The organism is Mycobacterium sp. RTGN6, from assembly GCF_033804605.1.
GTDB lineage: Bacteria > Actinomycetota > Actinomycetes > Mycobacteriales > Mycobacteriaceae > Mycobacterium.
On sequence record NZ_JAPZKZ010000007.1, the window covers coordinates 280011 to 394807 of the forward strand.

Annotated in this window: 106 protein-coding genes, 2 tRNA genes and 1 pseudogene (2 of these 109 cut by a window edge); 36 read left to right on the forward strand and 73 right to left on the reverse strand. The window is 68.7% G+C overall.

Translation table 11 applies throughout. The features are described from left to right. The 3 genes in view from SLQ33_RS19200 to SLQ33_RS19210 are tightly spaced (at most 29 nt apart) and all read right to left on the reverse strand, a layout consistent with a single transcriptional unit that may run on beyond the window. On the reverse strand, positions 1–533 hold the start of the coding sequence (locus tag SLQ33_RS19200) for an osmoprotectant NAGGN system M42 family peptidase (RefSeq protein WP_319455448.1). It extends 703 nt beyond the left edge of the window; only the first 533 of its 1236 coding nucleotides appear in the window; its start codon is at positions 531–533; its stop codon lies beyond the left edge, outside the window. A gap of 29 nt (positions 534–562) precedes the next feature. Beyond that, positions 563–2275, reverse strand: coding sequence for an N-acetylglutaminylglutamine synthetase (gene ngg, locus SLQ33_RS19205; protein ID WP_319455449.1), 1713 nt, complete (start codon positions 2273–2275; stop codon positions 563–565). Beyond that, positions 2275–4089 (reverse strand): N-acetylglutaminylglutamine amidotransferase, encoded by a 1815-nt coding sequence (locus SLQ33_RS19210; protein ID WP_319455450.1) that lies wholly within the window; start codon positions 4087–4089, stop codon positions 2275–2277. Before SLQ33_RS19210 ends, ngg begins: the two co-directional genes overlap by 1 nt. A gap of 135 nt (positions 4090–4224) precedes the next feature. Between SLQ33_RS19210 and SLQ33_RS19215 the strand changes: the two genes are divergently transcribed. Both SLQ33_RS19215 and SLQ33_RS19220 read left to right on the forward strand, forming a co-directional pair. Further along, complete coding sequence (locus SLQ33_RS19215; protein WP_319455451.1) at positions 4225–5115, forward strand: D-alanyl-D-alanine carboxypeptidase family protein; 891 nt, start codon at positions 4225–4227, stop codon at positions 5113–5115. A gap of 159 nt (positions 5116–5274) precedes the next feature. Then, positions 5275–6117, forward strand: coding sequence for a D-alanyl-D-alanine carboxypeptidase family protein (locus SLQ33_RS19220; protein ID WP_319455452.1), 843 nt, complete (start codon positions 5275–5277; stop codon positions 6115–6117). Here SLQ33_RS19220 and SLQ33_RS19225 read toward each other — a convergent pair. Further along, complete coding sequence (locus tag SLQ33_RS19225; RefSeq protein WP_319455453.1) at positions 6101–7027, reverse strand: cyclase family protein; 927 nt, start codon at positions 7025–7027, stop codon at positions 6101–6103. The genes SLQ33_RS19220 and SLQ33_RS19225 overlap by 17 nt on opposite strands. Before the next feature lie 110 nt (positions 7028–7137). Here SLQ33_RS19225 and SLQ33_RS19230 point away from each other — a divergent pair, with 110 nt between their 5' ends. Together SLQ33_RS19230 and SLQ33_RS19235 are read left to right on the forward strand one after the other, a co-directional pair. Continuing rightward, complete coding sequence (locus tag SLQ33_RS19230) at positions 7138–8745, forward strand: sulfite reductase flavoprotein subunit alpha (RefSeq protein WP_319455454.1); 1608 nt, start codon at positions 7138–7140, stop codon at positions 8743–8745. 24 nt (positions 8746–8769) lie between these two features. Beyond that, on the forward strand, positions 8770–9540 hold the full coding sequence (locus tag SLQ33_RS19235; protein ID WP_319455455.1) for a maleylpyruvate isomerase family mycothiol-dependent enzyme: 771 nt from the start codon (positions 8770–8772) through the stop codon (positions 9538–9540). A gap of 19 nt (positions 9541–9559) precedes the next feature. On the opposite strand, the gene SLQ33_RS19240 is transcribed toward SLQ33_RS19235, so the two are convergent. The 8 genes from SLQ33_RS19240 to ftsY all read right to left on the reverse strand — a co-directional run bounded on the left by SLQ33_RS19240 (position 9560) and on the right by ftsY (position 19365). Then, positions 9560–10630, reverse strand: coding sequence for an amidohydrolase family protein (locus SLQ33_RS19240; RefSeq protein ID WP_319455456.1), 1071 nt, complete (start codon positions 10628–10630; stop codon positions 9560–9562). 2 nt (positions 10631–10632) lie between these two features. Next, on the reverse strand, positions 10633–12207 hold the full coding sequence (gene ffh, locus SLQ33_RS19245; protein WP_319455457.1) for a signal recognition particle protein: 1575 nt from the start codon (positions 12205–12207) through the stop codon (positions 10633–10635). Then, entirely contained in the window at positions 12200–12580 is a 381-nt protein-coding gene (locus SLQ33_RS19250) for a DUF4190 domain-containing protein (protein WP_319455458.1), read from the reverse strand. Before SLQ33_RS19250 ends, ffh begins: the two co-directional genes overlap by 8 nt. 25 nt (positions 12581–12605) lie before the next feature. After that, positions 12606–13520: a DUF4190 domain-containing protein gene (locus SLQ33_RS19255; RefSeq protein WP_319455459.1), complete on the reverse strand. Its 915-nt coding sequence runs from the start codon at positions 13518–13520 to the stop codon at positions 12606–12608. Positions 13521–13544: 24 nt separating this feature from the next. Continuing rightward, complete coding sequence (locus tag SLQ33_RS19260; protein WP_319455460.1) at positions 13545–16043, reverse strand: [protein-PII] uridylyltransferase; 2499 nt, start codon at positions 16041–16043, stop codon at positions 13545–13547. Between the two features lie 74 nt (positions 16044–16117). Beyond that, positions 16118–16456: a P-II family nitrogen regulator gene (locus tag SLQ33_RS19265; RefSeq protein ID WP_029114932.1), complete on the reverse strand. Its 339-nt coding sequence runs from the start codon at positions 16454–16456 to the stop codon at positions 16118–16120. A gap of 39 nt (positions 16457–16495) precedes the next feature. After that, on the reverse strand, positions 16496–17857 hold the full coding sequence (locus SLQ33_RS19270) for an ammonium transporter (protein WP_413467661.1): 1362 nt from the start codon (positions 17855–17857) through the stop codon (positions 16496–16498). Positions 17858–18039: 182 nt separating this feature from the next. Then, positions 18040–19365 (reverse strand): signal recognition particle-docking protein FtsY, encoded by a 1326-nt coding sequence (ftsY, locus tag SLQ33_RS19275; protein WP_319455461.1) that lies wholly within the window; start codon positions 19363–19365, stop codon positions 18040–18042. A gap of 57 nt (positions 19366–19422) precedes the next feature. Between ftsY and fni the strand changes: the two genes are divergently transcribed. Beyond that, positions 19423–20436 (forward strand): type 2 isopentenyl-diphosphate Delta-isomerase, encoded by a 1014-nt coding sequence (fni, locus tag SLQ33_RS19280; protein WP_319455559.1) that lies wholly within the window; start codon positions 19423–19425, stop codon positions 20434–20436. Here fni and smc read toward each other — a convergent pair whose 3' ends face one another. The 13 genes from smc to SLQ33_RS19345 all read right to left on the reverse strand — a co-directional run bounded on the left by smc (position 20437) and on the right by SLQ33_RS19345 (position 35024). Further along, positions 20437–24024, reverse strand: coding sequence for a chromosome segregation protein SMC (gene smc / locus SLQ33_RS19285; RefSeq protein ID WP_319455462.1), 3588 nt, complete (start codon positions 24022–24024; stop codon positions 20437–20439). A gap of 26 nt (positions 24025–24050) precedes the next feature. Then, positions 24051–24332 carry an acylphosphatase gene (locus tag SLQ33_RS19290; protein ID WP_319455463.1) on the reverse strand — a complete coding sequence of 94 codons (282 nt, stop codon included), beginning with the start codon at positions 24330–24332 and terminating at the stop codon, positions 24051–24053. Further along, positions 24319–24735, reverse strand: a complete 417-nt coding sequence (locus SLQ33_RS19295) for an OsmC family protein (RefSeq protein WP_319455464.1) — start codon at positions 24733–24735, stop codon at positions 24319–24321. Before SLQ33_RS19295 ends, SLQ33_RS19290 begins: the two co-directional genes overlap by 14 nt. Positions 24736–24822: 87 nt before the next feature. Further along, positions 24823–25686 (reverse strand): bifunctional DNA-formamidopyrimidine glycosylase/DNA-(apurinic or apyrimidinic site) lyase, encoded by an 864-nt coding sequence (gene mutM / locus SLQ33_RS19300; RefSeq protein ID WP_319455465.1) that lies wholly within the window; start codon positions 25684–25686, stop codon positions 24823–24825. A gap of 6 nt (positions 25687–25692) precedes the next feature. Beyond that, positions 25693–26400 (reverse strand): ribonuclease III, encoded by a 708-nt coding sequence (gene rnc, locus SLQ33_RS19305; RefSeq protein ID WP_319455466.1) that lies wholly within the window; start codon positions 26398–26400, stop codon positions 25693–25695. Then, a complete protein-coding gene (locus tag SLQ33_RS19310; RefSeq protein WP_319455467.1) occupies positions 26397–26996 on the reverse strand; it encodes a DUF177 domain-containing protein in 600 nt (199 codons plus the stop codon). Before SLQ33_RS19310 ends, rnc begins: the two co-directional genes overlap by 4 nt. Positions 26997–27038: 42 nt before the next feature. Next, on the reverse strand, positions 27039–27776 hold the full coding sequence (gene sepIVA, locus SLQ33_RS19315; protein WP_319455468.1) for a cell division protein SepIVA: 738 nt from the start codon (positions 27774–27776) through the stop codon (positions 27039–27041). A 175-nt stretch (positions 27777–27951) separates the two neighbouring features. Next, on the reverse strand, positions 27952–28434 hold the full coding sequence (gene coaD / locus SLQ33_RS19320; RefSeq protein ID WP_319455469.1) for a pantetheine-phosphate adenylyltransferase: 483 nt from the start codon (positions 28432–28434) through the stop codon (positions 27952–27954). 30 nt (positions 28435–28464) lie between these two features. Then, a complete protein-coding gene (gene rsmD, locus SLQ33_RS19325; RefSeq protein WP_319455560.1) occupies positions 28465–29055 on the reverse strand; it encodes a 16S rRNA (guanine(966)-N(2))-methyltransferase RsmD in 591 nt (196 codons plus the stop codon). Then, the gene (locus tag SLQ33_RS19330) at positions 29052–32432 is read right to left on the reverse strand and encodes a pyruvate carboxylase (protein WP_319455470.1); all 3381 of its coding nucleotides are present in this window, start codon (positions 32430–32432) and stop codon (positions 29052–29054) included. The genes rsmD and SLQ33_RS19330 overlap by 4 nt, the downstream gene beginning before the upstream one ends. Positions 32433–32456: 24 nt before the next feature. Beyond that, positions 32457–33086, reverse strand: a complete 630-nt coding sequence (locus tag SLQ33_RS19335; protein WP_319455471.1) for a vitamin K epoxide reductase family protein — start codon at positions 33084–33086, stop codon at positions 32457–32459. Further along, the gene (locus SLQ33_RS19340; RefSeq protein ID WP_319455472.1) at positions 33083–33901 is read right to left on the reverse strand and encodes a DsbA family protein; all 819 of its coding nucleotides are present in this window, start codon (positions 33899–33901) and stop codon (positions 33083–33085) included. Before SLQ33_RS19340 ends, SLQ33_RS19335 begins: the two co-directional genes overlap by 4 nt. A gap of 43 nt (positions 33902–33944) precedes the next feature. Next, entirely contained in the window at positions 33945–35024 is a 1080-nt protein-coding gene (locus SLQ33_RS19345; protein ID WP_319455561.1) for an alpha/beta hydrolase, read from the reverse strand. Between the two features lie 268 nt (positions 35025–35292). Here SLQ33_RS19345 and SLQ33_RS19350 point away from each other — a divergent pair, with 268 nt between their 5' ends. After that, positions 35293–36132, forward strand: a complete 840-nt coding sequence (locus SLQ33_RS19350; RefSeq protein ID WP_319455473.1) for an aldo/keto reductase — start codon at positions 35293–35295, stop codon at positions 36130–36132. Here the strand turns inward: SLQ33_RS19350 and SLQ33_RS19355 are convergent. Genes SLQ33_RS19355 through SLQ33_RS19365 form a run of 3 tightly spaced genes read right to left on the reverse strand, consistent with a single transcriptional unit; the run spans position 36129 to position 40689 of the window. Continuing rightward, entirely contained in the window at positions 36129–36830 is a 702-nt protein-coding gene (locus tag SLQ33_RS19355; RefSeq protein WP_319455474.1) for an HNH endonuclease family protein, read from the reverse strand. The two genes, SLQ33_RS19350 and SLQ33_RS19355, sit on opposite strands and share 4 nt — an antisense overlap. Further along, positions 36827–39055, reverse strand: a complete 2229-nt coding sequence (gene recG, locus SLQ33_RS19360) for an ATP-dependent DNA helicase RecG (protein WP_319455475.1) — start codon at positions 39053–39055, stop codon at positions 36827–36829. Before recG ends, SLQ33_RS19355 begins: the two co-directional genes overlap by 4 nt. Before the next feature lie 2 nt (positions 39056–39057). Beyond that, on the reverse strand, positions 39058–40689 hold the full coding sequence (locus SLQ33_RS19365; RefSeq protein ID WP_319455476.1) for a DAK2 domain-containing protein: 1632 nt from the start codon (positions 40687–40689) through the stop codon (positions 39058–39060). Positions 40690–40896: 207 nt separating this feature from the next. On the opposite strand from SLQ33_RS19365, the gene rpmB reads away from it, so the two are divergent. Continuing rightward, entirely contained in the window at positions 40897–41091 is a 195-nt protein-coding gene (gene rpmB / locus SLQ33_RS19370) for a 50S ribosomal protein L28 (protein WP_319455477.1), read from the forward strand. Positions 41092–41180: 89 nt separating this feature from the next. Here rpmB and SLQ33_RS19375 read toward each other — a convergent pair whose 3' ends face one another. Continuing rightward, positions 41181–41864 carry a uracil-DNA glycosylase gene (locus tag SLQ33_RS19375; RefSeq protein ID WP_319455478.1) on the reverse strand — a complete coding sequence of 228 codons (684 nt, stop codon included), beginning with the start codon at positions 41862–41864 and terminating at the stop codon, positions 41181–41183. Between the two features lie 39 nt (positions 41865–41903). Beyond that, complete coding sequence (locus tag SLQ33_RS19380; RefSeq protein WP_319455479.1) at positions 41904–42860, reverse strand: thiamine-phosphate kinase; 957 nt, start codon at positions 42858–42860, stop codon at positions 41904–41906. A gap of 106 nt (positions 42861–42966) precedes the next feature. Between SLQ33_RS19380 and SLQ33_RS19385 the strand changes: the two genes are divergently transcribed. Further along, a complete protein-coding gene (locus SLQ33_RS19385) occupies positions 42967–43203 on the forward strand; it encodes an Lrp/AsnC ligand binding domain-containing protein (protein WP_319455480.1) in 237 nt (78 codons plus the stop codon). Between the two features lie 61 nt (positions 43204–43264). Beyond that, entirely contained in the window at positions 43265–43771 is a 507-nt protein-coding gene (locus tag SLQ33_RS19390) for a DUF3515 domain-containing protein (RefSeq protein ID WP_319455562.1), read from the forward strand. Here the strand turns inward: SLQ33_RS19390 and SLQ33_RS19395 are convergent. Next, a complete protein-coding gene (locus tag SLQ33_RS19395; protein ID WP_319455481.1) occupies positions 43768–44871 on the reverse strand; it encodes a D-alanine--D-alanine ligase family protein in 1104 nt (367 codons plus the stop codon). The two genes, SLQ33_RS19390 and SLQ33_RS19395, sit on opposite strands and share 4 nt — an antisense overlap. 95 nt (positions 44872–44966) lie before the next feature. Here SLQ33_RS19395 and SLQ33_RS19400 point away from each other — a divergent pair, with 95 nt between their 5' ends. Further along, positions 44967–45542, forward strand: a complete 576-nt coding sequence (locus SLQ33_RS19400) for a hypothetical protein (protein ID WP_319455482.1) — start codon at positions 44967–44969, stop codon at positions 45540–45542. Here SLQ33_RS19400 and SLQ33_RS19405 read toward each other — a convergent pair. Both SLQ33_RS19405 and SLQ33_RS19410 read right to left on the reverse strand, forming a co-directional pair. Further along, a pseudogene (locus tag SLQ33_RS19405) lies at positions 45530–46638 on the reverse strand (cystathionine gamma-lyase). The gene SLQ33_RS19400 and the pseudogene SLQ33_RS19405 overlap by 13 nt on opposite strands. A 4-nt stretch (positions 46639–46642) precedes the next feature. Beyond that, on the reverse strand, positions 46643–47623 hold the full coding sequence (locus SLQ33_RS19410; RefSeq protein ID WP_319455563.1) for an NAD(P)H-dependent glycerol-3-phosphate dehydrogenase: 981 nt from the start codon (positions 47621–47623) through the stop codon (positions 46643–46645). 97 nt (positions 47624–47720) lie between these two features. On the opposite strand from SLQ33_RS19410, the gene cofC reads away from it, so the two are divergent. The 3 genes from cofC to SLQ33_RS19425 are packed head-to-tail and all read left to right on the forward strand — an operon-like array spanning position 47721 to position 51577. Continuing rightward, complete coding sequence (gene cofC / locus SLQ33_RS19415; protein ID WP_319455483.1) at positions 47721–48401, forward strand: 2-phospho-L-lactate guanylyltransferase; 681 nt, start codon at positions 47721–47723, stop codon at positions 48399–48401. A gap of 48 nt (positions 48402–48449) precedes the next feature. Beyond that, entirely contained in the window at positions 48450–50603 is a 2154-nt protein-coding gene (locus SLQ33_RS19420) for an RNA degradosome polyphosphate kinase (RefSeq protein ID WP_413467662.1), read from the forward strand. Positions 50604–50653: 50 nt separating this feature from the next. Next, on the forward strand, positions 50654–51577 hold the full coding sequence (locus SLQ33_RS19425; protein WP_319455485.1) for an NUDIX hydrolase: 924 nt from the start codon (positions 50654–50656) through the stop codon (positions 51575–51577). A gap of 96 nt (positions 51578–51673) precedes the next feature. Here SLQ33_RS19425 and SLQ33_RS19430 read toward each other — a convergent pair whose 3' ends face one another. The 3 genes from SLQ33_RS19430 to leuC all read right to left on the reverse strand — a co-directional run bounded on the left by SLQ33_RS19430 (position 51674) and on the right by leuC (position 54588). After that, positions 51674–52333, reverse strand: coding sequence for an HU family DNA-binding protein (locus tag SLQ33_RS19430; RefSeq protein ID WP_319455486.1), 660 nt, complete (start codon positions 52331–52333; stop codon positions 51674–51676). A 215-nt stretch (positions 52334–52548) separates the two neighbouring features. Further along, positions 52549–53142, reverse strand: coding sequence for a 3-isopropylmalate dehydratase small subunit (leuD, locus tag SLQ33_RS19435; RefSeq protein WP_319455487.1), 594 nt, complete (start codon positions 53140–53142; stop codon positions 52549–52551). Between the two features lie 9 nt (positions 53143–53151). Next, positions 53152–54588 carry a 3-isopropylmalate dehydratase large subunit gene (gene leuC / locus SLQ33_RS19440; protein WP_319455488.1) on the reverse strand — a complete coding sequence of 479 codons (1437 nt, stop codon included), beginning with the start codon at positions 54586–54588 and terminating at the stop codon, positions 53152–53154. A 71-nt stretch (positions 54589–54659) separates the two neighbouring features. Between leuC and SLQ33_RS19445 the strand changes: the two genes are divergently transcribed. After that, positions 54660–55361 (forward strand): IclR family transcriptional regulator, encoded by a 702-nt coding sequence (locus SLQ33_RS19445; RefSeq protein ID WP_319455489.1) that lies wholly within the window; start codon positions 54660–54662, stop codon positions 55359–55361. A gap of 88 nt (positions 55362–55449) precedes the next feature. Here the strand turns inward: SLQ33_RS19445 and SLQ33_RS19450 are convergent. The 4 genes from SLQ33_RS19450 to SLQ33_RS19465 all read right to left on the reverse strand — a co-directional run bounded on the left by SLQ33_RS19450 (position 55450) and on the right by SLQ33_RS19465 (position 58031). Then, positions 55450–55522 (reverse strand) — tRNA-Glu (locus tag SLQ33_RS19450). 61 nt (positions 55523–55583) lie between these two features. Continuing rightward, positions 55584–55658, reverse strand: a tRNA-Gln gene (locus tag SLQ33_RS19455). Positions 55659–55776: 118 nt separating this feature from the next. Next, complete coding sequence (gene gltX / locus SLQ33_RS19460) at positions 55777–57246, reverse strand: glutamate--tRNA ligase (RefSeq protein ID WP_319455490.1); 1470 nt, start codon at positions 57244–57246, stop codon at positions 55777–55779. Then, positions 57246–58031, reverse strand: coding sequence for a fumarylacetoacetate hydrolase family protein (locus tag SLQ33_RS19465; protein WP_319455491.1), 786 nt, complete (start codon positions 58029–58031; stop codon positions 57246–57248). Before SLQ33_RS19465 ends, gltX begins: the two co-directional genes overlap by 1 nt. Before the next feature lie 115 nt (positions 58032–58146). On the opposite strand from SLQ33_RS19465, the gene SLQ33_RS19470 reads away from it, so the two are divergent. Together SLQ33_RS19470 and SLQ33_RS19475 are read left to right on the forward strand one after the other, a co-directional pair. After that, positions 58147–59346 (forward strand): MFS transporter, encoded by a 1200-nt coding sequence (locus SLQ33_RS19470; RefSeq protein WP_319455564.1) that lies wholly within the window; start codon positions 58147–58149, stop codon positions 59344–59346. A gap of 87 nt (positions 59347–59433) precedes the next feature. Then, positions 59434–59745: a DUF4333 domain-containing protein gene (locus SLQ33_RS19475; RefSeq protein WP_319455492.1), complete on the forward strand. Its 312-nt coding sequence runs from the start codon at positions 59434–59436 to the stop codon at positions 59743–59745. Positions 59746–59757: 12 nt separating this feature from the next. Here SLQ33_RS19475 and SLQ33_RS19480 read toward each other — a convergent pair whose 3' ends face one another. Beyond that, positions 59758–60186 (reverse strand): MarR family winged helix-turn-helix transcriptional regulator, encoded by a 429-nt coding sequence (locus SLQ33_RS19480; RefSeq protein ID WP_319455493.1) that lies wholly within the window; start codon positions 60184–60186, stop codon positions 59758–59760. Between the two features lie 60 nt (positions 60187–60246). Here SLQ33_RS19480 and SLQ33_RS19485 point away from each other — a divergent pair, with 60 nt between their 5' ends. Continuing rightward, the gene (locus SLQ33_RS19485) at positions 60247–60573 is read left to right on the forward strand and encodes an antibiotic biosynthesis monooxygenase family protein (RefSeq protein WP_319455494.1); all 327 of its coding nucleotides are present in this window, start codon (positions 60247–60249) and stop codon (positions 60571–60573) included. 142 nt (positions 60574–60715) lie between these two features. Here the strand turns inward: SLQ33_RS19485 and SLQ33_RS19490 are convergent, their stop codons facing one another. Both SLQ33_RS19490 and serA read right to left on the reverse strand, forming a co-directional pair. Then, positions 60716–61726, reverse strand: a complete 1011-nt coding sequence (locus SLQ33_RS19490) for a 3-isopropylmalate dehydrogenase (protein WP_319455495.1) — start codon at positions 61724–61726, stop codon at positions 60716–60718. Next, positions 61723–63309, reverse strand: coding sequence for a phosphoglycerate dehydrogenase (gene serA / locus SLQ33_RS19495; protein ID WP_319455496.1), 1587 nt, complete (start codon positions 63307–63309; stop codon positions 61723–61725). The genes SLQ33_RS19490 and serA overlap by 4 nt, the downstream gene beginning before the upstream one ends. 30 nt (positions 63310–63339) lie before the next feature. On the opposite strand from serA, the gene SLQ33_RS19500 reads away from it, so the two are divergent. Further along, positions 63340–64770, forward strand: a complete 1431-nt coding sequence (locus SLQ33_RS19500) for an NAD(P)/FAD-dependent oxidoreductase (RefSeq protein ID WP_319455497.1) — start codon at positions 63340–63342, stop codon at positions 64768–64770. A gap of 767 nt (positions 64771–65537) precedes the next feature. Here the strand turns inward: SLQ33_RS19500 and ilvC are convergent. Genes ilvC through SLQ33_RS19515 form a run of 3 tightly spaced genes read right to left on the reverse strand, consistent with a single transcriptional unit; the run spans position 65538 to position 68955 of the window. Then, entirely contained in the window at positions 65538–66539 is a 1002-nt protein-coding gene (gene ilvC, locus SLQ33_RS19505) for a ketol-acid reductoisomerase (protein ID WP_319455565.1), read from the reverse strand. Between the two features lie 53 nt (positions 66540–66592). Next, on the reverse strand, positions 66593–67099 hold the full coding sequence (gene ilvN / locus SLQ33_RS19510) for an acetolactate synthase small subunit (RefSeq protein WP_319455498.1): 507 nt from the start codon (positions 67097–67099) through the stop codon (positions 66593–66595). Continuing rightward, positions 67099–68955, reverse strand: coding sequence for an acetolactate synthase large subunit (locus tag SLQ33_RS19515; protein WP_319455499.1), 1857 nt, complete (start codon positions 68953–68955; stop codon positions 67099–67101). Before SLQ33_RS19515 ends, ilvN begins: the two co-directional genes overlap by 1 nt. 325 nt (positions 68956–69280) lie before the next feature. On the opposite strand from SLQ33_RS19515, the gene SLQ33_RS19520 reads away from it, so the two are divergent. After that, on the forward strand, positions 69281–69622 hold the full coding sequence (locus SLQ33_RS19520) for a PH domain-containing protein (protein WP_319455566.1): 342 nt from the start codon (positions 69281–69283) through the stop codon (positions 69620–69622). A gap of 7 nt (positions 69623–69629) precedes the next feature. Here the strand turns inward: SLQ33_RS19520 and SLQ33_RS19525 are convergent, their stop codons facing one another. Beyond that, positions 69630–70472, reverse strand: coding sequence for a DoxX family protein (locus tag SLQ33_RS19525; RefSeq protein ID WP_319455500.1), 843 nt, complete (start codon positions 70470–70472; stop codon positions 69630–69632). 137 nt (positions 70473–70609) lie between these two features. On the opposite strand from SLQ33_RS19525, the gene SLQ33_RS19530 reads away from it, so the two are divergent. After that, positions 70610–71728: a PQQ-dependent sugar dehydrogenase gene (locus SLQ33_RS19530; protein ID WP_319455501.1), complete on the forward strand. Its 1119-nt coding sequence runs from the start codon at positions 70610–70612 to the stop codon at positions 71726–71728. A 6-nt stretch (positions 71729–71734) separates the two neighbouring features. Here the strand turns inward: SLQ33_RS19530 and SLQ33_RS19535 are convergent, their stop codons facing one another. Next, positions 71735–72652 (reverse strand): oxygenase MpaB family protein, encoded by a 918-nt coding sequence (locus tag SLQ33_RS19535; RefSeq protein WP_319455502.1) that lies wholly within the window; start codon positions 72650–72652, stop codon positions 71735–71737. Between the two features lie 59 nt (positions 72653–72711). Between SLQ33_RS19535 and SLQ33_RS19540 the strand changes: the two genes are divergently transcribed. Beyond that, positions 72712–73392, forward strand: a complete 681-nt coding sequence (locus SLQ33_RS19540; RefSeq protein WP_413467663.1) for a TetR/AcrR family transcriptional regulator — start codon at positions 72712–72714, stop codon at positions 73390–73392. Here the strand turns inward: SLQ33_RS19540 and SLQ33_RS19545 are convergent. From SLQ33_RS19545 to gatC, 5 genes are read right to left on the reverse strand one after another with little or no spacing between them, the layout of a single operon-like run. Continuing rightward, entirely contained in the window at positions 73369–74733 is a 1365-nt protein-coding gene (locus SLQ33_RS19545) for a HAMP domain-containing sensor histidine kinase (RefSeq protein ID WP_319455504.1), read from the reverse strand. The genes SLQ33_RS19540 and SLQ33_RS19545 overlap by 24 nt on opposite strands. Further along, a complete protein-coding gene (gatB, locus tag SLQ33_RS19550) occupies positions 74733–76235 on the reverse strand; it encodes an Asp-tRNA(Asn)/Glu-tRNA(Gln) amidotransferase subunit GatB (protein WP_319455505.1) in 1503 nt (500 codons plus the stop codon). Before gatB ends, SLQ33_RS19545 begins: the two co-directional genes overlap by 1 nt. A 48-nt stretch (positions 76236–76283) precedes the next feature. Continuing rightward, positions 76284–77315, reverse strand: a complete 1032-nt coding sequence (locus tag SLQ33_RS19555; protein ID WP_319455506.1) for an ATP-dependent 6-phosphofructokinase — start codon at positions 77313–77315, stop codon at positions 76284–76286. A 17-nt stretch (positions 77316–77332) separates the two neighbouring features. Continuing rightward, positions 77333–78814 carry an Asp-tRNA(Asn)/Glu-tRNA(Gln) amidotransferase subunit GatA gene (gatA, locus tag SLQ33_RS19560; protein ID WP_319455507.1) on the reverse strand — a complete coding sequence of 494 codons (1482 nt, stop codon included), beginning with the start codon at positions 78812–78814 and terminating at the stop codon, positions 77333–77335. Continuing rightward, positions 78811–79110 (reverse strand): Asp-tRNA(Asn)/Glu-tRNA(Gln) amidotransferase subunit GatC, encoded by a 300-nt coding sequence (gene gatC, locus SLQ33_RS19565; RefSeq protein WP_319455508.1) that lies wholly within the window; start codon positions 79108–79110, stop codon positions 78811–78813. Before gatC ends, gatA begins: the two co-directional genes overlap by 4 nt. 79 nt (positions 79111–79189) lie before the next feature. Between gatC and SLQ33_RS19570 the strand changes: the two genes are divergently transcribed. The 3 genes from SLQ33_RS19570 (at position 79190) to SLQ33_RS19580 (ending at position 81688) form a co-directional block, all read left to right on the forward strand. After that, on the forward strand, positions 79190–79849 hold the full coding sequence (locus SLQ33_RS19570) for an amino acid-binding protein (RefSeq protein ID WP_319455509.1): 660 nt from the start codon (positions 79190–79192) through the stop codon (positions 79847–79849). 241 nt (positions 79850–80090) lie between these two features. Next, positions 80091–80738: a class I SAM-dependent methyltransferase gene (locus SLQ33_RS19575; RefSeq protein ID WP_319455510.1), complete on the forward strand. Its 648-nt coding sequence runs from the start codon at positions 80091–80093 to the stop codon at positions 80736–80738. Continuing rightward, positions 80738–81688 (forward strand): hypothetical protein, encoded by a 951-nt coding sequence (locus SLQ33_RS19580; RefSeq protein ID WP_319455511.1) that lies wholly within the window; start codon positions 80738–80740, stop codon positions 81686–81688. Before SLQ33_RS19575 ends, SLQ33_RS19580 begins: the two co-directional genes overlap by 1 nt. Positions 81689–81704: 16 nt before the next feature. Here SLQ33_RS19580 and ligA read toward each other — a convergent pair whose 3' ends face one another. Both ligA and SLQ33_RS19590 read right to left on the reverse strand, forming a co-directional pair. Then, entirely contained in the window at positions 81705–83768 is a 2064-nt protein-coding gene (gene ligA, locus SLQ33_RS19585) for an NAD-dependent DNA ligase LigA (protein WP_319455567.1), read from the reverse strand. Between the two features lie 64 nt (positions 83769–83832). Next, entirely contained in the window at positions 83833–84543 is a 711-nt protein-coding gene (locus tag SLQ33_RS19590; protein ID WP_319455512.1) for a cutinase family protein, read from the reverse strand. Positions 84544–84677: 134 nt separating this feature from the next. On the opposite strand from SLQ33_RS19590, the gene SLQ33_RS19595 reads away from it, so the two are divergent. Both SLQ33_RS19595 and SLQ33_RS19600 read left to right on the forward strand, forming a co-directional pair. Further along, positions 84678–85079, forward strand: a complete 402-nt coding sequence (locus tag SLQ33_RS19595) for an MmcQ/YjbR family DNA-binding protein (RefSeq protein ID WP_319455513.1) — start codon at positions 84678–84680, stop codon at positions 85077–85079. Positions 85080–85104: 25 nt separating this feature from the next. Further along, positions 85105–86715 (forward strand): 4-coumarate--CoA ligase family protein, encoded by a 1611-nt coding sequence (locus SLQ33_RS19600; RefSeq protein WP_319455514.1) that lies wholly within the window; start codon positions 85105–85107, stop codon positions 86713–86715. Here SLQ33_RS19600 and SLQ33_RS19605 read toward each other — a convergent pair. The 3 genes from SLQ33_RS19605 to SLQ33_RS19615 all read right to left on the reverse strand — a co-directional run bounded on the left by SLQ33_RS19605 (position 86712) and on the right by SLQ33_RS19615 (position 90223). Next, complete coding sequence (locus SLQ33_RS19605; protein WP_319455515.1) at positions 86712–88259, reverse strand: adenylate/guanylate cyclase domain-containing protein; 1548 nt, start codon at positions 88257–88259, stop codon at positions 86712–86714. The genes SLQ33_RS19600 and SLQ33_RS19605 overlap by 4 nt on opposite strands. Before the next feature lie 51 nt (positions 88260–88310). Then, on the reverse strand, positions 88311–89108 hold the full coding sequence (locus SLQ33_RS19610; RefSeq protein WP_319455516.1) for a hypothetical protein: 798 nt from the start codon (positions 89106–89108) through the stop codon (positions 88311–88313). A 104-nt stretch (positions 89109–89212) separates the two neighbouring features. After that, entirely contained in the window at positions 89213–90223 is a 1011-nt protein-coding gene (locus SLQ33_RS19615) for a methionine synthase (RefSeq protein WP_319455517.1), read from the reverse strand. Between the two features lie 39 nt (positions 90224–90262). On the opposite strand from SLQ33_RS19615, the gene SLQ33_RS19620 reads away from it, so the two are divergent. Continuing rightward, positions 90263–90925: a sensor domain-containing protein gene (locus tag SLQ33_RS19620; RefSeq protein ID WP_319455518.1), complete on the forward strand. Its 663-nt coding sequence runs from the start codon at positions 90263–90265 to the stop codon at positions 90923–90925. A gap of 119 nt (positions 90926–91044) precedes the next feature. After that, positions 91045–92685 carry a PGRS repeat-containing protein gene (locus tag SLQ33_RS19625; RefSeq protein ID WP_319455519.1) on the forward strand — a complete coding sequence of 547 codons (1641 nt, stop codon included), beginning with the start codon at positions 91045–91047 and terminating at the stop codon, positions 92683–92685. Here SLQ33_RS19625 and mnmA read toward each other — a convergent pair. Together mnmA and SLQ33_RS19635 are read right to left on the reverse strand one after the other, a co-directional pair. Then, positions 92682–93761 (reverse strand): tRNA 2-thiouridine(34) synthase MnmA, encoded by a 1080-nt coding sequence (gene mnmA / locus SLQ33_RS19630; RefSeq protein ID WP_319455520.1) that lies wholly within the window; start codon positions 93759–93761, stop codon positions 92682–92684. The two genes, SLQ33_RS19625 and mnmA, sit on opposite strands and share 4 nt — an antisense overlap. A 2-nt stretch (positions 93762–93763) precedes the next feature. Beyond that, positions 93764–94951, reverse strand: a complete 1188-nt coding sequence (locus SLQ33_RS19635; protein ID WP_319455521.1) for a cysteine desulfurase family protein — start codon at positions 94949–94951, stop codon at positions 93764–93766. A 215-nt stretch (positions 94952–95166) separates the two neighbouring features. Between SLQ33_RS19635 and SLQ33_RS19640 the strand changes: the two genes are divergently transcribed. Continuing rightward, entirely contained in the window at positions 95167–96027 is an 861-nt protein-coding gene (locus SLQ33_RS19640) for a hypothetical protein (RefSeq protein WP_319455568.1), read from the forward strand. A 49-nt stretch (positions 96028–96076) separates the two neighbouring features. On the opposite strand, the gene SLQ33_RS19645 is transcribed toward SLQ33_RS19640, so the two are convergent. The 4 genes from SLQ33_RS19645 to SLQ33_RS19660 form a co-directional block, all read right to left on the reverse strand. Further along, the gene (locus tag SLQ33_RS19645; protein WP_319455522.1) at positions 96077–96916 is read right to left on the reverse strand and encodes a lysophospholipid acyltransferase family protein; all 840 of its coding nucleotides are present in this window, start codon (positions 96914–96916) and stop codon (positions 96077–96079) included. Continuing rightward, positions 96916–97740 carry a GNAT family N-acetyltransferase gene (locus tag SLQ33_RS19650; RefSeq protein WP_319455523.1) on the reverse strand — a complete coding sequence of 275 codons (825 nt, stop codon included), beginning with the start codon at positions 97738–97740 and terminating at the stop codon, positions 96916–96918. The genes SLQ33_RS19645 and SLQ33_RS19650 overlap by 1 nt, the downstream gene beginning before the upstream one ends. Before the next feature lie 135 nt (positions 97741–97875). Next, positions 97876–98832: an electron transfer flavoprotein subunit alpha/FixB family protein gene (locus SLQ33_RS19655; protein WP_319455524.1), complete on the reverse strand. Its 957-nt coding sequence runs from the start codon at positions 98830–98832 to the stop codon at positions 97876–97878. A gap of 48 nt (positions 98833–98880) precedes the next feature. Beyond that, positions 98881–99666, reverse strand: a complete 786-nt coding sequence (locus tag SLQ33_RS19660) for an electron transfer flavoprotein subunit beta/FixA family protein (protein ID WP_319455525.1) — start codon at positions 99664–99666, stop codon at positions 98881–98883. A gap of 208 nt (positions 99667–99874) precedes the next feature. Here SLQ33_RS19660 and SLQ33_RS19665 point away from each other — a divergent pair, with 208 nt between their 5' ends. The 5 genes from SLQ33_RS19665 to SLQ33_RS19685 all read left to right on the forward strand — a co-directional run bounded on the left by SLQ33_RS19665 (position 99875) and on the right by SLQ33_RS19685 (position 105840). Next, positions 99875–100669: a class I SAM-dependent methyltransferase gene (locus SLQ33_RS19665; RefSeq protein ID WP_319455526.1), complete on the forward strand. Its 795-nt coding sequence runs from the start codon at positions 99875–99877 to the stop codon at positions 100667–100669. A gap of 8 nt (positions 100670–100677) precedes the next feature. Continuing rightward, on the forward strand, positions 100678–102243 hold the full coding sequence (locus SLQ33_RS19670; protein WP_319455569.1) for a glycoside hydrolase family 57 protein: 1566 nt from the start codon (positions 100678–100680) through the stop codon (positions 102241–102243). 106 nt (positions 102244–102349) lie between these two features. Beyond that, positions 102350–103600, forward strand: coding sequence for a glycosyltransferase family 4 protein (locus tag SLQ33_RS19675; RefSeq protein ID WP_319455527.1), 1251 nt, complete (start codon positions 102350–102352; stop codon positions 103598–103600). Between the two features lie 40 nt (positions 103601–103640). Next, entirely contained in the window at positions 103641–105083 is a 1443-nt protein-coding gene (locus tag SLQ33_RS19680; RefSeq protein ID WP_319455528.1) for an MFS transporter, read from the forward strand. Next, on the forward strand, positions 105076–105840 hold the full coding sequence (locus tag SLQ33_RS19685) for a metalloregulator ArsR/SmtB family transcription factor (protein ID WP_319455529.1): 765 nt from the start codon (positions 105076–105078) through the stop codon (positions 105838–105840). Before SLQ33_RS19680 ends, SLQ33_RS19685 begins: the two co-directional genes overlap by 8 nt. Here the strand turns inward: SLQ33_RS19685 and SLQ33_RS19690 are convergent. Continuing rightward, the gene (locus SLQ33_RS19690) at positions 105837–106574 is read right to left on the reverse strand and encodes an acyltransferase (protein WP_319455530.1); all 738 of its coding nucleotides are present in this window, start codon (positions 106572–106574) and stop codon (positions 105837–105839) included. The genes SLQ33_RS19685 and SLQ33_RS19690 overlap by 4 nt on opposite strands. A 74-nt stretch (positions 106575–106648) precedes the next feature. On the opposite strand from SLQ33_RS19690, the gene SLQ33_RS19695 reads away from it, so the two are divergent. After that, positions 106649–107941: a PQQ-binding-like beta-propeller repeat protein gene (locus SLQ33_RS19695; protein WP_413467669.1), complete on the forward strand. Its 1293-nt coding sequence runs from the start codon at positions 106649–106651 to the stop codon at positions 107939–107941. Positions 107942–107945: 4 nt separating this feature from the next. Here the strand turns inward: SLQ33_RS19695 and SLQ33_RS19700 are convergent, their stop codons facing one another. From SLQ33_RS19700 to SLQ33_RS19735, 8 genes are read right to left on the reverse strand one after another with little or no spacing between them, the layout of a single operon-like run. Continuing rightward, on the reverse strand, positions 107946–108650 hold the full coding sequence (locus SLQ33_RS19700) for an esterase (protein WP_319455532.1): 705 nt from the start codon (positions 108648–108650) through the stop codon (positions 107946–107948). A gap of 58 nt (positions 108651–108708) precedes the next feature. Beyond that, positions 108709–109920, reverse strand: coding sequence for a THUMP-like domain-containing protein (locus SLQ33_RS19705; protein ID WP_413467670.1), 1212 nt, complete (start codon positions 109918–109920; stop codon positions 108709–108711). Beyond that, complete coding sequence (locus SLQ33_RS19710) at positions 109878–110876, reverse strand: class I SAM-dependent methyltransferase (RefSeq protein ID WP_319455534.1); 999 nt, start codon at positions 110874–110876, stop codon at positions 109878–109880. Before SLQ33_RS19710 ends, SLQ33_RS19705 begins: the two co-directional genes overlap by 43 nt. A 10-nt stretch (positions 110877–110886) precedes the next feature. Next, the gene (locus tag SLQ33_RS19715) at positions 110887–111537 is read right to left on the reverse strand and encodes an enoyl-CoA hydratase (RefSeq protein WP_319455535.1); all 651 of its coding nucleotides are present in this window, start codon (positions 111535–111537) and stop codon (positions 110887–110889) included. Next, entirely contained in the window at positions 111534–112307 is a 774-nt protein-coding gene (locus SLQ33_RS19720; protein ID WP_319455570.1) for an NUDIX hydrolase, read from the reverse strand. The genes SLQ33_RS19715 and SLQ33_RS19720 overlap by 4 nt, the downstream gene beginning before the upstream one ends. A 41-nt stretch (positions 112308–112348) precedes the next feature. Continuing rightward, the gene (locus SLQ33_RS19725) at positions 112349–113224 is read right to left on the reverse strand and encodes an ABC transporter ATP-binding protein (protein WP_413467671.1); all 876 of its coding nucleotides are present in this window, start codon (positions 113222–113224) and stop codon (positions 112349–112351) included. After that, a complete protein-coding gene (locus SLQ33_RS19730; protein WP_413467664.1) occupies positions 113149–113826 on the reverse strand; it encodes a YczE/YyaS/YitT family protein in 678 nt (225 codons plus the stop codon). The genes SLQ33_RS19725 and SLQ33_RS19730 overlap by 76 nt, the downstream gene beginning before the upstream one ends. Next, the gene (locus SLQ33_RS19735) at positions 113823–113984 is read right to left on the reverse strand and encodes a hypothetical protein (RefSeq protein ID WP_319455537.1); all 162 of its coding nucleotides are present in this window, start codon (positions 113982–113984) and stop codon (positions 113823–113825) included. Before SLQ33_RS19735 ends, SLQ33_RS19730 begins: the two co-directional genes overlap by 4 nt. Before the next feature lie 61 nt (positions 113985–114045). On the opposite strand from SLQ33_RS19735, the gene SLQ33_RS19740 reads away from it, so the two are divergent. After that, positions 114046–114797, forward strand: the 5' portion of a protein-coding gene (locus SLQ33_RS19740) for a PLP-dependent aminotransferase family protein (protein WP_319455538.1). 691 nt of this gene lie beyond the right edge of the window; 752 of the gene's 1443 nt are visible here — the first part of the coding sequence; it begins with the start codon at positions 114046–114048; its stop codon lies off the right edge, out of view.

Genomic DNA, 114797 nt, shown 5'->3' on the forward strand with positions numbered 1-114797 from the left:
ATGAACGCGACGAAGTCGCCGACCTGCAGGCCGAGGTCCTCGAGCTCGGCGCGCGAGGACACCCTTCGGTCGACGCGGACCTCGACGTGTTCCCAGTCCGTCGGCTGGGTGTCGATCTCGTCGCCGAAGGCGTGCCCGCTGGCCTTGAGCGGCATGACCGTTCCGGTGATGAAAGCCTCGGGATCGTCGGCGAAGATCCGCACCCGCGCCCCCGTGGCGAACCGTGCGGAGAACGTGCCGACGGGAATCAGCTCAAGCCTGCCGTTGTCCTTCAGCTGGCGCACCATGCAGCCGATGGTGTCGGCGTGGACCACCAGCGCCCTGTCGATGGTGGCCGAATCGCCCGGCAGCTCGGCGGTCAGCGCCCCGCGGCGGGTCAGTTTGAACGGCACGCCGACGTCGTCGAGGATGTCGCCGATCAGTTGCATCACCGCATCGGTACGGCCCGACGGGCTCGGGGTCTGCAGCAGCGCGAGCAGGGTGTCGATCATCCAGGCCCGGTCGGCCTCGGGCATTGCCGCACGTTCGGACAAGGCGCCTCCCTTCTGAAGCGTTGAGCCGGTCAGGCCTGATCCAGCGGAACAGGCTGCCAGGCCCATGGTGTCGCGGCGGTACGGGGGAACAGCAGGTCGACGAAGGCCTTTGCGGTGGGGCGTGGTTCGTGGTTCGCCAACCCGGGCCGCTCGTTGGCCTCGATGAAGACGTAGGCGTCTCCCTCGACCGAGGGGACCATGAGGTCGATGCCGGTGACTGGGATGCCGATGGCGTCCGCCGCGTCGACGGCCACCTGCACGAGCTTGGGATTGACGTCGTCGGTGACGTCGCGGATGGTTCCGCCGGTGTGCAGGTTCGCCGTGCGCCGGACCACCAGCCGCTCGTTGCTCGGCAGCACGTCGTCGAGGCGCCAGCCTCCGTCGCGCACGGTGGCCTCGGTGAGGTCGTCGACGGGGATCGTCGACTCACCGTGCGTGGCCGCCGCACGCCTTCGGCTCTGCGCCTCGACGAGCTGCCTGATCGTGTGCGTGCCACTCCCGATCACTTCCGGCGGTCGGCGGACCGCGGCGGCGATCACCTTTCCGTTGATGACGACGAGGCGCAGATCCTCACCCTCGCAACGCTCTTCGATGATGACGTCGGGACAGTGCTTGGCGGCCAACGCGAGCGCCCGATCGAGGTCGTCCGGCTCCGACACGCCGACGGTGATGCCCGCGCCCTGCTCACCACGCGCCGGCTTCACCACCACCGAGCCCACCTCCCGCATGAACTCGTAGTCCTCGTCGGTGAACGTGGCGTTCTGGCCGCGCGGCACGTTGATGCCCGCGTCGGACACCACCTTGCGGGCCACGCGCTTGTCGTCGCAGCGGCTCATCGCGACCGCATTGGTCAACTCGGACAACGACTCCCGGGTGACCACGCTGGTCCCGCCATGGGTCAGCCGGAGGTAACCGCCCCTGCCGTCGAGCACCTCGACGGTGATCCCGCGCATGATCGCCTCGTCGGCGATGATCCGTGCGTACGGATTGAGCTCGGCGAGCCCCTCGGCTTCCTGTATCGGTGCGAAGAGCTTCTCGTTGATGGCGTTCTTGCGCTTGATGCCAAGCGGGGCGACGCGCTCGAAGCCCATTCGCTCGTAGAGCGCGATGGCACCTTCGTTGTCGTGCAGCACCGACAAGTCCATCTGTGCACGCCCGCGCCGCACGAACTCCTCGATCAGTGACCTGACCAACAGCCCGCCCACGCCAGGGCGGGACAACGTCGGGTCGACCGCCAAGCACCAGAGGCTCGATCCGTTGTCGGGATCGCCGAAGAGTTGCGCGTGATCGATGCCGGTGACGGTGCCCACGACCGCACCCGTGTCATCGTCCGTCGCGACGAGATAGACCATGTGGGGTTCGTTCTGACAGTTGCTCCACATCAGCTCGACGTCGGCGGGAACCATGCGGCACTGCACGTAGATCTGGTTGGTCGCCGCACAATCGTCGATCGACTGAACCGGCCGGACCGAAAGCCCTGGCACGTCGGCCGGCTGGTAGTCACCTGGCCGCGCGAAATCCAGTCGATAGGTGAAGCTCGGGTCGATGAAGAATTCGTGCGGATGCAGCGCGACGAAGACGTGCGGGGCATCGAGGTACATCCCGATGTCGCGACGTCCGCTGGCCTCGGCGCGAAGCGCGTTGCCGAACTGATCGGAGTCGTCGAAGGTCTGGCCGAAGACCAGCCGCCCCCAGCCGAGGTCCTGAATGACACCCGTTGCGGGCTCCGCCTTCGACGTCATCACGGAACGAGCCCGTCGACGTGGCGGGCGAGCCACAGTTCGAGTAGCCCCAACTGCCACAACGGGTTTCCGCGCAGCGGCGTGAGGTTCCCGTTGGGGTCGGCGAGCAGTCCGTCGACGGCCTCCGCCGTGAACAGACCACGGTTGCGCGCCGCCCCGCCGTGCAGGGCGTCGCGGACCAGGTCGAGGTACGGGCCCGCGAGGTGTTTGAGTGCGGGCACCGGGAAGTACCCCTTTGGCCGGTCGATGACCTCGTGCGGAATGACCTTGCGGGCAGCTTCCTTCAACACGCCCTTGCCGCCGTAGGCCGTCTTCAGTTCGGGCGGACAGGTCGCCGCCAGCTCGACGAGCTCGTGGTCGAGGAACGGCACCCGGCCCTCGAGCCCCCAGGCCATCGTCATGTTGTCGACCCGCTTGACCGGGTCGTCGACCAACATCACCGTGGTGTCCAGCCGCAGCGCCCGATCGGTGGCCGTCGCGGCACCCGGATGCGCGAAGTGCTCCAGCGCGAAGTCACCCGCTACGTCGTCGTCGAGCCTCCAGCGCGGCTGCAGGAGCCCGTTGAGCGCGGCGTGGTCGCGATCGAAGAACGCGGTGCGATACCTGGACAAGGCGTCCGCGGCGCTGTCGTCTCTGGCGTGCGCCATCGGCGGATACCAGTGGTAGCCGGCGAAGATCTCGTCGGCGCCCTGGCCGGACTGCACCACCTTGACGTGCTTGCTGACCTCCTCGGACAGCAGATAGAACGCCACGCAGTCGTGGCTGATCATCGGCTCGCTCATCGCCCCGATCGCGTCGGACAGGGCGGGCAGCATGCGTGCGGAGTCGATGCGGATCTGATGGTGGTCGGTGCCGTAGTGGCGGGCAATGACGTCGGAGTACTTGAACTCGTCGCCCTCCTCGCCGCCCGCCGCCTCGAAGCCGATCGAGAAGGTCGCCAGCCCGTGCTGCCCGGCCTCCGCGAGCAGCCCGACGATCAGGCTGGAGTCGAGCCCACCCGACAGCAGACAACCGACGGGTACGTCGGCGACGAGCCTGCGTTCCACCGCGGTGCGCAGCGAGGCGAGCACCGCGTCCTCCCAGTCCCGCTCCGACCAGCCTGCGCGATCGGCCGATCGTTCGAGAACCGGCTCCCAGTAGGTCTTCTCGGTGCGCCTGCCATCCGGTTCGATGCGCATGATCGTGCCGGGCGAGAGCTTGCGCACGCCGCGAAGGATCGTGCGAGGGGCGGGCACGACGGAGTGAAAGGAGAGATAGTGGTGCAGCGCCACCGGGTCGAGCTCGGTGTCCACCCCGCCAGCCGCCAGCAGGGCGGGCAGCGACGAGGCGAACCTGAAGGCGCCTCCCCCGTGCGCGTCCTCGACGTCTGACCAGTACAACGGCTTGACGCCGAGCCGGTCGCGGGCAAGCACCACTGCGCCGGAATCCATCTCGGCGATGGCGAAGGCGAACATGCCCTTGAGGTGGTCGACCACCTGCTCGCCCCACTCGCGGTAGCCCTTGAGCACGACCTCGGTGTCGCTGTGCGAGAAGAAGCGATAGCCCTTCCCGAGCAGCTGCTGACGCAGCTCCGGGTAGTTGTAGATGCATCCGTTGAACGCGACGGTGAGCCCGAGGTCGGGATCGTGCATCGGTTGGTGACCGTGACTGGACAAGTCGATGATGGCGAGCCTGCGATGGCCGAAGGCGACGCCCTCGCGAGCCCAGACCCCGCTGCTGTCGGGACCCCGCGCGACCATGGTGTCGGTCATGGCCGCCACCGCCGTCAGGTCGGCCGGGCGTCCACGCGCAATCTCCCCCGCGATGCCGCACATGTCTTGGAGCTCCTCACGTCGACCGGCTGCCTCCCGCGAGTAGCCGCAGCACGAGCTCCTCAAACCACAAGATCAAGCCAAGTGGCGCAGCGCACAGGAAGAGCTCACGAGCTAGGCCCAGTAGGCTCGGCGGCCATGGTCAGACGATTCCTGGGGATCGCCGCCGTATCCGCGGCCGCCCTTCTCATCGCCACGCTGCCTACCGCCACGCCGATCGCGTCGGCGGACACCGACGTCGCGTCCGTCGGGACGGTTCCGATGCCGGACGGCCCGGCGCCGTCGTGGATCGTCGCGGACCTGGACACCGGCCAGATCCTCGCGGGCCGCGACCAGTACGTGACCCATGCGCCCGCGAGCACCATCAAGACGCTGCTGGCCCTGGTCGCCATCGATGAGCTGCCGTTGGACGCGACGGTGGTCGCCAACGAAGCCGACGCCAAGGTGGAGTGCAACTGCGCGGGGGTGAAGGCCGGCCGGACCTACACCACGCAGCAGTTGCTCGACGGGCTGCTGCTCGTGTCGGGCAATGACGCCGCCAACACGCTGGCGCACATGCTCGGCGGTAGCGACGTCGCGGTGACGAAGATGAACGCGAAGGCGGCGGCGCTCGGTGCGACGGCCACCCGGGCCGGATCGCCGTCGGGACTCAACGGTCCCGGCATCGACGGCTACACCACCCCGCACGATCTGGCCGTCATCTTCCGTGCGGCCTTGGCCACCCCGGTATTCGCGGCCATCACGTCGGCACCCGCCGCGCCGTTCCCCGGCGAAACCGGACCGGTCAACCTCGTCAATCAGGACGAGATGCTGTTCCGCTATCCGGGCATGCTCGGCGGCAAGACCGGATTCACCGACGTCGCGCGCAAGACCTTCGTCGGTGCCGCGCAGCGCGACGGCAGGCGGCTGGTGATCGCCATGATGTACGGGTTGATCAAGGAGGGCGGGCCGACGTACTGGGATCAGGCCACCGCACTGCTGGATTGGGGCTTCGCTCAGGACCGGTCGGCCAGCATCGGCGCGCTGTAGCCGTCAGGCAGCGGAGCTCCGCGTCGAGTTCTGCACACGGGTTGCGTCACGCGGCGTGCAGCGACCCTGGTGCAGAAATGGGCGACCCCCGACGGCTGTAGCCCGATGGAGACCTGATCGCGCACTGACTGAGTCCTGTGCGCCATACGCTCGCTCATCGTGCGAAGACTGTGCGCGGCGATGGTGCTCGCGCTGAGCGCCGTCATGGCCGCGCCGGTCGCCGCGGCGCAGCCCGACGTCCAGCCGGCGGGCTCGGTCGTCGCCGCCCCACCCGACGGCCCCGCGCAGGCCTGGCTGGTCGCGGACCTCGACAGCGGCGCAGTGCTCGCATCGAAGGACCCGTCCGGGTCGTACGCCCCGGCCAGCACCATCAAGGTGTTGTTGGCCATGGTGGTGCTGGACAATCTCAATCCGAACTCCTACGCGCGGGCCAACCAGAGCCACACCCAGGTCGAGTGTTCGTGCGTGGGGCTAGTGCCTGGGCAGGCCTACACGACCACACAGCTGCTCGCCGCGCTGTTGATGGTGTCCGGCAACGACGCCGCCAACATGCTCGCCGACATGCTGGGCGGGCAACGGGTCGCAGTGGCCGCGATGAACGCCAAGGCCGCCCAACTCGGCGCGCGCAATACTCGCGCCTCGTCCCCGTCCGGGCTTGACGGGCCGGGCTGGGAAACCACCACCACCCCACACGATCTCGCGGTGCTGTACCGACAGGCGCTGAAGTATCCGCTGATCGCCCAGATCTTTCAGACCCAGTCGACGACCTTCCCCGACAAGGACGGCAGCCCCCGGAAACTGGCCGCACAGAACGAGCTGCTCACCCGCTATCCGGGTGACTTCGCAGGCAAGACCGGCTTCACGAACCTCGCCCGCAATACGCTCGTCACTGCCGCACAACGCAATGGGCGCCGCCTGGTGGTCGTGCTGATGTACGGCACTGGCGATCTGTACGGCCAGGCGATCGGACTGTTCGACTGGGGCTTTAGCCAACAGCGTTGAGCGGCCACTCCGCGAACGCGCGAACCGGGAACGTGCCGAAGCCCTCGACCGCGGGCGGCGCCGCGGTGAACCGTGTGCCGGCCGGCGGCAGCGCGCCGAGGTTGGTCAGGTGCTCGACGACGTGGACACCCGCGCCGAGCAGCAGTGTGTGCGCAGGCCTTTCGCCGCCGGATTCGGTGTCGTCGATGTTGACCGAGTCGATTCCCACCAGCGCCGCTCCGGCATCGATGAGATGTTGGGCGCCCGCCGCGGTCAGGAACGGCGCGCCGACACCGTAGCCGGGAGTGCCGAAGTGCTCGTCCCAGCCGGTGTGTAGCAGCACCGCCGCGCCGCGCACGTCGCGATCGGCCAGGGTCTCCGCTTGGATGCCCCGCCGCCCGGCGTCCCACGAATCCGCGAGGTGGAATACCTCGGCACGCAGCCCCACCAGCGTCGACAGGTCGAGCCCGGCGAGGTCGGGCCCGTCGGCGTAGCGATGAAACGGCGAGTCCAGATAGGTGCCGGTGTTGCCGATCATCGTGATGACGTCCATGGCGAACTCCGTGCCGGGGGCGTACTTCGCGCGGGAGTCCGCGCGGGTCAGATGCGGCGTGATCACCGGGGCGGGCAGCCCCGGATAGGTCACCAGGCCCGCTCGGATCGGGTGACTGAGGTCGACGACCCGAACCGCCGGACCGGTCTCGGCGACCGCCACCCCGCGGCTCCCGCGGTGCGGTTCCTCGACGATCCGCAGCCCGCGGAGCTCGACGGTGTCGACGAGCGCGAGCCCGAGGTGCGCGACGAGCAGCCGCCCGATGGTCGCCTCGTCGACGTCGGCCGAGGGTAGGTCGAGCCGAAACGCGGTGCCGGTCAGGTCTCCCCCGTTGGCGAATCGAATCTCGAAGTCGAAGTGCGCGCGATGATCCTTCATGGCGTGAAGCGTAAGTCCGAAAAGGGAGCGCCCCAAAGCCATCCACATCGAAGTAAGGTCACCCTAATTTGCGACGGACGTGGTCCGCGCGCGACCTGAGGGGAGCGACCTTGACCGACCACCGCGACGTCTCGCTGATCGTCGCCTTCGGCACCGACATGGGCAACTCCGAAGATGCCGCCATGACGTTCGCCGAGGGCGCCGCAGAAATCGGCATCGAGGTCGAGGCCATCGAGCTCAACCAGGTCGAACTCGCCGACCTGCAGAACGCGACCCACTTCGTCGTGGTCTGCTCGACGTTCGGGGAGGGTGAGTTCCCCGACAACGCGCTGCTGTTCTGGGAGGGGCTCAGCGCCGACGCCGCCGACCGGCTCGAACACCTGAGCTTCGCGGTACTCGCGCTCGGCGACACTTCGTACGAACTCTTCTGCAACGCAGGCAAACTCCTCGACGAGCGGCTCGAGGCCCTCGGCGCCACCCGGCTCGTCGAGCGCATCGACGTCGACGGGTTCTACGAACAGCCGGCCAAGGCGTGGACCACCGACGTCGTCAAGCTGTTGGCCGCAACGCACGCCAATCCCGCTCCGGCGGTCGCGGTGTCCGCTCCCGAAACACCTGCACCGCGCGACCGAAACCAACCCGTCGATGCCCGGCTGACCGTCAACCGACCGCTCAACTCCTCGGAGTCCGACAAGGAGGTCCGCCACTACGAAGTGGACCTGGGTGGCACCGGAATCACCTATCACGCAGGCGATTCCATCGCCGTGCACGCCACCAACGACCCCATGCTCGTCGATGCGCTGCTGGCCGAACTCGGCGTCGGATCCGATCACGTGATGGCCGACCACGACGAGCCCCTCGGAGTGCTGCTCACCACGCACCTGGAGATCCGCAGTCCGTCGCGAGCGCTGCAGGCGCTGGTGGCGTCCCGAACCCATGACGCGGAGGCCAAGGTTGCGCTGACCGGTGAAGTCGCGGCACCGGGTTCGTGGGCGTACGGCAAGGACGTGCTCGACCTCATCAGACTGGCCGACGTGACCGTCGACGAGGTGGTGGACACGCTGCGGCCCTTGCAGTTCCGCGACTACTCGATCGCGTCGAGCCCGCTGGCGCATCCCGATCACGTGCACCTGACGGTGGCGACCGTGCGATACGCATCCGGGGACCGCCGACATAGTGGAGTCGCGTCGACGTTCCTCGCCGAGCGCGGCGACACGCTACGGGTACACCTGCGGCCGAACCACACGTTCCGGCTGCCCGCCGCCGACGTACCGATCATCATGATCGGACCGGGCACCGGCATCGCACCGTTCCGCGCCTTCCTGCAGGAACGCCGAGCCACCGCGGCGACGGGACGGTCGTGGCTGTTCTTCGGCGACCGGCGCCGCGCGACCGACTTCCTCTACGGCGACGAACTCGAAGAGTTCGCGAAGTCGGGCACCCTGACCAAGCTGGACCTCGCGTTCTCGCGCGATCGCACGGACGGTTCCAAAGAGTATGTGCAGCAACGCATGCGCGAACACGGGGCCGAGCTCTTCGGCTGGCTCTCCGACGGTGCGTACCTGTACGTATGCGGTGACGAGAAGCGCATGGCCAAGGACGTCGACGCGACGTTGCGCGACATCGTGGCGGGCTGCGGCGGAATGGACGCGGCCGCCTCGCACGCATACGTCAACGACCTCATCAAGACGCACCGCTACGTCCGCGACGTGTACTGACCGCAGCGCTGGCATCCTGGACTGGTGGACCGCCTCGCAGTCATCGCATCCGAGTCCGAGCGGCTGGCCGACGTGCTGGCCGGCACCGATCCGAGTCGTCGCTGCCCAACCTGTCCGGACTGGGATGCATCAGACCTGCTGTGGCACCTGACCGAGGTCCACTACTTCTGGGCCGAGATCCTGTCCCGACCAGTGCACAGTGAGTCCGAACTCCCCGACGTCGAACGTGCCAAACCGGCGCGCCCCACAGGGACGACCGACCTGCTTGCACTGCGCGCGCAGGCGACGACGGCACTCGTCGGCCAGCTGGCCGAGCTCGACGACTCGGTGCCGTGTTGGTCGTGGTGGCCACCCGATCAGACCGTCGGCTTCACCCGCCGCATGCAGACCTACGAAGCAACGGTGCACCGGGTGGACGCCGAGTTGACGGCGGGCCTGCCCGTCAGTCCGATCGCCAAGGACGTAGCGGCAGGCGCGATCGATCACGCCGTGGACGTGATGTGGGGCTGGAAACCCGATGACGCGACCTACCGCGCCCAGTGCGTCGTGCAGTTCGTCGCGACCGACACCGACCAGCGCTGGCTCGTCGAAGTCGGCAGTTGGACCGGAACTGGCGGCGACGCCGAGGCTCCGATGGCGGTGCGGGCGACCCACGGCGACCCGACCGCGACCGTCAGCGCGCCGGTCGAGGAGCTGGCCCTTTGGGCGTGGACGCGCGGCGGCACCGCCGACGTAACAGGTCAGCCGGAGTCGGCGGCAGCCGTGCAAGCGTTGATCGCACAGGGCATGCAGTAGCCCCGGTCCTTCGGCGAGCTCAGCGGAAGACCTTGCCCCGCAACAGAACAAGCTCCGGGTTGGCGACGACGTCGGCTCCGGCCCTTGGATCGTCGGCGTAGCAGACCAGGTCGGCCGAGGCGCCATGCTCGAGCGCGGGGCGGCCCAGCCACGCCCTGGCGTCCCAGCACGCCGCGCCAAGGGCCGCCGTCGGGCTCATCCCGATTCGCTTGAGTGCATCGACCTCGTCGGCGATGCGCCCGTGGGCGACCATGCTGCCCGCGTCGGTGCCCGCGTAGATCGGCACCCCGGCGTCGTGCGCGGCGGCCACGCGCTGATCACCCGACGCGTAGAGGTCCCGCATGTGCTTGGCGTACGTCGGGTACTTGCCTGCGGCGTCGGCGATGCCGGGAAAGTTCTCGATGTTGATGAGCGTCGGAACCAGGGCCGTCCCGTGCTCGATCATCATGGCGATGACGTCGTCGGTGATGCCGGTGCCGTGCTCGATGCAGTCGATGCCCGCCGCAATCAAGCCGGGCAACGCGTCCTCGCCGAAGACGTGAGCGGTCACCCGGGCCCCCTCGGCGTGGGCCGCGGCGATGGCGTCGACGAGCACGTCGTCGGACCACAGCGGCGCGAGATCGCCTACGCCGCGGTCGATCCAGTCGCCGACGAGCTTGACCCAACCGTCACCCCAGCGGGCCTGCTCGGCGACCGCCGCGGGCAGCTGCGACTCGTCCTCTATCTCGATCGGCAACCCGGGGCTGTACCGCTTCGGCCGGGCCAGGTGCCGACCGGCCCGGATGATGCGGGGCAGGTCGTCGCGGTCGTCGAAGCTGCGGGTGTCGGTGGGCGACCCGGCGTCCCGGAGCAGCAGCGCCCCCACGTCGCGCTCCGTCTCGGCCTGGGCGATGGCCTCGTCGAGCTCCGTTGGGCCGTGGTCGCCGAGCCCGACGTGGCAGTGCGCGTCCACCAGCCCAGGCACGATCCAGCCACCTTCGAACACGGTGTCGGCGTTCGCAATTGGCTCCGCACTCAAGACACCGTTGACTATCCACCACTCGACGGGCTCCCCATCGGGGAGTCCGCGGCCGCGGACGTGCAGGCGCAAAGTTACTTCTGTCCGGGGAACTTCAGCTTGGACAGGTCGATGTCGGCGAGCCCCGGCGGCAACTCGTCGAGCCCCTTGGGCATGTTCGACAGGTCGGGGAAGCCAGCGGGAAGGCCTCCGCCCACGCCGAGCGGATTCGCCACCTTCGGCGGCGTCGGCCCGCGACCGCCCTTCTTCTTGCCTGCCTGCTTGTTCTTGCCCTTGGCGGCCTTGCTCTTGGAACTCTTGCGGCCGAACGGCATTCCCATCTGTCCGGCCATCTGCGACATCATCTTGCGGGCGTCGAAGAACCGGTCGACGAGCGAGTTGACCTCGGACACCGCCACCCCGGAGCCGTTGGCGATGCGGAGCCGGCGCGACGCATTGATGATCTTTGGGTCGGCCCGCTCCGCAGGCGTCATGCCGCGGATGATGGCCTGCACCCGGTCGAGTTGGCTGTCGTCGACGGCCGCGAGCGCATCCTTCATCTGACCGGCACCGGGCAGCATGCCGAGCAGGTTGCCGATGGGGCCCATCTTGCGGATCGCCAGCATCTGCTCGAGGAAGTCCTCGAGCGTGAGCTCACCGGACCCGATCTTCGCGGCGGCGGCTTCGGCCTGCTCGGCGTCGAAGTGCTGCTCGGCCTGTTCGATGAGGCTCAGCACGTCACCCATGCCGAGGATGCGGCTGGCCATCCGGTCGGGATGGAAGACGTCGAAGTCCTCGAGCTTCTCGCCGGTGGACGCGAACAGGATCGGCACGCCGGTGACTTCGCGCACGGACAGCGCCGCGCCGCCGCGGGCGTCGCCGTCGAGCTTGGTCAGCACCACGCCGGTGAAGCCGACGCCCTCGCGGAACGCCTCGGCGGTGGTCACGGCGTCCTGGCCGATCATCGCGTCGAGGACGAAGATGACCTCGTCGGGATCGACGGCGGCTCGGATGGCGCCGGCCTGGCTCATCAACTCCTCGTCGATGCCGAGCCGGCCCGCGGTGTCGACGATCACGACGTCGAAGTGCTTGGCCTTGGCTTCGGCGAGACCTGCGGCGGCGACCGCGACGGGGTCACCCGCCGTCATCTCGTCGATGGTGCCGCCGCTTGGCGAAACACCGGGGTGGGGCGCGAACACCTGCACGCCCGCGCGCTGACCGACGATCTGCAGCTGGTTGACCGCGCCGGGACGCTGGAGGTCGCAGGCCACCAGCAGCGGGGTGTGGTCCTGGTCCTTCAGCCACTTCGCGAGCTTGCCGGCCAGCGTCGTCTTACCGGAGCCCTGCAGACCGGCAAGCATGATGACGGTCGGTGGCGTCTTGGCGAACGCCAGTTGCCTGGTCTGCCCGCCGAGGATGCCGACGAGTTCCTCGTTGACGATCTTGACGACCTGCTGCGCCGGGTTCAGCGCACCGGAGACCTCGGCCCCCTTGGCGCGGTCCTTGATGCGCGCGACGAACGCCCGCACCACCGGAAGCGAAACGTCCGCCTCGAGCAGGGCGAGCCGGATCTCCCGGCTGGTCGCGTCGATGTCGGCGTCGGTCAGCCGACCCTTGCCCCGAAGCCCCGAGAGGGCTCCGGTCAACCGGTCGGAGAGGGATTCAAACACCGGTCAAGCGTAGCGGTCCCTGCTCGCCAGGGACGGCCTGGATGCTGGTCACCGCCATCGAGTAGCTGCTGTAGTGGTCGCGGTCATAGGTGCGAAGCGACTGGTCCATGATGATCATGAACCAAATCATCAAGGCGACGAAGACGATGATGAGCGCGGTGAACACGTAGCCGACCACCAGCCCCGCGATGGCCAGCCCGCGCCCCTCGTCGCCGGTGCGCTTGATCTGCGACAGCGAGACGTGGCCGCACACGATGGCCATCGGGGGGAAGGTGAACGCCGCCACCAGCGCCACGATCGCCCACGCGTTGGTCTGGCGTGGCGGAGGCGGCGGGTAACCGGGATAGCCGGGAGGGCCGGGGTAATACGTCATCTGCAGATTATGAAGCAGGCCTGCGTCACGGGAGTCCCGAGCTCAGCGCCGACAGTAGGACCACGTAGAAGACCACCGCGAGCAAGAAGAGCGCGGTGCCGACGTAGCCGAGCACGACTCCGGCGATCGCCAGCCCCTTGCCGTCCTCGCCGGAGTGCTTGAGCTGCGACAGCGCGATGTGCCCGAAGACGATCCCCAGCGGCGCGAACACCAGCGCCGACACCAGCGCCGCGATCGCCATCGAGTTCGTCGGCGCGGCCTGCCGGTACCTGGGGGCACCGAAGGCCTGAACCGGGGGGAACGGCACGCTGGGCTGCGGTGCCACTTGCGGTGCCGGGCTGAACCTCTGGCCGACGACGTCGAAACCCCAGCACACCATGCAGCCGAGGCCAATGACGATGTACCACGCCGCGGCGCTGACGAACCAGATCGCACCTTCGCCGAGCGCGTCCCAGAACGTTCCCGAGTTGTAGGCAAATGCGAGCAGGATCGACACGATCAACGCCGGGACGAGACCGACCAGCCACAGCGGATGGCGGCGGCGTGAGATGCCCCAGGCGACCACGAAGAGGAACGTCGTCGAATTGACCAGCCACGACAGCGGCGTGGTGAGCGACGACGACGGCACGAAGATGTACAACGCGTAGGAGCCGATGTCGATGACCGTCGCGAGAATCCCCATGCCGAGTGCGGCCGGCTTCCTCATCGGCGTGATCGCACGCAAGTAGACGACCACGACGAAGCCGACGTCGATGAGCAGCGAAATCCCCAGCGACGTCGCGTTGTTCAACGCACTCGACTCGGCCAGGAACGGGACGAACTGCACCGCACCGTTACGTGCGACCGCGACGACGATCGCAACGCCGAGCAGGCACGCGCTGATCAACGTCTCGCGGCCGGCATTGGACGGCGGGCCGAGCCGTTCAGCGGGTGCGTTCACGGGCAGGATCATCGCACGCGGCCGTCAGCTGGCCTCCGAAACCGACTTGGGCGGCGCCGGGGCGGGCAGCATCGCGTAGAGGTCGCGCTCCAATTCGGCACGCGCCGAAGCATGGTCGGCGTTCGCGTCACCGGCGACAAGCGCAGGTACGACGAGGCCGAACGCGTCGACCACCGATGACCCCAGCGTCGTGACCTTCGCCCATACGATGTCGAGTCCGTCCCGCTCGATGACGGCGGTGAGTCGGGCCAACAGCCCGGGACGGTCGATGCTGCGGATCTGCAGCACGAACTCGCCTGGCGCGCTGCCGTCGAACCAAAGCACGCGAGGAGGAGCGGGAACGCGGCTGATCGGCACTGCGGCCGGAATCTCGCCTGCGCGCGTCGTATTGATCGCCGCCGCGTCGCGGTCACGACGCTCGAGCGACTCGATCACGTCGAGGTCTCCACCGAGGGCCAGCATGAACTGCTGACGGAGCAGTTCCGGTGGCGGCGGCGCACCGAAGTGCGGCGACACCACGAAGGTGTTGATCGCCACGCCCTCGTGGCTGCTCACCGACGCGGAGTGCACCCGCAACGAGTTCAACGCGAGCACTCCGGCCGCCTTCGAGAGCAGGCCCCTGCGGTCGGGCGCGATCATCGTGACGGCGAACACGTGCGCGCTGTCGGACGGCACCAGCTCGACGTGCACCCCTCCGTCGGCGGCCATCGAAAGATACTGCGGCTCAATGGGGTCGGGGTGCGGCAGCGGTTCGCCCGCCATCACCAAACGGCACCGCCGGACCAGGTCGCCGATGAGCGAGGCCTTCCAGTCGCCCCACACCCCCGGCCCGGTGGCCAGCGCATCCGCCTCTGCCAGCACGTGCAGCAGTTCCAGCAGCGTCGAATCGCCGCCCAGTGCATCGACGACCGATGCGATGATCTTGGGGTCCTGCAGGTCTCGGCGCGTCGCGGTGTCGGGCAGCAGCAGGTGGAAGCGGACGATCTTCGACAGCACCTCCACGTCGGACGGCCACAGCCCGAGTCGCGTGCCGATCTGGGTGGCCAGGTCCGCCCCGATGTCGCTATGGTCGCCGCCCCGGCCCTTGCCGATGTCGTGGCACAACGCGCCGAGCAACAACAGGTCGGGCCGCGACACCCTCGTCGTGAATGCGCTTGCCCGCGAGACCGTTTCAACCAAGTGCCGGTCGACGGTCCAGATGTGGATCACGTCTCGCGGCGGAAGGTCGCGCACCGCACCCCATTCCGGGAAGAGCCTGCCCCACAGCCCCGTTCGATCCAGCGCCTCCACGGTAGCGACGGTGGCGGGGCCTGCGGCCAACATCACCAGCAGGTCCTTCAGCGCTTGCCGGGGCCACGGCGCGCGCAGCTCCGGTGCCGCCTCGGCCAGCCTGCTCAGGGTCGAGGCGGCCATCGGCAGCCCGGTGTTGGCCGACGCCGCGGCGACGCGCAGGATCAGGCCCGGATCGCGCTCGGGCCGCGCGTCGCGGGCGAGGATGACCTCGCCGCCGAATTCGATCACCCCTTCGTCGAGCGGCCGCCGCACGGGCCTGCGCAGCGCTGCGAAGCCACGGCGCGGCAACGCATTTGCGGACGTGCGCAGCCCGGCGTCGACGTAGTAGCTGATGGTGCGCGCGGCGTCACTGAGCACGCGCGCCAAGTCGAACCGGTCGCCGATGTGCAAGGAGGCGCCGATCTCGTCGGCGAACTGGGCGAGCAGCATCTCACGGCCCTTGCGCGAGACACGGTGTAGTTCGGTGCGGACGTTCAGCAGCGCCAGGTGCGAATCGCCAAGCGTCCCCATGGGCGAGGCCAGCGACCGGCTGGGATATCCGTCGGCCAGTTGGGCGATGGCCAGGGCGTTGAGGAGTTGAACGTCACGCAGGCCGCCGCGGCCGTTCTTGAGATCGGGTTCGGCACGGTGGGCGATCTGACCGCTGCGCTCCCACCGAGCGTTGGTGTGCGCGACGAGTTCCTCGAAGCGCGAGGCGATGCCGGTGCGCCACTGACGGCGCGCGCCGCCAACCAGCAGCGTCGACAGGTCGGAGTCGCCCGCGATGTGCCTGGCGTCGAGCATCGCGAGCCCCGCCGAGATGTCTTCGCCCGCGACCTTCAACGCCTCGGGCACCGTCCGGACACTGTGGTCGATCGGAATGTTGGCGTCCCACAACGGATACCAGAGCAGTTCGGCGACCTGAGTGACCACGTCCCGCGGCATGTTGTCGTGCACTAGCGTCAGATCGAGGTCGGAGTACGGCAGCAGTTCGCCGCGCCCCAGCCCACCGGTGGCCACGATGGCGAACCCGCTGGTTGCGGTGACGCCGATCTCGGTCGCCTTGGTGGTCAACCAGAACTCGTGTAGATCGAGCAGCGCGTCCCGCAGTGCCGCGGAGTCCAACTGTCGCGAGCCACTGAGCAGTTGTCCTGCGGCCGTGGCCAAGTCGTTGGCGGGCCGGGACGAGCCCGCCGCCGGCGCCTCCCAACGAGAGGCCCCGGCGGCGGGATCTGGTGTCTGCTTTGTCATCTCGGTCCTCTCCCGGCTTGGGTGTCGATGCGTACTCGTTGTGCGCCGGGAGACGACGTCAGATCACGTGAGCATCAAATGGCGTCGGTCCCCCGCTCACCGGTGCGTACACGCACGACGGTGTCGACGGGGCTGACCCACACCTTGCCGTCACCGATCTTGCCGGTGCGTGCCGCTTGGACGATGACGTCCACCACCTTGTCGACGGCGGAGTCATCGACCAGGACCTCGACCCGCACCTTCGGCACGAAGTCGACGGAGTACTCCGCACCGCGGTACACCTCGGTGTGGCCCTTCTGACGGCCGTAGCCCTGCACCTCGCTGACGGTCATTCCGAGGATGCCCGTCTGCTCGAGCCCGGTCTTGACGTCTTCGAGTGTGAACGGCTTGACGATCGCAGTGATCAGCTTCATTTAGTCGATCCCTTCCAAGGCACTGTGAGTTTTTCCCGATCAGGCGAGTTCGTAAGCGGTCTCGGCGTGTTCGGCCTCATCGATGCCGGAGGCCTCGTCCTCGTCGCTAACCCGTAGCCCGACCGTGTACTTCACGATCAGGGCAACGATAGTCGTACCAATTGCCGAGTACAGCAGAACTGCACCTGCACCGACGGCCTGGCGCCACAGCTGATCGAACCCACCGCCGTAGAACAGACCAGCTACGGCGTTGTACGTCTCTGGCGCCGCCACCAAACCGATCATCAGGGTGCCGATCAGACCGCCGACCAAGTGAACGCCGACCACGTCGAGCGAGTCGTCGAAGCCGAGCTTGTACTTCAGCCCGACGGCGAGCGCACACACCGAGCCGGCAACAACACCGATCACGAGGGCGCCGACGACGTTCACCGAACCGCAGGACGGGGTGATCGCGACCAGGCCGGCGACGATGCCCGACGCCGCACCAAGGGTGGTGGCGTGACCGTCACGGATGCGCTCCGTGGCCAACCAGGCCAGCATGGCCGCCGCAGTCGCGATGGTCGTCGTGATGAAGGTCGCACCCGCGGTGCCGTTGGAGCTGGTGGCAGAACCTGCGTTGAAGCCGTACCAACCGAACCACAGCAGACCCGCGCCAAGCATGACGAACGGCAGGTTGTGCGGTCGAATCGCCGCACCCGGCCAGCCCTTGCGCTTGCCGAGGATGATCGCGAGCACCAGGCCCGCGGTACCGGCGTTGATGTGGACCGCGGTACCACCCGCGAAGTCGATCGCGGCCAAACCGAAGGCGCCGTCTCGTGTCGAGGACAAGTTGGCGATCCAGCCACCCTTGGCAGCGGTGATGCCGTCGAACGCGAACACCCAGTGCGCCACCGGGAAGTAGACGACCGTCGCCCAGAGACCGGCGAACAGCAGCCAGCCGCCGAACTTCATGCGGTCGGCGACCGCGCCGGAGATCAGCGCCACCGTGATGATGGCGAACATCAACTGGAACGCGACGAACACCGTGGCGGGCATGCCGCCGACGAGCGGAATGTTCACCGCATCGGCTGCCGCGACTCCGGCTGAGGGATCGGCCTCGATGGCGGCCTTGAAGTTGCCACCGATCAGACCCTTCAGCCCGAAGAACTGAGTGGGGTCGCCGACGAGGTTGAACTTGTCGTCGCCGAACGCCATCGAGTAGCCGTACAGCACCCACAGCACCGTTATGACACCCATGGCGCTGATGCTCATCATGAGCATGTTGAGCACGCCTCTGGCGCGCACCATGCCGCCGTAGAAGAAGGCGAGCCCTGGCGTCATCAACAGAACGAGTGCAGAGCTCGCCAGCATCCATGCGGTGTCACCGGTATTCGGTTCACCCAACAACGGGAATGCATCCACTCGCAGTTTCCTCCTTTGCCCATGCCACGGTTAGGCACCGTTGACCTAGGGCAGAACAATGCTGAGTGGTTGTTTCACCGACGACGCGCTGATGTTTCGCTCGTGTGAACGGATGGAGCGATTTCGTTTCGTCGACGTTAACTGCCTAGTCGTCGCTCGGGCGGGCGCGCCAGATGCAGCCGTCAGCCGAGCAGCGCGTCGACGAACGCCGCGGGCTCGAACGGAGCCAAGTCGTCCGGCCCCTCGCCGAGCCCGACGAGCTTCACGGGTAGTCCGAGTTCCTGCTGGACGCGGAAGACGATCCCGCCCTTGGCGGTTCCGTCGAGCTTGGTCAGCACGACACCCGTGAGCTCGACGACGTCGGCGAACACCCTGGCCTGCGCGAGGCCGTTCTGCCCGATCGTCGCGTCGAGCACCAGCAACACCTCGTCGACCGCGGCGCGTTTGCTCACCACCCGCTTGACCTTGCCCAACTCGTCCATCAGGCCCGTCTTGGTGTGCAGCCTGCCCGCCGTGTCGATGACGACGACGTCGGCGCCCGTGGCAATTCCCTTGTCGACGGCGTCGAACGCGACCGACGCCGGGTCGGCGCCCTCGGGGCCACGCACCACCTCCGCGCCGACGCGGGCACCCCAGCTCTGCAGCTGGTCGGCGGCGGCGGCCCGGAACGTGTCGGCCGCGCCGAGCACGACGCGACGGCCGTCGGCGACGAGCACGCGAGCCAACTTGCCGACGGTGGTCGTCTTGCCGGTGCCGTTGACCCCGACCACCAGAAGCACCGACGGCTTGTCGTCGTGCGGCAGCGCCTTGATGGAGCGGTCGAGGTCGGGCCGCAACTCGGAGATGAGCACGTCGCGCAGCACGGTGCGGGCGTCGACTTCGGTCCGCACGTTGCTGCTGGCCATCCCGGCCCGCAGCGCGACGATGACCGATTGAGTCACGACGGGTCCGAGGTCGGCGATCAGCAGTGTGTCCTCGATTTCATCCCACGACTCGTCGTCGAGGACACCGCCCCCGAGCAGGCCCAGAACACTGCGGCCGAGGGTGTTCTGGGACTTCGCCAATCGGCCGCGCAGCCGCTCCAGGCGGCCCTCCGGAGGAGCGATGGATCCGACATCAGGCGCCGTGGGCGCGATCTCGTCGGTGGCCGGCGCGACGGCCACCGGTTCGGCGGTCGGCTCGGGCTCGGGCTCGGGTAGTCGAACATCGGAGATCGGGCGCTTCGGGGCGTCTCGCGGGATTTCTGCGTCATCCCCGACGGTAGGCAACCCGCTGGTGTCGAGCCGCTCCGGCGGTTGGGTTCGTTCCTTGGGGAGCGAAGGGGCCGTGGATTGTGTGAAGGTGATGGTCGACGAGGCCGCGTAGCCGCCGGACCGATCGATCGGTGTGGCACTGTCAGGCTGCGACAAGCTGATCTGGCGTCGTCGGTAGCGCACCAGGCCGAGGATCAGCGCAGCGACAACCAGAACGGCGACGACCGCGAGTGCGATCCACAATCCTTGCGACACCTGCCCATTGTCTCAGGGCAGGGTGAGGTGACACTCCACCCCGTCGGTCCCCACCCCATCGTCGAGCAGATCCGGGCCCGCAAGCGCCGCCACATCGACGTCTGCCTCGACGACGACGTGGACTTTCAGACCGTCACCACCGGGTTGGAACGCGTGCGGCTGCCGTACAACGCGCTGACGCAGACGAGCCTCGCCGACGTCGACGTCGAGACCACGTTCCTCGGCGCACGGTTGCGCGCCCCGCTGCTCATCGGCGCGATGACCGGAGGCGCCGAACTGTCGGCCGTCATCAACCGCAACCTGGCCGCGGCGGCGCAACGGCTCGGCGTCGGCATGATGCTGGGGTCGCAGCGCGTCATGCTCGACGACCCGTCGGCAGCGGCGAGCTTCGACGTGCGCGACGTCGCACCGGACGTGCTGTTGATCGGCAACGTCGGGCTGGCCCAACTGTCGATGGAGGCGCTGCCGAACATCGTCGCGGCGTTGGACCGCGTTGGCGCCAATGCTCTTGCCGTGCACACCAATCCGCTTCAGGAGGCCGTGCAGCACGGCGGTGACACCGACTTCATTGGGTCGATCGCCCGGTTGCGCGAGGTCGCCGCGGCGATCGAGTACCCGGTGATGCTGAAGGAGGTCGGGCACGGCATCGGGGCGAGCGCGGCCGCCCAGCTGGTCGACTGTCCGCTGGCTGCGATCGACGTCGCGGGCGCGGGCGGGACGTCGTGGGCCCGCGTCGAACAGCTCGTCCACTACGGGCACGTGCCGCATCCCGCACTGGCCGAGTGGGGCATCCCCACCGTCCAGGCCCTGCGCGAGGTGCGCACGGTGTTGCCCGACGTCCCCGTCGTTGCGTCGGGCGGCATCCGCAGCGGCATGGACGCGGCCAAGGCGCTCGCACTGGGCGCCGCCGCAGTCGGCGTCGCCCGGCCGCTGCTCGCGCCAGCCATCGAATCGGTTGGAGCCGTTGAGGATTGGTTGGAGCGCTTCATCTTCGAATTACGCGTCTGCCTGCACGGCAGCGGGGCCGCCGACCTGGCCGGGCTCCAGCACCTCGGGGTGACCGACGCCTAGCTAGGTGGTGCTGGAAACCAGTTCATGGCCCCGCATGCGTTGCGAGATCACCGTCGTGATGCCGTCGTCGCGCATCGTGACGCCGTAGAGCGCGTCGGCCACTTCCATCGTGGCCTTCTGATGCGTGATGACGATGAGCTGGGAGACCTCGCGCAGTTGCTCGAAGAGGCTGATGAGCCTGCGCAGGTTGACGTCGTCCAACGCGGCCTCGACCTCGTCCATCACGTAGAACGGCGAGGGGCGGGCGCGGAAGATGGCGACCAGCATGGCCACCGCCGTCAGTGACTTCTCGCCACCGGACAGCAGCGAGAGCCGCTTGATCTTCTTGCCCGGCGGCCGGGCCTCCACCTCGATGCCCGTGGTCAGCATGTCGTCGGGGTTGGTCAGCAGCAGCCTGCCCTCGCCGCCGGGGAACAGCGTGGCGAACACCTGGGTGAACTCCCGCTCCACGTCGGCGAAGGCCTCGGCGAACACCTGCAGGATGCGGTCGTCGACATCGGCGATGACGTCGAGCAGGTCCTTGCGTGCGGCCTTGACGTCCTCCAGCTGAGTCGACAGGAAGTTGTAGCGCTCCTCCAGAGCGGCGAACTCCTCGAGCGCCAGCGGGTTGACCCGGCCCAGTTCGGCGAGCTCGCGTTCGGCCTTCTTGGCGCGCCGCTCCTGGGTTGGCCGGTCGTACGCCATCGGTGCAGGTGCGGTGACCTGTTCCCCGCGTTCCTTCGCCTGTTCGTACTCGGCGAGTTCGAGCTCGGTCGGAGGCAGCGCGACGTGGGGACCGTACTCTTCGATCAGATCGGCGGCGGCCATGCCGAACTGCTCAAGCGCGTGCTGTTCGAGCTGCTCGATACGAAGGGCCGCTTGGGCTTTGGCGACTTCGTCACGGTGCAGTGCATCGGTGAGCGCGGCGATCCTGGCGGAGAGCTCCGCTGCTTCCTCGCGCACCTTGGCCAGCGCCTCGGTGCGAAGTCGCCGCTCGGCGGCCAGTTCGTCCCGGGTTCGCGAAGCAACGGCCACCGTGGCGCTCAGCTTTGCCGCAACGAGCCGGCCCGACTCGGCCACCGCCGCGGCGACAGCAGCGGCGAGCTCGCGGGCTTCCCTCGCCCGCTGCGCGCGCAGCCTGGCCTCGCGTTCGGCGGCCGCGGATCGGCGCAGCGAATCCGCCCGGCCCCGAACGGCGTTCGCGCGCTCCTCGGCGGTGCGCACCGCCAGTCGCGCCTCCACCTCGGCGGCCCTGGCCGCCTCGGCGGCGGACACCATGTCCTGACGGTCGGTGGGCGACGCCTCGAACGTCGGAGCCTGCTGCGCGTTTTGCAGCCGGGTCTCGAGCTCGGTCAACTCGTCGACCGTGCCCGTCCGGCTGGTCTCCAGCTCGTCGCGCTGGGCCGTCAACCGCTGCCATTCCTCCTCGGCGGCGCGGGCGTCCTGGCCAAGTCGACCCAGCTGCTCGTAGATCGACGAGATCGCGGCGTCGGACTCGTTGAGCGCGGCGAGCGCCTCCTCGGCCGCGCCCTGACGGGCAGCCTGCTCGGTGAGCGCCCCCGACAACGCGGCCGTCATCTCTCCGACCTGCCGTTCGGAGGCCTGCAGTTCCGCGCGCGCCTTCTCGATCTCCGAGGTGATCTCCAGCGTGCTCGGCTTGCGATCGGAGCCACCGTTGACCCAGCCGGCCCCCACCAGGTCCCCGTCGGCGGTGACGGCCTTGAGCTGCCTGCGCCCGGCCACCAGGTCGAGCGCCGCGGCGAGGTCTGCGACGACGACCACTCCTGCGAGCATCGCGCCGAGCGCTCCGCGCAGCCGAGCGGGCGCGTCGACGAGGTCGAGCGCCCACACCGCCCCTTCGGGCAGCGGGTCTCGTTGCGCCGCAACGGCTTCTGGCCAGTCGCCGAGCACGATCGCGGCACGTCCACCATCGGCCGCCTTCAGCGCGGCCACGGCCGACCGGGCGGCGCCGAAGTCGTCGGCAGCCAACGCTTCGGCGGCCGAGCCAAGCACTGCCGCCACGGCGACCTCGTATCCGGGTCGCACCCGGACCAGCGTCGCGACCGAGCCGAAGAGCCCCGGGCCGTTGTGGTTCTTCTGCAGCCAAGCTGCGCCGTCGCGCCGGTCCAGCCCGACGGCCAATGCGTCGATGCGGGCCCGCAGACCGGCCACCTGCCGCTCGGCGCCGCGCTCGCCCGCCTGCAGCTCGGCGACCCGCTCGTCGGCCAACCGCAACGCAGTCACCGAGCGGTCGTGCTGCTCGTCGAGCCCGGCCTCGCCGGCGTCGAGCGCACCCACCCGCCCTTGGACCGTCTCGAACTCGGCGTGGGCCTGCTGCGCGCGGGCGGCGGACTCCTCGATGCCGACGGACAGCCGCGCCACACTCTCGTCGATCGACTCGACGCGGGTGCGCATGGTGTCGACCTGGCCCGCCAACCGAGCCAGGCCTTCCCGCCGGTCGGCCTCGGCCCGCACGGCTGCGAGATGCGCGCGTTCGGACTCGGCGGCGAGCCGATCAGCCTCGGCCAGTTCGGCGCGCGTGGCCTCGAGGCGGCTCCGCGACTCACTGAGCTCCGTCAGCAGGTCGCGCTCGTGCTCGGCGACCTGTTCGGCTTCGGCCTCGAGCGCATCGGGGTCGGCGCCCGAGGACGATTCCACGTCGGCGTCGAACAGCTGGGTTCGTTCGGCGGCGATGCGCACCGTCGCGCTGACCCGCTCGGCCAGCGCGGACAACCGGAACCACATCTGCTGCGCGGCTTCGGCGCGCCCCGACAAGCCGGACACCGCCGACTCGTGGCTGGTGAGCTCGATCGTGGCTTGCTCCAGCCGAGCCGCGAATTCGTCGTGCTCGTGGCGCAGCGTGTGCTCGGCGTGGTCGGTGTCGTTGAATTCCGCCTGCCGGGTCATCAGGTCGTCGGCAGCGAGCCGCAGCCGGGCGTCGCGCAGGTCAGCCTGGATGGTTTGGGCGCGGCGAGCCATCTCGGCTTGGCGACCCAGCGGCTTGAGCTGGCGGCGCAACTCGGTGGTGAGGTCGTTCAGTCGATTGAGGTTGGCCTGCATCGAGTCGAGCTTGCGGACCGCCTTCTCCTTGCGCTTGCGGTGCTTGAGCACGCCCGCAGCTTCTTCGATGAACGCACGACGATCCTCCGGGCGGGACTCCAGAATCTCCGCGAGCTTGCCCTGCCCGACGATGACGTGCATCTCGCGACCGATGCCGGAGTCGCTCAGTAGCTCCTGCACGTCCATCAAACGGCAACTGCTGCCGTTGATCTCGTACTCGCCTGCACCGTCGCGGAACATCCGCCGGGTGATCGACACCTCGGAGTACTCAATCGGCAGCGCGTTGTCGGAGTTGTCGATGGTCAGCGTCACCTCGGCGCGTCCGAGGGGCGCCCGCGACGACGTGCCAGCGAAGATGACGTCCTCCATCTTGCCGCCGCGCAGGGTCTTGGCGCCCTGCTCGCCCATCACCCACGTGAGGGCGTCGACGACGTTGGACTTGCCCGATCCGTTGGGCCCGACCACGCACGTGATGCCGGGCTCGAAGCGCAGAGTCGTCGGCGAGGCGAAGGACTTGAAGCCCTTCAGCGTCAGACTCTTGAGATGCATGACGAGCCACACTACCGGCCGGGTCGCTACCTCTCGGCGAACCCGTCCATCGCGTCGCCCGCGTCGGACCAGTCGGCGATCACGCGGTCGACGTGCCCCGGAGTGCCGCCGCCTTGCAGCAGGTCGAGCAGGCGCTGACACGAGGCGCGCGAACCCTGGGCGACGACGTGCACGCGACCGTCCGGCTTGTTGGTGGCGAAGCCGGTCAGGCCGAGCTCCAGGGCCCGCGCTCGCGTCCACCACCGGAAGCCCACGCCCTGCACGTGACCGTGCACCCAGGCCGACAGCCTGACGTCAGGTTCCACCACTGTCGACCACCTCGAAGGTCACCTCCGTGCCCGACTTCACCGTTCGTCCGACCGTGCACACCTTGTCGATGGACCGGTTGACGATGGTGAGCAGCTTCGTCACCTCGTCAGCCGTCAGCCCCGACAGGTCGACCTCGAGGCGTTCCTCGATGAGCGGGTAGCGCTCCTGCTCCCGGTCAGCGGGTCCGGAGACCTTCACGGTGGCCTGGTAGTCGTCGCCGAGGCGGCTGCGCAGCGGATGGTCGCTGCTCATACCGCTGCACGCGGCCAAGGCGATCTTCAGCAGTTCCCCCGGCGTGAAGACGCCCTCGACGTCCTCGGAACCCACCAGCACCTCGGCGCCGCGCGAACTGCGGCCGGTGTAGCGGCGGACTCCGGTCCGCTCGACCCATAGCTCTGTCATGGTGTCCTTTCTTCCGCGAGCGCGCGTGTTTGCACGCGACACGCCGTGTCAGAACATACAAACGCGCGCGCTCGCACGATGTTCCAGTCAATCGCGCGGCGGCGGCTGACGTGGTTTCGGTTGGCAGCGTGGGCAGTAGTACGACGAGCGCGTCATGAACTTGTCCCGACGCATCACCGCACCGCAGCGCCCGCACGGCAAGCCTTCACGCCCGTACGCGTCCAGCGAGCGGTCGAAGTATCCCGACTCTCCGTTGACGTTGACGTACAGCGAGTCGAAGGAGGTGCCACCCTGACCGAGCGCGTCCTTCATGACGGCCGCGGCATGGTCGAGGAGCGACGCGAGTTTCGGCGTGGACAGGGTTTCGGCGATCCTGGCCCCGTTGACCTTCGCGCGCCACAGCGACTCGTCGGCGTAGATGTTGCCGATCCCGGAGACCACGGACTGGTCGAGCAGCTGACGCTTGATCTCGGAGTGCTTGCGCCGCAACACCTTCACCACCGCGTCGCGGTCGAATCGGGGGTCCAACGGGTCGCGGGCGATGTGCGCGACGGGCGCGGGTACCTCGCTGCCGTCGACGGTGACGAGGTCCGTCAGCATCCACCCGCCGAACGTGCGTTGGTCGACGAAGCTCATCGCGGTGCCGTCGTCGAGCAGCGTCGCGATGCGGAGGTGCTCGGTCTTGGCGACGTCACCGAGCAGCATCTGCCCGCTCATCCCGAGGTGCACCACGAGGGCGTCGCCACTGTCGAGGGTGAGCCACAGATACTTTCCGCGCCGGCCGGTTCCGGTGATGCGGGTGTCCAGCAGTCGCGCGGTGAGGTCGGCGGGGCCCGCCTCGTGCCTACGTACCGCCCGCGGGTGGTGCACGCGCACCGCGGTGATCGTGTGGTCGACGACGTGGCTGGCGAGCCCACGCCGCACGACCTCGACTTCCGGAAGTTCGGGCATCGACGCTCAGGCGTCCGCGTCGGTGGTGGCCTCGAGCGCGGCGTAGGCCGCTGCGGCGGCCTGCTGCTCGGCCTCCTTCTTGGTGCGGCCCTCCCCCGCTCCGTAGTCGACGTCGTTGACGACGGCCCGAGCGGTGAACTGCTTGTCGTGCTCGGGACCCGTCGAGGTGATCGTGTACGACGGCACGCCGATGCGACGCGCGGCGGCGAGTTCTTGCAGGCTGGTCTTCCAGTCCAGTCCGGCGCCGAGGCTTGCCGCGGTGTCGAGCAGCTCGCCGAACAGTCGGATGATGACCTCCTGCGCGACTTCGTGGCCGTCCTGCACGTAGGTGGCCCCGAGCAGCGATTCGAGTCCGTCGGCCAACAGGTTGGACTTCTGAGCGCCGCCGCTGGCGACCTCGCCGCGGCCGAGCAGCAGGTAGGCCCCCAGCCCGTCGTCGGTGAGGTCCCGCGCAATCTGCGCCAGCGCTTGAGTGTTGACGACGGCGGACTTGAGCTTGGCCAACTCGCCCTCGGTGCGGTCGGGGTACTTGGTGAAGATCTCCGCCGTCACCACCAGGCCGAGCACGGCGTCGCCAAGGAACTCCAGCCGCTCGTTCGTCGGAAGGCCGCCGTTCTCGTAGGCGTAGCTGCGATGCGTGAGCGCAACGGTCAGCAGCTCATCGGGCAGGTCCACTCCCAGCGCCTTCAACAGCGGCGTGCGGTCGATGGTCACGAATGGTCACCCGAACCGTCGGGCACCTGTTCTGGAGGCACCAGTTTGGACAGCTTGGCCCACCGCGGATCGATGACGTCGTGGTGATGGTCTGGCTCCGCGGTGGCCAGGGGAACTCCGCACTCGGGGCACAGCCCTGGACAGTCGTCCCGGCACAGCGGCGAGAAGGGCAGCGCCAACCCGACGGCGTCGACGATCGTCTGTTCGAGATCGATCCCGTCGCCCTCACGGTCGGAGAAGACGTGGCCGACCTCGCCTTCCTCGGTGGTGGCCTCGGTGTCGCTGCCCGGGTAGGCGAACAGCTCGGTGATGTCGACGTCGACGTGTCCCGTGAGCGGCGTCAGGCAGCGTGCGCACTCGCCGCTGGTCGGCGACGACACGGTTCCGGTGACCAGCACGCCCTCCGACACCGACTCGAGTCGCAGGTCGAGGTCCAGTTCGGCGCCCTGCGCGATGCCGAGGAGCTCGACGCCGATGCGCCGGGGTGCGGGCACCGTCTCGTGCAGAGTGCGCATCGAGCCTGGTCGTCGTCCGAGCCGGGTGATGTCGATGACGAGAGGCGATCGTGGGCCGCGCGATGCACCGTGGGTCGCCATGCGGCAATCCTACGACCGGCGTGGGATGCCTCCCAGCCAGCGTCAGCGCTGTGCGTAGTCGTGGGTTCCGGCGGCGGTGCGCAGCTGGTGTCGTCCGCGCCCGACCGAGCGCAGCGTTCCGTTGAGGTAGTCCTCGAACTCGGCGAGCTTGTTGTCGACGTAGATGTCGCATTCGCCGCGGAGCCGGTCGGCCTCGGCGTGGGCCGAATCGATCAGGCGGGTGGCCTCGGAGGTCGCGGTCGCGACGATCTCGGTCTGCGCCACCAGGCGCTGCTGCTCCTTGATGCCCTCCTGAACGGCCTTCTCGTAGGACAGGTTTCCGTTCTCGATGAGCCGGTCGGCCTCGGACTTGGCGCGTCCGGCGCTGGCCTCGTACTCGCGCTTGGCGGTGGCGGCCAGCCGCTCGGCCTCGTTGCGGGCTTCGCCGACCATCCGCTCGCTGTGCTGGCGCGCCTCGGCGACCATCCGGTCGGCCTGACCCTTGGCGTCGGCCAGGATCCGGTCGGCCTCGGCCCGGGAGTGGTTGACCAGCGAGTCTGCCTCCGTGGTGGCGGTGGCAACCATCGAGTCGGCGTGTTCCTTGGCCTCGCGAAGCATGCCGTCGCGGGCGTCGAGCACGTCTTGGGCGTCGTCGAGCTCGCCGGGGATGGCGTCCTTGATGTCGTCGATCAGTTCGAGCACGTCGCCACGGGGCACCATGCACCCAGCGGTCATCGGCACGCCGCGGGCTTCCTCCACGATTGCGCCGAGCTCGTCGAGCGCCTCAAATACTCGGTACACGGCAACACCCTCCAGGCCTAGTTGACGGTTACCAGTGTGCCTGGTGTTACGCCTGTGACAGGGGTGACGCGCCGGTGTGTCGCAAACCCGTCAGACGGCTTGAGTGTGCCGATTCATACGTCGATCACGGCGTGTCGCGGATGAAACCGCACACGCCGCGACGTGATGGGACGCCTCAGTCGGTCTTGTTCAGCTTCTCCGCCAACCGGCGGTTGACGGGTTCGGGTAGCAACTCCGAGACGTCACCGCCGAGCGCGGCGACTTCCTTGGCCAGCGACGACGACACGAAGGAGTACCGGGGCGAGGTCGCGACGAAGAACGTGTCGACACCCGCGACGTGTTTGTTCATCTGCGCCATCTGCAGCTCGTACTCGAAGTCCTGGCCGGTGCGCAGACCCTTGACGATGGCCGTGAGCCCCCGCGACTTGACGAAGTCGACGACCAGGCCCGAGCCGGATTCGACCCGCAGATTCGTCAGGTGCGCGCAGGCCTCCTCGATCATGGCGATGCGCTCGGCAGGCGTGAACATGCCTGCCTTGTTGGGATTCACCAGCACCGCGACGACGACCTCGTCGAACTGGGCTGAGGCACGCTCGAACACGTCAATGTGGCCGAGAGTCACCGGGTCGAACGATCCAGGGCATACCGCGCCGCTCATGGTGGTGCAGGTTACGCGACTACGGCGTGCTCACGTGCGCTCATCGCCGCCCACCACGCCGAATTCGCCGAATTCGAGCCGCGTGTCGCCGTAGCGACGCACCTGCCATGCCGACCAGCCGTCCGGCCAGGCGAGCTCGGGACCCGACGCGGCCCGCTCGATCACCGCGACCGCGCCCGGCGCCACCCAACCGTGCCCACCGAGCGTGGCCAGCACGGACTCGACCTCGGCGACGGGCACGTCGTAGGGCGGGTCGGCGAACACCACGTCGGCCGGTGTTGCGGCACCGCCCGCGAGCACCGCCGCGACGGCAGCGCAGCGCACGACGGCCCCGTCGACACCGAGACCTTCGACGTTCGCCGTGATGACCGCCGCGGCGCGCCGGTCGGATTCGACGAACAAGGCAGCCGCTGCTCCCCGCGAAAGTGCCTCCAGCCCAAGCGCTCCCGATCCAGCGTAGAGGTCGAGCACCGCGATGCCGGAGAAGTCGACGTTCGCGGCCAATACGTTGAACAGCGCTTCCCGCACGCGATCGGTGGTGGGCCGAGTGCCCTTGCCGGAGCGGCCCTGCGGCACCGCGATTCGGCGGCCTCCGAGTTCGCCGCCGATGATGCGGGTCAGCTGATCACCACCAGCAAGTCACCGCCCTCGACCTGAGCGGTGGCCGCGACTGCGACGCGTTCGACTTTGCCCGCGTTGGGTGCGGTGATCGCGGCCTCCATCTTCATGGCCTCGATGCTGGCGATGGTCTGGCCGGCAGATACCTCGTCGCCCACGGACACGTTGACGGTGACGACGCCCGCGAACGGTGCGGCGACGTGGTTGGGGTTGGCCCGGTCGGCCTTCTCCGCGACGGGAACGTCGCTCGCGATGGACAAATCGCGCACCAACACCGGCCGGAGCTGGCCGTTGATGATGCACATCACGGTGCGCATGCCGCGGTCGTCGGCGTCGGAGATGGCCTCGAGGCCGATGATGAGTTCGACGCCGCGGTCGATCTGGATTCGGTGCTCGTCGCCGTGACGCAACCCGTAGAAGAACTGGTTGCCGGACAGGCGCGACGTGTCGCCGTACGTCTCGCGGTGCGCCTCGAACTCCTTGGTCGGGCCGGGGAACAGCAGCCGGTTGAGTGCGGCCTGACGGCCGCGGCCCGGCTCTGCCAACGCCGCCTCGTCCTCGGCGGTGAGCGCCTGGGTCGGCTTCGCCGGTGCCCGCCCGGCCAGCGCCTTGGTCCGCAGCGGTTCGGGCCAGCCACCCGGAGGGTCACCCAATTCGCCGCGCAGGAACCCGATCACGGAGTCGGGAATGTCGAACTTCTCCGGATCGGCCGCGAACTCGTCCGCCGTCGCGCCGGCGCCGACCAACGCGAGCGCGAGGTCTCCGACGACCTTGCTCGACGGCGTGACCTTCACCAGGTGACCGAGTACGCGGTCAGCCCCCGCATACGCGTTCTCGACCTCCTCGAACCGGTTTCCCATCCCCAGCGCGATCGCCTGCTGGCGCAGGTTGCTCAGCTGACCACCGGGAATCTCGTGCTCGTAGACCCGGCCGGTCGGCGCGGGAAGCCCGGATTCGAAGGGCGCGTACACCTTTCGCAGCGCCTCCCAGTACGGCTCGAGGTCGCAGACGGCACGTAGCGACAGTCCGGTGTCGTACCTGGTGTGCGCGGCCGCGGCGACGATGGAGCTCAACGCCGGCTGGCTGGTGGTGCCCGCCAGTGGGGCGGCGGCACCGTCGACCGCGCTGGCCCCGGCCTGCCAGGCGGCGGTATAGGTGGCCAGCTGTCCGCCGGGGGTGTCGTGGGTGTGCACGTGCACGGGCAGGTCGAACCGACTGCGCAGCGCGGTGACCAACGTGGTCGCCGCAGGCGGTCGCAGCAGCCCGGCCATGTCCTTGATCGCCAGCACGTGCGCGCCCGCATCGACGATCTGCTCGGCGAGCTTGAGGTAGTAGTCCAGGGTGTAGAGCGTCTCGGCGGGGTCAGACAGGTCGCCGGTGTAGCTCATCGCGACTTCCGCTATCGCAGAACCGGATTCGCGGACCGCGTCGATGGCGGGACGCATCGACTCGACGTTGTTCAGCGCATCGAAGATGCGGTAGATGTCGATGCCCGTCGCGGTGGCCTCCTCGACGAACGCCGACGTGACCACCTCCGGGTACGGGGTGTAGCCGACCGTGTTGCGGCCCCGAAGCAGCATCTGCAGGCAGACGTTCGGCACCGCCTCGCGTAGCGCCGCCAGCCGTTCCCAGGGGTCTTCCTTCAGAAACCGAAGGGCCACATCGTAAGTCGCGCCACCCCAGCACTCGATCGACAGCAGCTCCGGCGTCATCCTGGCGATGTACGGCGCGATCGTCAGCAGGCCGGACGTGCGCACCCTGGTGGCGAGCAGCGACTGGTGCGCGTCTCGGAAGGTGGTGTCGGTGACGCCGACCGCCGGCGAATCCCGCAGCCACGCCGCGAAGCCCTCGGGTCCCAGCTCGGTCAGGCGCTGCTTGCTTCCTGGCGGCGGCGTCGACTCGAGGTCGAGCTCGGGCAGCTTGTCCTGCGGGTACACCCTCGCCTGACCGCCGTAGGGCGTGTTGACGGTGACCTCGGCGAGGTAGTTGAGGATCTTCGTGCCGCGGTCGGCGGGGATGTGCGCGGTGAGCAGATGCGGCCGCTCGTCGATGAACGACGTGGTGACGCGGCCAGCACGGAAGTCGGGGTCGTCGACCACGGCCTGTAGGAACGGGATGTTCGTGGAGACTCCGCGAATGCGGAATTCGGCCAGAGCCCGTCGCGCGCGGGTCGCCGCGACGGAGAAGTCGCGGCCCCGGGTGGTCAACTTCACCAGCATGGAGTCGAAGTGCGCACTGATCTCGGCGCCCAGGGTCGTACCCCCGTCGAGCCGGATGCCCGCACCGCCGGGCGAGCGGTAGCCGGTGATCCGGCCGGTGTCGGGCCGGAAGCCGTTGCCCGGGTCCTCGGTGGTGATGCGGCACTGCATTGCGGCGCCGCGCACCTGCAACGCGTCCTGGCTCAGCCCGAGATCGGCCAGCGTCTCGCCCGCCGCGATCCGCAGCTGGGAGGCCACCAGGTCGACGTCCGTGATCTCCTCGGTGACCGTGTGCTCGACCTGGATTCGGGGGTTCATCTCGATGAACACGTGGTTGCCGCGCTCGTCGAGCAGGAACTCCACCGTGCCCGCGCAGGTGTAGTCGATCTGCCTGGCGAACGCCACGGCGTCGGCGCACATCCGGTCTCGCAGCTCGGCTGGCAGGTTCGGCGCGGGCGCGAGCTCGATCACCTTCTGGTGCCTGCGCTGCACGCTGCAGTCCCGTTCGAACAGGTGGATGACGTTGCCCTGGGCGTCGGCGAGGATCTGCACCTCGATGTGGCGCGGATTCACGACGGCCTGTTCGAGGTAGACCGTCGCATCACCGAACGCCGACTCTGCCTCGCGGCTGGCGGCCTCGATCGCCTCGGCGAGCGCCTCGGGTTCGGCCACCCGCCTCATCCCCCGGCCCCCACCTCCCGACACCGCCTTCACGAACAACGGGAAGTGCATGTTGGCGCTGGCGGCGACGAGCTCGTCGACCGAGGCCGACGGCGCCGACGAGGCCAGCACCGGCAGGCCCGCCTCCTTTGCGGCGGCGATCGCGCGGGCCTTGTTGCCCGTCAGTTCCAACACGTGCGCACCCGGGCCGACGAACGTGATGCCCGCTTCGGCACACGCCGCGGCCAACTCGGGGTTCTCCGAAAGGAATCCGTAGCCGGGATACACGGCGTCGGCGCCCGCGTGCTTCGCGACGCGGATGATCTCGTCGACGGACAGGTAGGCGCGGACCGGACGGCCCAACTCGCCGATCTGGTAGGACTCGTCGGCCTTGAGCCGATGCGACGAATTGCGATCCTCGTGGGCGTAGACCGCGACGGTCGAGATGCCCATCTCGAAGGCAGCACGGAACGCGCGGATCGCGATCTCTCCGCGGTTGGCGACGAGCAGCTTAGAAATCACGGGTAACCCTAACAAGCCGAATTTCTAGATCAGCGTCGACCAATAGTTCCAGAACCGCTCCAGGATCATCAGGATCAAGGCGGTGAACCACAGCGCCACGATCGACCACCGCCACTGGTACAGCACGCGGGCGACGACGTTGCCCGCCAGCGGTTGCAGCGCGACCGACGCGACGACGCACAGCAGTGGAATGGTCACCGTCCACACCACCATGCAGTACGGGCACAGCGCACCGATGTGGTAGAGGCTCTGGAAGATCAGCCAGTGCACGAAAACGGTGCCGAGCAGCGTGCCGATCGCCAGCCCTACCCAATACCACCGCGGCAGAGCCACTTTGAACACCGCGAGCACACCGGTCACCACCACGACGGTGAAGCCGACGATGCCGAGCAGCGAGTTGGGGAACCCGAAGGCCGACGCCTGCGGCGTAACCATCACCGACCCGCAGGACAGCACCGGGTTGATGCTGCACGACGGCACGTAGGACGGGTCGATCAGCAGTTCGATCTTCTCGACGGTCAACGTGATCGACGCAGTGAGGCCGACCACGCCTGCGATCAGCACCCAGATCGCGCTGGCCCGCTTGACCCGCACCGCCGACCGGCCCTCCGGCGCGGGCGCCGACGGGTCGGTACTGGGCGCGGCGACGGTCACGGTGTGGCGGGGGCCGGGGCGGGCGGCACGGGAGCGGCCGGGGGTGCGGGAGCGGCCGGAGCGGCGCTCAGCCCTGGCACGTCGCCGACGATCTCCTTGATCTTCGCGACGAGATCCGCGGGCTTCGCTTGGGCGCTATACGGGAAGTCCTGGCCGTTGATCTTGATCGTCGGAGTGGCCTGGACGTTGTTCGCCCCGGCCAATCCCTCGACCAGACCCAGGTAGCGGCCGTTGTTGATGCACTCGGGCACCTTGCCCACCACCCCGGCCTGGCGGGCGGTCTCGATCAGCTGCTCGTTGGTGGGGAAGACCGTGCCCGTCTCGCTGGGCTGCTGGGCGTACAGCGCGGCATGGAATCGGCGGAAGACCTGCTTGTCCGGGGTCGTGTCCTCGTCGGCGACGCAGTAGGCCGCGGCGCCAGCGCGCGACGAGTAGTTCTTGGTCGCAGGCGAATCGAGGATCGCCACCATGTAGTAGTCGGTGGCGATGACCCCGTTGTCGATCAGCTGTTTGATCGTCGAGCCGAAGTCGGCTTCGAACTGGCGGCACACCGGGCACAGGAAGTCCTCGTACACCGACAGCACGACCTTGGGTTCGGTGGTGCCCTCCTTGGTGATCACCTTGCTCGACGCCACCCGGATGGACCTCGACTCGCCCGATTCCGGCTTCTCCTTGCCGGAGAGCACGATGTAGCCGACGAGGGCGACGGCGAAGATCACGACGACCGCGGTGAGCCCGATCTGGATGAGCATGTTGCGCCTGCGGTCGGCAGCCTTCAGGTCGTAGCTGGCAGTCTTCTTGGGTTTCGTGGCCACGGCAACAGGGTACCGGCGCGCCGCAGCGGGTCTTTAGCGACTCTCAGCCGCGGGTCAAATGAGCCCGGAGTGCGGAAACCAGTTCGGAGGTGGCGCTCGCGCTGGCGCCGCCGAGTGGGAAGAAGTTCGTGAACCCGTGGATCAGCGACCCGAAGTGGCGGTGATCCACCGGCACACCCGCCGCGGCGAGCGCCTCCGCGTACTGGGTGCCCTCGTCGCGCAGGGGGTCGAACCCACCCGTCGCCACCAACGCCGGTGGCAGCCCGGAGAAGTCGTCGGCCAGCAGCGGTGAGACCCGCGGGTCCGATCCCTCTACTGCCCCGGCGCCGACGTACCGGGCGCGGCACCAGTCCATGTCCGCCTTGGTGAGGAAGTACCCGTCGGCGAACAAGGTCGAGGAGCGGGTGTGGCTGCCGGCCGAGAAATTGGTGACCGGGTAGATCAGCAACTGCAACGCCGGAATTGGAAACCCGTCGTTGCGGGCCAGCTGGGACGTGACGGCGGCCAAGTTGCCTCCCGCGCTGTCGCCGCCCACCGCGACGCGGTTGGGGTCGGCCCCCAATGCGGCCGCGTGGTCGGTGGCCCACCGGTACGCGGCGTAGGCGTCCTCGGCGGCCGCGGGCGCCGGGTGCTCGGGCGCGCGCCGATAGTCCACCGACAACACGTGCATCGCCGCGTCGCGACAGATCAGCCGGCACAGCGCGTCGTGGGTCTCGATGTCGCCGAGCACGAATCCGCCGCCGTGATAGAAGACGAGCAGCGGCTCCGACCCCGTGGAGTTGACCGGCGTGTAGTGGCGCGCCCGAAGGTCACCCGCGGCGCCCGACACGGTGAGGTCCTCGACGCCGACGGCGATGGGGGCGTCGAGGATGCCGGCCAGCGTGCGCAGCTGCGTGCGCGCCACCGCGACGTCGCTGCTCGCGACGAATCCGCCGCCCGACAACCGCAGCAGCGCGAGCAGGAACTGCAACGTGGTGTCCATGGTGTTGCCGTCGACGGTGACGGTCCGTCTGCCCAGGAGCAACCGTTTGACGAGGTCCGGGATCCGCGGGATGAGCCGCAGCGTGATGCCACTGCCCACGTTGAGCACCGCAAGCCGGGCGCGCCCGGGTCTGCCCGCCACCCGATGCTCCGGCAGGGCGGCGGATGGACGGGCCAGTGAAGTCTTGGTCGTCGCGACTGGTTCACTCACGGTCACGACGCTAGTTGGGCAGCTGGCCGCGAGTCGACCGTTTCGTGGCACCGCCCCGCCGGTGGAGGGCGCGAGGGTGGCTAGTCACGCTCGCGTAATATCTCCATCCGCAAGCCGGTGAACCCCGAGCGGACTGTGAATGACGTCGACGTGTTCGGTTCCCGATCCCACGCACGTGCGACGACACAGAGTAGGTGACATGACCTCGGTGGCAGCGATTCCCAACGTGGCCCTCCACGACGACAACGCGATCCCGGCGCTCGGCATCGGCGTCGGCGAGCTCTCCGACGCAGAGACCGAGCGTGCGGTGGCCGCGGCGCTGGAGATCGGCGTGCGACTGATCGACACCGCGTCGGCCTACGGCAACGAGGCGGCGGTGGGGCGGGCGATCGCGGCGTCGGGGATTCCGCGCGCCGAGGTCTTCGTCACCACCAAGCTGGCCACTGAAGACCAGGGTTTCCAGGCCGCCCAGGACGCCATCAAGGCCAGCCTCGAGCGCCTCGGCCTGGACTACGTCGACCTGTATCTGATCCACTGGCCTGCCGGCAACGCAGGCAAGTACGTCGACAGCTGGGGCGGACTGATGAAGGCCAAGCAGGACGGCCACACGAAGTCGATCGGGGTATGCAACTTCACGCCGGAGGACCTCTCCAACGTCATCGACCTGTCCTTCGTCGTCCCGACGGTCAACCAGATCGAGCTGCACCCACTGCTGAACCAGGCCGCGCTGCGCGCCGTCAACGCCGAGCACGACATCGTGACCGAGGCCTATGGACCGCTGGGGGTGGGCAGACTGCTGGACAACCCGACGATCACCTCGATCGCGGGCGAGTACGGCAAGACGCCTGCACAGGTGCTGATCCGGTGGAGCCTGCAGCTGGGCAACGTCGTGATCCCCCGGTCGTCGTCACCCGAGCGGATCGCGCAGAACGCCGACGTGTTCGAGTTCGAACTGGCGACCGAGCACGTCGACGCGATCAACGCACTCGACGACGGCACCCGCTTCCGGCCCGACCCGGAGACCTACACCGGGACCTAGGCCACCGGGCAGGTGGCTGCGGCATCCCGCAGCACCACGGCCGACGGCGCATCGACCGGGAGGCCGTACCCACGCAGCACCGCGGCGAACTGCACCGAATACTGGCACCAGAACGCGTGATTGGCCGGCATCCAGTAGGCGGGCTCCTTGTCGCCCTTGTCCTGGTTGGCTTGGCCCTGGACCGCGATGAGGTTGGCGGGATCGTTGGCGAACCGCAGGCGGAGCTCGTCGGGCCAGTCCCGCGCCCCGAGATCCCAGGCCAGCGCGAGCGGGACGAGGTGGTCGATCTGCACCGCCGCCCCGACCTGGTTCCCACGGGTGAAGTGGACGACGTCGTTGGTGTACGGGTCGTACAGCGTTCCGGTGGCCACCGCGGTTGGGCAGCGTGAGATGGCGACGTACGTCTTGTCGATCAGGTCGCGGTCGAGGACGTCGTTGCGGGTGTCGCACCCGTTGTGGCCGCCCGGCGCGGCGGTGTCGTCGGTCCAGGAGTCTCCGAAAGCCGCTCTGCGGTAGTCGTTCCCACGGATACGCGCGGGTATCTCGGGGATGCCGGCGAGCACGTCGACGCCTGGCGCGATGGTCGGTACGTCCGCGGCGGCGATGAACTCTGGCGCACTCTGGCTGGCAACCGTGACTTGGACTGCGACGAGGATCGCGAGCACGACGCCCGCGATCAACCACCACCGGGGGCTCACGCCTTGTCCAGGTATTCGACGCGGTTGGTGTCGCTGAAGGGTGCGGCCAGTACGGCGATGCCTGGATTGCGCGTCAGCCTCGGGTCGGCCTCGTACACCGATTCCGCGAATGCGCGGGCGGCCTCGATGATCTCGAGGTGCTCGGCCAGCGACAGCAGTCGCAACGTGATGGGACGACCGGATTGGTTGTAGCCCAACACGTCTCCCTCGCGCCGCTCGCGCAGGTCGAGGTCGGCGAGCTCGAAGCCATCCAGCGTGCGCGCGACGGCCGTCAGCCGTTCCCCTGCCTTCGACGCCTCCGGAAGGTTGGTGGCGAGCAAGCACAGGCTGGCGTGCTGGCCGCGACCGATGCGCCCACGCAACTGGTGCAACTGACTGATGCCGAAGCGATCGGCGTCCATCACCACCATCACCGTGGCGTTGGGCACGTCGACGCCCACCTCGATCACCGTGGTGCACACCAGCACGTCGACGTCGCCCGCGCGGAACGCCGTCATGATCGCGTCCTTCTCGTCGGCGGGTAGCCGGCCGTGCATGAGGCCAAGACGTAGTCCGGACAGCGGCCCGTGCGTCAGGTGGCGGTGCAGTTCGACGACGGTGATGGGCGGCACTCCGCCCTGATCGGTTGCGCCCTTCTCGGTTTCGTCGATCCGCGATGCGACCACGTACGCCTGGCGTCCGCCCTGAACCTCTTCGGCGACGCGCTGCCACGCCCGGTCCAGCCACGACTTCTTCTCGGTGACGAAGATGGTGTTGGTGGTGATCGGTTGCCGTCCCCGCGGCAGTTCACGCAAGGTCGACGTCTCCAAGTCGCCGTAGACGGTGAGGGCCACGGTACGAGGTATCGGGGTGGCGGTCATCACCAGCAGGTGTGGAGTAATACCACCGACTGCCTTGGCGCGCAGTCGATCCCGCTGCTCGACGCCGAACCGGTGTTGTTCGTCGACGACGACCATGCCGAGGTTGGCGAACTCCACGGCCTCCTGCAGCAGCGCATGCGTGCCGATGACGATGCCGGCGTCGCCACTGGCGACCTCGTCGCGGACCTCCCGCTTCTGTTGCGGCGTCATCGAACCCGTGAGGAGCGCGACCCGGGTGGCGCCGTCCTCGCCACCGAGCTGACCGGACATGGCCAATGGCCCGAGCACGTCGCGGATGGACCTGGCATGTTGGGCGGCAAGCACTTCCGTGGGAGCCAACAGCGCGCACTGGTATCCGGCGTCGACCATCTGCAGCATGGCGAGCACCGAGACGATGGTCTTGCCGGAGCCCACCTCGCCCTGCAGCATCCGGTGCATCGGCGTGGTGGACGCGAGCTCGGATTCGAGCACCTCGAGCACGTCGCGCTGCCCGGCCGTGAGCTCGAACGGCAGCCGCTGCGTCATCGCCGCGGCCAACCCGTCGTCACGTCTGGGCGCCGACGGCCCCGTCCCGCTCAATTCCCCGTGCCTGCGCTCCACCAGCGCCCACTGCAGCCCGACGGCTTCGTCGAAGGCGAGTCTGGTGCGGGCCCGTTCCCGGTCCTCGACGCGTTCGGCAAGGTGAATGGCGCGCAACGCCTCGTCCTCGGAGCACAGGTCCCATTGGCGCCGAACGTCATCCGGCAGTGGATCGGGCACCGGATCGAGCACGGCCAACACCTGGCGCACGCAGGCATAGACGTCCCAGCTCTGCACCTTGGCGCTGGCCGCGTAGATCGGAAAGAAGTCGCGTTCGAAGGCGGCGAGCAACTCTGCCTCGTCGTCGGTTCCCTCGGCGATCTTGGCCAGCGACTTGGTGCCCTTGCCCTGCCCGGACCCGCTGAGCACCAGGAACGCCGGGTGAGTCAGCTGCATGTTCCTCTTGAAGTACGACACCTCGCCGGACAGCATCACCCGGGTGCCCTTCTCCAGCTGCTTGGCCAGGTACTCGGCGTTGAAGAAGGTGGCCGTCACCTGCGGCTTGCGATCGCGGAGGGTGACCACCGCGTAGAACCGCTGCCGCTTGCCCGGCTGTCGCCTCATCGGCTTCACGGCGACCTCGGCGACCGTGTCGACGAACGTGACGTGCTGCCCCGCCTCGAGTTCGAGGTCCTCGCCCTCGCCGCGCACCGTCATGCCGTCGCTGTACTTGCGCGGGTAGTGCCGCAGCAGATCGTCGACGGTGTGGATGTCGAGGTGCTCGGCGAGCGGCTTCGCGGACTTGGCGCCGATCACGCGGTCGAGCCGGTCAGTGAGGCTGGCCACCGCTACTCCACTCCGATCAGCACGGCGTCGCCAACATGACCGGTGTGGTACGTCACCAACTCGGTGCCGAGGTGCTCGCGGTGGACGTGCTCGCGCAGCGCCGCACCGACGGCGGGGTCGACGCCCGCACCGGTCAGCACGGTGACGAGCTCGCCCCCCGACGACAGCAGCAGGTCGATGAGCCCGGCGCCAGCGGCTGCGACGTCGTCGCCGACGATCAACACTTCGTCGCCCGCGATGCCAAGCCCGTCGCCCGGCTTGCACGTGCCCGCCCACGTCAGCGCTTCCTCGGTGGCCAGCCGCACCGACCCGTGCCGGGCTGATGCCGCCGCACGCGCCATCGAGTAGCCGTCGTCGACGGCTTGGCGGCCCGCGTCGTGGACGGCGAGCGCCGCCAGCCCCTGCACCATGGACGCGGCTGGCACGGGCACCACGTCGATGCCCCATCCGATGGCCGCGGTACACCCCGCGACGAGTTCCTCAGCGGCGACGTATCCGTTGGGTAGCACCATCACCTGCGCCGCCTCCACGTCGACGAGCGCCCGCACCAGCTGCTGTGCGCTGATCGCGCGCCCGGACTCGGGCCGAAGCACGTGGGCACCCTCCCCGGTGAACAGCTCCTCTGCGCCGTCGCCGTCGACGATCGCCAGTACCGCGCGGTCCCGACTCCAACCGGCGGACGGCCGCGCGCCCGCAGCGCCGGTGAGCGCGGTCACCTGGATGCGGGTGAGCGTGCCGATGTCGAGCGCCGCCTCGACGGCTCCCCCGGCATCGTCGGCGTGCACGTGCACCGAATAGTGGTCGCCGTCGCCCGAGGTGGCGATGGCGACCGATTCGCCGACCCGCTCCAGGCGCTCGCGAAGGCGTTCGACACCGGTGTGGTCGCAGCCGCTCAGCAGGTACATCACCTCGAACTGAGGGGGTGCCACCGTGGCGGTGACGTCGAGCGAGTCGAGTGTGCGAGGCGGCTGATAGGCATGCCGGTGTGGCGAATGCCCGGTCAAGGTGGTGTTCAGCGCGTCGAGCAGGACCAGCAGCCCGCGTCCGCCCGCGTCGACCACCCCGGCCTTGGCGAGCACGTCGAGCTGCCGGGGCGTCTCGTCCAGGGCGATGACGGCGGCCTCCGACGCCGACTGCACGACGCCGGCTAGGTCACGACCCCCGCCCGACGCCTCCTCGGCCGCCCCGGCCGCGGCCTGCAGTACCGAGACGATGGTGCCTGGGACGGTGTCGCTGACCGATGCGACCACCAGCGCGACCGCGTGTCGCAGCGCGGACGCGAGCACCCGGCCGTCGACGTCGGCGAGCTCGCCGCTGCGCTCGGCCGCCGCCGTGCCGACGACGTCGGCGAGCCCGCGCAGGATCTGAGACAGGATCACGCCGGAGTTACCGCGTGCCCCGCGCAGCCCCCCCTCGGCCAACGCGGAGGCCACGGCGGCGACGTCGGAGTAGTCCGCCGCGTCGGCGCACGCGCATGCCGCACGCATCGTGAACAGCATGTTCGTTCCGGTGTCGGCGTCGGCGACCGGGAACACGTTGAGCCGGTTGATCTCATCGGTGTGGGCGATCAGGCCATCGACGGCGGTGTGTGCCCAGTCGCGCAGTGCAATCGCGTCGAGCCGACGAGGGGACATCTCGACCTCCACCCCACCTCCAACGCGGTCTGCTCTTCGGGCGCCAAGCGTATCGAGCGAGCCTGACAGCCGTCACTGCGTTCACCGTGGTGGGTACCGTTTTGGCGATAGCTGCGGCGCCCGGTATCCTGGTCAGGTTGTCGGGTCGACCGCGCGCCGGTCGCGGCGCACGACCCAGACCCCCAAACACTGATCGAGGAGTTCTACATGGCTGCCGTCTGCGATATCTGCGGAAAGGGCCCCGGCTTTGGCAAGCAGGTCTCTCACTCCCATCGCCGGACCAGCCGTCGCTGGGATCCGAACATCCAGGTGGTGCACTCCACCGACCGCCCCGGCGGCAACAAGAAGCGCGTCAATGCCTGCACGTCGTGCATCAAGGCCGGCAAGGTCGCGCGCGGCTGAGTCCGCCGCACTCCCCTTTCGCCGAGACTGCGGTCAGATCGCTTTGACACGCGTTTCGGCGATCTCTCAGCAGTCTCGGCGCACTGGCGTCACGGCAGCCGCCAGTCGATCGGCTCGGCGCCCATCTGCACGAGCAGCTCGTTGGCGCGGCTGAACGGCCGCGAACCGAAGAATCCGCGCGACGCCGAGAGCGGCGACGGGTGCACCGACTCGATCGTCAAGCAGTGTTCGCCGGTCAACATCGGCTTGAGCGTGCCCGCATCGCGTCCCCACAACACCGCGACCATCGGCTGCGCCCGCCCGACGAGCGCCCGGATGGCGCACTCGGTGACCGCTTCCCAGCCCTTGCCGCGGTGTGATGCCGAATTGCCGGGCCGCACGGTGAGCACCCTGTTCAACAGCATCACTCCGCGCTGCGACCAGGGCACCAGGTCCCCCGAACTCGGCGCCGGGTAGCCGAGGTCCGCGGCGTACTCGGTGAAGATGTTGTCGAGGCTGCGCGGCAGCGGACGGACGTCCGGCGCCACCGAGAAGCTGAGCCCCACCGCGTGCCCCGGAGTGGGGTACGGGTCTTGTCCGACGATCAACACTCTCACCTCGTCGAAGGGAAAGGTGAAGGCGCGCAACACGTTCTCGCCTGCGGGCAGATAGTGGGCACCCGACGCGAGCTCGCCGCGCAGGAATTCGCCCATACGGGCCACCTGATCCTCCACCGGCGCGAGTGCACGCGCCCAGCCTTCGTCGATGAGTTCGCTCAGTGGGCGCGCGGTCACGATGGGTCAACATAGCGGACGCGACGAGCGCGTCGGCGCTCAAAACGACTGCCAGCCCGGATTTCCGGTCCACCGACCACCGTCGACCAGTACGCGGGGCGGGCCGTCGACCACCGCGCCGATCTTCCGCCACCCTGCCGGAATCGGACCCGGGAACGTCGCGACCAGCGCGTGGTCCTCCCCACCGCCGAGCACCCACGCCCACGGGTCCCCCGACGTCGCCGAGGCGGCGCCACGCACCGCCTCGTGATCGAGGGACAGTGCGTCGCGGGACACGTCGACGCCGACCCCGGACGCGTCCGCGATGTGACCGAGGTCGGCCAGCAGCCCATCGGAGACATCGGTCATCGCCGTGGCGCCCCCGTCGGCGGCCATCCGCCCCGCACCGTACGGCACCCGAGGGACGAGGTGGCGCGCCCGGAGCTCGGCAAATTCGTCGACCCCGTTGTGCCACAAGGCAAGTCCCGCAGCTGACCGCCCGAGCTCACCTGTCAATGCGACCGTGTCCCCGGGGCGCGCACCGCTCAGGGTCACGGGCGCGCGGCCGCCGAGATCGCCAAGCGCGGTCACCGAGATGACCCATTGCGGGGCGCTGACGAGGTCGCCGCCGACGATGCCCGCCCCGAACTGACCGGCCTCCAGCCACATGCCGTCCGACAGCGCCATGACGTCGTCGGCGGCCGTGTCGCCCGGCGCCCCGAACGCGACGACGAACGCCGTCGGCACCGCGCCCATGGCCTCGATGTCGGCCGCGTTCGCGGCGATGGCCTTGCGGCCCACGTCACGGGGCGTCGACCAGTCCAACCGGAAGTGCCTGCCCTCCACCAGCATGTCGGTGGACACGACGGTGCGGCCGTCTGCGGCGCGCACCACGGCGGCGTCGTCACCAGGTCCGAGTACCACCGCCGACGGCTGGTCGCGGCCACGCGTCAGTCGGTCGATGACGGCGAACTCACCCCAGTCCGCCAGGCTTTCGGGTGGTTCATCGGCACTCATGGCACCCCCTGCCGCCTCTCTGCCTGGCCTGAAGGACGGCCCGACCTGCGGTACGTTTGGTCCCTGCCGCGTGGAGTCTATGCAGCGGGAACGGAGGAGAGCGCGGGTGGTCGAGGCGTTCATGCTGATTCAGACCGAGGTCGGCCGCGCCGAAGTCGTCGCGAAGCAACTCGCTACGTTGCCGGGCGTGTTGTCGTCCGAGTACGTCACCGGCCCGTACGACGTCGTGGTGCGCATCGGCGCCGCGACGCTCAACGACCTGCAGGATGACGTCGTTTCGAACGTGCAGCTGGTCACCGGCATCACCCGCACCCTCACGTGCCCCATCGCCGACGGGCCATAGAGTTGCGCGGGTGGCCAGCCCGGAGGATCCAGACGTACCCGACGGACCTCCGCGGGCCGTGATGATCGCCGCGGTCGCCGTCGCTGCCGCCGCCGTCGTCGGGCTCTTCGTCTTCGTCGCCCTTGAACGGACCACACCCCAACGCAGTCCTGTGGCGATCGTCTCAGTGCCCGCACCCCAGGCCGACGGCGACGCCTGCCGAGCCCTGCTAGACGCGTTGCCCGAACGCCTCGGTGACTACGAGCGGGCCACCGTCGCCCAGCCCGCACCCGCGGGAGCGGCGGCGTGGCGGGCACCTGGGACCAACGACGACGACACCGTGATCCTGCGGTGCGGTCTGGATCAGCCGCTCGACTTCGTCGCGGGTTCACCCGTCCAGATGGTCGACGAGGTGGCGTGGTTCCGCGTCGCCGACAGCGGCCGCACCACGTGGACCACCGTCGACCGGCCCGTCTACGTGGCCCTGACGCTGGCCGACGGATCGGGGCCAACGCCGATCCAACTGGTATCGCGGGCCGTCGCGGCGGCGATGCCCGCCGTCGCGGTCAATCCGGGACCGGCCCGCTAGCGCAGGCCCGTGCCTCGCGCCAACGCCGTCTCCACCATGGTGGCCAACAACGTCGGATAGTCCACCCCGCTGGCCGCCCACATCCGCGGATACATGGAGATCGTGGTGAAGCCGGGCATGGTGTTGAGCTCGTTGATCACGGGCCCGTCCTCGGTGAGGAAGAAGTCGACGCGGGCAAGGCCCTGGCAGTCGATCGCCCGGAACGCGCGGATCGCCAGTTGGCGCACCTCCTGCGCGACGGAGTCGTCGATCTTTGCGGGGACGTCGAGTTCCGCGGCGTCTTCGAGGTACTTGGTGGCGAAGTCGTAGAAGCCGTCCTCGCGCCCGCGCACGCCGGCCACCCGAATCTCGCCCACGGTGCTGGCTTCGACCCGGCCGTCGGGGAATTCCAGTACGCCGCACTCGATTTCGCGGCCCACCACGGCTGCCTCGACGATCACCTTGGGGTCGTGACGACGCGCGAACTCGATCGCCGCATCCAGCTGGTCCCACGTCGCGACGCGGCTGACCCCGATCGACGAGCCGCCACGGGCCGGCTTGACGAACACGGGCAGCCCGAGCCGCTCCCGTTCCTCGAGATCGATCGTCTGCTCCCCCGCTCGGAGCACGACGTGGGCGCCGACGGGCAGCCCTTCGGCGGCGAGCAGCTTCTTGGTGAACTCCTTGTCCATACCTGCGGCGCTGGACAGCACGCCCGCGCCGACGTACGGCACCCCGGCGAGCTCGAGCAGGCCCTGGATCGTCCCGTCCTCGCCGTAGGGACCGTGCAGCACCGGGAAGACGACGTCGACGGCGGCAAGGAGCCCGCCCGCACCCTCCCCGAGAGCCAGCAGTTCGCCGCGGCGACGCGGATCGGCGGGCAGTGCCAGCGCGGTGCCCGACTCTCCGCTGACCTCGGGCAGCCGACCGTCGGTGATGGCCAGCGCCTCGGGGCGTCCGTCGGTGAGAAACCACGACCCCTCGGTCGAGATGCCGACGGCGACCACTTCGAAGCGTTCGGGATCGAGGTTGCGCAGGATGCTGCCAGCCGAAACGCAAGAAATGGCGTGTTCGGAGCTGCGGCCGCCGTAGACGACGGCGACGCGCGTGCGAGCGGTCACAACCTAGAGAGGCTACCGGCCTGGCTCAAATCAGGACGTTCCAGTGTCCTGACCTGGGTACGCTCCGTCGAGGAGAACGACCTGGGGGAGGTCATGTGCTTCGAAATGGACGTCGCGCCGCGCTCGGAGTCTTACTTTTGCTCGCCGTCGTCGCCGTCGGCTGTGGGTCCTCCAAACTCGCCGAGCTCACCGGCCCGAAGTGGCAGGAAGCCGCCAGCGCGTCCGGCAACTACATCGCCGAATTCCCCGGCCAGCCGAAGACGGAGACGAAGCCGATTCCCGACAGCGGCCTGTCGATTCAGATGACCACGTTCGACGCGGGGGGCGATGCGTTCACGCTCAGCGAGGCGGCACTGAACGGAATCGACCCGTATCCGCTCGACGAAGCGGTGGACAACGCCGTCGAGAATGCCCGGCTCGGACAAGAACCGGACTGGGGCACGGTGACGGCGACCGAGCGCTCGCGGACCACCGGAGCCATCGAAGGTCTGGAGACCCGCGAATACAGCTACGACCTGGTCGGTGAAGACGACGAGGTGACGATGAGCGGCGTGATCTTCTACGACGGCGACATCGTCGTCCACGCCATGGCCGTGACCGACAGCGAGTCCGACGCCGAGGCGGTCGATCGCTTTCTGTCCTCGCTGCGATTCGCGAATCAGGCGGGCTGAAGCGCCCGATCGATGTCGTCGACCAGATCGTCGGTGTCCTCGATGCCCAGCGAGAGTCGCGCGAACCCGTCGCTCACCGGATCGCCCCAGCGTGCCCGCCGGTCGACGGACGAATGGATGCCGCCGAAGCTGGTGGCGGACACCAACAGCGCACTGCGCGCGACGAGGTCGTGCACAGCCGCCGCGTCGGCGAGCTCGACGGCCACCAACCCACCGAACCGCTTCATCTGAGCGCAGGCCAGCTCGTGCGACGGGTCGTCTGGCAGGCCGGGATACCGCACTGCGCGCACGGCCGGGTGTGTGCGCAGCATCATGGCCACCGCCATCGCGTTGTGGCACTGCCGCTCGAAGCGCAGCCCGGCGCTGGCGAGGCTGCGCAGCGCGAGCCACGCCTCGAACGGCCCGAGTACCGCACCCGCGAGCAGCCTTTCGCGCTCGACGACCGCCATCAGGTCGGGCCGACTGCCTGCCACGTATCCCGCGAGGAGATCGCCGTGCCCGGCCAAGGTCTTCGTCGCACTGGCGACGACGAGGTCGGCCCCGAGCGAGAGTGGCTGCTGCCCAAACGGTGTCGGGGTGGTGTTGTCGACCACGAGGATGGTGTCCCGCGCGCGGCAGGTCAGCGCGAGCCGATGAAGGTCGACGACGTCGAGCGTGGGATTCACCGGAGTCTCGGCCAACACGACGTCGGCGGCGGCCGCGGCCGCGCACATCTGTCCGGCCGTGGCCAGCACCACGTCGACGCCAAGCGGTGCAAGGCTTTCCATCGCAAACTGCCGCACCTGGTTGTAGCCGTCCGCGGGCACGACGAGTTTTGTGCCCGGCTTGGCTAGCACCCGCAGCACCGCGGTGATGGCCGCCATTCCGGAGCCGAACATCAACGTCGACGCGGCCCCTCGAGCGCTGCGAGCGCCGACTCCAGTTGCCGCCAGGTGGGATTCGACCCGCGGCCGTAGGTGTCCAGCGGCAGGGACTCGTCCGGCGAAAGATGGTAGGTCGAGGCCGGAACCGGTGGTGACGCCACGGGCTGCCCCGGCACGGGGGCCGACCCCGCAGCCTTCACACTGCGGGTTGAATCTCCGTACTGACCGTCCATCGGCTCACTCCGGCTTGGTGCTGCGACCTAACAACGACGCCACTGCTTCGACGACCGAGGAACCCTTGTGGCACACCCGGTTCACCGCGTCGGTCAGCGGCATCTCGACGTCGTAGCTGTCGGCCAGTGCGAGTACCGACTGGCACGACGTGACCCCCTCTGCGACGTGTCCGCCCGCGGCTTGGAGGGCGGACTCCATGGTGCCGCCCCGTCCGAGCCGTTCGCCGAACGATCGGTTCCGCGACTGAGGCGACGTGCACGTGGCCACCAGGTCGCCGACGCCGGCCAGACCGGCCAGCGTGGCCCCCTTGGCGCCCAACGCGATTCCCAGCCGCATCACCTCCGCGAGCCCACGCGTGATGATCGCGGCCCTGGTGTTCTCCCCCAGCCCCATGCCCACCGCCATGCCGCACGCCAGGGCGATGACGTTCTTGCACGCGCCGCCGACCTCGGCCCCCACGACGTCTGAGTTCGTGTAGGGCCGGAAGTAGGCGGTGGACAGCGCGCGCTGCAGCGCCACCGCCCGCCCCGAGTCGGAACACGCGACGACCGTCGCGGCAGGCTGTTCGGCGACGATCTCGCTGGCCAGGTTCGGACCGCTGACCACGGCGATGCGCGCGGGATCGGCGCCGGTGACCTGTCCGATCACCTGGCTCATGCGCATCAGCGTGTTCAGTTCGATGCCCTTTGCCAAGCTGACCAACGTCGCGTCGTCGCCGATGTACGTGCGCCACTGCTCGAGGTTGGCCCGCAAGGTTTGCGCCGGGACGGCCAGCAGCACGGTGCACGCCCCGTCCAGCGCGGCGGCGGCGTCGCTGGTCGCCCTGATGGACGCGGGCAGCGCGACGTCACCCAGGTAGCCCGAGTTGCGGTGGGTCGCGTTGAGCTCGTCGGCCAACTCCGGCCGCCGGGCCCACAACGTGACCGAGTTACCGGCGTCCGCGAGTACCTTCGCCAGCGCCGTGCCCCATGCCCCCGCACCCATCACCGCCGCGTCAACCACGGGAACAAATCTAGCCCCAGCTGGTTGCTGTTCTCGTGAGCGCTCATCGCCAATCCCGGATGCTGGCAGGATGGCAGCCATGAGCGGCAACTCGGCCGGTGCCCCGACGGACTTGGGGCTCATCGTCGCCGTCAAGCGGCTCGGGGCGGCGAAGACCCGGCTGGCTCCCATGTTCTCGGCGGCCACGCAGGACGTCAGGGCAGAACTGGTGCTGTCCATGCTGGTCGACACCCTCACCGCGGCGGCGGCGGTATCCACCGTGGGCTCGATCACCGTCGTCACGCCCGACGACGTCGCGGCGGACGCCGCCCGTACGCTCGGCGCGCACGTGTTGATCGACCCCACCCCGGCCGGTCACTCCGACCCGCTGAACGCCGCACTGCGCGCCGCCGAGGCCGCGATTGGCGACCGACACGTGAACATCGGCGTCCTACAGGGCGACCTGCCCGCACTCCAGCCGCGCGAGTTGGCCCGCGCATTGGCGGCCGCCCGTGCGCACCGGCGCAGCTTCGTCGGCGACCGGCACGGCAGCGGCACCGCGGCGTTGTTCGCGTTCGGGGCCCCACTGGATCCCCGGTTCGGCCCCGATTCGACACGGCGACACCGAGATTCGGGGGCGATCGAGCTCACCGGCGGGTGGCCCGGGCTACGTTGCGACATCGACACCCCCGACGACTTGGCGGCCGCGTTGGAACTCGGCGTGGGTACCGCGACCAAACGCGTCGTCGCCGAGCTGGAGTTTCCCGGCGCCCAGCGATGATGCGGGTTGCCTAGCCCCCAGTGACGCCGATGGGGGATGATCGGACACGTGACTGAAGCCGAGACTCGACCGGTCGACTCCGAGTGGGCCTCCGCCAGCACCGCACCGGAGGCGCCACCCGCCACCACGTCCGACGTGGCCGACCCGGGGTTGCCCGAGGACCGGTATCTGAACCGAGAGCTGAGCTGGCTGGACTTCAATGCCCGCGTCCTTGCGCTGGCCGCGGATCCGTCACTCGCCCTGCTGGAACGTGCCAAGTTCCTGGCCATCTTCGCCTCGAACCTCGACGAGTTCTACATGGTGCGCGTCGCCGGGCTGAAGCGCCGCGACGAGATGGGACTGTCCGTTCGGTCGGCCGACGGCCTTTCGCCCCGCGAGCAGCTACGGCGCATCGGCGAGCGCACGCAGCAGCTCGCCACCCGCCACGCCAAGGTGTTCGGCGACCTCGTCCGGCCCGAGCTCGCCGCGCAGGGCATCGTCATCGTCACGTGGAACGAACTCGACGAGGCCGAACGCGAGCGGCTATCGATCCTCTTCCACGAGCAGGTGTTCCCCGTACTGACGCCGCTCGCCGTCGATCCCGCGCATCCGTTCCCGTTCGTGAGCGGGCTGAGCCTGAACCTCGCGGTCACCGTTCGTCAGCCCGATGACGGGACCCAGCACTTCGCCCGAATCAAGGTGCCCGACAACGTTGATCGGTTCGTCGAGTTGCGTCCACGCGACGACGACGAGGGCCGGGTGCGCTTCCTGCCGATGGAAGAGCTCATCGCCGCGTTCCTCGGGGTGCTCTTCCCCGGCCTGGACATCGCGGAACACCACGCCTTCCGGATCACCCGCAACGCCGACATGGAAGTCGAGGAGGACCGCGACGAGGACCTGCTGCAGGCGCTCGAGCGGGAGTTGGCGCGCCGTAGGTTCGGCTCCCCGGTGCGGCTCGAGGTGGCCGACGACATGACCGAGAACATGCTCGAGTTGCTGCTGCGCGAACTCGACGTGCACCCGGGCGACGTCGTCGAGGTGCCCGGGCTACTCGACCTCTCGTCGCTGTGGCAGATCTACGGCGTCGACCGACCCGAGCTGAAGGATCCGCCGTTCGTCCCGGCCACCCCGCCCGCGTTCGGCGAACGCGAAACTCCCAAGAGCATCTTCGCGCATCTGCGCGACGGCGACGTGCTGGTGCACCATCCCTATGACTCGTTCTCGACGACGGTGCAGCGCTTCATCGAGCAGGCCGCCGCCGATCCCAACGTGCTCGCCATCAAGCAGACCCTGTACCGCACGTCGGGTGACTCGCCGATCGTCAACGCGCTCATCGACGCCGCGGAAGCGGGCAAGCAGGTCGTGGCGCTCGTGGAGATCAAGGCGCGCTTCGACGAACAGGCCAACATCAAGTGGGCGCGCGCATTGGAACAGGCGGGCGTGCACGTGGTGTACGGATTGATCGGACTGAAGACGCACTGCAAGACGTGCCTCGTAGTGCGCCGGGAGGGTTCGACGATCCGGCGGTACTGCCACATCGGGACGGGCAACTACAACCCGAAGACGGCGCGGCTCTACGAAGACGTGGGCCTGTTGACGGCGTCGCCCGACATCGGTGCTGACCTCACTGACCTCTTCAACTCCCTGACGGGATACTCCCGCAAGGTGTCCTACCGCAACCTGCTCGTCGCGCCGCACGGAGTGCGCAAGGGAATCATCGAGCGCATCGACCGCGAGATCGCCGCCAAACGCGAAGGCGCCGACGCGCAAATCCGCATGAAGGCCAACGCCTTGGTCGACGAGCAGGTGATCGACGCGCTGTACCGCGCATCGCAGGCCGGTGTTCGCGTCGAGGTGGTGGTACGCGGCATCTGTGCACTGCGCCCCGGCGCGCCCGGGTTCTCCGAGAACATCACGGTGCGCTCGATTCTCGGCCGCTTCCTCGAACACTCGCGAATTATTCACTTCCGCGCCATCAACGAGTTCTGGATAGGCAGCGCCGACATGATGCATCGTAATCTCGACCGCCGCGTCGAGGTGATGGCACAGGTCAAGGATCGACGACTGACCGAGCAGCTGAACGACGTGTTCGAGTCGGCCATGGATCCTGCGACCAGGTGCTGGGAACTCGGCCCCGACGGTCACTGGACGGCGGCGCCGCAGGAAGGCCACACGGTGCGCGACCACCAGGTGTCGTTGATGGACCGGCACCGGCATCCCTGACGCCGGCCGGGCTGGACGGGTACTGGCCCGAATGACCTGCAGGAGTTGAGGTGCCGAAGAAAGCTCCACCGAGCACGCCGAGCGCTGCGATCGCCGCAGCGGGTGCCGTGCTGTGGCGGGCCGCCGGCGACTCGGCCAACCCCCTCGTTGCGCTAGTGCACAGGCCGCGGTACGACGACTGGTCGTTGCCGAAGGGCAAGGTCGATCCGGGCGAGACCGAGCCCGTCACCGCGGTGCGGGAGATCGAGGAGGAGACCGGATTCGCTTGCGAACTCGGTCGGCGGCTCAGCTCGGTCAGCTACCCCGTCGAGGCCGGAACCAAGAAGGTGCGCTACTGGGCGGCCCGCGCACTCGGCGGGGAGTTCACCGCCAATTCGGAGGTCGACGAACTCGTTTGGCTGCCCGTCCAGGACGCGATGAAACGGCTTCAGTACCCACACGACCGGAAGGTCTTGCGTCGCTTCGCCAAACTTCCCGCCGACACCCGCACCGTGCTGATCGTCCGGCACGGCACTGCGGGCACCAAGACCCGCTACAAGGGTGACGACGCCAAGCGGCCGCTCGACAAACGCGGGCGCGCTCAAGCCGAGTCGTTGGTAGGGCAGTTGTTGGCGTTCGGCGCCAGCACCGTGCACGCCGCCCCGAGGGTGCGCTGTCATCAGACGGTCGGGCCGCTCGCCGAGGAGCTCGGCGTCACCATCGCCGACGAGCCGACGCTGACGGAGGAGGCCTACGCCGACGACCGGCGCGCCGCACGCCACCGGGTGCTCGACATCGCCAAGGCCGATGGCACGCCGGTGATCTGCACGCAGGGCAAGGTGATTCCCGAGCTCATCGCGTGGTGGTGTGACCGCAGCGGCGTACGTCCGGACAAGTCACGAAACCGCAAGGGCAGCACGTGGGTGTTGTCGCTGAGCGGCGATGAGCTGGTGGCCGCCGACCACATCGGCAGCCCGCTGGCTCTGGTCTTCTAGGAAGCCTCCTAGCGCCGCCGAGCCGTCACGCAGACGCGCCGTGGGTCAGTAGACCCACGGCGCGTCTTGTATCGGAACTGATTCCGATACCGACTGCTACTTGCGACCCTTCTTGGCCGGTGCCTTCTTGGCCGGCGCCTTCTTGGCGGGGGCCTTGCTGGCGGCCTTCTTGACTACGGCTTTCTTGACGACGGCCTTCTTGACCGCAGCCTTCTTGGCGGCGGGGGCCTTCTTGGCCGCCACCTTCTTGACGACGGCCTTGCGAACGACGGCCTTCTTGACGGCCTTCTTCACCGCAGCCTTCTTCACCGCAGCTTTCACCACGGCCTTCTTCGCGGCGGGGGCCTTCTTGGCGGCGACCTTCTTGACGACTGCCTTGCGAACGACGGCCTTCTTGACTGCCTTCTTCACGGCGGCCTTGCGAGCCGGTGTCGCCGTTGAGCCACGCTTCACAGCAGGTCCTTCCGCCGGGAGACGCTGTGCGCCAGACACAACCGCCTTGAACTGAGCGCCGGGCCGGAAGGCCGGAACCGACGTGGGCTTGACCTTGACGGTCTCGCCGGTGCGCGGGTTGCGCGCGACACGGGCGGCGCGGCGACGCTGTTCGAATACGCCGAAGCCCGTAATGGTGACGCTGTCGCCCTTGTGGACGGCACGCACGATGGTGTCGACGACGTTCTCGACGGCGGCTGTCGCCTGCCGCCGATCAGTGCCCAGTTTGTCCGTGAGGACGTCAATGAGCTCCGCTTTGTTCATTCAAAAAACCTCCGAAGCGAGCGGTCCTGGATGGACCGACTAGAGGACACGGTAAACCCACACACCGCTGATTTCCAAGAGCCACGCCCAATTTCAAGCGTAGCTAGCGAACATTTCGGCAATCTGGTTGCCCCACAAAGGCGGTGGTACGCCAGTCTCAGAACCGGCTCGCGGGGGCGCGATTTCGGCGTTCCGAGCCCCTCGGCGACCCTGCGTCAGGCGGGCAGGGTGCGCGGCTTCCAGGTCGGCCTGCGCTGCTCGTAATCCGTGATGTCGTCCTGTTTACGCAGCGTAAGGCCTATATCGTCCAGACCCTCGAGCAGTCGCCATGCGGTGTAGTCGTCAATCGTGAACGGCAACAGCACCGTTCCGGCGGCGATGTTCCGATCTTGCAGATTCACAGTGATTTCCAACCCTGGATGCTGCTCGATGAGCTTCCAGAGCAGTTCCACATCGTCTTGTGCGACTTCGGCCGCCAGCAGCCCCGCCTTGCCCGCATTCCCGCGGAAGATGTCGGCGAACCGCGACGAGATGACGACCCGGAATCCGAAGTCCATGAGCGCCCACACGGCGTGCTCGCGGGAGGAACCGGTGCCGAAATCTGGGCCGGCAACCAACACCGAGCCCTTGTCGAAGGGTGCGAGATTCAAGACGAACGACGGATCGTTGCGCCAGGCCGCGAAGAGGCCGTCCTCGAAACCCGTTCGGGTGACCCGCTTCAGATACACCGCCGGGATGATCTGGTCGGTGTCGACGTTGGACCGGCGCAGCGGGACGCCGATGCCCGTGTGGGTGGTGAACGCTTGCATGTCGGGCTCCTAGCGGCTTTTGGCGGGTAGATCGGCTGGCGAGGACAGGGTGCCGCGCACCGCCGTCGCGGCGGCCACGGCAGGCGAAACCAGGTGGGTCCGTCCGCCCTTGCCCTGGCGCCCCTCGAAGTTTCGGTTGGACGTCGACGCGCACCGCTCGCCGGGCGCCAGCTGGTCGGGATTCATGCCGAGGCACATCGAGCACCCCGCCTGGCGCCACTCGGCGCCCGCGGCGGTGAAGATCTCGCCCAGCCCTTCGGATTCGGCCTGTGCCCTGACTCGCATCGAGCCGGGCACGACGAGCATCCGCACCCCGTCGGCGATCCTGCGGTCACGCAGTACGTCGGCGACCACGCGCAGATCCTCGATGCGGCCGTTGGTGCAGGAGCCGACGAAGACGGTATCGACGGCGACGTCGCGCATCGCGGTGCCGGGCTCCAGATCCATGTAGGTCAACGCCTTCTCGGCCGCCTGCCGCTGCCCGTCGTCGAGCATCAACTCGGGGTCGGGCACCGAATCAGCCAGCGGCACACCCTGACCCGGGTTGGTGCCCCAGGTGACGAAGGGGCTCAACGTCGCCGCGTCGAGGTAGACCTCGGTGTCGAACTCAGCGCCGTCGTCGGTGCGCAGTCGGCTCCAGGCCGCGACGGCGGCATCCCAATCCGCGCCCGTCGGGGCGTGCGGCCGGCCGCGGAGATAGGAGAACGTCGTCTCGTCCGGCGCCACCATGCCGGCGCGGGCGCCCGCTTCGATGCTCATGTTGCAGATGGTCATCCGACCCTCCATCGACAGCGCTTCGATGGCGCTGCCGCGGTATTCGATGACGTAGCCCTGCCCGCCGCCGGTGCCGATCTTCGCGATGACCGCCAAGATGACGTCCTTCGCGCTGACACCGGGCGGCAGCACGCCGTCGACGTTGACCGCCATCGTCTTGAACGGCCGCAGCGGCAATGTCTGGGTGGCGAGCACGTGCTCGACCTCCGACGTGCCGATGCCCATCGCGATCGCACCGAACGCGCCGTGGGTCGACGTGTGGCTGTCGCCGCACACGACCGTCATGCCCGGCTGGGTGAGTCCGAGTTGCGGCCCGATGATGTGGACGATGCCCTGTTCGGCGTCGCCCATCTGGTGCAGCCGGATTCCGAACTCCTCGCAATTGCGTCGCAGGGTCTCCACCTGTACGCGCGACACGGGGTCGGCGATCGGCTTGTCGATGTCGACTGTCGGGACGTTGTGGTCCTCGGTCGCGATCGTCAGGTCGGGTCGGCGGACGGGTCGACCGGCCAGTCGCAGTCCGTCGAAGGCCTGCGGGCTGGTGACCTCGTGGATGAGGTGCAGGTCGATGTAGATGAGGTCCGGCTCTCGGGAAGCGCCCTCGCCTGCGCCGGTGGCCACGACGTGGTCGGCCCAAACCTTCTCTGCCATGGTGCGGGGTGTGTCGGTCATGACGTTCTTCCTTCGGCGAGCCGCAGGTGCCGGGCTGGCAATCTCACTATGCGGGACGCTAGTATCTACCTGTGAGACAGGATAGCGGCATTGGCGTGCTCGACAAAGCGGTGGGTGTACTGCACACCGTCGCCGAGTCGCCCTGCGGGCTCGCCGAACTGTGCGAGCGAACGGGGCTGCCGCGCGCCACTGCTCATCGGCTCGCCGCTGGGCTCGAGGTGCACCGGTTGCTGGCCCGCGACGCGGAGGGCCGCTGGCGGCTCGGCCCTGGGCTCACCGAGCTCGCCGGCCACGTCAGCGATCCGCTGTTGGCGGCGGGGGTCGCCGTGCTACCCCGCCTGCGTGAGATCACCGGCGAGAGCGTGCAACTGTATCGACGAGAGGGCACCAGCCGCGTCTGCATCGTCGCGCTCGAGCCGCCCGCCGGGCTCCGCGACACCGTGCCGGTCGGCACTCGCCTACCGATGACGGCGGGCTCCGGCGCCAAGGTGCTGTTGGCGTACAGCGACGCGGCCACCCAGCAAGCGGTGCTGCCGACCGCCAAGTTCACCGACCGGACGTTGGCGGAGGTACGCAAGCGCGGATGGGCGCAGAGTGCCGCGGAGCGCGAGCCAGGGGTGGCGAGCGTGTCGGCACCGGTGCGCGACGGGCGCGGGACGGTTATCGCCGCGGTGTCGGTGTCGGGTCCCATCGACCGGATGGGCCGCAGGCCCGGGGCGCGGTGGGCTGCGGACCTATTGGCGGCGGCCGACGCGTTGGCCCGACGGCTCTGAACGGCCGATGGCCGTGGTGCTCGAGTGTGATTCTGTAGCCCGAAAGCGAAAAGGCTCTGAACCCGTGGCCGGGTTCAGAGCCGATGCGTACCCCCGATGGGATTCGAACCCACGCTACCGCCGTGAGAGGGCGGCGTCCTAGGCCGCTAGACGACGGGGGCTAGAACTATTTCCGGTTGGCCAGCATATCTCAGCCGAGATTGCCGACCTAATCACTAGATTTGGCTGGGGTACCAGGACTCGAACCTAGAATGGCGGTACCAGAAACCGCTGTGTTGCCAATTACACCATACCCCATTGGCCACCTATAACCGCTGGTCACAGGACTTTCCGGGACTGGACGGGCGCTTGGCCGAAGCACCGCTCGCCGTTCCCGGGCCGACAGGCAGACTACCAAAGATTTCGGCGCGGTTTTTCACGCCTGGGTCGGCGCGGCCGCAGCGTGCTCGCGTCCCGCGCGCAGCCGGGCCAGGCTGCGTTCGCGCCCGAGCAACGCCAGCGACTCGAACAGCGGTGGGCTGACGGACGCTCCCGTCACCGCCACGCGGATCGGTCCGAACGCCTTGCGGGGCTTGAGCTCGAGCCGGTCGAGCAGCGCGGCCTTCAGTGCGTCTTCGATGCCGGTGGTGGTCCACTCGGCGACGTCGCCGAGCGCGGTAACCGCTGCGTCCAACACACCGACGGCGTCGGCACGCAACTCCTTGGCCGCGGACTTCTCGTCGAGCGCAAACGAGCGATCGTCGAGGAACTTCAACAACTCCCACGCGTCGCCGAGCACGACGATTCGCGTCTGCACCAGCTTCGCCGCCTCGGCGAACCCACCGTCGTCGAGCCCGGTGTCGAACCCATGGGCGGCGAAGTAGTCGCGAAGGCGCCCGACGAAGTCGTCCTCGCCGAGCAGCCTGATGTGCTCGGCGTTGAGCGCATCGGCCTTCTTCTGGTCGAAGCGCGCCGGATTGGAGTTGACGTCCTTGACGTCGAACGCAGCGACCATCTCGTCGAGGCTGAACACGTCGTGGTCGTCGGCGATGCCCCAACCCAGCAGCGCCAGGTAGTTCAGCAGCCCCTCCGGGATGATCCCGCGGTCGCGATGCAGGAACAGGTTCGACTGCGGGTCACGCTTGGAGAGCTTCTTGTTGCCGTCGCCGAGCACGCTTGGCAGGTGGGCGAATTCGGGCACCCAATCGGCGACGCCGATGCGGATCAGGGCCTGATACAGCGCGATCTGCCGCGGCGTGGACGGCATGATGTCCTCCCCGCGAAGCACGTGCGTGATCTTCATCAGCGCGTCGTCAACGGGATTGACCAAGGTGTACAACGGATCTCCGTTGCCACGGGTGATCGCGAAGTCGGGCACCGAACCCGCGGCGAACGTCACCGGCCCGCGCACCAGGTCGTTCCACGTCAGGTCCTCGTCCGGCATTCGCAGTCGCAACACGGCGTTGCGGCCCTGCGCTGCGAACTCGGCACGCTGCGCGTCGGTGAGTGTGCGGTCGTAGTTGTCGTAGCCCAGCTTGGGATTTCGGCCCGCCGCCACGTGCCGGGCCTCGACCTCTTCCGGAGTCGAATACGCCTCGTACACCTCCCCCGCGTCGAGCAGCCGGGCGATGACGTCGCGGTACAGCTCACCGCGTTCGGACTGCCGGTACGGAGCGAACGGACCACCCACCTCGGGCCCCTCGTCCCAGTCCAGCCCGAGCCACCCCAACGCATCCAGCAGCGCCGCATAGCTTTCCGCGCTGTCCCGAGCGGCGTCGGTGTCCTCGATGCGAAAGACGAACGCGCCGCCGGTGTGTCGCGCGTAGGCCCAGTTGAACAAGGCCGTACGGATCAACCCGACGTGCGGAGTGCCCGTCGGAGACGGACAGAAACGAACTCGTACCATCACTTCCCCTTGCGCACTACGGGATTGGTCAGCGTGCCGATTCCCTCGATGGTGATGCTGACGATGTCGCCATCCTCGATGGGACCAACACCCTCGGGCGTTCCGGTCAGGATCAGATCACCCGGCAACAGCGTCATGACCGCCGACACCCATTCGACGATCGCGCCGACGTCGTGAATCATCAGCGACGTCCGGCTCAGTTGGCGCACCGCGCCGTTGACCTCCGTGCGCAGTTCGAGGTCGGACGGATCGATGGACGTGTCGATCCACGGCCCCACCGGGCAGAACGTGTCGTGACCCTTGGCCCGCATCCACTGGCCGTCCTTCTTCTGCTGATCGCGCGCCGAGACGTCGTTGGCGATGGTGTAGCCCAGGATGTTCTCGGCGGCCCGCGATGCGGGTACGTCCTTGCACGGACGGCCGATCACCACCGCGAGTTCCCCTTCGTGGTGCACGGGGTGAGCGTCGGCGGGCAGCTGGATCGGGATGTTGGGGCCGATGATCGCCGTGTTGGGCTTCAGGAAGATCACGGGATCCTCTGGGGCGACGCCGCCCATCTCCTCGGCGTGTGCGGCGTAGTTCTTGCCCATGCAGACGACCTTGCTGGCCAGGATCGGCGCGAGCAGCCGGACGTCGGCCAGCGGCCACGACCGGCCGGTGAACTCCGGTGTGCCGAAGGGATGCTCGGAGATCTCCCGGGCCACGGCGTCGGAGGGGTCGTCGATCGACCCCTCGACGCTCACGAAGGCGACACCATCGGGACTCGCGATTCGGCCAAGGCGCATGGTCATACCCTAGTTGTCACGCCGCACCCGACGGTCCACCAGGGTCCGGTGTGCCGATGTCTCAGTATTTGAGATATTCGTTCACATCATGGGAATCGCGTGGGACGATGGGGCGATGGACACGTCGTCGATCGGCACCGCACGGCGCTGGTCGATGTTGGTCATCGCCCTGACCGCGACCTTGTGCGCCAACGTGTTCATCAACGGCGTCGCGTTCCTCATTCCGACGCTGCACGCAGAACGCGGACTCGACCTGGCCGAAGCCGGGCTGATGTCGTCGCTGCCGAGCTTCGGCATGGTGGTCACGCTCATCGCGTGGGGATGGGTGGTCGATCGCGTCGGCGAGCGCCTCGTACTCGCAGTTGGCTCCGCCCTGACCGCGGCGGCGGCGTTTGCCGCCGCGGCCGCAGACTCCCTGGTCGCCATCGGCGTCTTCCTCGTCCTCGGTGGCATGGCCGCGGCGAGCAGCAACTCGGCCAGCGGACGGCTGGTGGTCGGTTGGTTTCCCCCACATCAGCGGGGCGTCACCATGGGCATCCGTCAGACCGCGCAGCCGTTGGGAGTCGGCTTGGGCGCGTTGGTGATTCCGCGGCTCGCCGAGCACAGCGGAATCGCCGCCGCGTTGCTCTTCCCCGCAATCGTGTGCGCCGCGGCCGCCGTGATCAGTGCGGTCGGCGTGCTCGACCCGCCGCGTCCGCCGCGCGCCGAGGCGCCTGCCGAACACCTGGCCAATCCGTATCGGGGCGCGTCGACGCTGTGGCGAATCCATGCGGTCTCCGTGCTGCTGGTCGTGCCGCAGTGCGTGGTCTGGACGTTCACCCTGGTGTGGCTGATGACCGACCGCGGGTGGTCGGCCGCCGCGGCAGGCGGCCTTGTCACGTTCGCTCAGGTGCTCGGCGCCGCCGGTCGGATCGCGGCGGGACGCTGGTCGGATCGGGTGGGCTCGCGGCTGCGCCCCGTGCGCACCATCGCCTTGGCGGCGGCGCTGTCGATGGGCCTGCTGGCCGTCACCGACGCATTCGACTCCCCCTTGTCCATCGCCGTACTGGTCGTGGCGTCGGTGGTGACGGTGAGCGACAACGGCTTGGCGTTCACCGCGATCGCCGAACTGGCCGGGCCGTTCTGGAGTGGCCGGGCGCTGGGCACCCAGAACACCAGCCAGCTGCTCACCGCCGGAATCGTGCCGCCGGTGTTCGGCGCACTGATCACCGCTTTCGGGTATCCGTTGGCCTTCGCGGTGTGCGCCCTGTTGCCGCTCATCGCGCTGCCGCTGGTACCGGTCGATGCCGATCCCATGGCGAACTCGGAGCGCTGAGCGGCCGCGACCGCATCACAATGCGCTACCAATCTCGCGGCGGTGTGCCAGAGTTCACGGCAAACAATTTCGAACGGGAGGTTTCCGATGGTGCGACGACTTTTCGGGGCGGTGGTGTTGGCTTTTGCAGCCGTGGCAACCGTGGCGGCGTGTTCGTTCGGCAGCCTCTCGATCGACAAGGACAAGGTCGCCCAGGAGGTCTCCGACCAGCTCGAAGGCGAGGTCGGGCGCGCGCCGGAATCGGTGACCTGTCCCGAGGACCTCAAGGGTGAGGTCGGCGCAACCATGCGCTGCGAGCTCGAGGATGCCGGGGTCACCTACGGCGTGGAGGTCAAGGTCACCAAGGTCGACGGAAACGACGTGAAGTTCGACATCAAGGTCGACGACGAGCCGCAGTAGCGCCGCTCCCCATCAACCCGCTTCGAGATTGTCGGCACAGCGCGTCAGCAGGTCGGCCAACTGGCGCCGGCCCGCCCGCGTGAGTCCTTCGACCATCGACGTCTCGATGGCGAGGACGGCGTCGTGACTCGCCGCCAGACTCTTGCGCCCCGCCGACGTCAGCGCCAGTGCGGTCGCCCGACCGCGTGACGCGGACGCTCTGATGAGCCCAGCGGATCGCAGGCTGCCGAGCACGTCCTGCAGTGACTGACGCGTCACGAAGCACAGCCGGGCCAGTTCCGACGCCGATGCCTCCGGGTGGTCGGCCAGCGCCCGCAACACCGCGTACTGCGCCATCGACAGGCCGGTCGGCCGCAGCGCGGCATCGCATCGACGGCGCAGCGCCTGCTGGACGCGCTTCACCAGATACCCGGCACCGAGTTCGACTTCCGGTTGAGACATGACAGGAACCTTACAACGCGCTACGTTGGACTATGTAAGGAACCTGACAAGGAGCAAGTCATGACCACGATCGTCGAATACGCCCCCTACGCAACGCTGATCAACGTCTTCACCGTCGCCCCCGACCGGGCCGCCGAACTCGCGGCGCTGTTGACCAACGCGACCGAAGACGTCATGCAGCACCTACCCGGCTTCCGGTCGGCGAACATTCACCTCAGCACCGACGGGACCCACGTCGTCAACTACGCCCAATGGGACAGCGCCCAGGCATTTGAGGCCATGCAGGCCAATCCCGAGGCGCAGCTACACATGCGGGCGGCCGCCGAACTGGCCGACGGTTTCGATCCGCACTTCTACACCGTCGAATCGGTGCACGCGAAAAGCTAGCATCCGTCGCCCCGCCGGCGAGCGCGCGAGATCGACACGAGGGTCGTTCCGCCGCGAATTTAACGACCCTGGTGCAGATCTCGACGACAACAGCCACGTGCTAGTCGACTGCTCAGCGGAGGAGCACCGGCCGCCGAAAGCCCTAGAGCAGCCCGATGATTCGATCGCCGACCTGGCTCGTCGACAGCTTCGCGTCGCCACGGGTGGCTAGGTGCTGCTCGACCGCTTCGTCCACGCGCGCCGCGGCTGCGTCCTCGCCGACGTGGGCGAGCAACATGGCCACGGACATGACGGCAGCAGTCGGATCGGCGATGCCCTGCCCGGCGATGTCGGGTGCGCTGCCATGGACGGGTTCGAACATGGACGGGTTCGTGCGCGTGGCGTCGATGTTGCCGCTGGCGGCCAGCCCGATGCCACCGGACACGGCGGCGGCGAGGTCGGTGATGATGTCGCCGAACAGGTTGTCGGTGACGATGACGTCGAAGCGGCCCGGGTCGGTGACCATGTGGATGGTGGCCGCGTCGATGTGCTGATAGGCCACCTCGACGTCACCGAAGTCCTTGCCGACCTCGGCGACGGTGCGCGACCAGAGGGTGCCCGCGAATGTCAGCACGTTCGTCTTGTGCACCAGCGTTAGGTGCTTGCGGCGCTTGGCCGCCCGCGTGAACGCGTCGCGCACGACGCGCTGCACGCCGAACGCGGTGTTGAGGCTGACCTCGGTGGCGACCTCGTGGGGCGTGCCGACGCGGATGGCGCCGCCGGTGCCCGTATACGGGCCCTCGGTGCCCTCCCGGACGACGACGAAGTCGATGTCGGGATTGCCTGCGAGCGGGCTGTTCACACCCGGGTACAGCCGCGACGGGCGCAGGTTGACGTGATGGTCGAGCTGGAACCGCAGCGTGAGCAGTAGCCCCCGCTCCAGCACGCCGCTGGGCACGGACGGATCACCTATGGCGCCCAACAGGATTGCGTCGTATGCGCGCAACTCGTCGACGACGCCGTCGGGCAGCGTCTCCCCCGTCGCGTGGTAGCGCCGGGCACCGAGGTCGTACTCGGTGCGCTCGACGCCGGGCAACACGGCGTCGAGCACCTTCAGGGCCTGCTCGATGACCTCGGGTCCGATGCCGTCGCCGGCGATGACGGCCAGTTTCACGACAGGTCCACCAGTTCCAGCGTCACGGCGCCGACATCGGTGCCGATGGCGTCCAGTACGTCGGTGGGCACTTGTCGGTCGAGCCGCAGCATGATGGTGGCGCCCTCGCCGTCGGCGTCCTGGCTGAGTTGGGCGGCCAGGATGTTGACGCCCGAGGCGCCGAGCACGGTGCCGATCTTGCCGAGCGCACCCGGCTGGTCGCCGTAGTTGATGATCAGGTTGACGCCCTCGGCACGCAGATCGAGGTTGCGGCCGTTGATCTGGACGATCTTCTGCACCTGCTGCGGACCGGACAGCGTGCCAGCCACGTTGACGGTTGTTCCGTCGGCGGCCACGGCGCGGACGTCGACGACGCTGCGGTGGTTCGGGCTCTCCGACGCGGTGTGGATGGAGGCCTCGACGCCGCGTTCCGCCGCCAGCGCCGGCGCGTTGACGAACGTGACCTGATCTTCGATCACGGCGGAGAACAAGCCGCGCAGGGCCGAAAGGCGCAGCACCCCAACCTCTTCGGCAGCAAGCTCGCCACGCACCTGAACCGACAGCGTGGTCGGCAGTTCGGCCGACAATGCGCCGACGAGCAGCCCGAGCTTACGCACCAAGTCCAGCCACGGCGCAACCTCTTCGCCGACGACTCCCCCGCCGACGTTGACGGCGTCCGGCACGAACTCGCCCGCCAGGGCCAGCCGGACACTGGCCGCGACGTCGGTGCCCGCACGGTCCTGCGCCTCTTCCGTCGACGCGCCGAGGTGAGGAGTCACCACCACCTGCGGCAGTTCGAACAGCGGGCTGTCGGTGCACGGTTCGGTCGAGAACACGTCGAGCCCCGCGCCGCGCACGTGACCGCTGAGCACGGCGTCGGCGAGCGCCTGCTCGTCGATCAGCCCTCCGCGGGCGGCGTTGACGATGATCACGCCAGGCTTGGTCTTGGCCAACGCCTCCTTGCCGATCAGCCCGGCGGTCTCCTTGGTCTTCGGGAGGTGCACGGAGATGAAGTCGGCGGCCAGCAGAAGTTCGTCGAGCGTCAGGAGCTCGATGCCGAGCTGAGCCGCGCGCGCCGCAGACACGTAGGGGTCGTAGGCGACGATGTGGGCGCCGAACGCCGCCAGCCGCTGGGCGACCAGCTGGCCGATCCGGCCGAGGCCGACCACGCCCACGATCTTGCCGAAGATCTCGGTGCCCGAGAACGACGACCGCTTCCAGGTGCGTTCGCGCAGCGTCGCGTCGGCGGCCGGGATCTGACGCGCGGCGGCCAGCAAGAGTGCAAGCGCGTGCTCGGCGGCGCTGTGGATGTTCGACGTCGGCGCGTTGACCACCAGGACCCCGCGGGCCGTCGCCGCGTCGACGTCGACGTTGTCGAGGCCGACGCCCGCACGGGCCACGATCTTCAGCTTGGGGGCCGCCGCCAGCACCTCGGCGTCCACGGTGGTCGCGGAACGCACCAGCAGCGCGTCGGCTTCTCCTACCGCGGCCAGCAACTTTTCTCGATCCGGGCCATCAACCCAGCGGACTTCTACCTGGTCACCAAGGGCGGCGACGGTCGATTCAGCGAGTTTGTCGGCAATGAGTACGACGGGGAGGCTCACGCGGTCAGCCTAATGGGCTGTAATTGCGAGGTGGACGTCACCGTCGTCGGCAGCGGACCCAACGGGTTGGCAGCCGCCGTGATCTGTGCCAGAGCGGGTCTGTCGGTGCGGGTCGTCGAGGCGCAGCCGACCGCAGGCGGGGGTGCGCGCACCGCGGTCGACCCCGAGTTCCCGGGAGTTCGCCACGACGTCTGCTCGGCGGTGCACCCGCTTGGCGTCGTCTCCCCCTTCTTCGCCGAGTTCGACCTGGCGGCCCGCGGGGTCGAGCTGGTGGCGCCGGAAGTGTCGTACGCCAACCCGCTGCCGGGCAGACCGGCGGCGGTCGGCTATCGCTCACTGGAACGGACGTGCGCCGAGCTCGACGACGGCGCCTCGTGGCGGCGGCTGTTCGGCCCACTCACCGAACACGCCGACGGCGTGGTCGGCTTCTTCCTCGGCGACAAACGGTCGCTGCCTCCGGAGCTGGTGACCACCGTGCGCACCGGGCTGCGAGTGTTGGCCCAGGGCAGCCCGGCCTGGGGACTGCTCCGCGGCGAGGACGCCCGTGCCCTGTTCACCGGCGTTGGCGTGCATGCCATTTCGCGGATGCCGTCGCCGGTGAACAGTGGGGCCGGCCTGATGCTCGGCACGGTCGCGCACACGGCGGGCTGGCCGGTGCCGGTCGGTGGCACGCAGACGATCGCCGATGCGTTGATCGCCGATCTCGTGGCCCACGGCGGCGAGCTGGTGCTCGGCCAACCGGTCACGACGCCGCCCGACGGGGTGGCGATCTACGACACCTCGCCGACTGCACTGCTGAACATCTACGGCCACGCCGTGCCCGATCGATATGCAAAGGCGTTGCACCACTACCGATTCGGGCCCGGCGTCTGCAAGGTCGACTTCGTGCTGTCCGGCGACATTCCATGGTCCGACGAGCGCGTCGGGCAGGCGCCGACGGTGCACATGGGTGGGAGCCGGGCACAGATGGCGCTGGCCGAGCGGGAGATCGCGGCCGGTCGTCACGCCGAGTGGCCGATGGTGCTGGCGTCGTTGCCGCACCTGGCCGACCCGTCTCGCATCGACGATCAGGGCCGCAGACCACTGTGGACCTACGCGCACGTGCCCGCGAACTCCACCGCCGACCTCACCGAGACGGTGACGGCGATGTTCGAACGTGTCGCCCCCGGCTTCCGGGACCTGGTGGTCGCGGCGAGATGCGTGCCCGCGGCCCGAATGTCGGACCACAACGCCAATTACGTCGGCGGCGACATCATCGTCGGCGGGGCGACGCTGTTCGCCGCGATGGTCGGCCCGACCCTGCGGCTCAACCCGTGGACAACGCCCATTCCCAGGGCCTACCTCTGCTCGTCGGCGACTCCGCCCGGCACGGGGGTGCACGGCATGGCCGGCTTCTACGCGGCCCGCACCGTGCTGCGTCGCGAGTTCGGCATCAAACAGCTGCCATCGCTCGCCCCTTGACGCGATTTCGGCGAGGATCTCAAGGAGCCAACGTCGCCTCGCCGGCCGGGGGGGCTGCCGGGCCGACCGGAGGCGGCGGCATCCACAGTGTCATTGACGGGCCACCGAAATCCGGCGGTGTGGGTTGCCTCTCGGCCTCTTCAGCGGGCGGAGCTATGCACTCCCCAGAGTAAGGTGCAAACTCTCCGCCGCTGGCATCGCAGCAATGTGCTTTCTCGCTATACCATTGGCCGTTGGTGATTTCGTCAGCTTGCCAAGCATCGTTTGCGGCCTGGATGCAGTCGTCATAAAACCCGATATCCCACTCTCGGGGTGCGGCGGACACGACTGCAGTATCTCCGAATGCGCTGCTGCTGAATGTGGCCCCTGCCGCGAGCAGAGTGGCGAGCGCGAGGCGGTGCAAGTAGGTGGATGTACGGGGTGTCATAAGTGCTCCCTGCGTTCGGCGCATGTGGCCCGACGCAAAATCCCCGAACTCGACGAAGGTCACCACGACTGGTGTTGGATACGGCTAACTATCCGCCTATTAGCTGGCCATGTCCGGCGAATCAGCCTCTCAGCTTGACGCGATTCCGGCGTTTTGGTGATCGGGCCGTCGACACAGCTCATCAGGTCGCGTGCCTCTTGTCGGTCACCTCGATGGGATGGCCGATCAGGCAGCGGGATTCGCCACGCAGCACGTGTTGTCGACCTGACCGGCGCCGCTGAACGAAATCGGCGCGCCAACAGTCTCTGAAGACTGTTGACGCGCCGAAGTCAGTTACAGATCAAGCAGTTTCGGTGATCGGCCGATCGACCCAGCTCATCAGGTCGCGCAGCTTCTTGCCGGTGACCTCGATGGGGTGCTCGGCGTTCTCCTTGCGCAGCTTCTCGAGCCGCTTGTTGCCGCCCTCGACGTTGGCGACGAGCTCCTTGACGAAGCTGCCGTCCTGAATGTCCTTGAGGATGGCGCGCATCCGCTCCTTGGTGTCGGCGTCGATCACGCGGGGCCCGGACAGGTAGCCGCCGAACTCCGCGGTGTCCGACACCGAGTAGTTCATCCGCGCGATGCCACCCTCGTACATCAGGTCGACGATCAGCTTCAGCTCGTGCAGCACCTCGAAGTAGGCCAGCTCGGGGGCGTAGCCCGCCTCGACCATGACCTCGAAGCCGGTCTTGACCAGTTCCTCTGTGCCACCGCACAACACGGCCTGCTCACCGAACAGGTCCGTCTCGGTCTCGTCCTTGAAGGTGGTCTTGATGACGCCAGCCCGGGCGCCGCCGATGCCCTTGGCGTATGACAGCGCCAGCGCCTGGCCCTCACCGGTCGGGTCCTGCTCGACGGCGATCAGGCAGGGCACGCCCTTGCCATCGACGAACTGGCGGCGCACCAGGTGGCCGGGACCCTTCGGGGCAACCATGCCGATGGTGACGTTGGCCGGCGGCTTGATCAGGCCGAAGTGGATGTTCAGCCCGTGGCCGAAGAACAGCGCATTGCCGGCCTCCAGGTTCGGCTCGATGTCGTTCTTGAAGATCTCCGCCTGCGCCGTGTCGGGTGCCAGCAGCATGATGACGTCGGCCCACTTCGCGACCTCGGCGGGCGTATCGACCTCAAGGCCCTGCTCGGTGACCTTCTCGCGGGACTTGGAGCCCTCCTTGAGGCCGACCTTCACCTCGACGCCCGAGTCGCGCAGGCTCAGCGAGTGCGCATGGCCCTGGCTGCCGTAGCCGATGACGCCGACCTTGCGTCCCTGAATGATCGACAGATCTGCGTCGTCGTCGTAGAACATCTCAACTGCCACTTGAATTTCCTTCTCTGTGTGCGTATTTCGTCAAAACTTGTTTATTTGGCAGTGACGATGCCGCGGGGTCCGCGGGCCAACGTCACCATTCCGGACTGAGCGATCTCCCGGATGCCGTACGGCTCGAGCAGGTTCAGCAGCGCCGTCAGCTTGCCGGGCGTGCCGGTGGCCTCCACGACCAACGACTCCGCCGACACGTCGACCACCTTGGCGCGGAACAGGTTCACGGCCTCGATGATCTGACCGCGGGTCGTCGCATCGGCCCGCACCTTGATGAGCGCGAGCTCCCGCGACACCGAGTTGTCCTCGTCCTGCTCGACGATCTTGATCACGTTGATGAGCTTGTTGAGCTGCTTGGTGATCTGCTCGAGCGGAAAGTCCTCCACCGCCACCACGATGGTCATGCGCGACAGGTGCTTCTGCTCGGTGGCCCCGACCGCGAGCGACTGGATGTTGAAGCCGCGGCGCGAGAACAGCGATGCGACGCGGGCCAGCACGCCGGGCTTGTCCTCGACGAGCACCGACAGCGTGTGGGTGGTGATCGTCATCAGGCGTGCCCCTCGGACTCGTCGTCGAACAGCGGCCGAATACCCTTGGCGGCCTGGATCTCGTCGTTGCTGGTGCCCGCGGCCACCATCGGCCACACCTGGGCGTCGGCACCGACGATGAAGTCGATCACCACCGGACGATCGTTGATCGCCCGCGCCTGGTTGATGACGTCCTCGACGTCTTCGGCACGCTCACAACGCAATCCGACGCATCCCAGCGCCTCGGCCAGCTTGAGGAAGTCCGGAATGCGGTGGCTGTGAGTGGACAGTCCCGTCTGGCTGTAGCGACCCTCGTAGAACAGCGTCTGCCACTGCCGCACCATGCCCAGATTGCCGTTGTTGATGACGGCGACCTTGATGGGCGCACCCTCGACGGAGCAGGTGGCCAGCTCCTGGTTGGTCATCTGGAAGCAGCCGTCGCCGTCGATCGCCCACACCTCGGCCTCGGGTCGGCCGAACTTGGCGCCCATCGCGGCGGGCACCGCGTAGCCCATGGTGCCGAGCCCGCCGGAGTTCAGCCACGTCTTGGGGTTCTCGTACTTGATGAACTGCGCGGCCCACATCTGGTGCTGCCCAACGCCTGCCACGTACACCGCGTCCGGCCCGGCGATCCGGCCCAGCGTCTCGATGACGTACTCGGGGCTCAGGCTGCCGTCGCTCTGCGGTCCGTAGCTCAACGGGTAGGTCGCCTGCACGCTGCGCAGGTACTCCCACCAGTTGTCGAGGTTCAGGCTGGCAGAGGAAACGCCATCGCGGCGGAGCGCTTCGAGCAGGTCGGTGATGACGTTCTTCACGTCACCGACGATCGGCACGTCGGCGTTGCGGTTCTTGCCGATCTCGGCGGGGTCGATGTCGGCGTGAATCACCTTGGCCTCTGGCGCGAACGAATCCAGCTTGCCGGTCACCCGGTCGTCGAAGCGGGTGCCCAGCGCGATCAACAGGTCGCTCTTCTGCAGTGCTCCGACGGCCGCCACGGTGCCGTGCATGCCCGGCATGCCCAGGTTCTGCGGATGGCTGTCCGGGAAGGCGCCGCGGGCCATCAGCGTGGTGACGACGGGGATTCCCGTCAGCTGAGCCAGTTCCAGGAGTTCATTCGTCGCCTCCCCGCGGATGACGCCGCCGCCGACGTACAGCACCGGTTTGCGGGCCGCGGCGATCAGCTTGGCGGCCTCGCGGACCTGCCGGCTATGGGGTTTGGTGTTGGGCTTGTAACCGGGCAGGTCGATCTTCGGCGGCCAGCTGAACGTGCACTGCGCCTGCAGCACGTCCTTCGGGATATCAACGAGCACAGCGCCAGGACGTCCACTCTTCGCGATGTGGAATGCCTCGGCCATCACCTGGGCGATGTCGTCACCATTGCGAACCAGGAAGTTGTGCTTGGTGATGGGCATCGTGATGCCCGAGATGTCGGCTTCCTGGAAGGCGTCGGTGCCGATCAGGGCGCGGCCCACCTGTCCGGTGATCGCCACCACGGGGATGGAGTCCATCTGGGCGTCGGCCAGCGGGGTGACGAGGTTCGTGGCGCCGGGACCCGACGTTGCCATCATCACGCCGACCTTGCCGGTGGCATGGGCGTATCCGCTTGCGGCATGACCTGCGCCCTGCTCGTGGCGGACGAGCACGTGGCGGAGCTTCACCGAGTCGAAAAGCGGGTCGTAGACCGGCAGCACGGCGCCGCCGGGGATGCCGAAGATCACCTCGACGTCAAGCTCCTCCAGAGCGCGGATCACCGCTTGGGCGCCGGTGAGCTGTTGCGGGGCAACCTTTCTCGGCTGCGGGGTGGGCGTTTTCGCGACAGCGGGCGTTCCGTTCGGACGGTGCGCCGGCTCCGGTGGTCGCGTCGTGGGTGCGCTCACGGTCTCCCTCGGTCCTTCTTCGTGTCGTTTCGTCGGTTCTCGGGCAACAAAAAACCCCCGTCAGCTTTCGCTGTACGAGGGTGCGCGTCGATGCTCGTAGGCTCAGGCCTGGTTACGCACCGCCGCGCGAACCAATTACTACGAGCAATGCGGTTTCCATAGCAGTCGACGGTAGCCCCCGCACTGGTCAAAGGTCAAATTCCGTTGCGGCACCGACGACGCGGCCACCCAAGCCGGGGCGAACCGCGCGCTCACCCGATGCGAAGATGGCGAGGTGAGCTCCCCCGCCAAGTCGGCCGCACCGGTCGTCATCAAGATCTCGCCGATGGCCCATCTTGCGGTCGGATTCCTCGCGCTCGCCATGCTTGCGCTCGTGCTCGCCCAGCCGACGTGGTTCGCCCCGCTGCTGGCCATCCCAGTCCTCTTGTCGGCCGCGATCATCCGTTACCGCACGGTCGTAGCTCGGGACGAGGTCACCGCCCGAACGCTGCTTGGTAGCACCACGGTGGCCTGGAGCGACGTCGACGGATTGCGCTTCGATCGACGGTCGTGGGCGCTGGCGCGCCGCAAGGACGGTTCGGAGCTGCGGTTGCCGGCCGTGACGTTCGCGACCCTGCCCACCTTGACGGCGGCGACGGGCGGTCGCGTGCCGAATCCCTACGAGTAGGTCGCGGTCAGGCCAACGGGTTGGCGCCGTTGAGGAACACCCACACGGCGACGCCAACGCCGATTCCCAGCAACAGCGCGGCGGCCGACCCGACGAAGGGGCGACGGGCCCAGCCCCGTCCGGCGTCGAACCCGTAGCGGCCCGGACCCGTGAGCACCAGCGCGGCGGCGACGACGATCAGCGTGACCTGGTATTCGTGTCCCTCGGGCAGGAAGAAGGGGAAGTAGCCGGAGTCCGGTTGCGCTGCCACGGCCGCGAGCAGCGAGTTGAGCAGATAAGCCACGGCAGCCGCGGCGGCCAGCGGAGTGAACAGTCCGAGCACCAGTAGGACGCCAGCACCGAGCTGCGCGCCGACCCCGACGTAGGTGAGCACGCCCGCGTGCTGGTAGCCCAGGTCGGCGAGCGACTGCTCGAAACCGTTCAGCCCGGAGCCGCCCCACAGGCCGAAGGCCTTCTGAAGCCCGTGCGCGATGAGCAGCGCACCGAGTCCCACGCGCAACACCATCAGGCCGAGGTCCTGAGTGCCTCGCCTGCCTGCGGCCCGCGCGTGAGTGTCGACGGCGTCAGGCTCGATCTCGGTGGGTTCGACCTGGTAGGCGGAATGTCGACCGCTTGGCTGGACGTAGGGCAGCGGCTCGGGGTCGCCGAGGAGCCCGAAGCCGGACTGCTCCTGGCTGCCCGTCGCGGAGTCATAGCGCGGGATGGCGGTGGTCTCGAAGTCACCGCCGTAGGTCGAAGAGGGCAGGTCGTCATCGGGGTCGACCAGGTGTGCCGACTCTGGCCGCATGGCTGAGCCGTCATGGCCTCCTGGCTTCTGCCACGCGCGCGGGTCGTGAGATGTACTGGTCACCAGACCAGCCTAAGTGCTGTGCACCTGCGAATCGTGGATTGGCGCGGCGCTTTCGCGGCCATGTTCGCGCGGCCTCCACCCGGGGCGGCACGCACCGCCGTGGCGCGCACTCCCAAACGATCCGTAACCTGGCCTGCATGAGACTGCGCCGGCCGATGCGGGGTGTGCTGGTGATCGCGTGTGCCGCGACGTTGGTCGGGTCGGGGTGTGCCCGCTTCAGCGAAGCCCAGTCGGAGCCGTTCACGGAGCCCAAGCAGTACGAAATGGGCCGTAGTTCGACTCCGCCACCGCCGCCGCCACTGCCGGCGAAGCCGTTCCCGAAGGTCTGCCCCGCGCCCGACGTCATGCAGGGCTGCCTGGACAGCACCAGCGGGTTGATCATGGGCCCGGACAGCAAGTCCGCCCTGGTGGCCGAGCGCGTCACCGGGGCCGTCAAGGAGGTCTCGGTGAGCGCCGAGCCCAAGATCAAGACGGTTCTCCCGGTCGATCCGTCGGGAGACGGCGGCCTGATGGACATCGTGCTGTCGCCGACGTACCAGCAGGACCGCCTGATGTTCGCCTACGTCAGCACGCCCACCGACAACCGCGTCATCCGCATCGCCGATGGCGACGTGCCCAAGCCGATCCTCACCGGGATCCCCAAGGGGCCCACCGGGAACATGGGCGCGTTGACCTTCACCAGCCCCACCACCCTGATGGTGCTCACCGGCGACGCGGGCAACCCCGCCCAGGCGACGGATCCGAACTCGATGGCGGGCAAGCTGCTTCGCATCGAGCAGCCCACCACCGTCGATCAGGCCCCGCCGACCACCGCGCTGTCCGGCATGGGTTCCGGCGGCGGGCTGTGCACCGACGGGGCGGACGGCTCGCTCTACGTCACCGACCGCACCCCGACGGGTGACCGGTTGCAGCGCATCACCAAGGACTCGCAGGTGTCGACGGTGTGGACGTGGCCGGACAAGCCCGGCATCGCCGGATGCGCCGTGTCCGAGGGCACGGTGCTGGTCAACCTCGTCAACACCAAGCAGACCGTCGCCGTGCGGTTGGCTCCTGACACGGGCGCGGTCACGGGCGAACCTGAGGTGCTCCGGCAGGACAAGCACGGACACGTCTGGGCGCTGCAGATGTCGCCCGACGGCAACGTCTGGGGTGCGACGGTGAACAAGACCTCCGGTGACGCCGAGAAGCTCGACGACGTGGTGTTCCCGCTCTTCCCGACGGGCGGCTTCCCGCGCAGCAGCGCCGACAACACCTAACCTGCCTCAGGCGTGAGCGGCGAGCCGTTCGCGCGCCTCGGAGGGCGTCACGGTGACCGGACGGGCGGGCGGACCCGCCTTCAGGTGTCGGGCCAGCACCTTGGTAGTCGCGGGCACCAATTGGCGTCCCATCGCCAGCAGCAGCCTTGAGTCGTCGGCGGACATGGCCCGAACCACCGCGCGCGCCATCGGCGCCACCGCGGCGTCCATCGCCGCAGGCTGGTCGAATCCGCCCATGTGGCGCATCCATTTCGGCAGCGTGGCGATGGCCGCGGGCGCCAGAATCCGGCTGCCCGCCCACAACCGAACGCCGCGGTCTCTTGGCGTCCACAACAGGTAGCGCATCGCGCTGTCGGCATGCTCGGACGTGCACAGCTTGGGCCGGACGTCGGCGAAGTATTGGCGCACTTCGGCTCTCGAGGCAGGCACGTCGGACGGCTTGCACGTCTGCAGTTCCGCGGCGATGCGCGACTCCGCCCAGTACCGCTGCTCCTCGGCAGGCGAAAGCGGACCGGGCCCATAGCGTTCGTAGCACTTGAGCACCGAATGCCAACCGGTGACGTGGATCCAGAGTTGGGCGTCGGGGTTGTTGGCGCTGTAGCGGGCGCCGCTGATCGGCTCGACGCCCTTGGCCTTGGCGTGTACTCGCATGAGTGCGTCGGATACCCCGACCGCGGTGCGCCCGTCGGCGACGGCGACCGTCAGGAAGTACGCCAACGTACGGTCGAGGCGGCCGGTCGGATCCGAGTAGATGCCCGCGCTGTCGGCGACCGCAGCGGCAAGGAACGGGTCGAAGTGCTCCAGCACCACCGAGCGCTGGAACCCGATCAGCGCGGTCGGCGACGCCCAGACCTTCCAGCTGGGCGAACCGGGTCCGAAGAACCCGTAGTCGTCTTGACGAATGGGTGCCGTCGTCTCCCACATGGCCGTTCACCTCCGCTTTCGGACCAATACAACGCCACCGTAGCAATTGTGGACGTTGAATGCAACGGTGGCGTAATATTGGCCGCGTGACAGTCCGTCAGCGCCGCAAGTACGCCCCACGACTCCCCCGTGACGAGCGCCGCGAGCAACTGCTCGACGCGGCATTGACCGTGCTGGCCGACTGCCCGTTGCCCGAGCTCAGCATGGAGGCCGTGGCCGAGGTGGCCGGTGTGGGAAAGCCGGTGCTGTACACCGCGTTTCGCACTCGTGCCGAGTTGGTCGCCGCGTTGCTGCTCAGGGAACACCGACGCGGGCTTGCCCAGGTGCGCGCCGCCATGCCCGACGACGTGGCCGCGCCGGGGCCCGCGGGCGCCTACGCGGCGACGGTGTCGGCGTTTCTCGGTGCGGTACTGGACAATCCGGCTCGATGGCGGCTCATCCTCACCGTCCCCGACAGCGCCCCGCGCGAGTACCGCGACGCGCTGCGGTCGGCCCGCTCCTCGATAGTCGAGCAGTCCGAAGCACTGGCGAAGGCCGGGATCGCACTGGAGCCGCGGCTCGAGGGGCTCGATCCGAGCCTGCTGGGCCACACCATGTTGTCGTTCGCAGAGATGTTGGGCCGCTTGGCCGTCAACGATCCCGACGGGTATCCGCGGGAGCGTCTGGAGTCCTACGCCGCGGCGCTCCTGGGCGGGCTCGCGGGAGCGCCTCGCCCGTCAGCGCGGCCCGGAACCCGGTAGCCGCAGCATCAATCGGGTTCCGCCGAGCGGGCTGACCTCCAACGACGCAGTGCCGCCGTGGATCTCGGCCTGCTGAGCGACGAGTGCAAGACCCAGCCCAGAGCCCGAACGCGACGCCGTGGTGCCGCGGTGGAACCGCTCGAACACTTCGGCGCGCTCCTCCTCGGGAACCCCGGATCCGTTGTCGTCGACCGCGATCTCGACCCCGGCAGCCGACGTCACCACGCTCAACCGAACCTGGGTCGCGGCACCGTGTTTCACGGCATTGGCGATGGCGTTGTCGACGACGAGGCGCAGTCCGGCGGGCATTCCGAGCATCAGCACCGACGTCGACGAGGCCAGCGATACGTCCAGCCCCGGATAGTTGTGCATCGCATCGTGCGCGGCCCGATCCAGCAGTTCGGCCACGTCGACCGGGACGAAGTCGTCGACCGTCGTCAACTCCCCCTGCGCAAGCCGCTCCAGCGCCGTGAGCATCGCCTCGATCCTGGTCTGCGTGCGCATCACGTCGCCGATCACCTCCTTGCGCTGCTCGTCGGGGAGGTTCAGCGTCATGAGCACCTCGAGGTTGGTGCGCATCGCCGTCAACGGGGTGCGCAGTTCGTGCGAGGCGACGGCGGCGAAGTCGCGCGCCGACTCCAGCGCCGCCCGGGTGCGCTGCTGCTCGTCGCCGATGCGGGCCAGCATCCCCTCGACCGCCTCGGAGATCTCGACCGCCTCCCACACCCCGCGCACCTGGACCTCGTCGGGGTTGGACTGCGCGTTGATGGCGCGCGCCTGCTGCGCCAGCAGCCGGAACGGGTTCACCATGATCAGCGAGATCACCCAGCCGACCAACAGCGTGCCGAGGATCACGCCGGCACAGATCCAGAACACCCTCCAGTGGAGTGAGTCGATGTGAGCCTGCGCCTCTGCCAGCGGCGCACCGAGCGCGATCGACGCGGTGCCCGCAGTGACGGTGCGTACGCGGTAGTCGACGCCGTTGACGGAGACGCTGGCGTATCCGTTGGCGAGCTGCGGCAACACGATCTCGGCGGGAATCGAGACGGTGGTCTGACCGATGCGTGCGGTGCGCACCAGCCCACCTTGGGTGGGCTCAGGTTCCACGCCGTGCTGCTGCGCACTGCGTAGCAGCGTGGTGACGTCGCCGAGGCTGCTCAGCGAGTCGAGCCGCCGGTCCAGCTGGTTGTACTGGTCGTTGGTGACGCCGACCCATACCCACACGCCGAGCGTCAGCACCAGGATGATCACGCTCAGCTGGCCGACGATGACGATCGACCGCAGCGACAGCAATTTCAGCGGCTGCCGCAGCAGTCGGAACACCAAGTCCTGATGGGTCACTAGCTACACGCAGCCAGCACCATTTCGCGTACCAGCGCTGCATCCGCCTGGCCCTTGGTGGCCTTCATCACCGCGCCGACGATGGCACCCGCCGCAGCCACCTTGCCGCCGCGGATCTTCTCGGCGACGTCGGGATTGGCCGCAAGCGCTTCCTCGACGGCCGCCTTGATCACCGAGTCGTCGCGGACCACCGCGAGCCCGCGGTCGACCATCACCTGCTCGGGCTCGCCCTCACCGGCGAGCACGCCCTCGATGACCTGGCGGGCCAGCTTGTTCGACAGCTTGCCGTCGTCGACCAACTTGACCACCGCAGCGACCTGCGTCGGGGTGATCTTCAGCGCGTCGAGTTCGACGCCCGCCTCGTTGGCCTTCTGCACCAGGAAATTGCCCCACCACGCGCGCGCCGACTCGCTGGACGCCCCCTGCGCAACGGTCGCGGCCACCAGGTCGATGGCGCCGTTGTTGACGAGGTCGCGCATCACCTCGTCGGAGATCCCCCACTCGTCCTGAATTCGGTTGCGGGTCAACCACGGCAGCTCGGGGATGGTGTGGCGCAACCGCTCGACGAGTTCGGCGCTGGGGGCCACCGGTTCCAGATCGGGTTCCGGGAAGTACCGGTAGTCCTGCGCGGTCTCCTTGCTGCGGCCCGAGGTGGTGTGGCCGTCCTCGTGAAAGTGGCGGGTCTCCTGGGTGATTCGGCCACCGGCTTCCAGAATTGCGGCCTGGCGCCGCATCTCGTAGCGCACCGCCACCTCGACGCTCTTGAGCGAGTTGACGTTCTTGGTCTCGGTGCGGGTGCCGAACTCCGCCGCGCCGGTGAGCTTCAGCGACAGGTTGGAGTCGCAGCGCATCGAACCCTGATCCATGCGGACGTCGGAAACCCCCAACGCGCGCAACAGGTCTCGTAGTGCCGTCACGTAGGCGCGGGCGATCTCCGGAGCGCGCTCCCCCGCGCCCTCGATGGGTCTGGTGACGATCTCGACGAGCGGCACGCCCGCGCGGTTGAAGTCGAGCAGCGACGTGGTCGCGCCCTCGATGCGGCCGGTGTCGCTGCCGAGGTGGGTCAGCTTGCCGGTGTCCTCTTCCATGTGGGCGCGCTCGATGTCGATCCGCCACGTCGACCCGTCGTCCAGGGGGACGTCGAGGTAGCCGTTGATCGCGATCGGCTCGTCGTACTGACTGATCTGGTAGTTCTTCGGCTGATCGGGATAGAAGTAGTTCTTCCTGGCGAACCGGCCCCACGGGGCGATGTCGCAGTTCAACGCCAGCCCGATGCGGATGGCCGACTCGACGGCCGCCTCGTTGAGCACCGGCAACGACCCAGGCAGCCCGAGGCAGACCGGGCACACCTGGGTGTTGGGCTCGCCGCCGAACTCGTTGGCGCAGCCGCAGAACATCTTGGTGGCGGTGGACAGCTCGACGTGGACTTCCATGCCCATCACGGGTTCGTAGCGCGCGATGACCTCGTCGTAGTCGAGAAGTTCGGCGGAGGCGACAGTCATGACTTCGATCCTAATGAGTGGTTCATTTCCCCCCGCGAGCAGGAGAACTCAGCCGAAGAACTCCGCGGCGTCGTCGTAGCGACTCTGCGGCACCAGCTTGAGCTGGCGCACCGCGTCGGCCAGCGCCACCCGGCCGATGTCCTGCCCGCGCAGCGACACCATGGTCCCGTACTCCCCGGCGTGGGCGGCATCGGCGGCGTTGACCCCGAATCGGGTGGCCAGCACGCGGTCGTAGGCCGTCGGGGTGCCGCCGCGCTGCACGTGCCCGAGCACCGTGGTGCGCACTTCCTTCTTGATCCGCTTCTCGATCTCGATGGCCAACTGCTGTGCGACGCCGGTGAATCGCTGGTGGCCGAATTCGTCGATGCCGCCATCGCGCAGCTGCATCGACCCCTCCGCCGGCTTGGCACCCTCGGCGACCACGCAGATGAAGTGGGAGTCGCCGCGGACGAAACGCTGCTTGACCAGTCGGCACACCTCCTCCACGTCGAACGGCTGCTCGGGAATCAGCGTCATGTGTGCACCGGAGGCCAGGCCCGCGTTCAGCGCGATCCATCCGGCGTGGCGGCCCATCACCTCGACCAGCATCACCCGCTGGTGTGACTCCGCGGTGCTGTGCAGCCGGTCGATGGCGTCGGAGGCGACCTGTAGCGCGGTGTCGTGCCCAAAAGTGACGTCAGTGCAGTCGATGTCGTTGTCGATGGTCTTCGGCACGCCGACCACTGGAACGTTCTCCTCCGACAGCCAGTGTGCCGCGGTCAGCGTGCCCTCGCCGCCGATCGGGATCAGCACGTCGATGCCGTTGTCCTCGAGCGTCTGCTTGATCTGGTCGAGGCCAGCGCGGAGCTTGTCGGGGTTGACGCGCGCAGTGCCGAGGATCGTGCCGCCCTTGCCGAGCAATCGGTCGTTGCGGTCGTCGTTGGCGAGCTGGATGCGACGGTCCTCCAAGAGCCCCCGCCAACCGTCCAGGAAGCCGACCACCGTCGAGCCGTACCTGACGTTGGACGTCCGCACGACCGCCCTGATGACGGCATTCAGGCCGGGACAGTCGCCGCCTCCGGTAAGGACTCCGATGCGCATGGCCTCATCCTCCCCTGTCAGAGCGCCGTCGGCAGCGGACCGCGGGCAGCTTCGTAGGCGGCGCCCACCCGGTACAGCCGGTCATCGGCCAGCGCGGGCGCCATGATCTGCAGCCCGACCGGCAGGTTGTCGTCAGGCGAGAGGCCCGACGGCACCGACATCCCGCAGTGGCCCGCCAGGTTCAGCGGCAGCGTGCACAGGTCGAACAGGTACATCGCCAGCGGATCGTCGACCTTCTCCCCCAACGCGAAGGCGGTGGTCGGGGTGGCCGGCGAGACCAGCACGTCGACGCTCTTGTAGGCCTCGTCGAGGTCGCGGGCGATCAGCGTGCGGACCTTCTGCGCCTGGTTGTAGTACGCGTCGTAGTAGCCGGCCGACAGCGCGTAGGTACCAATCATGATGCGGCGCTTGACTTCTGGGCCGAATCCCGCAGCGCGGGTCAACGCCATTACCTCTTCGGCGCTGTGCGTGCCGTCGTCCCCGACGCGCAATCCGTAGCGCATCGCGTCGAAGCGGGCCAGATTCGACGACACCTCCGACGGCAGGATCAGGTAGTAGGCCGCCAGCGAATGGTCGAAGTGCGGGCAGTCGACCTCGGTGACGTCGGCGCCGAGCGCCTCCAGTTGCTCGACGGCGGCGTTGAACGAGGCCAGTACCCCCGGTTGGTAGCCGTCGCCGCGCAGCTGCTTGACCACGCCGACGCGCACGCCCTTGAGATCGCCAGAGGCGCCCGCCTTCGCGGCGCCAACGACGTCGGGCACGGGAGCGTCGATCGACGTCGAGTCGCGCGGGTCGTGACCTGCGACGACCTGGTGCAGCAACGCGGTGTCGAGCACGGTGCGCGCACACGGGCCGCCCTGGTCCAGCGACGACGCGCACGCGATCAGGCCGTATCGCGACACCGTGCCGTAGGTGGGCTTCACCCCGACCGTCGCGGTCAGCGCCGCGGGCTGGCGGATCGAGCCACCGGTATCCGAGCCGATGGCCAACGGGGCCTGGAAGGCGGCCAACGCCGCGGCGCTGCCACCGCCCGAACCACCTGGCACCCGGTCGACGTTCCACGGGTTGCGGGTTGGGCCGTACGCGGAGTTCTCGGTCGAGGACCCCATCGCGAACTCGTCCATGTTCGTCTTGCCGAGGATCGGGATCCCGGCGGCACGCAGCTTCGCGGTGACCGTCGCGTCGTACGGCGAGCGCCAGCCCTCGAGGATCTTCGACCCGCACGTCGTGGGCATGTCCGTCGTGGTGAACACGTCCTTGAGCGCCAACGGAACGCCGGCCAATGGAGACGGCAGCGGCTCGCCGGCGGCGACGGCCGCGTCGACCCGGTCCGCGGCCGCCAACGCCTCGTCGGCGGCGACGTGCAGGAACGCGTGGTACTGCGCGTCGGTCTGCGCGATCTGGTCCAGGCAGGCCTGGGTGGCTTCGCGCGACGACGTCTCCTTGGCCGCGATCTTGGCGCCCAGTTCCGCGGCGGACAACCGCACGAGCTCGCTCACTCGGCCTCTCCCAGGATCCGCGGCACGGCGAACCGGCCGTCGACCGCCTTGGGGGCCGCCGCGAGTGCCTCGTCCTGCGTCAGGCACGGCTCAACGGTGTCGGGCCGGGTGACGTTGACGTCCTTCAACGGATTGTCGGTGGCTTCGACACCGGTCACGTCCACGGCCTGGATCGCGCCGACGTGAGCGAGGATGGCGTCGAGTTGGCCGGCGAAGCTGTCCAGCTCGCCGTCGGTCAGGGTGAGCCGGGCCAGACGTGCCAGGTGGGCGACGTCATCCCGGGAGATCTGAGACACGTCGAAGAAGCCTAGTCAAGGCATCGGGGGCAGTCCGCCCGGCCTGCCGGTCACGAACACCTGTGCAACAGTGTTGCGCGTGTCGTCTTATCTGCTGCGGGTCCAGCTGGAAGACCGACCAGGCAGCCTCGGTTCGCTAGCCGTGGCACTGGGGTCGGTGGGCGCCGACATCCTGTCCCTCGACGTCGTCGAGCGCTCGGCGGGCTACGCGGTCGACGACCTCGTGGTCGACCTACCCCCTGGCGCCATGCCCGACATGCTGATCACCGCCGCCGAGAAACTCAACGGCGTCTACGTTGACAGCATCCGGCCGCACACGGGACTGCTGGAAGCCCACCGCGAACTCGAGTTGATCGACCACATCGCCGCGGCAGACGGCCGGCTCGCGAAGCTGAGCGTGCTCGCCGAGGAAGCGCCACACGTGCTGCGGGTGGGCTGGTGCACGGTGGTCGCGCTCACCGAGTCGGGTCTCGAGCGCATCGCGGGCAGTCACGGCGCCCCGGAGACCGAGGCGCAATCGGCCCCGTGGCTACCGCTCGAACAGGCGGCCGCGCTGGACGGCGGTGCCGACTGGGTCCCTGCGGTCTGGCGTGACATGGACACCACGCTGAGCGCGGCGCCGCTGGGCGGCGCCCACACCGCGGTGATGCTGGGACGGCCGGGCGGACCGCTGTTCCGGCCATCCGAAGTGGCCCGGCTGGGCTATCTGGCCGGCATCGTGGCGACCATCATCCGCTGACCCGGCGACTGGGGCTTATCGCAAGCAAACAACATCGCGACACCCGTATTGACGGCACAGTAATCACCCCATCAAGCATGTTCAGGCCGTGCTAGCTGTGCTTTCGTTTGCTTTTGTACATAGGCAGCAAATCTGACAGGTGCTAGGGTCGGCGCAGACGAGGCTCCATACCGCAAACAGACTTAAGGCCGGACGCCTACGGCCGGCACGCAGATGCCCTCGACAGTCCAAAGGACCAGTCATGGCATCAGTCAACCGAAGCACGAGCCTCTGGGGTCGGGTGTTCGCGGCCGGTTATGACCAGCTGATGGCCGGGCCGGAGAAGGCCGTTCTGCGCAGCCGCCGCGAGGCGCTGGTCAGTCGAGTGACGGGTGACGTGCTGGAGGTCGGCGGCGGGACGGGCGCCAACCTCCCCTTCTATGGAGCGGGCGTCGAGAAGCTCGTCATCACCGAGCCCGAAGAGCCGATGGCACGCAGGCTCGAGCGCAAGCTGGCTGGCTATTCACTGCCCGCGCGAGTGGTGCGTGCGCCCGCCGAGGAGCTCCCCCTCGAGGATGCGAGCTTCGACTTCGTTGTCTCCACGCTCGTGCTGTGCACGGTCGACGATCCTGCGCGCGCGCTCGCGGAGATCCACCGGCTGCTCAAACCGGGTGGCCAACTCGTGTTCCTGGAACACGTCCGCTCGGACGACGACGGACTCGCTCGCTGGCAGGACCGCCTCAACGGCGTGCAGGTGCGGGTGGGGCACGGCTGTCACTGCAACCGCCGAACGCTCGAGAACATCGAGCGCGCCGGCTTTTCGATCGCCGAGCTCGAGCACGACCGCATGCGCAAGGCGCCGCCGATCGTACGGCCGCTGATCGCCGGGCTGGCGAAGGCGAGCGCCTGATGGCCCGCGCGATCCGGCAGCTCGACCACGTCAACGTCATCAGCGACGACCCTGCGCGCACTGCGACGATGCTCGCTGAGGCGCTCGCGCTGCCCGTCAGCGCACGGCTGCTGCGCTGCCCCACCTTCGAGCTCGAAATCCTGACGGCCGGCAACGTCACGCTGGAATCGATCCGCTGGAGTGGCGGGCCGCGCCCGGCCGCCGGCGTCACGTTGACCGGCATCGTCTTCGAGCCCGATGGCTCGGCGGCGCAGTCCGCGACAGAGTTACGTACGCGCGGCGTTCCCCATCTCGCGCCGCTGGCCTTCGGCGGCTCGCATACGCGCTTCGAGTCATATGAGCCCTACCGGCGCTCCGCCGTCGATCCCAACTGGCGTGTGTTCCCCGTCGACGGGGTGCTGAGTGAGCGGCGGACGATCGTCTCACGGTTGTCGAGCCGGGCCCTGATTGATGGCACGCCGACGGCCGGTGCGGTCGCGGCGTTGATGAGCCGGGTCGTGTCCAACCGGTCGCTCGGTCGCGCGTCCGCGGGCTTGTTTGCGCTGCCGGAGTTCCTGGCGATCTGCGAGTGGGGGCACGACCTCGCCGCCCGCCGGGCGGCCGACGCGCAGCGCTTCGCCGCGGCCCAGTCGGCCGGGCCTGGCCTGACCGGAATTCGCGAGGTCGTAGTCACTGCCCGCGACGTCGACGCCGCACGGCGGCGATGGCAGCAGCTGCTGGATCCGGCGCCCAGCTCCGGTGATCGTTGGGTGCTCGGCGACGGCCCCGCGCTGGCGCTCGCCGCCGGGAATCGCGACGGGATCGCCCGCCTCGTCTTCCACGCCGGCTCACTCCCGGTAGCTCGGGCATGGCTGGACGAACGCTCGCTACTGGGCGCCGAGTCGACCGTCGACGAGCTGCGCCTTGCGCCGGAGCGCGTCGGCGGGCTCGACCTGCGCATCACAGCCTGACCTCACCCTGCAACCGCTAGCTGGCGTCGGGGCCCTGCTCGAGCAGTCGCCGGAAGCCGTCCTCGTCGAGCACCGGGACGCCGAGCTCAATTGCCTTGTCGTACTTGGACCCTGGCGCATCGCCAGCGACCACGTAGGCGGTCTTCTTCGACACCGAACCCGCCGCCTTGCCGCCGCGCGCCAGGATGGCCTCCTTGGCCTCGTCCCGGGAGTATCCCGGCAGCGACCCCGTCACGACGATCGACAGACCCTCAAGCGTCCGCTCGATGCTGGCGTCGCGTTCGTCGGCCATCCGCACACCCGCCGCGCGCCACTTCTCGACGATGGCGCGGTGCCAGTCGACGGTGAACCACTCGATCACCGCGGCCGCGATGGTGGGCCCGACGCCCTCGGTGGAAGCCAACTGCTCCTCGGATGCGGCTTCGATGGCCTCGAGGCTGCCGAACTCCTGGGCCAGCGCCCGCGCCGCGGTGGGCCCGACGTGCCGGATCGACAGCGCGACCAACACCCGCCACAACGGCTGCGCCTTGGCCTTGCCCAGATTGGCCAGCAGGCGCCCCCCGTTGGCCGACAACTCGCCGGCCTTGACCTTGAACAGGTCGGTCCGCAGCAGGTCGTCCTCGGTCAGCGCGAACAGGTCACCTTCGTCGGTGATGACGCCCGACACCAGCAGCGCGGCGGCCGCCTCGTAGCCGAGCCCCTCGATGTCGAACGCGCCCCGACCCGCGACGTGAAACACGCGCTCGCGCAACTGCGCTGGGCAACTCCGCGAGTTCGGGCACCGAATGTCGGCGTCGCCCTCCTTGGCCGGCGCCAGCGTCGTGCCGCACTCCGGGCATTCCGTTGGCATCTCGAACTCGCGCTCGGTGTCGTCTCGAAGCTCGACGACGGGTCCGAGCACCTCGGGGATCACGTCGCCCGCCTTGCGGATGACGACCGTGTCGCCGATCAGCACGCCCTTGCGCTTGACCTCCGACGCGTTGTGCAGCGTCGCCTGGCTGACCGTCGACCCGGCCACCTTGACCGGCTCCATGAACGCGAACGGGGTGACGCGACCGGTGCGGCCGACGTTGACTTTGATGTCGAGCAGCTTGGTGATGGCCTCCTCGGGCGGGTACTTGTAGGCGATCGCCCAACGGGGGGCACGCGACGTTGCTCCGAGCCTGCGCTGCAGGGCGACGTCGTCGACTTTGACTACCAGGCCATCGATTTCGTGTTCGACGTCGTGGCGATGCTCACCCCAGTAGGCGACGCGCTCGGCGACCTTGGAGATGCCCGTCACGCGCGTGGTGTGGTCGGACACGGGCAGCCCCCACGCCTTCAACGCGCGGTAGGCGTCGTGCAGCGTGGCCGGGGTGAACCCCTCGGAGCGGCCCAGCCCGTGGCAGATCATGTGCAGGTTGCGGCGGGCGGTGATCGCCGGGTTCTTCTGCCGCAGTGAGCCTGCGGCGCTATTGCGGGGGTTGGCGAACGGCAGCTTGCCCTCTTCGACGAGGCTGGCGTTGAGCACCTCGAAGTCGGCCAGCCGGAAGAAGACCTCGCCGCGCACCTCGAGCACCTTTGGCACCGGAAACTCGGAGTTCTCGGTGAGCATCTCCGGCACGTCGGAGATGGTGCGGGCGTTGAGCGTCACGTCCTCGCCCGTGCGGCCATCCCCGCGGGTGGCGGCGCGGACCAGCTTGCCGTCGCGGTACACCAGCGCCAGCGCGACACCGTCGATCTTCAACTCGCACAGGAACTCTGGATCGTCGCCGACCTCCCCGACCAGGCGTGCCGCCCACGCCGTCAGTTCCTCGGAGGTGAATACGTTGTCCAACGACAACATGCGCTCGAGATGGTCGGCGGAGGTGAAGTCCGTGGCGAATCCGGCGCCACCCACCAGCTGCGTCGGCGAGTCCGGCGTACGCAGTTCGGGATGTGCGTCCTCGAGTGCCGTGAGCTCGCCGAGCAGTTTGTCGAACTCTCCGTCGGAGATGACCGGCGCATCCCTGACGTAGTAACGGAACTGGTGGCCGCGCACCTCCTCGGCCAGGCGCTGCCACTCGCGCCGCACGTCCGGATCGATGGTGTCAGCCGGCACGTCGGCAGGGGTGGCGCTCACTCTCGCAGGCTATCGGAGCCGTGCGACAGAGCGGATCCGCGGGCTACAGGCGACTGTTGGCGAATGCCGCCGCCTCGCCGACCATCCCATTCACGCCGTAGAGCGCGTGGGCGAAGCTGGGCCCCCCTACGCCGGCGCCATTGCAGATCGTGTCGTCGGTAGCGCACACGTTGATGGTCTTGTCGACATACAGCGGACCGATGACGAGCTGCGGCGCGCCGACATCGCTCAAGAACCGATCCGAAGGTCGTCCGATGAGCGCCACGGCGGCGACGTTGTCGGCGACGTCCAGCGGCATCGGGTCGGGTATCTGCGACACGTACTCGACGGGTACTCCGTCCGGAATTCGATTCGCGGTGACGTACCCGGCGACGGCCGCGCCTTGGGAGTATCCGCCGAGGACGATCCTGGTCTTCGGGCAGTTCGCCGCAGTGGACTGAATGTGAGCGCCCGCGTCCCTGACCCCGTCGACGACAGTCTTGGCGAACTCGATGCGGTTGCCGAAGTCACCGCTGGCGGGGTAGTCGACCGCATAGACCCCAACCGACCTGTCACCGACTTGCGAGCGAAGGGAATCGACGAATGCCTGCCCTACCCCGCCAACACCGGGCGGCTCACCGGTACCGCGGGCGAATACCGCCTCGACGTCGGGACATGGTTCGGCGGAAGCGGATGGCAGAGGTGCGCTCAGCAGCGCTACCGATGTCACCGCAAGCGCGGAGCCAAGGAAGCCAGCGATCGTTCGTGTACTCACATCGACCACTCCTAGTGTCAACCTCGGAAGACGACATACCCGCGAACTCATTGTCCCCAAACTGCCGTCCGCAAACTGGTCATCGCGCGTAATCGACGAACTCGTCGGCTGGCAAGTCGCTTAGGCTGGGCGCCATGCCGCACCCGATCATGTTCAGCGACGACGACTTCGGGTTGGCAGACGTACGAGCGATCGCGCTGAGCTTCCCCGAGGCGTTCGAGAAGATCTCGTGGGGCAGGCCGGTGTTCTGCGCGCCGAAGATCTTCGTCATGTATGGCGGTAGCGCCAAGACCGACACCAAGGGGCAGTACATCCAGTACCCCTACTCGATCCTGATCAAGACCGACGAATCCGAGCGCACCGCACTCGAGCAGGACGGGCGGTTCTTCTTTCCGGCCTACATGGGCCCCTTCGGCTGGCTGGGCCTTGACCTCTCCGCGGCCAAGGTCGACTGGGCCGAGGTACGCGAACTCATCGACGCGTCGTACCGACTGGTGGCGTCCAAGAAATTGCTGAAGCTCCTCGACCAACCCTGACCCTCACATGGTTCGATCGGAGGCGATGAGTTTCGCGAGTCCCTTCCCCCAGGTCCAAATCCCCACCACGAGCCTCTACGAATACCTGTTCGGCGGTCTGACGGACGACGACGGCGACCGCGTCGCCCTCGTCGACGCCGCCACGGGCGCGGAGACCACGTACCGCGACATGGTCGCGTCCATCGACGCATTCGCCGGGGCGCTGGCGCAGCGCGGCATCGGCGTCGGCGACGTCGTGGGATTGCTGTCGCCCAGCAGTTCAGCCTTCGCGATCGCCTTTCACGGCATCCTGCGCGCGGGAGCGACGGCCACCACCATCAACGCGCTCTTCACCGCCAAAGACGTCGCCAAGCAGCTGACCGATTCGCGCGCCACGATGCTCGTCACGGTGACGCCGCTGCTCCCCCAGTCGCTTGAGGCGGCCGAGTCGGTAGGGCTACCCAAGGACGCGGTGGTCGTGCTCGACGGTCCCGGCGAATCCGTCGACGGTCATCCCAATGCCGCCGACCTGCTGAGCCCGGGTTTGCGTGCCCCTGACGTCGACTTCGATCCGGCGACGCACCTGGCCGCGCTCCCGTACAGCTCCGGCACGACGGCCAACCCCAAGGGCGTCATGCTCACGCACCGCAACCTGGCCGCCAACGTCGCCCAGATCCGGCCCGTGCAGGGCATGGTCGCCGATGACCGCGCATTGGCGGTGCTGCCGTTCTTCCACATCTATGGCATGACGGTGCTGCTCAACGCCGCGCTGCACGCGCGGGCCCGGCTGATCATCATGGGCAGCTTCGACCTGGCGAAGTTCCTGGGCAACATCGCCAATCACGAGTGCACGCATGCGTTCATCGCGCCACCGGTCGCCGTGGCCCTGGCCAAGCACCCGCTGATCGACTCGTTCGACCTGTCGAGTCTGCGCAGCATCATGTCGGGCGCCGCCCCACTGGATGAAGACCTGGCCACGGCCGTCGCCGACCGGTTGGGCTGCGCACTCGTGCAGGGCTACGGCATGAGCGAACTGAGCCCGGTCAGTCACGTGACGCCGTTCGATGGTGGCCGCGAACTCGTCGGGTCGGTAGCGCCGAAGAATTCCTGCGGCTGGACGGTGCCGAACGCCGTCAGCAAGCTCGTCGACGCCAAGACCGGCGCGGAGATCGACCCACCCAAATCCGGGCTCAGCGAGACCGGTGAATTGTGGTTCAAGGGGCCCAACGTGATGGCCGGCTACCTCAACAACGACGAGGCCACCCGCGAAACCATCGACGACGACGGCTTCCTCCACACCGGGGACCTCGCCCGCGTCGATTCCACCGGCTCGGTCTACATCGTCGACCGGCTCAAGGAGCTCATCAAGTACAAGGGCTACCAAGTGCCGCCCGCCGAGCTCGAGGCCGTGCTGCTAACCCATCCGCAGGTCGCCGACGCGGCCGTCATCGGGGTCACCGACGCCGAGTCCGGCGAGGAGATACCGAAGGCGTTCGTGGTCAAGCAGGCCGACTCCGAGCTCACCGAAGCCGAGGTCATGGACTTCGTCGCCGAGCACGTCGCGCCGTACAAGAAGGTTCGGCAGGTGGCGTTCATCGACGCGATTCCGAAGTCGGCGTCGGGGAAGATCCTGCGCAAGGACCTTCGGACGAGCTAGCGGCTCTGGTGACCGGTGGCCGAGGCGAAGCGAGCCAACCCGCGCAGGATCCACGGTGTCCGCCTCGCCATCACCTCCACGGCGCGGTCCGACCGGCGCATCGTTGTCCGAGGGCCGGGGGTCGACGTTGACGCCAGTTCCGCCTCGGCCGATCCCACCCGCGCGCCGTGAGGATCGACTGCCAAGAGTTGCCAGCTGCCGGGCACGCCGCGCAACTCGACGCTGCCGCGGTCCTCGAACCCCGTGCCCGAGCCGACAACCAGGTCGCAGACCGTGCGGGACACGAGGATTTCGCCGGCTTCCGCCTGACCAAGGATCCGCGCCGCGATGTGCACTGCGATCCCGCCGATGTCGGTGTCCAGCAGTTCGCACTCGCCGCTATGGATGCCTACCCGGATCTCGATGCCCAGCGTCTCGGCATCAGCCTGCAAGGACTCGGCGCAGCGGATGGCCCGTGTCGGGCCGTCGAACGTGATGAGGTGCCCGTCGCCCGTGCTCTTCACCACCGTGCCGCCAAATCGTTCCGCGAGTACGGCTGTGACCTCGCCGAAGCGCTGGAGCATCGCCCGCCACCGCTCGTCGCCCGTCGCGGCGGCACGTTCCGTCGACGCGACGATGTCGGTGAACAACACGGTGCGCAGGGCGCGATGTGCCTGCAGTGGTGGCGCATGGCTGCCGGTGAGGAACTCCTCGATCCCGGTCAGAATCCTGTCGGGATCGGTGAACTGGGGCGCGTGGTCTCTGCCTTCGACCTCGAGCAACCGCGCGCCAGGGATGTGGTCAGCGAGGTAACGGCCCGACTGCACAGGAGCGCAGGGGTCGTCGCGGGCATGGATGACAAGGGTTGGCACGGTGATTGTCGGCAGGATCGGCCGGACGTCGATCTGGAACATCGCTGCGAGGGTCGCCCGAGCCATCCCTGGGCTCGCGCTCATGCGCTCCAACGTTCCCAGCTGGCGTATCGACCGGATCGACGGCATTACACACTTGAGTGCCGCACCACTGCCCCACGCCGAGCGGACGGCGCGGCCGAGTTCCTGCATGCGGGCAATCTGCTCCGTCGACGGCGTGTACTCCTCACCCAGCTCGGGTAGGACGCGCGCCCGCACCTCGTCCGCATCACGATCGATGTCGTCCCACCCAACCGGCAGAACTGAGAACGTGCTGGCGAGGATCAACGCCCGCGTTCGCTCTGGTCGACTTGCCGCGAAGACGACGGCGGCTGGGCCACCTTCGCTCAGACCGAAAAGGACGGACCGTCCGAAGCCGACGGCATCCATGACGGCCTCGATCTCGGTCGCTCGATCATCCAGCGACCGAACTCGCGGGACCGGGTCCGAGAGCCCGACCCCGGCCTTGTCGAATACGAGAACGCGGCAAAACGTCGCGAGCTGATCGAAGAACGCCTTGAATTCGGGCTGGGTCCAGAACAGCTCCACGTGGGTGGCGAACGGCCCGGCGATGACCAGCTCAATGGAACCCTCGCCGAACACCTGGTACGCGAGGCTGAGTTCGCCGCACGACGCGTACGCCGTTTCCGCCACGGCTTGAGAGTACCGATGCCAAGCGCTCCAACTGCCTGAACTGCGAACGAGCTAACCGACGTCCGTGCTGACCAAGTAACTCGCGGCCTTTGCCGCGCGGGCCTGCCGGTAGCCCAGCCACACGCCCGATAGGGGCAAGATGACCAGGCCGGCGAGCCCGAACAGCAGGTCGCTGCCGAAGGTTGGGCGCAGCGGCGCCCAGATCTGATCGATGAACTCCTGGCTCTCCGGTTCGACGGCCATCAGCGCCGCTGAAGGGGATTCAGGCGCGGGCGGCGGTGGCGGAGCGGGCGCCGACGCCGGAATCGGGTTCACCACGTTGGCCGTGTCGCCGGGCGCAGTCTTGAGGACGCCGGGCGTTCGACCGTTGCCGAAACTCACCCGTGGGGCCTCCATGGGTGCGGCGATGCCACCCTGAGCGCCCGAGCCCCCGCCGCCCGGCTCGTCGATCGGAGGCGCCGAATTACCGGTGACGACCGTGTTCCTCGAGGTCGTGGTCGGCTGCGCAGCGGGCCGGCTGGCGACCTGGTAGCCGCCTGTTCTCTCGTAATCGCCCTTAGCGGGTGCATCGTCGTCGCGGCTGTTCCAGCCGTCGCGATCGCCGCCGCTCCGGTAGGAATCGGCTCCGCGCCGATCACCGTCGGATCCGCGCCGATCGTCGTCGCGATCGCCGCCTCGGCGGTCGTACTGACGATCGCGGCTGGAGTCGCCGCCGTGCCTGGAATGGTTCGAGCCTGAATGGCCGGGATCCGCCGACGCGACGGCAATGCACGGACCGCCGATCGTCAGCGCTGCCGAGATCAGCCCGGCACTCAGCGCGATGCGTACGTCCGCGTGCGCCACCGTCACCCCCTGACCAGACCATCACGATGGGTTAGATAACCGTAGCCGACTCGACTGCATAATGGTGCCCGCAAACTGACAACACCGTCAGCCGTCCGCGCGGCACTGCGCTAGATGCCCTCGGGATCGTCGGCGATTCCATCGGCGACCTCTTGCGCCAACTCGATGGCGATCCGGGCCCACTGCGGCGTCGCTCCCGCCAATCCGCAGGCAGGCGTGACGCCGATTCGTTCGCGCAGCACCGACCGGTTGAACCCGAGTCGGTCGGTAATCGACGCGGCGGCCTTGGCGACCTCCTGGGCCGACGGCCTGCGGTCCGGGGCGGTGGACGGAACGACGCCAAGCATCACCACCCGGCCCAATTCGACGAACTCACCGATTCCGTCGAGATCGGCTGCAGTCAGCGTCGACGCGTCGACGGACACGGCACTTATGGTGCTGCGCTGCAACATCTTCCACGGGAGTTCCGGGGCGCAGCTGTGCACGGCGACGGCCGCACCGACGGCCGCGACGCACTCGTCCAAGAGGCTGGTGGCCACGGCCTCGTCGACCGGATGCACCGGCGTCACACCGGTCACCCCCGTCAACCGTCCCAACAGGGCCGCGGGCAGGGTGGGCTCGTCGAACTGCACCACCACCTCGGCGTCGAGCCGCCGCGCGACGGTGGCCCGGTGCTCGGCGACCCCCTGGGCGAGGCTTTCGGTGAGATCCCGGAGCGCGCCTGAGTCGGTGATCGCCCGGTGTCCGTTGGCGAGTTCGAGGTGTGCGGCCAGCGTGATGGGGCCGGGCGCCTGCACCTTGACGGCGCGGCCGCTGCCCCGCAAACCCGCTGTCTCCCAAGCCTCTTCCATTGCGTCGAGGTCTTCGCCGAGCAGGCTGACGGCGCGCCGGACGACGGCGCTGCGACCCGGCGCGATGCGGTACCCCCGTGGCACCGTGTCGATGCCGATGTCGACCAGCAGGGCGCCGGCCCGGCCGATGATGTCGGCGCCGATCCCGCGGCCGGGCAGTTCGACGAGGTGGGCCAACTGGTGCAGTTCGCCGACCACCACCTCCGCGGCCTGACGTGCGTCCGATCCGGGATACGACCCGATGCCCGTCGCCGACGCGAAACCGCTCACGCGGCCACAGTATTCGATGACCGCGCGTTACCCTCAATCATGCCCGGCGCAGCCAGACGGTCACCCGCTCGCGGGTGGTTCGCCCTGGTTGCAGGGTGTGCCGTGGTGCTGACGACGGCATGTACGAACACCGTCACGGGTGCCGCGGTGCGAGCGATTCCCGGTATCGACGACGACTCGCGTTCACCGGTCGACGTCGACGTCGTGCTGCTCGAGCAGGCGCAGATGCGGGCCATCACCGGCGCAGGCGACGATCTCACCATCATCCCGAGCATGGACGGCAAGCTCCCGGTCGACGTCGACGGCCTGCTCGGGTCGGCCCCCGATCAGTGCCGGTGGTTCTTCGCCGAGACACAGACGTTCGGCCCGGAGGTCGAAGAGTTCCACAAGACGACCTACCAGGATCCGCCCGACGCGGCGCTGATCTCGCAGGGCGCGGCGGCCTACCGGGACCCGTCGACCGCGAAGAACGCATTGGACGGCCTCGCCGGGCGGGTCGCCGATTGTGAGGCGACGTCGTATGGCCCGCTCTTCGTAGGGGATTCGACGTCCACCGGTGAATCCCTTCAATTGCGGGCGGGGGCCTGCGGCCGCGACTACCGGGTGAAGTCGGTGGTGCTTGTCGAGGTGACGTTCTGTCGGTTTCCCCCGTCGGTGCCCGACATCGTCATGACGAACATGCTGGCGCAGATCCCCGGTTAGCCCGAAAACCAAGTAGTCCAGAGCCGTCGACGTCCAGAATCCAAGTAGTCGGGTCCGGGTCATTCTGACCATGGGCGGTGTCAGGATCGAGGGGTCGGTCCCTAAACGCGGAGGAATTCATGACGGCCAAGCAACGAACCATCATCACCGCGGCGGTCGCCGCGGGTGTGCTCGCCGCGGCAGGGACTTCCGCCTACGGCGGCGCGCCATCCGCGGCGGTTCCAGCACCGCGGCCATCCGTCTCGAGCCCGACGGGTCCGATGTTGGCGGCGATCGCCACCCCCAACGCCCTGTATGCGGCCGTGACGGGCGCACCGACGGCCGGCGGGGCTGCGCCGGTCACACCCAGCGGAGCCGCCGGTGTCACCGTTGTCGCCAGTACCACGGACGTGGTCGCGGCTGGCGACGGCATTGTCACGAGGTCGACCCCGAACCTGTTCGGCCCCAACGTCTTCGCGCTACCAACGACAGCGCCGACCGGAGTTGGCCCGAGTGCGGCGAGAAGTGCGCTCGAGCCCACCGCGGCACTGTTCGCCGGCCCAGTCGCGCTGGCTGGTCCAGTGGCGCTGGTCAGCCCACTCGATCCGTTGGCCGGTCTCCTCGGCGCCGCATTCGCCGTTTTCGTCAGCAACGGAGGCCCCGGCCAAAACGGGGGCCTGCTGATCGGCAACGGCGGCGACGCCGCGCTGCCCGGCCAAGCCGGCGGAAACGGTGGCCTGCTGTTCGGCAACGGCGGCAAGGGCGCAGCCGGTGACGTCGGCCAAGCCGGCGGCGACGGCGGGCGGGCCGGCCTCATTGGCAATGGCGGCGCCGGCGGGGCGGGCGGCGCAATCTACAACGACATGGAGCTGATCGGCGCCACCGGCGCAGCAGGCGGCCGAGGCGGAGAGGGAGGTCTTCTGGTCGGCGACGGCGGCGCCGGGGGTGCGGGCGGCGACGTCACGGTCGCGCTCGAGGCCGTCGGCGGCGCAGGCGGAGCGGGCGGCGGCTCCGGGTTGTTCGGCAATGCCGGTGCCGGCGGGACGGGCGGTTTCGCAGATAGTTTGGTTTCCGAGAACGCCACCGGCGGGGCTGGCGGCGCTGGTGGTAGTCCGTTGCTGGTCGGAACGGGAGGCGACGGCGGGGCGGGCGGTAGCGCAGGCACCAGCGGCGGCACCGCGACCGGCGGCACGGGCGGCCGCGGCGGCAATGGCGGAATCGCGGCGGGCGACGCCGGGTCCGGTGGTGACGGCGGCGCGTCTGGCGGCCAGGGTCCCAACACCGGCGGGGTGGGCGGTGACGGTGGCAGTACCGGAGTGTTCGGCAATGCCGGTGACGGCGGACGCGGGGGCGATGGCTCTGGGAACGGCTTTGGCGACGGCGGAGCGGGCGGCAATGGCGGCAACGCGTCGGTCGTCGGAGCTGGCGGCGACGGCGGTGATGGCGGCAACACGCAAAACGGCGTGGCGTCACCCACCGCTGGCGCGGGCGGCGACGGCGGCACGGGTGGTGGCGTCTCCGGCCCCGGTGGCAGCGGAGGCAACGGCGGCAACGCTCAGACCAATCTCGGCACTGCCACCGGCGGCAAGGGCGGCGACGGCGCCGCAGGTTCGCCCGGCGGTTCCGGCGGCAATGGCGGCAACGGCTCCTCGGCATCCGGCATCGGCACGGGCGGCGACGGCGGAAACGGCGGTACGCCTGGCGGAACGGGCGGTACCGGCGGCACGGGTACGGGGACGAATCCGTCCAGCGGCGACGGCGCGGACGGCGCCGACGGCTAAGGCGCGCCCGTGCTGCAGATGGTCGCGCTTGCGATGACCTCGTCACCGTCGGGGTCGGGGCGGTAGAGCACCATCGTCTGGCCGGGTGCAACGCCACGCAGCGCGGCACGCAGTTCGACGACGAGTTGCTCGCCGCGCAGTTCGGCGACACCCGTTGCGAGCCCGCCGTGCGCGCGCACCTGAACCTCGCACTCGATCGGCCCGCGCGGCGCGCCGCCCGAGGTGAAGACAGGTCGCTCCCCCGTCAGCGTCCACACGTCCAAGTCGCTGGCGTCACCCACGCGGACGGTGCCGCTCTCGGCGTCGATGGCGGTGACGTAGCGGGGCGTGCCGTCCGGACCCGGCCCCGCGATGCCCAGCCCCTTGCGCTGACCGATGGTGAAGCCGTGCACGCCATCGTGTTCGGCGAGCACCGCCCCGTCGGCGTCGACGACCGTGCCGCGCCGCATGCCAATCCGCGCACCAAGGAAGGTACGGGTGTCGCCGCTCGGAATGAAGCAGATGTCGTAACTGTCGGGCTTGTCGGCGACGGCCAACCCGCGGCGCGCGGCCTCGTCGCGAATCTGCGGCTTTGGGGTGTCACCCACCGGAAAGACCGCGTGCCGCAACTGTTCTGCAGTCAACACACCAAGCACGTACGACTGGTCCTTGTCCGCGTCGACCGCACGGCGCAACCGCCCGTCGGACAGCCGGGCGTAGTGACCGGTGGCGACGGCGTCGAAGCCCAGCGCCAATGCTCGCTTCGACAGCGCGGAGAACTTGATCGTCTCGTTGCAACGCACGCATGGATTGGGTGTCTCGCCACGCGCATAAGAGGCCACGAAGTCGTCGATCACGTCTTCCTTGAAGCGATCGGCGAAATCCCAGACGTAGAAGGGGATGTCGAGGATGTCGGCGACCCGACGCGCGTCGCCAGCATCCTCCTTGGAGCAGCACCCCCGCGATCCGGTGCGCAGCGTGCCCGGCGCCGACGACAGCGCGAGATGCACGCCGACGACGTCGTGTCCGGCGTCGACCATTCGGGCGGCGGCGACCGACGAGTCGACCCCGCCGCTCATCGCGACCAGGACGCGCATGACTACTTCCCGTGCCCGGCGCTCGCCAGGGCGGCCTGCCGGGCCCGGTTGACGGCGGCGGGCAGCACCTCGAGCGCGGCATCGACGTCGGCCTCGGTGCTGGTGTGGCCCAACGAGAATCGCAGCGATCCGCGAGCGCTGGCCGGGTCCGCGCCCATCGCGAGCAGTACATGGGAGGGCTGGGCCACTCCGGCCGTACACGCCGATCCGGTGGAGCACTCGATCCCCTTGGCGTCCAACAACATCAGCAGGGCGTCGCCTTCAGAGCCGCGGAACGTGAAGTGGGTGTTGCCCGGTAGCCGCGCGTCACCGACGGCGCCGTTGAAGTCGACGTCGTCGATCGTTGACAGCACCCCGTCGACGAGCCTGTCGCGCAGCGCCGCGAGCCGGATTCTGTTGGCGTTCAACCCCTCGACCGCAACGCGCGCCGCGGCCGCCATCGCCACCGCACCTGCGACGTCGGGGGTGCCCGATCGCACGTCGCGTTCCTGACCGCCACCGTGCAGCAACGGCACGCACGCAGTGTCGCGCTTGAGCACCAGCGCACCGACACCCGTGGGACCGCCGAACTTGTGGGCGGCCACGCTCATCGCCGAGAGCCCACTGGCGGCGAAGTCGACCGGAATCTGGCCGATCGTCTGGATCGCGTCGCTGTGCATCGGAACGTCGAACTCGGCGGCGACCGCGGCCAGATCGTCGATCGGCATGATGGTGCCGACCTCGTTGTTGGCCCACATCACCGAGACCAACGCCACGTCGTCATGGGCTTGCAGCGCGTCCCGCAGCGCCGACGGCGCGACGGCGCCCTTGGCGTCGACCGGCAGCCACGTCACCTCGGCGCCCTCGTGCTCCACCAGCCACGTCACCGCGTCCAGCACGGCGTGGTGCTCGACGGGTGAGGTGACGATGCGGCGACGCCGCGGATCGGCGTCGCGGCGGGCCCAGTAGATGCCCTTGACCGCGAGGTTGTCGCTCTCGGTGCCGCCAGCGGTGAAGATCACCTCCGACGGTCGGGCGCCGAGCAGGCCGGCCAGCGTCTCGCGCGCTTCTTCCATGCGGCGTCGCGCCGCCCGGCCGGAGGTGTGCAGCGAGGACGCGTTACCCACCGTCGCCAGCACGTCGGCCATCGCCTCGATGGCAGCGGGGTGCATCGGGGTGGTGGCGGCGTGATCCAGGTAGACGGTGCGCATGGCCATACCAGGATACGGGCCGGGCGTCGACCACCGAATTCGCCGTCACTGGCCACTTCCCCTGCGCTCACGGTCGTGATTTCGCGGGAGTCACAGCCATGAACGCAGGCGAAGCGCAATACGCCCCCATCCACAGTGAAGCGTTCATCCACATCGGGGCCCACCAGCGCGTCGGCACGCCCGGATCCGCGGGCTACAGCGGTCAGCCTCAAACCGTGGACGATGTCTTCCTGGGAAGTGAAGCGCTGCGCACGGGCGCCCTCACGCGAGGCCGCCTGCGGTGGAACTACACCGCGCTTTACCCCGACGTCTACGTGCCTATTGCCATCACGCCGTCGCTGCGGCAGCGGACCGTTGGCGCATGGCTCTGGTCGGGTCGGCGCGGCATCATCGCCGGGCGAGCGGCCGCCGCATTGCACGGTGCTCAATGGATCGACGCGGCCACGCCCATCGAACTCATCTCGCCCGCCACGAGACCACCCCGTGGGATCGTCACCCGCGATGAGCTGATCGGCGACGACGAGCTGGTGTCGTGCCACGGCATGGCCGTGACCTCACACGCGCGAACGGCATTCGATCTCGCTCGCCACCTCCCCCGTGACGTAGCGGTCCGCCACCTCGATGCACTCGCCCGGGCCACCGGAGTCGCCGCCGCCGACGCACTGGCCCTTGGCGATCGCCATCGCCGCGCACGTGGCCGGCGCCGTTGTGCCGTTGCCCTGGACCTCATGGACGGCGGAGCGCAGTCGCCGAAGGAGACGTGGCTGCGATTACTCGTCATCGACGAAGGGTTTCCGCGGCCCCGCACCCAGATACACGTCACGGACGGCATGAATGACGCATTCCTCGACATGGGATGGGACGTACCGATGATCGGGCTCGACTACGACGGTGAACTCCACCAAAGCAGCCGCACCCGCTTCGTCCACGACATCGGCCGAAACGAGTTGGTGCACCGGCAAGGATGGTTCGACCTGCACGTCGTGGCCGAACACACTCGGGCCTTCATCGTGTATCGGCTCGAGGATGCGTTCGCCCGGCGGAACTACCCACTTCCCCTGCGCTCACGGTCGTGATTTCGCGGGAAGCACAGCCCTGAGTGCAGGCGAAGCAATCCGTCCGGGCTTAGGCGACGAGCTCGTGCGCACCCGCGGTGGGAAGCGACGTACCGCGCACCGCGGCCTCGCACCGCGCGCTCAGGTCGCGACGATCGTCGCCAGGAAGTTGCAGCGACTGCACCTGGACGTGGCACACCGTGAGCTTGGCGGTGATGACGCGGCGGATCGACTGCATCAGCGTGTCGTCGCCGATGAACGCCGGCACCGTGGACCGCTTGCCGTCCCGGTTGTGGTAGGTCAGGCGCAGCGGCTGCACGGTGCGACCCGCGTCGATGGCCCCCTGGAACATCGCGGGCCGGAATGCGCCGTAGCCGAGGCCGCACCACGTCGTGCCCTCCGGGAAGACGACCACCGTCTGTCCGGCGCGCAGCCGGTCGGCGACGGTGCGCACCACGTCGGGCAGCCGACGCAGGTTGGTGCGCTCGATCGGGATCACCTTCATCAGCCGGGCCAGGAAGCCAAGGCCAGGCCAATCGATCAGGTCGGCGCGGGCCACGAACGAGCCAGGCAGCACCGATCCGATGACGAAGATGTCGACCCAGGACACGTGACCGCTGACCACCAGCACGCCGCGAAGGTTCCGAATCGGGCCGTCCGACACGGTGATTCGCACACCGAGGCACCGCAGCATCAGTCGGCAGTAGAGCCGCTGCACCCGCGAGCGGCCCGGGAGCGGCACCGCGAGCAGCGGTACCGCGCCGAGCAACAGCACCGCGCAGGCGATACGCGCGGTGGTGCGCACGGCGACGACCGAACGCCGCGAGACGGCTGTGTCGACCGTGATGCAGTGCGCCCCGCAGGAAGCCCGCGGCAGCCAGGGATGCTCGCTGAGGTCGTGGCTGCTCATCAGGACATCTCCTGGGCCTGCGACACCGATCTCAACCGGGTGAGGTACCGGACGTCGGCCTGGCGCTTGTCGAGCAGGGCAGGGAAGTCGCCCACCCCGAAGTCCGGGTCGTGTGCGGGGTCGCCGCACACCTTCGCGCCGAGGCGCAGGTAGCCGCGCATCAACGGCGGAACCGCCAGCCGGGCAGGCGGTTCGATGTCATCGAGTCCACGGCCGTCGACGGTCACCGGCCGGTACGGACGCACGGTGTACTCCGAGGCGTGCCGCCTGCTCACGAAGTCGCGCACTCCACGGATCTGGGTGCCAAGGGGCTCGCCGTTACCGCCGTCGACGGGCACCGAGACGCACCCGGTCACGTAGTCGTAGTCGCAGCGGTCCAGATACGCCAGGATGCCCGCCCACATGATCAGCACCACGCCGCCGTTGCGATGGTCGTGGCGGACCACGGCGCGGCCCATCTCGACCAGCGACGGGCGCAGCGCGTCGAGGGCGCTGACGTCGAACTCGGTTGCGGTGTAGAGCCCCCCGGCGGCGATGGCACCAGGCGGAGGCAGCATGCGGTAGCACCCGACGAGCTCACCGGAGTTGTCCTCGCGGACCAGGAGATGGTCGCAGAACTCGTCGAAGCGGTCGGCGTCGCGGCCGTCGCTGGTGCGCTCGAGCTCGAAGCCCGGCTCGGAGGTGAATACCTCGTGACGCAGCCGTTGCGCGGCGTCGATGAGGCCCGGGTCGGTGGACAACAGCAGGGTATAGCGCGGCCCGGTGGTGTTCTGGGTCGCGGCAGCGGTTTCATCAGCAGCTATGAGTACGGATGCAGTGCTCATAGGCAGCACGGTCGCGGAACCGGTGGGCGGGGTGACAACGTACGCGTGACGTGTCCGTGCACGCTGAGTGACGAATGGGCGCGTCCAGGTGTGAAAAACACCCGGACGCGCCCATGTGCACGTCGTTTGGCGAGGTCAGCCCTTGCGAGCCTTGACCGCCTCGGTCAGCTGCGGCGTGACCTTGAACAGGTCGCCGACCACGCCGTAGTCGGCGATGTCGAAGATCGGCGCCTCTTCGTCCTTGTTGACCGCGATTATCGTCTTGGACGTCTGCATGCCGGCCTTGTGCTGGATGGCGCCGGAGATGCCCAGCGCGATGTACAGCAGCGGCGACACGGTCTTGCCGGTCTGACCCACCTGGAACTGGCCCTCGTAGAAGCCGGAGTCGACGGCCGCGCGGGATGCGCCGACGGCGGCGTCCAGCGCGTCGGCGAGGTCCTCGACGACGCTGAAGTTCTCCTTGGAGCCGACCCCGCGTCCACCGGAGACCACGATCTTGGCCTCGGTGAGCTCGGGGCGCGCACTCTTCTGCGCGGGCTCGCGCGACGTGATCTTGGTGGCGTTGTCCGCGGGGGCGGGCACCTCGACGGTGACGAGCTCACCCGCACCATCGGCGGGCTCGGCCTCGACCGCGCCGGGCCGCAACGCGACGATGGTGACGTCGCTCTGCGCCTTCGCCTCGACGGTGTAGGCACCGCCGAAGATGGACTGCACGCCGACGGGGCCCTCCTTGAGGCCGACGACATCCCAGAGCACGCCCGAGTAGGTGGCCGCCGCGAGCCTGCCCGCGACTTCCTTGCCCTCGGCCGTCGAGGCCACCAGGACTGCCGACGGGCTCGCCGACTCGATCAACGCCTCCAGCACGGCCACCTTGGGGGTGACCAGGTACTGCTCGACGACGTCGGATTCCGCGGCGTAGATCTTCGCCGCGCCCGCCGACTTGAGTGCGTCGGTGAGCGTCGCCGCAGTGCCCGGGGCGGCGATCACGACTGCTGACGGTTCGCCCACGGCGCGGGCCGCGGTGATGAGCTCAGCGGTGATGCTCTTCAACTTGCCTTCTGCGTGCTCGACGAGCACCAGTACTTCTGCCATTGCCTTTGAATCGCTCTCTGCGTATGTGGTCGGGTAGGTCTAAGTGATCTAGACGAGCTTCTGGGCGACGAGGTAGGAGATGATCTGGTTGCCGCCATCGCCCTCGTCGGTCACCTTCTCGCCCGCAGTCTTCGCCGGCTTCGGGGTAGCCGACTCGACGACCGACCACGCATTGGGTCCACCGACCTCTTCGCCGTCGACACCGATCCCGGCCAGCGTGAGCGTTTCGACGTTCTTCTTCTTGGCGGCCATGATGCCCTTGAAGGATGGGAATCGCGGCTGCTCGACGATCTTCTCGCTGACGCTCACGACGGCGGGCAGCGACGCCTCGACGCCGAAGACGCCGTCGTCGGTCTCCCGCTCGCCGGTGACCTTGCCACCGTCGATGTCGAGGGTGCGCAGGTGCGTCAGCTGCGGCAGGCCCAGGAAGTGGGACAGGATCGCCGGGATCGCGCCGCCGACACCGTCGCTGGACTCGTTGCCCGCGATCAGCAGGTCGACCTTCTCGAGCTGGCCGATCGCCGAGGCGAGTGCCCAGCCGGTCTGGATGGCGTCCGAGCCGTGCAGGCCGTCGTCGACCAGGTGGTACGCGTCGTCGGCGCCCATCGACAGGGAGCGCCGGATCGCCGACTCGGCGGTCGCGGGGCCGGCCGTCAGAACGGTGACGGTCTCCGCCTTGCCCGCCTCCTTCAGCTGCAGCGCGACTTCGATCGCCTTCTCGTTGATCTCGTCCAGCACCGGGTCGCTACCCGCCCGGTCCAGCGTGAAGTCTTCCGAGAGCTGGCGATTCTCGTAGTCTGGGACCTGCTTGATCAGGACCACGATGTTCGTCATAGGTGTGGTTCGTCCTCCTCGATGAGGCCGGCAACCGGCCTGCCATATCACGTCTTACGCAATGATCAGCATGTTACTAGTGGGTAACTTGAGCTAATGCGCAGGATCACCATAGCTGGTGTTCGTTTAGGTTCCGGCCTCCCCTTGGGCGGGTGAACCGTTCGCGAACGGGTGACAAACCACTTCACTGCGTTAGCCTCGGCTTGCAATGAGCGCATTTTCCGTCCACGAACCGTCGGCTGAACCAGTTGCGGGCTCCGACCTGCCCCTTACCGGGGAGCGCACGGTGCCTGGGCTGGCGGAGGAGAACTACTGGTTCCGCCGGCACGAGGTCGTGTACCAACAGTTGGCGCAGCGATGTGCCGACGCGGACGTGCTGGAAGCCGGCTGCGGCGAGGGCTACGGCGCCGACCTGATCGCCGACGTCGCGCGGCGCGTAATCGGGCTCGACTACGACGAATCGGCGGTCGCGCACGTGCGCGCGCGCTACCCCAGGGTCGACGTGCGTCACGGCAATCTCGCCGAGCTGCCGCTGGCCGACGGGTCGGTCGACGTGGTGGTGAACTTCCAGGTGATCGAACACCTCTGGGACCAGGGCCAGTTCGTCCGCGAGTGCGGCCGGGTGCTGCGCCCAGGCGGAGTGTTGCTGATGTCGACCCCCAACCGCATCACGTTCTCCCCCGGCCGGGACACGCCGCTCAACCCGTTTCACACCCGTGAGCTCAACGCCGCCGAACTGACCGAGTTGCTCGTCGAGGCGGGCTTCGCCGTCGAGGCCATGCTCGGGGTGTTCCACGGCGCGCGGCTGGTCGAGCTCGACGAGCGCTACGGCGGCTCGATCATCGACGCGCAGATCGCCCGCGCCGTCGCCGACGCCCCATGGCCGGACGACCTGTTGGCCGACGTGGCGTCGTTGGCCACCGACGACTTCGACCTGATCGACGCACGCGTGCGCGACATCGACGAGAGCCTCGACCTCGTCGCCATCGCGGTGTGCCCGTGAGCGATTCGCTGGGGCCGAATCCCGCGCCCGGCCTCTTCACCCTCGTCCTGCACACGCATTTGCCCTGGCTGGCGCACCACGGCCGGTGGCCGGTCGGCGAGGAGTGGCTCTACCAGTCGTGGGCGGCGGCCTACCTGCCCCTGATGCGCGTCCTGCGCACGCTGGCCGGCGAGGGCAGAAACCACCTCGTCACGCTCGGCATGACGCCAGTCGTCACCGCGCAGCTGGACGACCCGTACTGCCTGTCCGGAATGCAGCACTGGGTGGCCAACTGGCAGCTGCGCGCCCGCGAGGCGGCCACGCGTCGCACGGGCAATGGGGACGAGAGCCCCTATGCCACGCCGGAAGCGATGCGCGCGTTCGGGATTGGAGAATATGACGCCGCAGGCGCCGCCCTCGACGAGCTCGCAGTGGCGTGGCGCCATGGCGGAAGTCCCCTGCTGCGGCAACTGATCGACGCGGGCACCATCGAACTGCTCGGCGGCCCGCTTTCGCACCCATTCCAGCCACTGCTCAACCCACGACTGCGCGAGTTCGCGTTGCGCGAGGGCCTGGCCGACGCGCAAGCACGGTTCGCCCACACGCCCAGCGGCATCTGGGCGCCGGAGTGCGCCTACGCGCCGGGCATGGAGGACGGTTACGCCGCAGCGGGCGTGACGCACTTCATGGTCGACGGTCCGTCACTGCACGGCGACACCGCGTTGGGCAGGCCGGTCGCCGGCTCCGACGTCATCGCGTTCGGACGCGACCTTGCGGTGAGCTACCGCGTGTGGTCCCCCAAGTCGGGCTACCCGGGCCACGCCGCATACCGCGACTTCCACACCTACGACCACGTCACCGGGCTCAAGCCGGCGCGGGTGACCGGGCGCGCGGTGCCGTCGCAGGACAAGGCGCCCTACGACGCCGCGCGCGCCGAGGCGGCCGTCGACGGGCACGTCGCCGACTTCGTCGAGGTGGTCCGCAGGCGCCTGTTCGCGGAGTCGGAGCGCATCGGCAGGCCGGCCCACGTCGTCGCCGCGTTCGACACCGAACTGTTCGGGCACTGGTGGCACGAGGGACCCATGTGGCTGGAGCGCGTGCTGCGCGCGCTGCCCGAAGCCGGCGTGAGGGTAGGCACGCTGTCCGACGCGATCGCCGATGGTTTCGTGGGCTCGCCCGTCGAATTGCCGCCCAGCTCTTGGGGTTCGGGCAAGGACTGGCAGGTCTGGTCGGGCCCGCAGGTGGCCGACATCGTCCGGCTCAACAACGAGGTGGTCGACGCCGCGCTCTCCACGGTGGACAAGGCGCTCACCCAGAACGCGTCGGTCGGCACACCCACCCCGCGGGACGTGGTGGCCGACCAGATCCTGCGCGAGACACTGCTCACGGTGTCGAGCGACTGGCCGTTCATGGTCAGCAAGGACACCGCCGCCGACTACGCCCGCTACCGCGCACACCTGCACGCGCACGCCACCCGGGAGATCGCCGACGCACTGGCCTCCGGTCGCCGCGAACACGCCGAGCGGCTCGCCGCGGGCTGGAATCGCGCCGACGGGCTGTTCGGGGCGCTGGACGCCAGGCGGCTCCCCCGATGACCGCCCCCTTTCCCCGCTTTTCCCGCGAGCGCGCGTGTCTGCGGGCGACACGCCGCCTCGCGATCCAACTTTGCGCGCGCTCGCGCGGACTCGCAGGGGCCACGCGATGAAGATCCTGATGGTGTCGTGGGAGTACCCGCCGGTGGTCGTCGGCGGGTTGGGCCGCCACGTGCATCACCTCGCGACCGAACTCGCCGCCGCCGGGCACGACGTCGTGGTGCTCAGCAGGCGGCCGACGGGCACCGATCCCAGCACGCATCCGTCCACCGACGAGTTCAGCGAGGGCGTGCGCGTGGTGGCCGCCGCGCAGGACCCGCACGAATTCGACTTCGGCACCGACATGATGGCGTGGACGCTCGCCATGGGGCATGCGATGGTGCGTGCCGGCCTGGCGCTGAAGTCTCGTGGGCGGCGCGCAGGCACGCCGTGGCGCCCGGACGTGGTGCACGCGCACGACTGGCTGGTCGCTCACCCGGCGGTCGCGCTGGCCGAACACTTCGACGTGCCACTGGTTTCCACCGTCCACGCGACGGAGGCAGGCCGGCACTCGGGCTGGGTCGCGGGCAAGATCAGCCGCCAGGTACACGCCGTGGAGTCGTGGCTGGTGCACGAATCCGATTCGCTCATCACGTGTTCGAGGTCGATGCGCGACGAGATCACCGAACTGTTCGGGCCCGGCCTCGCAGAGACGCGGGTCATCAACAACGGCATCGACGCCGCGCTGTGGCCCTACGCCAAGCGCAAGCCTCGCCGCGGTCCCGCCCGGCTGCTGTACCTCGGCAGGTTGGAGTACGAGAAGGGCGTGCACGAGGCCATCGCGGCCATGCCAAGGATCCGCCGCACTCATCCGGGTACCACGCTGACCATCGCCGGTGACGGCACACAGCAGGACTGGCTGCTCGAGCAAGCCCGAAAGCACAAGGTGCTCAAGGCAATCGACTTCGCCGGCCGCGTCGACCACGAACAGCTGGTGGCATTGCTGCACGACGCCGACGCCGCGGTGCTGCCAAGCCACTACGAGCCATTCGGCATCGTCGCCCTTGAGGCCGCCGCCACGGGCGCGCCGCTGGTGACGTCCAACGTCGGCGGCCTCGGCGAGGCCGTCATCGACGGCGAAACCGGAGTGTCGTTCCCGCCGCGCGACGTCGCGGCCCTGGCTGCCGCCGTCCGCGTCGTGCTCGACGATCCCGTCGCGGCGCAGCGCAGAGCGGTGGCCGCGCGCGAGCGGCTCACGTCCGACTTCGACTGGGCCACCGTCGCCGCCGAAACCGCACAGGTATACCTGGCCGCCAAACGCGGTGAGCGCGAACCACATCGACGCCGCATGATCGTCGAGCACGCACTGCCCGACAGATAGTTCGACGGAGGTCGAACCATTCCGGCCATAGCGTGCGGACATGGCAAAAGACATCTCCCGGGTCGCTCCGCTCCTGCCCGCCGGAACTCGATACCCCTTCCTCGTCCTGATCGCCGCCTACCTCGGCCTCTTCGTCGGCCTCATCGACAGCAACGCGGTAAACCTCGCCCTACCGGCGATCCACGCCGACCTCGGCGGCGGGGTGTCCGGCGCACAGTGGACCGCCGACGCCTACAACGTCACGTTCGCCGCGGCACTGCTGACGTCGGGCTCCTTCGGCGACCGGTTCGGTCGCAGGCGCATGCTGCGGATCGGGCTGGCGGCGTTCGTCGCGGCGTCGGTGGGCTGCGCGCTCGCACCCGACCTCGGGGCCCTGCTGGCGGCGCGTGCCGTGCAGGGCGTCGGGGCAGCGATGATGCTTCCTCAAGGGCTGGCCATCGCCGCCGCCGCGTATCCCGATGCCGCGGGGCGCGCGAGGGCGACGGCGGCTTGGGCGATGGCAGCGGCCTCCAGCGCGGCGCTCGGTCCGGTGCTCGGCGGCGTGCTGACGGACTCGGTGGGTTGGCGTTTCATCTTCTGGCTCAACGTGCCCGTCGGCCTCGCCGCTCTGGCGATGTCCCGCCGCTACCTGCCGGAATCCGCGAACCCGCGCGCCAGCCGCGTGGACGTCCCCGGACAGACCCTTGTCGTGATCACCCTGGCCAGCCTTACCGTCGTGCTGGTCGAGGGGCGCAGCATGGGCGCCGGGTGGAGCGCGCTGCTGGGGTCCGTGGCCGTGGCGGCCGCCGCCTCGTTCGTGTGGTCGCAGCGCCGGATCGCACACCCGATGGTGCCGCCGCAGTTCTTCGTCAACCGCACGCTCTTGGTCGCACTCGCGGCCACCTTTGCCATGACGTTCGGAACGTACGGACTGCTGCTGGTGAACAGTCTGGCGTTCCAGCAGCAGCGCGGCGCAACCGCTTTGGCCACCGCGCTCGAGTTCCTGCCGATGCCGTTGGTCTATCTCGCGCTCATTCCGTTCGTCAACGCCGTAACGCGGCGGACGGGCCCACGGCTGCCGATGACGACGGGGCTGGTGCTGATGGGCGCCGGGATGCTTCTGTACGCGCTCGTCGGTCCGGATGTCGGCATGTGGCCGATACGGGTGGCGTTCGTGCTGACGGGCGCCGGCCTGGCGTTCAACACCGGTCCGGCGGTGAGCCTGGCGATGTCGGCGGTGTCGGTCGACCGCGCGGGGCTCGCGTCCGGCGTGGTGAACCTGGCCCGGTTGACCGGGATCACCGTCGGCATCGCGGTGATGGGCACCGTACTGGCGCTCGTCAGCGCTGGCGCGGCGTCCGGACCCGCGTTCATCGACGGCGTGCGGGCCGCCGTCTTGGTCGGTGCGCTCGCCGAACTGCTCGGGGCTGTCGTGGCCTTCGGGTACACCGGGAAGGAACGGTCGCGGGACACCGCGCCGACGAAGGAGATGAGCCATGCGTGACCTCGCCGAACTACCGCTCACCGGGGATGCCGACATCGCCGCGGTGGCGGCGCTGCTCGCCGACCCGGCCCGGTGCAAGGTGCTGCTCGCACTCGACGACGGTCGTGCGCTGCCCGCAAGCGTGCTCGCCGACGAGGCCGGGGTCAGCCGGTCGACTGCCAGCAGTCACCTCGCCAAGCTCACCGACGCTGGCCTGCTCGTGGTGCGGACGCACGGCAGGCACCGCTACTACCGGCTGGCCGGCCCCGAGATCGCCGAGCTGCTCGAGCGCCTCGGCCGACTCGCGCCACCGCGGCCGGTCCGTTCGCTACGCGAAGGCACCAAGGCCGCGAGGTTGCGCTCGGCGCGCACCTGTTACGACCACTTCGCCGGCCGGCTCGGCGTGGCGATCATGGCCAGCCTGCTGGACAACGACGTGCTCGTCGGCGGCGATGGGCGTTACCACCCGGATCAACACCACGGCGATTCGCCGAGCAATCCCGGCCATGACGTCGCGTACGAACTGACCGATTCGGGTCGTGCGTTCCTGGACGACGTGGGCATCGAATTACCCAGCGGCCGAAGGCAAGTCATCGGATACTGCCTCGATTGGACCGAGCAGCGGCACCACGTGTCCGGCGGCCTCGGCCGCGGGGTACTCGACCGCTTCGTGTCGGCGGACTGGGTGAAACGCTCGCCCCGCGGGCGTGCGGTGACGGTCACCGACCGCGGCCGGACCGCACTGGCCAATCACTTCGGCATCGACTGGGCGGCTTAGCGCATGGCCTTCTTGCGCTCGATGTCGGCGAGCGCGGCGGCGTGCTCGGCCCGCAGGGCCGCCGACTTCTCCCACGACTCCTTGCGGTTCTTGACCACCTTGGCCGGCGCACCGACGGCGATCGAGAAGTCGGGGATCTCGCCCTTGACCACGGCGTGGGACCCGAGCACGCAGCCCCGCCCGATCGTGGTGCCGCGCAGGATCGAGACCTTGGTGGCGACCCAGGTGTCGGGCCCGATGCGCACCGGGCCCTTGATGATGCCCTGGTCCTTGATCGGGAGGTCGATGCTGTCCATCCTGTGGTCGAAGTCGCACACGTAGCACCAGTCGGCCATCAGCACGGAGTCCCCCAACTCGATGTCGAGGTAGGTGTTGATGACGTTGTCCCGACCGAGCACCACCTTGTCGCCGAAGCGCAGTGACCCCTCGTGGCAGCGGATGGTGTTCTTGTCGCCGATGTGAACCCACCGGCCGATCTCCATCGTCGAGAGTTCCGGGGTCGCCTGGATCTCGACGCCCTTGCCAAGGAACACCATGCCGCGGGTGATGATGTGCGGGTTGGCCAACTTGAACTTCAGCAACCGCCAGTAGCGGACCAGATACCAGGGCGAATAGGCCTTGTTGGCGATCACCCACTTCAGCGAGGCGACGGTGAGGAACCGGGCCTGACGTGGGTCGCGCAACCGTGATCCGCGCCAGCGAACGTGTATCGGGGCGCCCCACATCGTCGTCATGGCCGGACAGCCTACGCGAGCCTCGGTGGGCCTCCGACTAGTCTCGGACCTCGATGCCTGCCCGACGAACGACCATGCGCCGGATGGCGGCCGCCGTTGCCGCCGCGCTCGTATTGAGCTCGTGTGCCAACACCGACTCCTGGGTCGACGCTCACCCCGCCGCGGGGTGGCCGGCCCAGTACGGAGACGCCGCCAACAGCAGCTTCGCCGACGTCGACGGCGCGGACGCGCTGCGCCTGGATTGGACGCGGTCGGTCAAGGGCGGTCTCGCCGCGCAGGTCGCGCTCGGCTCCACGGGCGCAACCAGCTACCTCGCCGCCAACGGCCAGACCGCCGGCGGATGCTCGCTGATGGTGTGGGAGGCCAACAACGGGGGCCGCCAGCGTTGGTGCACCCGGCTCTGGCAGGGCGGTGGCCTGTCTAGCCCGCTCTTCGACGGATTCGACAACCTCTACGTCGGGCAGCCGGGCGCCATGCTGTCGTTTCCGCCCACCCAGTGGATTCGGTGGCGCAAGCCGGTGATCGGGCTGCCGATGACGCCGCGAATCCTCGACTCAGGCCGCTTGTTGGTGGTGACTCACCTCGGCCAGGTGCTGGTGTTCGACGGGCACCGCGGCGACGTGGTCGGTACGTCGCTCGATCTCGTCGCGGGCGTCGATCCCACGGACGCTTCACGCGGGTTGGCCGACTGCGCCGCGGGCCGGCCCCGTTGCCCCGTCGCCGCCGCGCCTGCGTATTCGCCCACCTCGAGGATCGTCGTCGTGACGCTGTGGGAACCCGATGCGGAGGCCCCGTCGGTGGTCGGCCTGCGCTACCGGCCGGGCCAGACCCCGTTGCTGTCGCGGGAGTGGACCAGCACCGACGTCGGCGGTGGCCCACTGGCCAGCCCGGTGCTGTCGGCGGATGGCGCCACGGCCTACGTCACCGGCCGCGATCAACGACTGTGGGCACTCGACACGGCCACCGGCAAGCCGAAGTGGTCGGTACCGCTCGGCTACCAGCCCCAGACGCCACCGTCGGTATCGCCGGACGGCCTCGTCGTCGCCGGTGGCGGCCCCGACGCCAAGCTCGTCGCCGTCAAGGACGGTGGCGACCACGGGGACGTGGCGTGGTCGCGCGACGACGTCATGCCGCTGTCGACCTCGAGTCGCGCCGGGACGAAGGTGGCGTACACCGTCGTGCGCGACGGCTCGGGAGACCCCGCCGGGCAGGCGCTGTTGATCTTCGACCCCGCCGACGGCCGCACGCTCAACCAATACCCGCTGCCGGGCGCCACCGGCTTCCCCGTCGGGGTGTCGATCAGCCACGACCGTCGCGTGGTCGCAGCCACCAGCGACGGTCAGGTGTACGGGTTCACGCCCGCCTGAGCGCTCAGGCGATCATCGAGTCGATGGGAGCCCTCGGGACGGAGACCTCGACGGCACCCGCCGCCTCGGGCAGCAACTCGCCCTGACCGAAGAAGAAGATGATCGCGTCGTTGGTGATCGCGAAGTTCTCGTACTTCGACGGGTCCAGTCCGACGCCGGGCGGGATGACCACGGGCTGGCCGACCTGCTTGGTCAGTTCGGCCTGCACCACCGGATAGATCAGCGGGAACGGCGCCGTGCCCTCCCGGAAGAAGTTGGCCATGGTGATCGGCTTGCGCAGGCCCTGGTCCCAGTTGAAGGACTTGTAGAACGTCTGCGGATGGGCGCCGCCGAGGTCCTGATAGGTCTTGAACACCACCGACTGCGTGCCCCGCGGTGGCAGCGCGGAAGTGTATTCCGTGGCCGTGGTGTCGAGCTCGTAGGGCATGTCGTGCGGAGCGGGGCTCTTCGCCACGTTCAAGAAGCCGTCGCGGGTCTGCTTGATCCAGTCGGTGACCGCGACGGGCTCCGGATAGTCGATCGGGTAGCTGATGCTCAGCGTGTACGCAGGGTCGTTGGCCTGGATCTGGCATATCTGCTTGGCGTCGACGACGCCGCTCAGATCGGAACACTTGGGCGGTGCGGCGGACGCGACGGCGACACTGGTCAATCCGAGCGTGGCGGCCACAACGGCGGCCATGGCCGCAGACATCGAGGTCGGAATGCGCATCTGAAACCCTCCGGGAAACAGCGGCACCGGCGCCGCCTCAGCAACAATACCCGTGGCCTCAGCGCGACGGCCGACAGACGTAAGCCACCGCCCGACTGGCACTACCGGCACCGATCCTGGTGACCACCAGGGCAAGCCGCTGTGAACCGCGCGGACGCAGCCGGATCCGCAACGCATCGGGGTCGACGTCGACGCCGCGCACGAGGATCTCGAGCGCACCGGCGTCGTGTGCAGCCACCGCATGGCGCAACACTCGCTCACGGAAGTCCACCTGCTCGATCACCTCGAATCCCCTTACCCCATCGGGTAGTTCGTTGCCACTGAGGTAGGCGATGGCCGGGTCGAGTTGCCACAGTCCGTGACGCGCCGCGTAGTGACGCACCAGGCCGGCCCGCACCACCGCCCCGTCGGGGTCGACGATCCAGCGTCCTGCGGCACCTACCGGGCAGTCGTCGGGCTCGGCGTCGGTGACCTGCTCGCCGCGATCGAGCATCGTCGCCCGCCTGCTCACCCCCGGACTCGCCAAGCCGCCCGACCACAGGCACGCCTCCCGCACCGAGCCCGCCAACGACGTCACCTCCACCTCACCGGTGAACCCAAGCTCGCGAACCTGGTCGAAATCGACTCCTGGCGCGCACTTTACGGCGAGGTCACGACCGCGGTACACCTCGAACAACCGATCGAGTGCCGGCACGTAGTCCCGCGGGTCGAACCGGCGACGTCCCGCCGTCCTTCGGGCGGGGTCGGCCACGACGACGGTGCCGCGCGTCACCGGCGCGAGCGCGTCGGCGCGGCACAGCAACACCCCGGGCACGTTGTTGCGCGCCATCGCCAGTCGCACCGGATCGAGGTCGCTGCCGACGACGAGCGCGGCCGAATCCCGAAGTGCCGCAAGCTCGGCGCCGATGGAGCAGGTCACGTCGTGAACGACGGCGCCGGCCAGGCGCCGGGCCCGATGCTCGGCGACGGCAGCGGCGGTGGCCTGCTGCAGTGCCTCGTCGGTGAACAGCCATCCGCCGGCATCGGCGAACTTGGCCTCGGCCTTGCGCCTCAGCAGCGTGGTCTCGACGAGCACGGCCGCACGGTCACCGAATCGCCTTCGCGCGACGGAGATGTCGGCAACCCGGCTGGCGTCGGTGAACGCGTAGCCGGCGAGTTCGTCGAGCGCCAGCCGTCCGTCGTCGCCGCTCAGATAGGCGACGTCGGCGACGGTGAACGCGAGCCCGCTCAGCTGGGCTTGGTTCCCGTGACCATGACGTTGTAGAACCAGCCCTTCGGCACGACGTGGCGCCACACGTTGGCGTCGACCCAGCTCAGCGTCATCCAGCTGCTGAACGCGAACTTGGCCCAGCCCCAACCCAATCGGCCCGGCGGCACCGAGGCCTCGAAGGTGCGCACCGGCCAGCCCAGCATGGCGGCGGTGAACTCCTCACTGGCAGTGCGCACTTCGACCGCGCCGGCGTTGGTGGCCATCCGCTCCAGATCGCTCGGCTCGAAGGTGTGCAGGTCGACGACGGCCTCAAGGGCGGCGGCCCGAGACGACTCGTCGAGCTCCTCCTGCGGCCTGCGCCAGTCCTGCAGACCGGGCAGTTTCGTGACGTTGGTGGCGATCCGCCACGTCAACGTCGACAGATTGCGCGCGTAGACGTTGCCCTTGGTGGTTGGCTCTCCGGCGAACACGAACCGGCCGCCCGGCTTGAGCACGCGGACGACCTCGCGCAGCGACAACTCCACGTCCGGGATGTGGTGCAGCACGGCGTGGCCGACGACGAGGTCGAACGTGTCGTCGTCGTACGGGATGCCCTCGGCGTCGGCGACGCGCCCGTCGACGTCCAACCCGAGCGACTCGCCGTTGCGGGTCGCCACCTTGACCATGCCTGGCGAAAGGTCGGTCACCGAGCCGCGGCGGGCCACCCCGGCCTGGATCAGGTTCAGCAGGAAGAACCCGGTACCGCAGCCGAGCTCCAGCGCGCGGTCATAGGGCAGTTCGCGCTGCACCTCGTCGGGCACGATGGCGTCAAAGCGGCCGCGGGCATAGTCGATGCAGCGTTGGTCGTAGCTGATCGACCACTTGTCGTCGTAGCTCTCCGCTTCCCAGTCGTGGTACAGCACCTGGGCGAGCTTGCTGTCGTGGCGGGCGGCTTCGACCTGCTCGGCGGTGGCGTGCGGGTTCGGGGCCGGAGCCGCGTCGGCGGCGACATCCGGCGTGCGGTCCGTGCTCGTCATGAAGGGCAGCCTAACGCGTGGCGAACGCCGCCTTCGCGGCTGCCAGCACCTGCGGCGACGACTCGGCGAACCGCAACGCCCAGGTGCACGCGGCGTCGTACACGTGATCGGGGGCGACGAGCTCGTCGACCAGGCCCATCGCCAGCGCCTCCTCGGCCCCAGCGAACCGGCCGCTGAACACCAGATCCTTGGCCTTGCTCTCCCCTACCGCACGGGCCAACCGCGCCGGGCCGCCGTCGGCAGGGGCGATCCCTTCGAGGATCTCCGTTGCGCCCAGCTTCGCGTTGTCCCCGCTGACACGCCAATCGGCGGCCAGCGCCAGGGTCAGCCCGCTGCCAAGGGCGTAGCCGGTCACCGCGGCCACCGTCGGCTTGGGGATCGCCGCGACGGCGTCGACCGCCCGTCGGCACACCTGCGCCGCGCCTGCCGCCTCCTGCGGGTCGAGCGTGCGGAACTCGGGAAGGTCGCAGCCTGCGGAGAAGATCTCGTGCCCGCCGAAGACGATGACGGCGTTGACGTCGGTGCGCGCCCCAAGTTCGGCCGCGGCCTCGTTGAGCTCGCGGCACAGTTGGCGGGTCATCGCGTTCGTCGGCGGCCGCGACATCAGCAGCGTCGCGACGCCCCCCTCGTCCGCGAGGTGAATGCTGACGAACTCGGTCACGAGTAGCCCTGTGGTGCCCTGCCCTCGCGGGCGGCGTTGTATCGATCGCTGTTGAAGAACTCGATCTCCCAGTTGCCGGTGGCCTTGTCAGCGGCGAGGTGCGGCTCGACGGCCACGATCTTGCGCTCGACGGCGAGCACCTCGCCCACGGTGCGGCCTTTGAGCGAGTCCAGCTGCGTCCAGGTGGGCGGCAACAGGAACGACTTGCCGTCGGAGAACTCGTCGAGCGCCGCCTGCGGAGTGGTCCAGAACGCCCGGTCGGTCTCGGTGTTCTCGCCGTCGGCGCGCTGGCCCTCCGGAAGCGCGCCGACGAAGAAGTAGGTGTCGTAGCGGCGGGTGCGCTCCTCCTTGGGCGTCACCCAGTTCGCCCACGGCCGCAACAGGTCGGCCCGCAGCACCAGGCGTTCGGTGCGCAGGAACTCGGCGAACGACAGCGTCTTCTGCTCCAGCGCGTGCCGCTGGTCGCGGTACACCGACGCGTCGCTCACGATGCCGTCCGGATCGTCCGCGGGACCGGCGAACAGCACGCCCGACTCCTCGAACGTCTCGCGGGCCGCGGCACTGACTAGGGCCGCGGCCAGGTCGGCGTCGACGCCGAGGCGCCCCGCCCACCACGCCGGCTCGGGACCGAACCAGGCGACGTCGGCGTTGCGGTCACGGTCGTCGACCCCGCCGCCGGGGAAGACCATCACACCGGCCACGAACTCCATGGCCGCGTGCCTCCGCATCAGGAAGACCTTGATGCCTGCAGCGGTATCGCGGACGAGCATCACGGTGGCAGCGGGCCGAGGCACCAACGGATCTGGTTCGGTCACTTGGCTCTCCTATGTGCTGCGCGCGAGCGCGTCCGACGCGCGAAGTAGCGCCCGTCGATGACGTCGAGGGCGATCGACTGACCGAACGCCCTGGAAAGGTTCTCCGAGTTGAGCACGTCGGTCAACAAGCCGGATGCCACGACCACCCCCTCCGACAGCAGCAAGCAGTGACTGAAGCCTTGGGGGATCTCCTCGACGTGATGGGTCACGAGGACCATCGCCGGGGCGTCCGGGTCGGAGGCAAGATCGGCCAGCCGTGCGACCAGTTCCTCGCGGCCGCCGAGGTCGAGCCCCGCCGCGGGCTCGTCGAGCAGCAGGAGTTCGGGGTCGGTCATCATCGACCGCGCGATCAGCACCCGCTTGCGCTCCCCCTCGGAAAGCGTGCCGTAGGTGCGTTCAGCCAAGTGTTCAGCGCCGACGCTCTCGAGCATGTCGATGGCCTGCTCGTAGTCGACGTCCTCGTACTGCTCCCGCCACCGGCCGAGCACTGCGTAGCCGGCCGAGACCACCAGGTCGCGGACCGTCTCACCGTCGGGCACCCGCTGGCTCAGCGCAGAACTGCTGAGGCCGACTCGGGACCGCAGTTCGGACATGTCCGTCTTGCCAAGGCGTTCACCGAGCACGAAGGCAGTGCCCGACGACGGATGCTCCGTGGCGGCGGCGATCCGCAGCAGCGACGTCTTGCCCGCTCCGTTCGGGCCGACGACGACCCAGCGCTCGTCCAATTCGACGGCCCAGGTGACGGGCCCGACGAGGGTCTTGCCCCCGCGCCGCAACGAGACCTTCGCGAAGTCGATCAGCAGGTCGGGGTCGGCTGCTGCGTCTTCTGCTCCGGGCACTCGCTCATCGTAGTCAGGGCGGAATCGGTGAATGCCCAGCCACTAACGGCCAGCCACCGTCGTGGAGTCAGCCGCAGGACCAGTTGGACGAGCGGCCCAATTCCGAACGCGTACACGACGGTGCCGATGCCCACCGTCCCGCCGAGCAGCCACCCCACGGCCAGCACGGTCGCCTCGATCGACGTGCGCACCAGCCGCACGGACAGTCCCGTGCGCGCGACCAACCCGGTCATCAGGCCGTCGCGCGGCCCAGGGCCGAGACCCGCGCCGATGTAGAGCACGGTGCTGATCGCGTTGAGCACGACGGCGCCGAGCATCATCGCGATCCGCACCCACAGTGCCGACGGGGTCGGCAGCAGAGCCAGCGCCGCGTCGACGGTGATCGCGATGACGATGACGTTGGCGATGGTTCCGATGCCGGGGCGGTTGCGCAGCGGGATCCACGCCAGCAGCACCGCGACGCCGACGACGGCCGACGCGATGCCGATGGTCATGCCGGTGCGCCCGGCCAGGCCCTGGTGGAAGACGTCCCATGGGTCGAGGCCCAGCCCGGCGCGCACCATGACCGCCATCGAGAAGCCGTAGCCGACCAACCCGAGCAGCAATGCCGACCCGCGGGCGAACGCCGCCATCATGCGTGGTCGGGGAACCGGGCGCGGATGGCGTCCAGTTCGGTGCGCATGCGGCGCGCATCGGCGTCGTCGTCGCGCGCGTACGGCCGCGGACTGGTCCGGAAGATGCGTCCCAGTGCCTGAGCCTTTCGGCCCACCCTTGAGGTCCAGTGTTGTTCCATGGCTCCACAATGGCCACATCTGGCCTTGCTATCAATAGCCACTTGCGGCAAAGTGGCTCTTGTGATCGACGAACTGGCCGGGCGCAGGCTCGATGTGGACCTTTTGGCCCGGGAACTGGGCAACTGGCGTACGTCCAGCACCAGCGGGCCGGCCTACCAGGGCCTGGCCGACGGACTACGCATGCTGATCGTCGACGGGAGGCTGCCCGTTGGCGCTCAGTTGCCCAGCGAGCGCGCCCTCTCCGACGCGCTGCGCGTCTCCCGCACCACCGTCACCGCGGCGTACGCCCAGATGCGCGACGACGGCTATCTCAATGCGCGACGCGGGGCCCGCAGCACGACGGCGTTGCCCGTCGGCGACGCGAGTCCCATCGCTCCGACCTCGGCGACCGTCAACCTCGCCGCCGCGACACTCTCCGCACCCGCGGCCGTCACGTCCCGGGCGTTCGCCGACGCCGCCGAACAGCTCACGCCGTACCTGCACGAGATCGGCATCGAGCTCACCGGCGTGCCGTCGCTGCGCGCGGCGATCGCTGAAAGGTATTGCGCCCGTGGGCTCCCCACCGAGCCCGACGAGATCATGGTGACCTCGGGTGCGCTGCACGCGATCGGGCTGATCCTCGCCACCTACACTCAGCCCGGCGATCGGGTACTCGTCGAGCAGCCGACCTACCACGGCGCGCTCTCGGCGATGGCCACCAACGGGACGCGCCCGGTTCCGGTCGCCGTCACCAGCGCCGGCTGGGAGGTCGACGCCATGGAGGCCGCGATGCGCCAGTTGGCCCCCAGCCTCGCCTACCTGATTCCCGACAA

What these genes read in the sequence shown, in the direction of transcription:
- ngg (WP_319455449.1), bottom strand. Translation starts at nt 2,275, where the DNA reads ATGACGTCGAAGGCGGAGCCCGCAACGGGTGTCATTCAGGACCTCGGC.
- SLQ33_RS19210 (WP_319455450.1), bottom strand. Translation starts at nt 4,089, where the DNA reads ATGTGCGGCATCGCGGGGGAGATTGCGCGTGGACGCCCGGCCGACCTG.
- SLQ33_RS19215 (WP_319455451.1), top strand. Translation starts at nt 4,225, where the DNA reads ATGGTCAGACGATTCCTGGGGATCGCCGCCGTATCCGCGGCCGCCCTT.
- SLQ33_RS19225 (WP_319455453.1), bottom strand. Translation starts at nt 7,027, where the DNA reads ATGAAGGATCATCGCGCGCACTTCGACTTCGAGATTCGATTCGCCAAC.
- SLQ33_RS19250 (WP_319455458.1), bottom strand. Translation starts at nt 12,580, where the DNA reads ATGACGTATTACCCCGGCCCTCCCGGCTATCCCGGTTACCCGCCGCCT.
- SLQ33_RS19260 (WP_319455460.1), bottom strand. Translation starts at nt 16,043, where the DNA reads ATGACAAAGCAGACACCAGATCCCGCCGCCGGGGCCTCTCGTTGGGAG.
- SLQ33_RS19265 (WP_029114932.1), bottom strand. Translation starts at nt 16,456, where the DNA reads ATGAAGCTGATCACTGCGATCGTCAAGCCGTTCACACTCGAAGACGTC.
- smc (WP_319455462.1), bottom strand. Translation starts at nt 24,024, where the DNA reads ATGCATCTCAAGAGTCTGACGCTGAAGGGCTTCAAGTCCTTCGCCTCG.
- SLQ33_RS19295 (WP_319455464.1), bottom strand. Translation starts at nt 24,735, where the DNA reads ATGACAGAGCTATGGGTCGAGCGGACCGGAGTCCGCCGCTACACCGGC.
- mutM (WP_319455465.1), bottom strand. Translation starts at nt 25,686, where the DNA reads ATGCCCGAACTTCCGGAAGTCGAGGTCGTGCGGCGTGGGCTCGCCAGC.
- SLQ33_RS19310 (WP_319455467.1), bottom strand. Translation starts at nt 26,996, where the DNA reads ATGGCGACCCACGGTGCATCGCGCGGCCCACGATCGCCTCTCGTCATC.
- coaD (WP_319455469.1), bottom strand. Translation starts at nt 28,434, where the DNA reads ATGAGCGGCGCGGTATGCCCTGGATCGTTCGACCCGGTGACTCTCGGC.
- SLQ33_RS19350 (WP_319455473.1), top strand. Translation starts at nt 35,293, where the DNA reads ATGACCTCGGTGGCAGCGATTCCCAACGTGGCCCTCCACGACGACAAC.
- SLQ33_RS19365 (WP_319455476.1), bottom strand. Translation starts at nt 40,689, where the DNA reads ATGTCCCCTCGTCGGCTCGACGCGATTGCACTGCGCGACTGGGCACAC.
- rpmB (WP_319455477.1), top strand. Translation starts at nt 40,897, where the DNA reads ATGGCTGCCGTCTGCGATATCTGCGGAAAGGGCCCCGGCTTTGGCAAG.
- SLQ33_RS19380 (WP_319455479.1), bottom strand. Translation starts at nt 42,860, where the DNA reads ATGAGTGCCGATGAACCACCCGAAAGCCTGGCGGACTGGGGTGAGTTC.
- SLQ33_RS19390 (WP_319455562.1), top strand. Translation starts at nt 43,265, where the DNA reads ATGATCGCCGCGGTCGCCGTCGCTGCCGCCGCCGTCGTCGGGCTCTTC.
- SLQ33_RS19410 (WP_319455563.1), bottom strand. Translation starts at nt 47,623, where the DNA reads ATGGGTGCGGGGGCATGGGGCACGGCGCTGGCGAAGGTACTCGCGGAC.
- cofC (WP_319455483.1), top strand. Translation starts at nt 47,721, where the DNA reads ATGAGCGGCAACTCGGCCGGTGCCCCGACGGACTTGGGGCTCATCGTC.
- SLQ33_RS19430 (WP_319455486.1), bottom strand. Translation starts at nt 52,333, where the DNA reads ATGAACAAAGCGGAGCTCATTGACGTCCTCACGGACAAACTGGGCACT.
- leuD (WP_319455487.1), bottom strand. Translation starts at nt 53,142, where the DNA reads ATGCAAGCGTTCACCACCCACACGGGCATCGGCGTCCCGCTGCGCCGG.
- leuC (WP_319455488.1), bottom strand. Translation starts at nt 54,588, where the DNA reads ATGACCGACACACCCCGCACCATGGCAGAGAAGGTTTGGGCCGACCAC.
- gltX (WP_319455490.1), bottom strand. Translation starts at nt 57,246, where the DNA reads ATGGTACGAGTTCGTTTCTGTCCGTCTCCGACGGGCACTCCGCACGTC.
- SLQ33_RS19465 (WP_319455491.1), bottom strand. Translation starts at nt 58,031, where the DNA reads ATGCGCCTTGGCCGAATCGCGAGTCCCGATGGTGTCGCCTTCGTGAGC.
- SLQ33_RS19470 (WP_319455564.1), top strand. Translation starts at nt 58,147, where the DNA reads ATGGACACGTCGTCGATCGGCACCGCACGGCGCTGGTCGATGTTGGTC.
- SLQ33_RS19475 (WP_319455492.1), top strand. Translation starts at nt 59,434, where the DNA reads ATGGTGCGACGACTTTTCGGGGCGGTGGTGTTGGCTTTTGCAGCCGTG.
- SLQ33_RS19480 (WP_319455493.1), bottom strand. Translation starts at nt 60,186, where the DNA reads ATGTCTCAACCGGAAGTCGAACTCGGTGCCGGGTATCTGGTGAAGCGC.
- SLQ33_RS19485 (WP_319455494.1), top strand. Translation starts at nt 60,247, where the DNA reads ATGACCACGATCGTCGAATACGCCCCCTACGCAACGCTGATCAACGTC.
- ilvC (WP_319455565.1), bottom strand. Translation starts at nt 66,539, where the DNA reads ATGTTCTACGACGACGACGCAGATCTGTCGATCATTCAGGGACGCAAG.
- ilvN (WP_319455498.1), bottom strand. Translation starts at nt 67,099, where the DNA reads ATGACGATCACCACCCACACGCTGTCGGTGCTCGTCGAGGACAAGCCC.
- SLQ33_RS19520 (WP_319455566.1), top strand. Translation starts at nt 69,281, where the DNA reads ATGGCCCATCTTGCGGTCGGATTCCTCGCGCTCGCCATGCTTGCGCTC.
- SLQ33_RS19530 (WP_319455501.1), top strand. Translation starts at nt 70,610, where the DNA reads ATGAGACTGCGCCGGCCGATGCGGGGTGTGCTGGTGATCGCGTGTGCC.
- SLQ33_RS19535 (WP_319455502.1), bottom strand. Translation starts at nt 72,652, where the DNA reads ATGTGGGAGACGACGGCACCCATTCGTCAAGACGACTACGGGTTCTTC.
- SLQ33_RS19540 (WP_413467663.1), top strand. Translation starts at nt 72,712, where the DNA reads ATGCAACGGTGGCGTAATATTGGCCGCGTGACAGTCCGTCAGCGCCGC.
- gatB (WP_319455505.1), bottom strand. Translation starts at nt 76,235, where the DNA reads ATGACTGTCGCCTCCGCCGAACTTCTCGACTACGACGAGGTCATCGCG.
- SLQ33_RS19555 (WP_319455506.1), bottom strand. Translation starts at nt 77,315, where the DNA reads ATGCGCATCGGAGTCCTTACCGGAGGCGGCGACTGTCCCGGCCTGAAT.
- SLQ33_RS19575 (WP_319455510.1), top strand. Translation starts at nt 80,091, where the DNA reads ATGGCATCAGTCAACCGAAGCACGAGCCTCTGGGGTCGGGTGTTCGCG.
- SLQ33_RS19580 (WP_319455511.1), top strand. Translation starts at nt 80,738, where the DNA reads ATGGCCCGCGCGATCCGGCAGCTCGACCACGTCAACGTCATCAGCGAC.
- SLQ33_RS19595 (WP_319455513.1), top strand. Translation starts at nt 84,678, where the DNA reads ATGCCGCACCCGATCATGTTCAGCGACGACGACTTCGGGTTGGCAGAC.
- SLQ33_RS19600 (WP_319455514.1), top strand. Translation starts at nt 85,105, where the DNA reads ATGAGTTTCGCGAGTCCCTTCCCCCAGGTCCAAATCCCCACCACGAGC.
- SLQ33_RS19620 (WP_319455518.1), top strand. Translation starts at nt 90,263, where the DNA reads ATGCCCGGCGCAGCCAGACGGTCACCCGCTCGCGGGTGGTTCGCCCTG.
- SLQ33_RS19625 (WP_319455519.1), top strand. Translation starts at nt 91,045, where the DNA reads ATGACGGCCAAGCAACGAACCATCATCACCGCGGCGGTCGCCGCGGGT.
- mnmA (WP_319455520.1), bottom strand. Translation starts at nt 93,761, where the DNA reads ATGCGCGTCCTGGTCGCGATGAGCGGCGGGGTCGACTCGTCGGTCGCC.
- SLQ33_RS19635 (WP_319455521.1), bottom strand. Translation starts at nt 94,951, where the DNA reads ATGCGCACCGTCTACCTGGATCACGCCGCCACCACCCCGATGCACCCC.
- SLQ33_RS19645 (WP_319455522.1), bottom strand. Translation starts at nt 96,916, where the DNA reads ATGAGCAGCCACGACCTCAGCGAGCATCCCTGGCTGCCGCGGGCTTCC.
- SLQ33_RS19650 (WP_319455523.1), bottom strand. Translation starts at nt 97,740, where the DNA reads ATGAGCACTGCATCCGTACTCATAGCTGCTGATGAAACCGCTGCCGCG.
- SLQ33_RS19655 (WP_319455524.1), bottom strand. Translation starts at nt 98,832, where the DNA reads ATGGCAGAAGTACTGGTGCTCGTCGAGCACGCAGAAGGCAAGTTGAAG.
- SLQ33_RS19660 (WP_319455525.1), bottom strand. Translation starts at nt 99,666, where the DNA reads ATGACGAACATCGTGGTCCTGATCAAGCAGGTCCCAGACTACGAGAAT.
- SLQ33_RS19665 (WP_319455526.1), top strand. Translation starts at nt 99,875, where the DNA reads ATGAGCGCATTTTCCGTCCACGAACCGTCGGCTGAACCAGTTGCGGGC.
- SLQ33_RS19675 (WP_319455527.1), top strand. Translation starts at nt 102,350, where the DNA reads ATGAAGATCCTGATGGTGTCGTGGGAGTACCCGCCGGTGGTCGTCGGC.
- SLQ33_RS19680 (WP_319455528.1), top strand. Translation starts at nt 103,641, where the DNA reads ATGGCAAAAGACATCTCCCGGGTCGCTCCGCTCCTGCCCGCCGGAACT.
- SLQ33_RS19685 (WP_319455529.1), top strand. Translation starts at nt 105,076, where the DNA reads ATGCGTGACCTCGCCGAACTACCGCTCACCGGGGATGCCGACATCGCC.
- SLQ33_RS19690 (WP_319455530.1), bottom strand. Translation starts at nt 106,574, where the DNA reads ATGACGACGATGTGGGGCGCCCCGATACACGTTCGCTGGCGCGGATCA.
- SLQ33_RS19695 (WP_413467669.1), top strand. Translation starts at nt 106,649, where the DNA reads ATGCGCCGGATGGCGGCCGCCGTTGCCGCCGCGCTCGTATTGAGCTCG.
- SLQ33_RS19700 (WP_319455532.1), bottom strand. Translation starts at nt 108,650, where the DNA reads ATGCGCATTCCGACCTCGATGTCTGCGGCCATGGCCGCCGTTGTGGCC.
- SLQ33_RS19710 (WP_319455534.1), bottom strand. Translation starts at nt 110,876, where the DNA reads ATGACGAGCACGGACCGCACGCCGGATGTCGCCGCCGACGCGGCTCCG.
- SLQ33_RS19720 (WP_319455570.1), bottom strand. Translation starts at nt 112,307, where the DNA reads ATGCTCGTCCGCGATACCGCTGCAGGCATCAAGGTCTTCCTGATGCGG.
- SLQ33_RS19730 (WP_413467664.1), bottom strand. Translation starts at nt 113,826, where the DNA reads ATGATGGCGGCGTTCGCCCGCGGGTCGGCATTGCTGCTCGGGTTGGTC.
- SLQ33_RS19735 (WP_319455537.1), bottom strand. Translation starts at nt 113,984, where the DNA reads ATGGAACAACACTGGACCTCAAGGGTGGGCCGAAAGGCTCAGGCACTG.